At 58.0% G+C, this 111,134-nt stretch carries 112 protein-coding genes and 2 tRNA genes (1 of these 114 running past the window's edge); 66 read left to right on the plus strand and 48 right to left on the minus strand.

Going from position 1 to position 111,134, the window contains the following annotated elements; all coding sequences use genetic code 11:
• A partial coding sequence (gene ligA / locus Q1J88_RS02415; protein WP_301115813.1) for an NAD-dependent DNA ligase LigA occupies positions 1-1,458 on the plus strand: 1,458 nt, incomplete at its 5' end.
• A 177-nt stretch (positions 1,459-1,635) separates the two neighbouring features.
• On the opposite strand, the gene Q1J88_RS02420 is transcribed toward ligA, so the two are convergent.
• Genes Q1J88_RS02420 through msrB form a run of 4 tightly spaced genes read right to left on the minus strand, consistent with a single transcriptional unit; the run spans position 1,636 to position 3,686 of the window.
• Positions 1,636-2,412 carry a peptidylprolyl isomerase gene (locus Q1J88_RS02420; RefSeq protein WP_301115814.1) on the minus strand — a complete coding sequence of 259 codons (777 nt, stop codon included), beginning with the start codon at positions 2,410-2,412 and terminating at the stop codon, positions 1,636-1,638.
• Positions 2,413-2,440: 28 nt separating this feature from the next.
• Entirely contained in the window at positions 2,441-2,719 is a 279-nt protein-coding gene (locus Q1J88_RS02425) for a BolA family protein (RefSeq protein WP_301115815.1), read from the minus strand.
• Positions 2,719-3,294 (minus strand): septation protein A, encoded by a 576-nt coding sequence (locus tag Q1J88_RS02430; RefSeq protein WP_301115816.1) that lies wholly within the window; start codon positions 3,292-3,294, stop codon positions 2,719-2,721. Before Q1J88_RS02430 ends, Q1J88_RS02425 begins: the two co-directional genes overlap by 1 nt.
• Entirely contained in the window at positions 3,291-3,686 is a 396-nt protein-coding gene (gene msrB / locus Q1J88_RS02435; RefSeq protein WP_301115817.1) for a peptide-methionine (R)-S-oxide reductase MsrB, read from the minus strand. Before msrB ends, Q1J88_RS02430 begins: the two co-directional genes overlap by 4 nt.
• A 253-nt stretch (positions 3,687-3,939) precedes the next feature.
• On the opposite strand from msrB, the gene Q1J88_RS02440 reads away from it, so the two are divergent.
• From Q1J88_RS02440 to Q1J88_RS02450, 3 genes are read left to right on the plus strand one after another with little or no spacing between them, the layout of a single operon-like run.
• Positions 3,940-4,977 carry a branched-chain amino acid ABC transporter permease gene (locus Q1J88_RS02440; RefSeq protein ID WP_301115818.1) on the plus strand — a complete coding sequence of 346 codons (1,038 nt, stop codon included), beginning with the start codon at positions 3,940-3,942 and terminating at the stop codon, positions 4,975-4,977.
• Between the two features lie 2 nt (positions 4,978-4,979).
• Positions 4,980-6,815: a branched-chain amino acid ABC transporter ATP-binding protein/permease gene (locus Q1J88_RS02445; protein WP_301115819.1), complete on the plus strand. Its 1,836-nt coding sequence runs from the start codon at positions 4,980-4,982 to the stop codon at positions 6,813-6,815.
• Positions 6,812-7,588 carry an ABC transporter ATP-binding protein gene (locus tag Q1J88_RS02450; protein ID WP_301115820.1) on the plus strand — a complete coding sequence of 259 codons (777 nt, stop codon included), beginning with the start codon at positions 6,812-6,814 and terminating at the stop codon, positions 7,586-7,588. Before Q1J88_RS02445 ends, Q1J88_RS02450 begins: the two co-directional genes overlap by 4 nt.
• On the opposite strand, the gene Q1J88_RS02455 is transcribed toward Q1J88_RS02450, so the two are convergent.
• From Q1J88_RS02455 to fdxA, 6 genes are all read right to left on the minus strand, one after another.
• Complete coding sequence (locus Q1J88_RS02455; protein ID WP_301115821.1) at positions 7,585-8,325, minus strand: ATP-binding cassette domain-containing protein; 741 nt, start codon at positions 8,323-8,325, stop codon at positions 7,585-7,587. The genes Q1J88_RS02450 and Q1J88_RS02455 overlap by 4 nt on opposite strands.
• A 176-nt stretch (positions 8,326-8,501) precedes the next feature.
• Entirely contained in the window at positions 8,502-9,140 is a 639-nt protein-coding gene (gene nth, locus Q1J88_RS02460) for an endonuclease III (RefSeq protein ID WP_301115822.1), read from the minus strand.
• Positions 9,141-9,143: 3 nt separating this feature from the next.
• Positions 9,144-9,836, minus strand: coding sequence for an electron transport complex subunit RsxB (gene rsxB / locus Q1J88_RS02465; RefSeq protein ID WP_301115937.1), 693 nt, complete (start codon positions 9,834-9,836; stop codon positions 9,144-9,146).
• Positions 9,833-11,065 (minus strand): polyhydroxyalkanoate depolymerase, encoded by a 1,233-nt coding sequence (phaZ, locus tag Q1J88_RS02470; protein ID WP_301115823.1) that lies wholly within the window; start codon positions 11,063-11,065, stop codon positions 9,833-9,835. The genes rsxB and phaZ overlap by 4 nt, the downstream gene beginning before the upstream one ends.
• A 153-nt stretch (positions 11,066-11,218) precedes the next feature.
• The gene (locus Q1J88_RS02475) at positions 11,219-12,043 is read right to left on the minus strand and encodes a ferredoxin--NADP reductase (protein WP_301115824.1); all 825 of its coding nucleotides are present in this window, start codon (positions 12,041-12,043) and stop codon (positions 11,219-11,221) included.
• A 9-nt stretch (positions 12,044-12,052) separates the two neighbouring features.
• Positions 12,053-12,379, minus strand: coding sequence for a ferredoxin FdxA (fdxA, locus tag Q1J88_RS02480; RefSeq protein ID WP_301115825.1), 327 nt, complete (start codon positions 12,377-12,379; stop codon positions 12,053-12,055).
• 226 nt (positions 12,380-12,605) lie between these two features.
• Between fdxA and pncB the strand changes: the two genes are divergently transcribed.
• The 3 genes from pncB (at position 12,606) to Q1J88_RS02495 (ending at position 15,307) form a co-directional block, all read left to right on the plus strand.
• The gene (gene pncB / locus Q1J88_RS02485; RefSeq protein ID WP_301115938.1) at positions 12,606-13,784 is read left to right on the plus strand and encodes a nicotinate phosphoribosyltransferase; all 1,179 of its coding nucleotides are present in this window, start codon (positions 12,606-12,608) and stop codon (positions 13,782-13,784) included.
• A 68-nt stretch (positions 13,785-13,852) separates the two neighbouring features.
• Positions 13,853-14,278 carry a RidA family protein gene (locus Q1J88_RS02490; protein WP_301115827.1) on the plus strand — a complete coding sequence of 142 codons (426 nt, stop codon included), beginning with the start codon at positions 13,853-13,855 and terminating at the stop codon, positions 14,276-14,278.
• 33 nt (positions 14,279-14,311) lie between these two features.
• The gene (locus Q1J88_RS02495) at positions 14,312-15,307 is read left to right on the plus strand and encodes an amidohydrolase family protein (RefSeq protein ID WP_301115829.1); all 996 of its coding nucleotides are present in this window, start codon (positions 14,312-14,314) and stop codon (positions 15,305-15,307) included.
• A 42-nt stretch (positions 15,308-15,349) separates the two neighbouring features.
• Here Q1J88_RS02495 and Q1J88_RS02500 read toward each other — a convergent pair whose 3' ends face one another.
• On the minus strand, positions 15,350-15,862 hold the full coding sequence (locus Q1J88_RS02500) for an NAD(P)H-dependent oxidoreductase (RefSeq protein ID WP_301115830.1): 513 nt from the start codon (positions 15,860-15,862) through the stop codon (positions 15,350-15,352).
• A gap of 131 nt (positions 15,863-15,993) precedes the next feature.
• On the opposite strand from Q1J88_RS02500, the gene Q1J88_RS02505 reads away from it, so the two are divergent.
• The 4 genes from Q1J88_RS02505 to accD all read left to right on the plus strand — a co-directional run bounded on the left by Q1J88_RS02505 (position 15,994) and on the right by accD (position 21,327).
• Positions 15,994-18,240 (plus strand): bifunctional (p)ppGpp synthetase/guanosine-3',5'-bis(diphosphate) 3'-pyrophosphohydrolase, encoded by a 2,247-nt coding sequence (locus Q1J88_RS02505; protein WP_301115832.1) that lies wholly within the window; start codon positions 15,994-15,996, stop codon positions 18,238-18,240.
• A 102-nt stretch (positions 18,241-18,342) separates the two neighbouring features.
• Positions 18,343-19,542, plus strand: a complete 1,200-nt coding sequence (gene trpB, locus Q1J88_RS02510; RefSeq protein WP_301115833.1) for a tryptophan synthase subunit beta — start codon at positions 18,343-18,345, stop codon at positions 19,540-19,542.
• Positions 19,543-19,561: 19 nt separating this feature from the next.
• Complete coding sequence (gene trpA, locus Q1J88_RS02515; RefSeq protein WP_301115835.1) at positions 19,562-20,416, plus strand: tryptophan synthase subunit alpha; 855 nt, start codon at positions 19,562-19,564, stop codon at positions 20,414-20,416.
• Between the two features lie 32 nt (positions 20,417-20,448).
• Complete coding sequence (gene accD / locus Q1J88_RS02520) at positions 20,449-21,327, plus strand: acetyl-CoA carboxylase, carboxyltransferase subunit beta (protein WP_301115837.1); 879 nt, start codon at positions 20,449-20,451, stop codon at positions 21,325-21,327.
• A gap of 218 nt (positions 21,328-21,545) precedes the next feature.
• On the opposite strand, the gene Q1J88_RS02525 is transcribed toward accD, so the two are convergent.
• Complete coding sequence (locus Q1J88_RS02525; protein ID WP_301115839.1) at positions 21,546-24,743, minus strand: Rne/Rng family ribonuclease; 3,198 nt, start codon at positions 24,741-24,743, stop codon at positions 21,546-21,548.
• A gap of 550 nt (positions 24,744-25,293) precedes the next feature.
• Here Q1J88_RS02525 and Q1J88_RS02530 point away from each other — a divergent pair.
• From Q1J88_RS02530 to Q1J88_RS02545, 4 genes are read left to right on the plus strand one after another with little or no spacing between them, the layout of a single operon-like run.
• A complete protein-coding gene (locus Q1J88_RS02530) occupies positions 25,294-26,196 on the plus strand; it encodes an RluA family pseudouridine synthase (RefSeq protein WP_301115840.1) in 903 nt (300 codons plus the stop codon).
• Positions 26,193-26,858: an HAD-IA family hydrolase gene (locus Q1J88_RS02535; RefSeq protein WP_301115842.1), complete on the plus strand. Its 666-nt coding sequence runs from the start codon at positions 26,193-26,195 to the stop codon at positions 26,856-26,858. Before Q1J88_RS02530 ends, Q1J88_RS02535 begins: the two co-directional genes overlap by 4 nt.
• 37 nt (positions 26,859-26,895) lie before the next feature.
• Positions 26,896-27,876 carry a protein-methionine-sulfoxide reductase catalytic subunit MsrP gene (gene msrP, locus Q1J88_RS02540; RefSeq protein ID WP_301115843.1) on the plus strand — a complete coding sequence of 327 codons (981 nt, stop codon included), beginning with the start codon at positions 26,896-26,898 and terminating at the stop codon, positions 27,874-27,876.
• Positions 27,877-28,479: a protein-methionine-sulfoxide reductase heme-binding subunit MsrQ gene (locus Q1J88_RS02545; RefSeq protein ID WP_301115845.1), complete on the plus strand. Its 603-nt coding sequence runs from the start codon at positions 27,877-27,879 to the stop codon at positions 28,477-28,479.
• A 69-nt stretch (positions 28,480-28,548) separates the two neighbouring features.
• On the opposite strand, the gene Q1J88_RS02550 is transcribed toward Q1J88_RS02545, so the two are convergent.
• Genes Q1J88_RS02550 through Q1J88_RS02560 form a run of 3 tightly spaced genes read right to left on the minus strand, consistent with a single transcriptional unit; the run spans position 28,549 to position 30,705 of the window.
• The gene (locus tag Q1J88_RS02550) at positions 28,549-29,397 is read right to left on the minus strand and encodes an N-acetylmuramoyl-L-alanine amidase (protein ID WP_301115846.1); all 849 of its coding nucleotides are present in this window, start codon (positions 29,395-29,397) and stop codon (positions 28,549-28,551) included.
• Between the two features lie 13 nt (positions 29,398-29,410).
• A complete protein-coding gene (locus tag Q1J88_RS02555; protein ID WP_301115847.1) occupies positions 29,411-30,127 on the minus strand; it encodes an SAM-dependent methyltransferase in 717 nt (238 codons plus the stop codon).
• On the minus strand, positions 30,124-30,705 hold the full coding sequence (locus Q1J88_RS02560) for a Maf-like protein (RefSeq protein WP_301115848.1): 582 nt from the start codon (positions 30,703-30,705) through the stop codon (positions 30,124-30,126). Before Q1J88_RS02560 ends, Q1J88_RS02555 begins: the two co-directional genes overlap by 4 nt.
• 262 nt (positions 30,706-30,967) lie before the next feature.
• Here Q1J88_RS02560 and Q1J88_RS02565 point away from each other — a divergent pair, with 262 nt between their 5' ends.
• From Q1J88_RS02565 to Q1J88_RS02650, 18 genes are all read left to right on the plus strand, one after another.
• A complete protein-coding gene (locus Q1J88_RS02565) occupies positions 30,968-31,531 on the plus strand; it encodes a YceD family protein (protein ID WP_301115849.1) in 564 nt (187 codons plus the stop codon).
• A 57-nt stretch (positions 31,532-31,588) separates the two neighbouring features.
• Positions 31,589-31,771 (plus strand): 50S ribosomal protein L32, encoded by a 183-nt coding sequence (gene rpmF / locus Q1J88_RS02570; RefSeq protein ID WP_301115851.1) that lies wholly within the window; start codon positions 31,589-31,591, stop codon positions 31,769-31,771.
• 42 nt (positions 31,772-31,813) lie between these two features.
• Entirely contained in the window at positions 31,814-32,905 is a 1,092-nt protein-coding gene (plsX, locus tag Q1J88_RS02575; RefSeq protein WP_301115852.1) for a phosphate acyltransferase PlsX, read from the plus strand.
• Complete coding sequence (locus Q1J88_RS02580) at positions 32,905-33,891, plus strand: beta-ketoacyl-ACP synthase III (RefSeq protein ID WP_301115853.1); 987 nt, start codon at positions 32,905-32,907, stop codon at positions 33,889-33,891. The genes plsX and Q1J88_RS02580 overlap by 1 nt, the downstream gene beginning before the upstream one ends.
• 22 nt (positions 33,892-33,913) lie before the next feature.
• Entirely contained in the window at positions 33,914-34,846 is a 933-nt protein-coding gene (gene fabD, locus Q1J88_RS02585; RefSeq protein WP_301115854.1) for an ACP S-malonyltransferase, read from the plus strand.
• 4 nt (positions 34,847-34,850) lie between these two features.
• On the plus strand, positions 34,851-35,588 hold the full coding sequence (gene fabG / locus Q1J88_RS02590) for a 3-oxoacyl-ACP reductase FabG (protein WP_301115855.1): 738 nt from the start codon (positions 34,851-34,853) through the stop codon (positions 35,586-35,588).
• A gap of 169 nt (positions 35,589-35,757) precedes the next feature.
• Positions 35,758-35,997, plus strand: coding sequence for an acyl carrier protein (gene acpP / locus Q1J88_RS02595; RefSeq protein WP_017524526.1), 240 nt, complete (start codon positions 35,758-35,760; stop codon positions 35,995-35,997).
• Positions 35,998-36,139: 142 nt separating this feature from the next.
• Entirely contained in the window at positions 36,140-37,369 is a 1,230-nt protein-coding gene (gene fabF, locus Q1J88_RS02600; protein ID WP_301115856.1) for a beta-ketoacyl-ACP synthase II, read from the plus strand.
• 442 nt (positions 37,370-37,811) lie between these two features.
• Positions 37,812-38,411 (plus strand): RNA polymerase sigma factor RpoE, encoded by a 600-nt coding sequence (rpoE, locus tag Q1J88_RS02605; protein WP_301115857.1) that lies wholly within the window; start codon positions 37,812-37,814, stop codon positions 38,409-38,411.
• 12 nt (positions 38,412-38,423) lie between these two features.
• Positions 38,424-38,903: a sigma-E factor negative regulatory protein gene (locus Q1J88_RS02610; protein ID WP_301115858.1), complete on the plus strand. Its 480-nt coding sequence runs from the start codon at positions 38,424-38,426 to the stop codon at positions 38,901-38,903.
• Complete coding sequence (locus Q1J88_RS02615; RefSeq protein ID WP_301115859.1) at positions 38,903-39,946, plus strand: MucB/RseB C-terminal domain-containing protein; 1,044 nt, start codon at positions 38,903-38,905, stop codon at positions 39,944-39,946. The genes Q1J88_RS02610 and Q1J88_RS02615 overlap by 1 nt, the downstream gene beginning before the upstream one ends.
• 100 nt (positions 39,947-40,046) lie before the next feature.
• Positions 40,047-41,459: a DegQ family serine endoprotease gene (locus Q1J88_RS02620; RefSeq protein ID WP_301115939.1), complete on the plus strand. Its 1,413-nt coding sequence runs from the start codon at positions 40,047-40,049 to the stop codon at positions 41,457-41,459.
• A gap of 293 nt (positions 41,460-41,752) precedes the next feature.
• Positions 41,753-43,546, plus strand: a complete 1,794-nt coding sequence (lepA, locus tag Q1J88_RS02625) for a translation elongation factor 4 (RefSeq protein WP_301115860.1) — start codon at positions 41,753-41,755, stop codon at positions 43,544-43,546.
• Between the two features lie 19 nt (positions 43,547-43,565).
• A complete protein-coding gene (lepB, locus tag Q1J88_RS02630) occupies positions 43,566-44,453 on the plus strand; it encodes a signal peptidase I (RefSeq protein WP_301115861.1) in 888 nt (295 codons plus the stop codon).
• A complete protein-coding gene (gene rnc, locus Q1J88_RS02635; RefSeq protein ID WP_301115862.1) occupies positions 44,453-45,211 on the plus strand; it encodes a ribonuclease III in 759 nt (252 codons plus the stop codon). The genes lepB and rnc overlap by 1 nt, the downstream gene beginning before the upstream one ends.
• Positions 45,208-46,098, plus strand: coding sequence for a GTPase Era (gene era / locus Q1J88_RS02640; RefSeq protein ID WP_301115863.1), 891 nt, complete (start codon positions 45,208-45,210; stop codon positions 46,096-46,098). Before rnc ends, era begins: the two co-directional genes overlap by 4 nt.
• Positions 46,091-46,702 (plus strand): DNA repair protein RecO, encoded by a 612-nt coding sequence (recO, locus tag Q1J88_RS02645; protein ID WP_301115865.1) that lies wholly within the window; start codon positions 46,091-46,093, stop codon positions 46,700-46,702. Before era ends, recO begins: the two co-directional genes overlap by 8 nt.
• Positions 46,699-47,307 (plus strand): PIN domain-containing protein, encoded by a 609-nt coding sequence (locus tag Q1J88_RS02650; protein ID WP_301115866.1) that lies wholly within the window; start codon positions 46,699-46,701, stop codon positions 47,305-47,307. Before recO ends, Q1J88_RS02650 begins: the two co-directional genes overlap by 4 nt.
• A gap of 74 nt (positions 47,308-47,381) precedes the next feature.
• On the opposite strand, the gene Q1J88_RS02655 is transcribed toward Q1J88_RS02650, so the two are convergent.
• From Q1J88_RS02655 to Q1J88_RS02665, 3 genes are all read right to left on the minus strand, one after another.
• Entirely contained in the window at positions 47,382-48,086 is a 705-nt protein-coding gene (locus Q1J88_RS02655; RefSeq protein ID WP_301115867.1) for a Bax inhibitor-1/YccA family protein, read from the minus strand.
• An 87-nt stretch (positions 48,087-48,173) separates the two neighbouring features.
• Positions 48,174-48,611 (minus strand): DNA polymerase III subunit chi, encoded by a 438-nt coding sequence (locus tag Q1J88_RS02660; RefSeq protein WP_301115868.1) that lies wholly within the window; start codon positions 48,609-48,611, stop codon positions 48,174-48,176.
• 56 nt (positions 48,612-48,667) lie between these two features.
• Complete coding sequence (locus Q1J88_RS02665; RefSeq protein WP_301115869.1) at positions 48,668-50,170, minus strand: leucyl aminopeptidase; 1,503 nt, start codon at positions 50,168-50,170, stop codon at positions 48,668-48,670.
• Positions 50,171-50,237: 67 nt separating this feature from the next.
• On the opposite strand from Q1J88_RS02665, the gene lptF reads away from it, so the two are divergent.
• From lptF to Q1J88_RS02680, 3 genes are all read left to right on the plus strand, one after another.
• A complete protein-coding gene (gene lptF / locus Q1J88_RS02670) occupies positions 50,238-51,353 on the plus strand; it encodes an LPS export ABC transporter permease LptF (protein WP_301115870.1) in 1,116 nt (371 codons plus the stop codon).
• 186 nt (positions 51,354-51,539) lie between these two features.
• Positions 51,540-52,502 carry a CysB family HTH-type transcriptional regulator gene (locus tag Q1J88_RS02675; RefSeq protein ID WP_301115871.1) on the plus strand — a complete coding sequence of 321 codons (963 nt, stop codon included), beginning with the start codon at positions 51,540-51,542 and terminating at the stop codon, positions 52,500-52,502.
• A 120-nt stretch (positions 52,503-52,622) separates the two neighbouring features.
• On the plus strand, positions 52,623-52,955 hold the full coding sequence (locus Q1J88_RS02680; RefSeq protein WP_301115872.1) for a DUF2325 domain-containing protein: 333 nt from the start codon (positions 52,623-52,625) through the stop codon (positions 52,953-52,955).
• 29 nt (positions 52,956-52,984) lie between these two features.
• Here the strand turns inward: Q1J88_RS02680 and Q1J88_RS02685 are convergent, their stop codons facing one another.
• Positions 52,985-53,563 carry a C40 family peptidase gene (locus tag Q1J88_RS02685; RefSeq protein WP_301115940.1) on the minus strand — a complete coding sequence of 193 codons (579 nt, stop codon included), beginning with the start codon at positions 53,561-53,563 and terminating at the stop codon, positions 52,985-52,987.
• Positions 53,564-54,004: 441 nt separating this feature from the next.
• Between Q1J88_RS02685 and Q1J88_RS02690 the strand changes: the two genes are divergently transcribed.
• From Q1J88_RS02690 to Q1J88_RS02700, 3 genes are all read left to right on the plus strand, one after another.
• On the plus strand, positions 54,005-55,360 hold the full coding sequence (locus Q1J88_RS02690; RefSeq protein WP_301115873.1) for an MFS transporter: 1,356 nt from the start codon (positions 54,005-54,007) through the stop codon (positions 55,358-55,360).
• Positions 55,361-55,421: 61 nt separating this feature from the next.
• A complete protein-coding gene (gene acs / locus Q1J88_RS02695) occupies positions 55,422-57,401 on the plus strand; it encodes an acetate--CoA ligase (RefSeq protein ID WP_301115874.1) in 1,980 nt (659 codons plus the stop codon).
• Between the two features lie 127 nt (positions 57,402-57,528).
• Positions 57,529-58,431 carry a DMT family transporter gene (locus Q1J88_RS02700; protein ID WP_301115875.1) on the plus strand — a complete coding sequence of 301 codons (903 nt, stop codon included), beginning with the start codon at positions 57,529-57,531 and terminating at the stop codon, positions 58,429-58,431.
• A gap of 78 nt (positions 58,432-58,509) precedes the next feature.
• On the opposite strand, the gene Q1J88_RS02705 is transcribed toward Q1J88_RS02700, so the two are convergent.
• Positions 58,510-60,156 carry an electron transfer flavoprotein-ubiquinone oxidoreductase gene (locus tag Q1J88_RS02705; RefSeq protein WP_301115876.1) on the minus strand — a complete coding sequence of 549 codons (1,647 nt, stop codon included), beginning with the start codon at positions 60,154-60,156 and terminating at the stop codon, positions 58,510-58,512.
• Positions 60,157-60,372: 216 nt separating this feature from the next.
• On the opposite strand from Q1J88_RS02705, the gene Q1J88_RS02710 reads away from it, so the two are divergent.
• From Q1J88_RS02710 to ftsB, 8 genes are all read left to right on the plus strand, one after another.
• Positions 60,373-60,825, plus strand: coding sequence for an acyl-CoA thioesterase (locus Q1J88_RS02710; RefSeq protein WP_301115877.1), 453 nt, complete (start codon positions 60,373-60,375; stop codon positions 60,823-60,825).
• Positions 60,826-60,877: 52 nt separating this feature from the next.
• Positions 60,878-61,576: a CoA transferase subunit A gene (locus Q1J88_RS02715; RefSeq protein ID WP_301115878.1), complete on the plus strand. Its 699-nt coding sequence runs from the start codon at positions 60,878-60,880 to the stop codon at positions 61,574-61,576.
• 12 nt (positions 61,577-61,588) lie between these two features.
• A complete protein-coding gene (locus Q1J88_RS02720; RefSeq protein ID WP_301115880.1) occupies positions 61,589-62,242 on the plus strand; it encodes a 3-oxoacid CoA-transferase subunit B in 654 nt (217 codons plus the stop codon).
• A gap of 123 nt (positions 62,243-62,365) precedes the next feature.
• Positions 62,366-64,156, plus strand: coding sequence for an aminopeptidase P family protein (locus Q1J88_RS02725; RefSeq protein WP_301115881.1), 1,791 nt, complete (start codon positions 62,366-62,368; stop codon positions 64,154-64,156).
• Positions 64,157-64,378: 222 nt separating this feature from the next.
• Complete coding sequence (locus tag Q1J88_RS02730) at positions 64,379-66,037, plus strand: CTP synthase (protein ID WP_301115882.1); 1,659 nt, start codon at positions 64,379-64,381, stop codon at positions 66,035-66,037.
• Positions 66,034-66,885, plus strand: a complete 852-nt coding sequence (gene kdsA, locus Q1J88_RS02735; RefSeq protein WP_301115883.1) for a 3-deoxy-8-phosphooctulonate synthase — start codon at positions 66,034-66,036, stop codon at positions 66,883-66,885. Before Q1J88_RS02730 ends, kdsA begins: the two co-directional genes overlap by 4 nt.
• A 150-nt stretch (positions 66,886-67,035) precedes the next feature.
• Complete coding sequence (eno, locus tag Q1J88_RS02740) at positions 67,036-68,322, plus strand: phosphopyruvate hydratase (RefSeq protein WP_301115884.1); 1,287 nt, start codon at positions 67,036-67,038, stop codon at positions 68,320-68,322.
• 52 nt (positions 68,323-68,374) lie between these two features.
• On the plus strand, positions 68,375-68,704 hold the full coding sequence (gene ftsB / locus Q1J88_RS02745) for a cell division protein FtsB (RefSeq protein ID WP_301115886.1): 330 nt from the start codon (positions 68,375-68,377) through the stop codon (positions 68,702-68,704).
• Between the two features lie 69 nt (positions 68,705-68,773).
• On the opposite strand, the gene Q1J88_RS02750 is transcribed toward ftsB, so the two are convergent.
• The 15 genes from Q1J88_RS02750 to Q1J88_RS02820 all read right to left on the minus strand — a co-directional run bounded on the left by Q1J88_RS02750 (position 68,774) and on the right by Q1J88_RS02820 (position 83,422).
• Positions 68,774-69,772, minus strand: coding sequence for a TadE/TadG family type IV pilus assembly protein (locus Q1J88_RS02750; RefSeq protein ID WP_301115887.1), 999 nt, complete (start codon positions 69,770-69,772; stop codon positions 68,774-68,776).
• 89 nt (positions 69,773-69,861) lie between these two features.
• The gene (hslO, locus tag Q1J88_RS02755) at positions 69,862-70,782 is read right to left on the minus strand and encodes an Hsp33 family molecular chaperone HslO (protein WP_301115888.1); all 921 of its coding nucleotides are present in this window, start codon (positions 70,780-70,782) and stop codon (positions 69,862-69,864) included.
• A gap of 9 nt (positions 70,783-70,791) precedes the next feature.
• Entirely contained in the window at positions 70,792-71,316 is a 525-nt protein-coding gene (locus Q1J88_RS02760; RefSeq protein WP_301115889.1) for a gamma carbonic anhydrase family protein, read from the minus strand.
• 22 nt (positions 71,317-71,338) lie between these two features.
• On the minus strand, positions 71,339-72,679 hold the full coding sequence (locus tag Q1J88_RS02765; RefSeq protein WP_301115890.1) for an AMP-binding protein: 1,341 nt from the start codon (positions 72,677-72,679) through the stop codon (positions 71,339-71,341).
• A gap of 114 nt (positions 72,680-72,793) precedes the next feature.
• Positions 72,794-73,351: an RDD family protein gene (locus Q1J88_RS02770; RefSeq protein ID WP_301115891.1), complete on the minus strand. Its 558-nt coding sequence runs from the start codon at positions 73,349-73,351 to the stop codon at positions 72,794-72,796.
• A gap of 152 nt (positions 73,352-73,503) precedes the next feature.
• A complete protein-coding gene (locus tag Q1J88_RS02775; protein ID WP_301115892.1) occupies positions 73,504-73,695 on the minus strand; it encodes a hypothetical protein in 192 nt (63 codons plus the stop codon).
• Between the two features lie 111 nt (positions 73,696-73,806).
• Positions 73,807-75,198 (minus strand): class I SAM-dependent RNA methyltransferase, encoded by a 1,392-nt coding sequence (locus Q1J88_RS02780; RefSeq protein ID WP_301115893.1) that lies wholly within the window; start codon positions 75,196-75,198, stop codon positions 73,807-73,809.
• Positions 75,199-75,239: 41 nt separating this feature from the next.
• On the minus strand, positions 75,240-75,656 hold the full coding sequence (locus Q1J88_RS02785; protein WP_301115895.1) for a CopD family protein: 417 nt from the start codon (positions 75,654-75,656) through the stop codon (positions 75,240-75,242).
• Positions 75,657-75,659: 3 nt separating this feature from the next.
• On the minus strand, positions 75,660-76,901 hold the full coding sequence (locus Q1J88_RS02790; protein ID WP_301115941.1) for a glutamate-5-semialdehyde dehydrogenase: 1,242 nt from the start codon (positions 76,899-76,901) through the stop codon (positions 75,660-75,662).
• Between the two features lie 157 nt (positions 76,902-77,058).
• Entirely contained in the window at positions 77,059-78,120 is a 1,062-nt protein-coding gene (gene holA, locus Q1J88_RS02795; RefSeq protein WP_301115896.1) for a DNA polymerase III subunit delta, read from the minus strand.
• A 25-nt stretch (positions 78,121-78,145) separates the two neighbouring features.
• Positions 78,146-78,826, minus strand: coding sequence for an LPS assembly lipoprotein LptE (gene lptE / locus Q1J88_RS02800; protein WP_301115897.1), 681 nt, complete (start codon positions 78,824-78,826; stop codon positions 78,146-78,148).
• A gap of 1 nt (position 78,827) precedes the next feature.
• Entirely contained in the window at positions 78,828-81,485 is a 2,658-nt protein-coding gene (leuS, locus tag Q1J88_RS02805; RefSeq protein ID WP_301115942.1) for a leucine--tRNA ligase, read from the minus strand.
• Positions 81,486-81,647: 162 nt separating this feature from the next.
• Entirely contained in the window at positions 81,648-81,815 is a 168-nt protein-coding gene (rpmG, locus tag Q1J88_RS02810; RefSeq protein ID WP_301115899.1) for a 50S ribosomal protein L33, read from the minus strand.
• 39 nt (positions 81,816-81,854) lie between these two features.
• On the minus strand, positions 81,855-82,091 hold the full coding sequence (gene rpmB / locus Q1J88_RS02815) for a 50S ribosomal protein L28 (protein ID WP_026068229.1): 237 nt from the start codon (positions 82,089-82,091) through the stop codon (positions 81,855-81,857).
• Positions 82,092-82,228: 137 nt separating this feature from the next.
• A complete protein-coding gene (locus Q1J88_RS02820) occupies positions 82,229-83,422 on the minus strand; it encodes a multidrug effflux MFS transporter (RefSeq protein ID WP_301115900.1) in 1,194 nt (397 codons plus the stop codon).
• A gap of 275 nt (positions 83,423-83,697) precedes the next feature.
• Here Q1J88_RS02820 and Q1J88_RS02825 point away from each other — a divergent pair, with 275 nt between their 5' ends.
• Positions 83,698-84,954: a class I SAM-dependent methyltransferase gene (locus Q1J88_RS02825; protein ID WP_301115901.1), complete on the plus strand. Its 1,257-nt coding sequence runs from the start codon at positions 83,698-83,700 to the stop codon at positions 84,952-84,954.
• Here the strand turns inward: Q1J88_RS02825 and Q1J88_RS02830 are convergent.
• From Q1J88_RS02830 to radC, 4 genes are all read right to left on the minus strand, one after another.
• Positions 84,951-86,357, minus strand: a complete 1,407-nt coding sequence (locus Q1J88_RS02830; RefSeq protein WP_301115902.1) for an MATE family efflux transporter — start codon at positions 86,355-86,357, stop codon at positions 84,951-84,953. The genes Q1J88_RS02825 and Q1J88_RS02830 overlap by 4 nt on opposite strands.
• A complete protein-coding gene (locus Q1J88_RS02835; RefSeq protein WP_301115903.1) occupies positions 86,354-88,039 on the minus strand; it encodes a glycosyltransferase in 1,686 nt (561 codons plus the stop codon). Before Q1J88_RS02835 ends, Q1J88_RS02830 begins: the two co-directional genes overlap by 4 nt.
• A gap of 239 nt (positions 88,040-88,278) precedes the next feature.
• A complete protein-coding gene (locus Q1J88_RS02840; RefSeq protein ID WP_301115904.1) occupies positions 88,279-88,545 on the minus strand; it encodes a type B 50S ribosomal protein L31 in 267 nt (88 codons plus the stop codon).
• A 280-nt stretch (positions 88,546-88,825) separates the two neighbouring features.
• Positions 88,826-89,503: a DNA repair protein RadC gene (gene radC, locus Q1J88_RS02845; RefSeq protein ID WP_301115905.1), complete on the minus strand. Its 678-nt coding sequence runs from the start codon at positions 89,501-89,503 to the stop codon at positions 88,826-88,828.
• A gap of 48 nt (positions 89,504-89,551) precedes the next feature.
• On the opposite strand from radC, the gene Q1J88_RS02850 reads away from it, so the two are divergent.
• Genes Q1J88_RS02850 through Q1J88_RS02860 form a run of 3 tightly spaced genes read left to right on the plus strand, consistent with a single transcriptional unit; the run spans position 89,552 to position 92,463 of the window.
• On the plus strand, positions 89,552-90,028 hold the full coding sequence (locus Q1J88_RS02850; RefSeq protein ID WP_301115906.1) for an FKBP-type peptidyl-prolyl cis-trans isomerase: 477 nt from the start codon (positions 89,552-89,554) through the stop codon (positions 90,026-90,028).
• Between the two features lie 2 nt (positions 90,029-90,030).
• The gene (gene ispH / locus Q1J88_RS02855) at positions 90,031-91,002 is read left to right on the plus strand and encodes a 4-hydroxy-3-methylbut-2-enyl diphosphate reductase (protein WP_301115907.1); all 972 of its coding nucleotides are present in this window, start codon (positions 90,031-90,033) and stop codon (positions 91,000-91,002) included.
• A 39-nt stretch (positions 91,003-91,041) separates the two neighbouring features.
• On the plus strand, positions 91,042-92,463 hold the full coding sequence (locus Q1J88_RS02860) for a YdgA family protein (RefSeq protein ID WP_301115908.1): 1,422 nt from the start codon (positions 91,042-91,044) through the stop codon (positions 92,461-92,463).
• Between the two features lie 76 nt (positions 92,464-92,539).
• Here Q1J88_RS02860 and Q1J88_RS02865 read toward each other — a convergent pair whose 3' ends face one another.
• From Q1J88_RS02865 to Q1J88_RS02875, 3 genes are all read right to left on the minus strand, one after another.
• Positions 92,540-92,908, minus strand: a complete 369-nt coding sequence (locus tag Q1J88_RS02865; protein ID WP_301115909.1) for a DUF4168 domain-containing protein — start codon at positions 92,906-92,908, stop codon at positions 92,540-92,542.
• A 156-nt stretch (positions 92,909-93,064) separates the two neighbouring features.
• Positions 93,065-93,985: a YihY/virulence factor BrkB family protein gene (locus Q1J88_RS02870; RefSeq protein ID WP_301115910.1), complete on the minus strand. Its 921-nt coding sequence runs from the start codon at positions 93,983-93,985 to the stop codon at positions 93,065-93,067.
• Between the two features lie 25 nt (positions 93,986-94,010).
• Positions 94,011-94,262 carry a hypothetical protein gene (locus Q1J88_RS02875; RefSeq protein ID WP_301115911.1) on the minus strand — a complete coding sequence of 84 codons (252 nt, stop codon included), beginning with the start codon at positions 94,260-94,262 and terminating at the stop codon, positions 94,011-94,013.
• A 131-nt stretch (positions 94,263-94,393) separates the two neighbouring features.
• On the opposite strand from Q1J88_RS02875, the gene Q1J88_RS02880 reads away from it, so the two are divergent.
• From Q1J88_RS02880 to Q1J88_RS02890, 3 genes are read left to right on the plus strand one after another with little or no spacing between them, the layout of a single operon-like run.
• On the plus strand, positions 94,394-95,128 hold the full coding sequence (locus tag Q1J88_RS02880; RefSeq protein WP_301115913.1) for a response regulator transcription factor: 735 nt from the start codon (positions 94,394-94,396) through the stop codon (positions 95,126-95,128).
• 52 nt (positions 95,129-95,180) lie between these two features.
• The gene (locus Q1J88_RS02885; protein ID WP_301115914.1) at positions 95,181-96,299 is read left to right on the plus strand and encodes a FecR domain-containing protein; all 1,119 of its coding nucleotides are present in this window, start codon (positions 95,181-95,183) and stop codon (positions 96,297-96,299) included.
• A gap of 33 nt (positions 96,300-96,332) precedes the next feature.
• Positions 96,333-98,291, plus strand: coding sequence for a CHASE2 and HATPase_c domain-containing protein (locus tag Q1J88_RS02890; protein WP_301115915.1), 1,959 nt, complete (start codon positions 96,333-96,335; stop codon positions 98,289-98,291).
• On the opposite strand, the gene Q1J88_RS02895 is transcribed toward Q1J88_RS02890, so the two are convergent.
• Positions 98,248-98,544, minus strand: coding sequence for a hypothetical protein (locus Q1J88_RS02895; protein ID WP_301115916.1), 297 nt, complete (start codon positions 98,542-98,544; stop codon positions 98,248-98,250). The genes Q1J88_RS02890 and Q1J88_RS02895 overlap by 44 nt on opposite strands.
• Before the next feature lie 239 nt (positions 98,545-98,783).
• Here Q1J88_RS02895 and Q1J88_RS02900 point away from each other — a divergent pair, with 239 nt between their 5' ends.
• The 8 genes from Q1J88_RS02900 to Q1J88_RS02935 all read left to right on the plus strand — a co-directional run bounded on the left by Q1J88_RS02900 (position 98,784) and on the right by Q1J88_RS02935 (position 104,969).
• Complete coding sequence (locus Q1J88_RS02900; RefSeq protein WP_301115917.1) at positions 98,784-99,515, plus strand: nitroreductase; 732 nt, start codon at positions 98,784-98,786, stop codon at positions 99,513-99,515.
• 7 nt (positions 99,516-99,522) lie between these two features.
• Positions 99,523-100,683, plus strand: coding sequence for an ABC transporter permease (locus Q1J88_RS02905; protein ID WP_301115918.1), 1,161 nt, complete (start codon positions 99,523-99,525; stop codon positions 100,681-100,683).
• Between the two features lie 5 nt (positions 100,684-100,688).
• Entirely contained in the window at positions 100,689-101,477 is a 789-nt protein-coding gene (locus tag Q1J88_RS02910) for an ATP-binding cassette domain-containing protein (protein ID WP_301115919.1), read from the plus strand.
• Entirely contained in the window at positions 101,477-102,415 is a 939-nt protein-coding gene (locus Q1J88_RS02915; protein WP_301115920.1) for an MlaD family protein, read from the plus strand. Before Q1J88_RS02910 ends, Q1J88_RS02915 begins: the two co-directional genes overlap by 1 nt.
• A complete protein-coding gene (locus tag Q1J88_RS02920; protein WP_301115921.1) occupies positions 102,412-103,059 on the plus strand; it encodes an ABC-type transport auxiliary lipoprotein family protein in 648 nt (215 codons plus the stop codon). The genes Q1J88_RS02915 and Q1J88_RS02920 overlap by 4 nt, the downstream gene beginning before the upstream one ends.
• On the plus strand, positions 103,049-103,855 hold the full coding sequence (locus Q1J88_RS02925; protein ID WP_301115923.1) for a uracil-DNA glycosylase: 807 nt from the start codon (positions 103,049-103,051) through the stop codon (positions 103,853-103,855). The genes Q1J88_RS02920 and Q1J88_RS02925 overlap by 11 nt, the downstream gene beginning before the upstream one ends.
• Positions 103,856-103,952: 97 nt before the next feature.
• The gene (locus Q1J88_RS02930) at positions 103,953-104,372 is read left to right on the plus strand and encodes an HIT family protein (protein WP_301115924.1); all 420 of its coding nucleotides are present in this window, start codon (positions 103,953-103,955) and stop codon (positions 104,370-104,372) included.
• Positions 104,373-104,387: 15 nt separating this feature from the next.
• Complete coding sequence (locus Q1J88_RS02935) at positions 104,388-104,969, plus strand: HdeD family acid-resistance protein (protein ID WP_301115925.1); 582 nt, start codon at positions 104,388-104,390, stop codon at positions 104,967-104,969.
• An 83-nt stretch (positions 104,970-105,052) separates the two neighbouring features.
• Here Q1J88_RS02935 and Q1J88_RS02940 read toward each other — a convergent pair.
• The 3 genes from Q1J88_RS02940 to Q1J88_RS02950 form a co-directional block, all read right to left on the minus strand.
• Positions 105,053-105,128: transfer RNA gene (locus Q1J88_RS02940), tRNA-Thr, on the minus strand.
• A 66-nt stretch (positions 105,129-105,194) separates the two neighbouring features.
• A complete protein-coding gene (locus Q1J88_RS02945; RefSeq protein WP_301115927.1) occupies positions 105,195-105,932 on the minus strand; it encodes a flagellar brake protein in 738 nt (245 codons plus the stop codon).
• 144 nt (positions 105,933-106,076) lie between these two features.
• The gene (locus Q1J88_RS02950; RefSeq protein WP_301115928.1) at positions 106,077-107,150 is read right to left on the minus strand and encodes an AI-2E family transporter; all 1,074 of its coding nucleotides are present in this window, start codon (positions 107,148-107,150) and stop codon (positions 106,077-106,079) included.
• 160 nt (positions 107,151-107,310) lie between these two features.
• Between Q1J88_RS02950 and Q1J88_RS02955 the strand changes: the two genes are divergently transcribed.
• The gene (locus tag Q1J88_RS02955; RefSeq protein WP_301115929.1) at positions 107,311-108,843 is read left to right on the plus strand and encodes a glycosyltransferase family 39 protein; all 1,533 of its coding nucleotides are present in this window, start codon (positions 107,311-107,313) and stop codon (positions 108,841-108,843) included.
• 33 nt (positions 108,844-108,876) lie between these two features.
• Here the strand turns inward: Q1J88_RS02955 and Q1J88_RS02960 are convergent, their stop codons facing one another.
• The gene (locus tag Q1J88_RS02960) at positions 108,877-109,116 is read right to left on the minus strand and encodes a hypothetical protein (protein ID WP_301115930.1); all 240 of its coding nucleotides are present in this window, start codon (positions 109,114-109,116) and stop codon (positions 108,877-108,879) included.
• A 176-nt stretch (positions 109,117-109,292) separates the two neighbouring features.
• On the opposite strand from Q1J88_RS02960, the gene Q1J88_RS02965 reads away from it, so the two are divergent.
• Positions 109,293-109,368, plus strand: a tRNA-Asn gene (locus Q1J88_RS02965).
• A gap of 91 nt (positions 109,369-109,459) precedes the next feature.
• Here the strand turns inward: Q1J88_RS02965 and Q1J88_RS02970 are convergent.
• Positions 109,460-110,353: a DNA/RNA non-specific endonuclease gene (locus Q1J88_RS02970; protein WP_301115931.1), complete on the minus strand. Its 894-nt coding sequence runs from the start codon at positions 110,351-110,353 to the stop codon at positions 109,460-109,462.
• A gap of 121 nt (positions 110,354-110,474) precedes the next feature.
• On the opposite strand from Q1J88_RS02970, the gene Q1J88_RS02975 reads away from it, so the two are divergent.
• Together Q1J88_RS02975 and Q1J88_RS02980 are read left to right on the plus strand one after the other, a co-directional pair.
• Positions 110,475-110,723: a hypothetical protein gene (locus tag Q1J88_RS02975; RefSeq protein WP_301115932.1), complete on the plus strand. Its 249-nt coding sequence runs from the start codon at positions 110,475-110,477 to the stop codon at positions 110,721-110,723.
• A 140-nt stretch (positions 110,724-110,863) separates the two neighbouring features.
• Positions 110,864-111,134: the start of a 5-methyltetrahydropteroyltriglutamate--homocysteine S-methyltransferase gene (locus Q1J88_RS02980; RefSeq protein ID WP_301115933.1), read on the plus strand. The gene runs 851 nt beyond the window's last position; only the first 271 of its 1,122 coding nucleotides appear in the window; its start codon is at positions 110,864-110,866; its stop codon lies off the right edge, out of view.

The raw sequence follows: 111,134 nt of genomic DNA on the forward strand, positions 1-111,134 counted from the left end.
CTGAACCAGACGCAACAAGCACGCGGAGACAAGATTTTCGTCAATCCGCGCAATGCCGCGGCAGGTAGCCTGCGTCAGCTCGACCCGCGCATTACCGCAGGGCGTCCACTGCGTTTCTCTGCTTATGGCTGGGGAGAAATCAACGCAGTTCATCCCGCGACCCAGGCCGCCATGCTTGACTGGCTGGCAGAGCTTGGCCTGCCAGTCAACAACGAGCGCAAGGTCGTGCGCGGCGCGGAACAGTTGCTTGCCTATCACCAGGCCATGGCCGAGCGCCGGGGCCAATTGCCGTTCGACATAGACGGGGTCGTTTACAAAGTCAATTCTCTTGACGCACAGGAAGTGCTCGGCTTCGTCGCCAGGGCTCCGCGCTTCGCTATCGCGCACAAGTTCCCTGCCCAGGAAGAAACCACCTTGCTTACGGGTATCGAGGTGCAAGTGGGCCGAACCGGTGCAATTACCCCGGTTGCCCGACTGAAGCCGGTTTTCGTGGGAGGCGTCACCGTTACCAATGCCACGCTCCACAACGAAGACGAGATCCGCCGCAAGGACGTCAGAATCGGCGACACCGTCATCGTTCGACGCGCCGGCGACGTCATCCCCGAAGTCGTTGGCCCCGTCATTGAGTTACGGCCCGACAACGCCACCATGTTCGTCATGCCGACCGAATGCCCTGTGTGTGGTTCCGCGGTTCAACGTCTTGAAGGCGAGGCCGTATCGCGCTGCACCGGCGGACTGTTCTGCGCTGCTCAACGCAAGCAATCCCTGATCCATGCAGCCGGCCGAAAAGCGCTTGATATCGAAGGGCTTGGCGAAAAACTTGTCGATCAGCTCGTCGATAGCGAGCGCATCCACTCGCTGGCCGATCTTTTCACCTTGCGGGTCGAAGAGTTAATGCTGTACGAGCGCATGGGCCGCAAGTCTGCAGAAAATCTTATCGCCGCCATAGAGAAAGCCCGTGAACCGTCCTTGGCGCGTCTCTTGTTTGCATTGGGAATCCGGCACGTCGGCGAAACTACGGCACGCGATCTGGCGCTGCATTTCGGGTCGATCCAGGCAGTGATGGATGCCGACGAAGAAGCCCTGCTGTCTGTAAAGGATGTCGGACCTGTCGTCGCAAGCTCCATCATCCAGTTTTTTTCCGAGGCTCATAACCGTCAAGTTGTACAAGCCCTGCTTGATGCCGGTGTCCGGCCCAGCGTCGAGGCCACCCCCAGTGGCAGGCACGTTCTAAGCGGCAAGACCCTTGTACTGACAGGCACCTTGCCTTCCCTGACCAGGGACGACGCGACCCGCCTCATTCTGGCGGCGGGCGGCAAGGTCAGCGGTTCCGTGTCGAAGAAAACCAGTTACGTCGTGGCCGGTGAAGAGGCAGGAAGCAAGCTAGCCAAGGCCGAAGAACTGGGGATCCCCATCCTGGACGAGAACGCGTTACTGCAATTGCTGCAAGACCAGTGATAAATCCCGGAAGTGCAACCCGATAGGCCCAAGCGCTGGTGCCGGGGGCTAATCCCAAGCCCCCGGCCATCCAACTGAACTACGACCTTATAACGATAACCGGTATCCAAACTGGCCGGCGCTGCAATTCAGCCCACCTGGCAAGACACCGGCACATCAGCCGACCTGACGTGACGGCTACTTGATGTCAGCCGACTTCATCATGTCTTGCTGAAACTGCACCAGCCTGTCCTGACGCAGCATTTCTTCAATCTGTGGCTTCACATCGTCCAGCGCCGGGATCGAAACAGGGCGGCTGTCGTCAACCTGGATGACGTGCCAGCCAAACTGACTCTTGACCGGCTCGTCAGTCATCTGGCCCTTCTTGAGTTTTTCGACCGCCTGCGCAAACTCCGGCACATAATTGCTGCTGGGCGCCCAACCCAAGTCGCCGCCATTGGCTCCGCTACCCGGGTCGATCGAATCTTTCTTGGCAGCCGCTTCAAAGGTCGTCTTCTTGCTCTTTATCGCTGCGATGAGGTCCTTTGCCGCCTGCTCTTCCTGAACAAGAATGTGGCGGACCTTGAATTCCTGGCGACCTTCTTGCGACTTCTTGATCTCGTTATATTCCTTCTCGATGTCCGCGTCCGTCACCGGATGCTTCTTCAGATGGTCCGCCATCAGCGCACGAACCAGAATCCCCTGGCGCGCCAACTCGATTTCTTGCTTTACCGCTGCTTGCTTATCGATGCCGGCTTTTTCCGCTGCTTGCACCGCCACCGTGCGTCCGATCATTTCTTGCTTTACGCGTTCGCGAAGCTGAGGAGAATCTTGCGCGCCTTGCTCTACCAGGAGTGCTACGAAATCGTCCAGTTGCTTTTGAGTAATAGCCTTTCCATTGACGGTTGCAATGTTCTGGGCGTAGACGGGAAGTGCGATCGCGCAGCTGGCGACGAACAGGGTGAGTCGTTTCATGTGTACCTTCTTGCAGGAATTGTGCAGGTTAAGTTTTGCTGGTTTCGATGGCCAGAGCGTGGATGGGATGCGGGATAAGGTCTTGCACGCGATCATACACGAGACGATGACGGGCGAGCGGACCGAGCCCCGCGAACTGAGGTGTAGCAATAATTACCCGGAAATGACTGGCACCATCGCGAGCACCTGCATGTCCCGCATGGAGATGCGACTCGTCCATGATTTCGAGCAAAGTCGGGTCAAGAGCCTGAAGGCGTTCGCGCAATAGAGCCGCCCGTTCCGTTGCAATTGAGTGAGTTGTCGACATCAGTGATTTTCCTTCTTGCCGGGCAGTACCTGGGCCTGGTCAGTCTTGATATGACGCCCCAGCCAAAGCGATTGCGCGATGACAAACACAATCATCAGCGCCATCAGCCCGAATACCTTGAAGTTGACCCATTGGGCTTCCGTGAACCGTCCGGAGAACGCCACGTACAGATTGAGCCCACCCGAAACCACAAAGAACGCCGCCCAGCTCAAGTTGAGCCTGTCCCAGATGGCAGGTTCCAGGCTGATTTGCGAGCCCATGATCTTTTGCATCAGGTTGCGCCTGAATATCCATCGGCCACCGACAAGAATCGTGGCGAACAGCCAGTACAGCACCGTGGGCTTCCATTTGATGAACGCGTCGTTGTGCAGCAGTAATGTGGCGCCCCCGAACACGATGATGACCGTCAGATTGATCCAGTGTGTCGTTTCGATTGCTTTGCCACGCAGCTTGATCCAGAGGATTTGCCCGACACTTGCAGCCATCGCGACCGCTGTGGCCGTATAGATATCGTAGAACCTGAATGCTGCAAAAAACAGGATCAGCGGAAACAGGTCAAAGAGAAATTTCTTCATTCGGCGGGTTCGAAGTCAAGCGACACGGAATTGATGCAGTATCGCAGGCCGGTAGGAGGAGGGCCGTCGGGGAAGACGTGGCCCAGGTGAGCGTCACACACATTGCACAGAACCTCGGTTCGCACCATGCCGTGAGACAAGTCTTGTTCTTCGCGAACCAGGGCGGGGTCGAGTGCCTCGAAATAACTTGGCCAGCCACAACCCGCGTCAAATTTTGTGTCGGAGGCAAATAAAGCGGTTCCGCAGCCCACACAACGATAGATGCCTTTTTGCGTTGTGTTCCAGTATCTGCCCGAAAAAGGCCGTTCCGTCCCCTTTTGTCGTGTGACGTAATATTCTTCGGGAGTCAGTTGAGCGCGCCATTCCGCGTCGGACTTACGTACTTTTTGCATCACTACACCTTATGCCGGACACCATGTCAAAGCTTTTACTATGTTAATCGACTTTGAAATCGAATGTCGGTTCCCGCCAGAGCGGGGTTGATGGTATAAGGTGGCCCCAATAACAAGAAAAGGCGCCATATGCAGGGAATCCCCTAAAAGACTTTGCAATTTTTTGGCTCCATAATTCCAAGTTAGCACAAACCTGAAATGTATTTCAGGCTAACAGTTGTGCTATCTAATCGACTTCATTAGTGTGGCAGGAATGGATTCAACGATAATACTTATATTGCTCCAGGATGGCGTCCTGAACGGTGCCGTCTATGCACTGCTGGGGCTGGCCCTGGTGCTGGTTTTCCTGGTTACGCGGGTAATTTTCATTCCCCAGGGCGAGTTTGTCGCGTATGGGGCGCTTACCTTGGCCTTTCTGGTCAATGGCAAGGTGCCCGGCACCGTGGCGTTACTGCTGATAGTGGGTGTGGTCGTGTTTATTGCCGACCTCATTGCAGCGCTGCGCCATCGCGAATGGAGCAGCCTGCCCAAGAAAGCCTTCTGGTCCCTGGCTTTACCCGTCGTTCTCTATTTCGTGGCGCCTTATATCGTCAGCACCGACACGCCGCTGTGGCTGAACGTGCTGTATGCGCTGGCATTGGTCATACCGCTGGGGCCCATGGTGTACCGCCTGGTGTACCAGCCAGTGGCTGAGGCCAGTGTCCTGGTGCTGCTGATCATTTCGGTGGCAGTGCATTTCGCCATGCTGGGACTGGGGCTGGTGTTCTTCGGTGCCGAAGGCTGGCGTACGCCTCCCTTCATGGAAGGCTCAATCGAGATGGGCGCCATTTCGTGGTCGGCGCAGACATTCTTCGTGCTGGCCACCTGCGCCGTGCTGATTATCGCCTTGTGGATCTTCTTTGGTCGTACGCTATATGGTCGCGCCCTGCGCGCCACCGCCGTCAACCGGCGCGGTGCCCGCCTGGTGGGCATCAGTACCAATATGTCGGGCAGCCTCACATTCACCCTGGCCGCCGCCATCGGTGCCTTGTCAGGCATGCTTATCTCGCCCGTTACCACCATTTACTACGATACGGGCTTTCTCATCGGTCTCAAGGGATTTGTAGCCGCCATCATCGGCGGTCTGGGCAGCTATCCGCTGGCTGCCATCGGGGCCCTGTTCGTCGGCATTCTCGAGGCATTCTCGTCGTTCTGGGCTAGCGCCTATAAAGAGGTCATTGTGTTTACCCTGATCATTCCTGTATTACTGTGGCGCTCGTTCGGCACAACTCACGTTGACGACGAGGAGTAATCATGAACCGTATCATCCTGATCCTTTTTCTCATCGTCATGCTGGTGCTGCCGGCCTGGTCCGGCACACCTGAATTCTGGATTACCCAGCTCAATTACATCGGCCTGGCGGCCCTGGTCGTGTTGGGCCTGATCCTGCTGACCGGGGTAGGCGGCCTGACGTCCTTCGGGCAGGCGGCGTTCGTGGGTATCGGTGCCTATACCACTGCGTACCTCACCACGGCCTCCGGCTGGTCGCCCTGGCTGGCCCTGCTGGCCGGTCTGGTCATCACCTTCGTGGTGGCCTACGTGCTGGGTGCGATTACCCTGCGGCTGTCCGGGCACTACCTGCCGCTGGGCACCATTGCCTGGTGTCTGTCACTGTACTACCTGTTCGGCAACCTCGAATTTCTGGGCCAGTACGACGGTATTGCAGGTATTCAGCCCATCAACTTCCTGGGCTTGTCCCTGCGTGACGGGCGCGATATTTATTATCTGATCTGGCTTGTTGTGTTGTTGTCCATGTGGGCAACGCGCAACCTGCTCGACTCCCGTCCGGGGCGCGCCATTCGCGCGCTGCGCAGCGGCGGCGGCATGGCCGAGTCATTCGGCGTGAACATGGCCTCGTACAAGGTCATCATCTTTGTCTATTCGGCCTTGCTGGCGTGTCTGTCGGGTTGGCTTTACGCCCACATGCAGCGCGCCGTCAGCCCCAGTCCCTTCGGACTGAACTACGGTATCGAGTACCTGTTCATGGCGGTGGTCGGTGGAACCAGTGTGTGGGGCGCCATTGTGGGGTCTGGCCTTATCCTGACGCTCAAGGACCAGATTCAGAACGTGTTGCCCAAGGTCATCGATACCACGGCCAACTTCGAACTGGTGGTGTTCGGCATTCTCATGATTTTGGTGCTGCAGTATGCGCGCGACGGTGTCTGGCCCATCATCTCCTCAAAGTGGGCTGATATTACGGGTCAGTCCAAAGGCCGGCGCGCCGCATCGGCGCCGCCCGAAGCGCCCGCGCTGCCCCAGCGTCAACGCCCGGAGGCGGGCAAGCTGGTTCTCGAGGTCGACGCGGCACGCAAGGAGTTCGGAGGCCTGGTAGCGGTCAACGACATCAGCTTCACGCTCAAGGCCGGCGAGATCATGGGTCTGATCGGCCCCAACGGGGCGGGCAAAAGCACCACGTTCAACCTGATCACCGGCGTGTTGCCGGCCACCAGCGGCAAGATCTCCTTCCTGGGTCATCGTCTCGACAAAATGCCCTCGCGCGAAATTGCCAAGCTGGGCGTGGGGCGCACTTTTCAGCACGTGCAACTGCTGCCCACCATGACGGTTCTCGAAAACGTCGCCTTGGGGGCTCACCTGCGCGGCGAGGTCGGGGTGGTGCCGGCGGCGCTGCGTATCGAGCGTCGTACCGAAGCCGCCTTACTGCATGAAGCGGCAAAGCAATTGCAGCGTGTCGGCCTGGGCGACTATCTCTACGAACAGGCTGGCAACCTCGCGCTGGGTCAGCAGCGTATTCTGGAAATCGCTCGCGCACTTGCGGCGGATCCGGTGCTGCTGCTTCTGGACGAACCGGCGGCAGGCCTGCGCTACAAAGAAAAGCAAGAGCTTGCCGGCGTACTGGATCAACTCCGCAAAGAGGGCATGAGCATCCTGCTGGTCGAGCATGACATGGACTTTGTCATGAACCTCACGGATCACCTTGTGGTCATGGACTTCGGCACCAAGCTGGCCGAAGGCACACCCGCCGAGATTCAGCAAAACCCTGTCGTACTCGAAGCCTACCTTGGCGGCATCGACGACGACATCGAATTCGAAACACCCGAAACCCCAGCCACTGCAGGAGGTACAGCATGAGCACGGGCGCACAACAACCAGTGCTACAGGTCGAGAACCTGAGCACCCAATACGGCAAGGTCCACGCACTGCTCAATGCCAATATCACGGTCGCACCGGGCAGCATTGTCACCGTTATCGGTGGCAACGGCGCGGGCAAGTCCACCATGCTCAACTCCATCATGGGCTCCTTGCCAGCGGCCGGCAGCAGCTCCGGTTCGGTCCTGTATCAGGGTCAGCAGGTCAGCGGCTGGAACGTCGAGCGCCGTGTCGGAGGCGGCATGTCGCTGGTGCCCGAACTGCGCGAGCTGTTCGGCAGCATGACCGTCGAAGACAACCTGCTGTTGGGCGGCTTTCGCCTGTATCGTGCGCGTCAGGCGGGCTGGAAAGACAAGCTGGATGAAGTCTTTGATATCTTTCCGCGCTTGCGCGAGCGGCGCCAGCAGCACGCCGGCACGCTGTCGGGCGGAGAGCGTCAAATGCTGGCGGTTGGCCGGGCTCTTATGGCACAACCCAAACTGCTGATGCTTGACGAGCCCAGCCTGGGGCTGGCTCCACGCATTGTGCGCGAGATCTTCCAGATCATCTCCCGGCTGCGCAGTATGGGGGTTTCCATCTTGCTGGTTGAGCAAAACGCGCGTGCCGCCTTGCAAGTGGCTGATTATGGCTACGTGCTTGAAACCGGCGAGGTCGTGCTTGAAGGGCCTGCCCAGGATCTGGCGCACAACCCTCGGGTTATCGAAAGTTATCTTGGGTTGGGCAATAAGGGCAAAGAGGCCGAATTGGCGTCTTAGTGCCCAAGCATGACACCAAAGGTGTCGTATTTGTCGGCCAAGGAGTCTGAAGCGGCCTGGTCAATGACCAGGCCGTTTTGCATGACATAGAAGCGGTCGGCCAATGGACCGGGGAAATCGAGGTTCTGTTCGATGAGCAGCACTGTGTAACCCAGGCTGCGTAATTGCTCGAGCATGGTCGTCAGGCTTTGAACCATGACGGGTGCCAGACCGTCGGATATGTTGTCGAGCAGCAATAAATTGGCACCAGTACGCAGAATTCGTGCGATGGCGAGCATTTGCTGTTCGCCGCCCGACAAGCGGGTGCAAGGGAGATGGCGGCGTGGATACAACGACGGGATAAGTTCGTAAATTTCGGCAAGCGACATGCCGCCGCCCAGGGTGTCTTCGGCGCTTGATGGCAAAAGCAGGTTTTCTTCACATGAGAGCCCAGTGATGATGCCGCGACCGGCGCCGCAATAGCCGACTCCGAGGTGATGAATTTTATCGGCGGTGTGATGGATGGATTCGGTGCCGTGTATGCGTATCGATCCTTTGCGTCGGGAAGTTCTTCCCATGATGGTTTGCAGAAGTGCGTCGTGTCCGGAGCCGGCGCGTCCCATAAGCGCAACGACTTGTCCGGCTTCGACCTGCAGGTCGACGCCACGCAGAACGTGTTGTTCGTCGTGCCAGGCGTGCAGACCTACGGTTTCGAGTGCGGGGACGTTGAAAGTCGCTGCCGCAGGGTGCTCTTTCATATTATTGCTTGCTTTACATGACGCACGGATGTTTCGGATTCGCGCGTGTGCCGTGGACCGGTGCTTGGTCACTGCCAGGCGCTTGGGTTCAGCCTATTTACTCTAGTATGAAATTTAATTTTGGCGAGCACTATGGGGGTTTTTCATAGGCTATGGAAAACCCCCAGGCAAGCACTTTATCGCGCTTGCGTCTTGTACTTGTAGTCGCAAAGGTCTGCAATTGCGCATTGCGGGCATTTTGGATTGCGGGCGACGCACACATAACGGCCGTGCAAAATTAGCCAATGGTGGGCGTCTTGCAAGAATTCCTTGGGAACGAACCGTTCGAGCTTGCGTTCGACCTCCAGGACGGATTTCCCCGGAGCGATTCCGGTTCGGTTCGAGACCCGAAAAATATGGGTGTCGACCGCGATGGCAGGGACGCCAAATGCAGTGTTGAGCACGACATTGGCTGTTTTGCGACCCACACCCGGCAAGGCCTCAAGCGCTTCGCGATCGCAGGGAACTTCGCCACCGTGCACGTCGAGCAATATCTGGCAGGTCTTGATGACGTTCTGCGCTTTTGTCTTATATAGCCCGATGGTCTTTATGTATTCAGTCAGGCGCTCAAGCCCCAGGTCAAGGATTCCTTGGGGTGTGCCGTGTTCGGGGAAGAACTTGGCGGTTGCAAGGTTGACGGACCGGTCTGTGGCCTGCGCCGACAATATTACGGCTATCAGTAATTGAAAGGTTGTTTCGTACTCGAGTTCCGTGTTGGGAGAGGGGTTTGCTGCGCGGAAGCGTTCGAAGATTTCCTGGCGTTTCTGTTTATTCATGGGTCAGACAGAGGCGCGACGAGCCCTTGCGCGGGCAAGGGCGTCGGCGATTATTTTTTTCTTGGTGGTGGCATCGTGACTGGCTGCCTGGCTGAGACCGGCCTTGTTGGCAAGGGTGCGCGCTGCCAGAGATGACGATTCCTGATGCACGGCCTGAAGCCGCTTTTGCCGGGCCTGATGGTTGATGCGTGCCTGCTCGGCATGCGTTTTGGTCCACTCGTATCCGGCCGGCCGCATTTCGATGCAATCGACCGGACAGGGAGGAACGCATAGCCCGCAGCCCGTGCACTGATCCCCGATCACCGTGTGCATCAGCTTGTTTGCGCCCACAATGGCGTCGACAGGGCAAGCTTGTATGCACAGCGTGCACCCAATGCAATGGGATTCGTCGATATGGGCAAGTTTCAGTTCCTGCGGCTGTCCGCAACTGGTGTCCAGAGGTAGTTCCGGGCGCGACAATAACTGCGCCAGGGCCGCGACGCCCTGCTGACCCCCGGGTGGACAGCGGTTGATGGCTTCGCCTTCGTTGGCGATCGCTTCCGCATAGGGCCGGCACCCCTCATAGCCGCATTGCGTGCATTGGGTCTGAGGCAAAATGGCATCGATCTTGTCGACAATGGCGGAGGGGGTCATTGCAAAAGCGGGGCGCTTGGCCCCCGGGATAGCACTGCGCACTGCGCAGAAAACGGAAGTCAGGCCTGCTGATGCCGGCGAATGAAAGTACTGATTTTAGGACAAATTGTTTCGCGCCACCGGCGTCCCGAGAATATGCCGTAATGGCCGGCGCCCGCAGCCATGTAGTGCTGCTTGCGATCGGCTGGAATATTTGAGCATAGCTTGTGTGCGGCGCGAGTCTGGCCCAGACCCGAGATATCATCCAGCTCGCCTTCGATTGTCAGAAGCGCAGTGTGCGTGATGGCTGCCGGATCAACCCGGCGCCCGTCCACCTCCCATGCTCCGCGGGGAAGCAGGTAGTCCTGGAAGACGATGCGGATGGTATCCAGGTAAAACTGGGCAGGCATGTCCAGCACGGCATTGTATTCGTCGTAGAAGCGGCGATGAGCGTCCGCGTCGTCGTTGTCGCCTTTGATCAGATCGAGATAGAAATCGTAGTGCGAGCTTACGTGCCGCTGCGGGTTCATCGCGACGAAACCGGCATGTTGAAGAAATCCTGGGTAAACGTCGCGGCCGGCTCCCGGATAGCGAGGTGGCACCCGATGGATGAGGTTGTCTTCAAACCAGGAATATGGCTTGGTCGTGGCAAGCATATTGACTTCGGTCGGTGATTCGCGAGGGTCGATCGGACCCCCCATCATCACCATGCTTGAAGGCGTACTGGGGTCGTTGTCGGCGGCCATGAGGGATACGGCAGCCAATACCGGTACGGTCGGCTGACACACCGCAATGACGTGGCTGCCGGCTCCGAGGTGCTTGATGAACTCGCGCACATAGAGGACGTAGTCGCTGAGATGAAATTCGCCCTCGTTCAGGGGCACCATTCGAGCGTCAATCCAGTCAGTAACGTAAATGTCGTGCGCCGGCAACAGCGCCCTGACAGTGTCGCGCAGCAGGGTGGCGTGGTGTCCGGACAGGGGAGCCACCAGAAGCACTTTTGGGTCGGATTGCCGGTTCGCCGGCAGGCGCCGGTGAAAATGCACCAGATTACAGAACGGCTTGTGTAGCACGACGCGTTCGCGTACCGCGACTTTCTTGCCTTCGATTTGCGTGGAATCAAGGCCCCATGCGGGCTTTTCGTAATCTTTGCCCAGCCTGTGAATCAGCTCGTATCCCGCGGCAATATGACGCGAAAAAGGAGTGTATGCCAGGGGGCTGTACGGATGCGAGAAGATCTGCGACCCGGTGTCTGTGAACGCCGAGAGCGGGGTCAGGAACGAACGCTGTAGCTCGTGCAGATCGTAAAGCATGGGGTTCCAGGAAAAAGTGATTGACACCTAAATTATAGGGGTTATCAAAAAAAAATATATAAATATTTGAGCCGCAGAGCCGCTCACAGGCAGTGGCGCCATTTCAACGAGTGGTAGCAAGAAACCGGCCGGGCCAGCGGATATCGCCCTGATTTACCAGTAGTTTTCCAGCGCGAGATTGCCGGGATTGCCCCTTCGTCCCACTGCGAAGCCACGAGGCTTCAACAGGGCGCGGGCTTCCGTGAGCATGTCGGGGTTGCCACAAAGCATCACTTTCGAGCGATCAGGGTCCAGATCCAGGCCGGCCAGTTCTTCGAGTTGTCCGTTCTGGATAAGCTGTGTCAGGCGTGCCTGAGGCATATTGCCGAAGGGTTCCCGGGTCGGGATCGGCAGGTAGCGCAGCTTGGCCGGCCGCGATGAGCCGGCAAGCTGGGGGTGTCCGTGTTCCACCCAGTGCAGGATTTGGTCGCGGTAGGCAAGTTCTTCGACCTGTCGGACACCATGTATCAGGACAATGTTGTCGAAGGCCTTCCAGGTAGCGGGATCGTGCAAGAGGGACAGGTATGCCGACAAGCCGGTACCGGTGGCCAGCAGCCAAAGATCGCCCCCACTAATTCTGGAAATATCGGCTTCTGGCGCAAACCGCTCCAGCGTCAGGAATCCGAAGGCCGTCTTGTCGACATAAATGGCGTCGCCAACCTTCAATGCTGCGAGCCTGGGGCTGAACTCCCCTTCGGGAACCACGATGGAATAGAACTCCATGTGTTCGCGTTGGTGGGGCGCAGTGACCATGGAATAAGCGCGCCAGATGGTGGGCGCTGCGTGCGGGGTGTCGTCTGCCGGCAGTCCCAGTCGGGCGAATTGCCCGGCCACGAAGTCGAAGGCGGGGCTGCGAGTGGTTACTATCGAAAGCAGCTTGCCCGGTACCCAGCTACGCACTTCCAGCACGGCTTCGCGCGTGTACTTCAGATCTGACATCAATCCGGCCTACCCGCGCTCGAGGTACTTGAGTTTATCGGGAACGCCGTTCCAGTCGTCTGCATCGGGTTGAGGCTTTTTGGATCGATTGATCATGCCGAATTCGGGTGAAAGTTCGGCATTCAGAGCAATGAAGTCAATCTGATCAGCGGGCACGTCTTCTTCGGCAAAAATCGCGTTGGCAGGGCATTCGGGCACGCAGACAGCACAGTCAATGCATTCGTCGGGGTCGATAACCAGAAAGTTGGGGCCCTCGCGGAAGCAATCTACGGGGCAGACATCGACACAGTCAGTAAATTTGCACTTGATGCAGTTTTCGGTGACGACGTGGGTCATGGGAACAAGCTCCAGAAAGTATCGCAATGGTCAACACCCTCGCGACCTGGCTTGCTTGGCTTTGCTACGTCGAAAAAAGTAAAGGCATTAAACATTACAATAGGGGCGAAAGTACGCGAAAGCAATTTTACCCAATAAAAACATAGGCCTCCCGATTGACCTGTCCCCGAGTCAGGTCTTTCGCCTGCTTGCAGGCTTGGTGCCTGCCATGGTTTATCCTCGTTTCATGATCATTACCTCTTTACTAGACACCGATCTGTACAAATTCACCATGATGCAGGTGGTGCTGCATCACTTTCCGGCGGCTCAAGTCGAGTACCGGTATAAATGCCGCACGCCGAATGTCAATCTCAGTGCTTATCTGGACGAAATTCGGGCAGAGATACACGCGTTATGCCAATTGAAATTCACCGAAGAAGAGCTTGACTATCTGCGAAGCCTGCGCTTTATCAAAAGTGACTTTGTCGACTTCCTTGGCTTGTTCCACCTGCCCGAGAAATGCATTCATCTGTCTCTGGGCGAGAAGCCGGGCGAGATCGATATCCGGGTTAAAGGCCCGTGGCTGCATACCATTTTGTTCGAAATCCCCGTCCTTGCCATTGTCAACGAGGTGTATTTTCGCAACGAATGCAAGGATCCAGGTTGGGAAGAAGGCCGCCAGCGCTTGCAGTCAAAGATGCAACTGGTAATTGACGATCCCGATCTGGCGGATTTCCGTGTTGCCGAGTACGGGACGCGCCGCCGCTTCTCCAAAGTGTGGCACGACGAGGTCGTCGCCACCATGAAGCGCCAGATGGGTGTGCACTTTGCCGGCACCAGTAATGTTGCGTTGGCCATGAAGCACAACGTGACTCCCTTGGGTACCATGGGTCATGAATACCTTCAGGCCTGCCAGGCGCTGGGGCCCCGGTTGCGAGATTCCCAGGTATTCGCGCTCGAGGTCTGGGCCAAGGAATACCGTGGTGATCTGGGCATAGCCTTGTCGGACGTCTACGGCATGGATGCGTTCCTTCGCGACTTCGACATGTACTTTTGCAAGCTGTTTGATGGTGCCCGTCACGATTCGGGCGATCCCTTCGTCTGGGGTGAACGTTTGCTGGCGCATTACGCCGCAAACCGTACCGACCCCCGGACCAAGACGCTGGTATTTTCGGACGCGCTTACGTTTCCGCGTGCCATCGAACTTGCCCGCCGCTTTGCCGGCCGTTGCAAGGTATCGTTTGGAATCGGTACCAACCTGACCAACGATCTTGGCCACGAGCCTTTGCAAATCGTCATGAAGATGGTGCGCTGTAACGGACAACCGGTGGCCAAGGTATCTGACGCACCTGAAAAGACAATGTGTGACGATCCGGCATATCTGGCCTATCTCAGACAGGTTTTTCAGTTGCCCCCGAGTCCCTAGCCTTCGAGGGCGAGGCAGTCGGCGGCGAAAATCTGATGTTTTAACTCTTTTACAACAAGGCATAAGCAATGAGTGAAAAAAGTGCTGTGATCACTGGTAAGGCGACGCCACGGGGACGCTTTCCGCATTTCAAGCGGGCAGGAGACTTCATCTTCGTATCGGGTACCAGCTCGCGCCGGCCTGACAATTCCTTTGAGGGCGTCGAGGTTGATGCGATGGGCGTTACCAACCTGGATATTCGCGCACAAACCCGCGCCGTCATTCAGAACATCGCCGATATTCTGAAACACGCCGGTGCCGGCCTTTCCGATCTGGTTGATGCTCAGGTTTTTCTGGTCAACATGAACGACTTTGGCGGTTTCAACGAAGTGTGGGGCGAATTTTTCGACTACGATGGCCCGACCAGAACAACGGTTGCCGTTCATCAGCTGCCGCATCCCCATCTGCTGATCGAGATTCGCGCCACGGCATACAAGCCGCTGTCCGCCGAATGACCAACGCCTTCAACCTGATCGAATGGCAACACGATGATAGACATCCACTCGCATTTCTTTCCGCTCATTACCGAAGCAACCGCCAAGCAGTTTGATTCCCAACGTGCACCCTGGCTGCGCGTCAACGAGAACGGAGATCGCGGAGACATCATGTTCGGCGACCAGCCGTTCCGGCCCGTGTACCCGGCATTGTGGGACGCTGATTATCGAGTCAAGGAACTGGATGCCCAAGGGGTCGATGTTCAGATAACCTGCGCGACACCCATTATGTTTGGCTACACCTGGGACGCCTCGAAGGCCGCAGAGTGGGCACGTCAGATGAACGACGAGGCTATCGCCTTCTGTTCGAAATATCCAGATCGGCTCAAGGCCTTGTCCCAGGTTCCGCTGCAAGACACAAAACTGGCTTGTGCCGAAGCTTCGCGGGCGCAGGCGGCAGGATGTATTGGTGTCCAGATCGGCAACCACATGGGTGACAAGGATCTTGACCATCCCGATCTTGTCGACTTTCTGATTCATTGCGCCGAAGAATCCATTCCGGTGTTCGTGCATCCGTGGGACATGATGGGTGGGGAGGGGCGCATGAAGAAGTGGATGCTGCCCTGGCTGGTGGCCATGCCTGCCGAAACCCAGCTTGGCATGCTGTCCCTGATCCTGTCCGGAGCGCTTGAGCGTATTCCCGAAAGCCTGAAGATCTGCTTCGCGCATGGTGGCGGCAGTTTTGCTTATACCCTCGGACGTGTTGATAATGCCTGGAAGCATCGGGATATCGTTCGCCAGGATTGCCCGCGCCCGCCTTCCGAGTATGCAGGCCGGCTGCATACCGACGCGGCTGTTTTCGATCATGCGGCGCTGAATCTGCTGGTGAATACGATGGGTGAGGACCGTGTGATGATGGGTTCTGATTACCCCTTTCCGCTTGGCGAACAGCCCATCGGATCTCTCATCAATTCGGCGCCCGATCTTGCACCGGAACAGCGTAGCAAGCTGCTGGCCGGCAATGCCAGGACATTCTTCAACCTGGGCTGATATGGTGGCAAGGCACCTCTCGACTGCGCTGTAAAGTCTTGGTCACAGTAGCAGGGCCGCCAGGGTCCCTCCAATTTCCCTGCATCGGGTGGTGTCTTCTGCGGTGATCTGCTTTGGCGCGGCAATGGTTTCGGGCGTCTGGGCGTGTGTGATCGCAATGTAAGGGGGCGCGAACTCTTCCAGACGCCAGCCGGTGCAGATGCGCCGGGCTTGCCGCACAGCGCCCTGGCCGTCAGAGCCGGCGGCAATCAGCAGGGCGTAGGGCAAGCCATTGAGGCGGTCGAGTGCCGGGTAATAGCAGCGGTCAAAGAACTCCTTCATTTCCCCGCTGAGCGACGCCAGGTTTTCAGGTGCGCAGAAAATGAAGCCGTCGGCAGTGAGAAGGTCGTTGCCATGCGCCTTGTCTGCACGCAGCGTTCGCAACGAGAACCTGTCGGTTGCGCCTAGCGTATCTGCAATTTCCTTCGCGCCTTCTGCGGCCGCTTCGGCCATTTGCCGGGCCGCTCCGGTGCGAGAGTGCCATACGATAAGCACAGTACGATGTGCGCTGTTCATGGGGCCTTATAGCGAGCGGAATCAAGAACCGGTAGTATAGATGCCGCGCCCGTCGATTACTGGTTTCGTCTCGCAAGCATGCGTTGACCTGCGTGTAATCCGGCCGCCTACATTTACTAATCTGAAGCCTTATGTCCAGTACGCCCGATACTCCTGCCGATGCGCCTCCTTTTGATGCGGCCTGGTTCGAGCGGGTCTCGACAGGTCTCGACGACGATGGCGTATTGCTGCTGAAACAGGCGGTGCAATGGGTCAGGGAACCCCTGAAAGGTCTCAGGGCAAGCACGGGGGAACCCCTGGATTCTCACTGTGCCGCAGTAGCGCGAATTCTGGCGGCCATGCAGACCGATGCCGCGACCCGGGCCAGTTCCTTGCTGGCGGTGCTGCCCGACGACACCACAACATCCGGTAAGCAGAAAAGCCCCATGCTCAAGGTGTTTGGGGCCGAGATTGCTTCACTGGTGCAGGGCACGCGCTCATTGCTGCGGCTTGGTCTATTGGCCGGACGGTCTCGCGACGAGTCTGCCGACCCCCAGGATCAGAAGGAAATGCAGCGCAAGATGTTGCTGGCAATGGCAGCCGATCTTCGTATCGTGTTGCTCAGGTTGGCCTCGCGAATGCAATCCCTTCGCTGGTATGCAGAATCCCGTACGCCGTGTCCTGCCGAATTTGCACGCGAAACCATGGAGCTGTATGCGCCGTTGGCCAACAGGCTGGGCATCTGGCAGTTGAAGTGGGAAATGGAAGACCTTTCCTTCCGGTTTCTTGAGCCTGATACCTACAAGAGCATCGCCCGCCAGCTCGAAGAGCGGCGTACCGAACGCGAGACGTTTATTGCCGAAGTGGTCGAGGAACTTCGAACCATGCTGGCAGATGCCAATATTCGTGCATCCGTAACCGGGCGCCCCAAACACATATACAGCATCTGGAACAAGATGCGCATCAAGAACCTGCCGTTCGACAAACTGTACGACTTGCGGGCCCTGCGAGTGATTGTTGATGATGAAAGGGATTGCTACGCGGCCCTGGCCCTGGTGCATGCGCGGTGGACGCCCATTTCGGACGAATTCGACGATTACATCTCGCGTCCCAAGCCCAACGGTTATCGCTCCCTGCATACGGTGGTGTCTGATGAGTCGGGGCGAACGTTTGAAATTCAGATTCGCACGCAGGAAATGCATGTGTTCGCCGAGTACGGGATGGCGGCGCACTGGCGCTATAAAGAAGCGGGCGCGCAAGGTGGAACCCAGCGGGCTAGCGGCGAGTACGACCGCAAGATCGCCTGGATGCGGCAATTGCTGTCGTGGGGAAGTCAGGATGCGCCCGAGGATGGTCCTTCAGCGAACGATCTGCAGGCCGCTTCCGCCACTGAGTCGCGTTCGGTAACGTCAGACCGGATTTATGTGTTGACGCCGCAAGCTCGGGTAATCGAATTGCCGGCGGGCTCCACTCCCGTGGACTTTGCCTATTACCTGCACACGGATCTGGGCCATCGGTGCCGGGGGGCGCGAATCGACGGTCAGATGGCGCCGTTGCTGACCCGGCTTCAAACCGGCCAAACCGTCGAAATTATTGCAGCGAAATCTGGTGGGCCCTCGCGCGACTGGCTGAATCCTCAGTTGGGCTATCTGGCCAGCCCCCGTTCGCGGGCCAAGGTCAGGGCGTGGTTCAACGCCATCGAGTTGCAAGAACGCATGTCTAACGGGCAGGCGCTGGTCGAAAAGGAACTGCAGAGGCTGGGCAAGACTGCCATCAACCTGGAGCAGCTGGCCCAACAACTGGGTTTCGCCCGCGCCGATGACCTGTATGTGGCTGTTGCAAAGGACGAATTCAGCCTGCGCCAGATCGATCAGGCCCTGAAGGCTCCGGCTGCGAACGCCAATGAGCCTGAACAGCCACAGGTCTTTGTTCCCGGGCAGTCTCGAGCCGCTGATGCTGGGCGAAGCGGCGTGCTTGTCATGGGCGTGGATTCGCTCCTGACCCAACTGGCGCGTTGCTGCCGGCCCGCTCCGCCCGACGAGATTGCCGGATTTGTCACCCGTGGCCGGGGTGTATCGGTTCACAGGCGTGATTGCGCTTCGTTTGCAGGGTTGACTGCCAGGTATCCCGAGCGAATCATTGAAGTCGATTGGGGCGATACCGGCGAGACGGTCTATCCCGTGGATATCGGCATTCATGCACAGCAAAGCGCCAATCTTTTGCGGGATCTGTCCGACGTCTTCGGGCGGCTGCGACTCAATGTGATTGGCGTCAATACACATAGTCGCCGGTCGTTGGCGCACATGGTATTTACAGTAGAGGTCCGTAACGGTGAACAGATCAGCCGGGCCTTGACTGCGCTAAACGAGTTGCCGGGTGTGACGGCGGTGCGCCAGTAACGCTGCAGGGTGGGGCGCATCGAGCCGTGCGCTGGTAAAATCAGGGATTAACTACAGATCCGGTCAGCCATTTGGCGACCGCAGCAACTGAAGAGCCCATCATTGAAATCTTATAACCTGCCCGACGAGCAAGGGCATTTTGGCCAATACGGCGGTTCGTTCGTCTCGGAAACGCTGGTTCATGCGCTGGACGAGCTCAAGGACGCGTACGAGAAATACCGCAACGATCCCGATTTTCAGAACGAATTTGCCTACGAACTGAAGCATTTCGTGGGGCGTCCGAGCCCCGTCTACCATGCCAGACGATGGTCCGAGAAGCTTGGCGGTGCGCAGATCTGGTTCAAGCGCGAAGATCTCAATCATACGGGCGCGCACAAGATCAATAACTGCATCGGCCAGATCCTTTTGGCCCGGCGCATGGGCAAGCCGCGCATCATTGCAGAAACCGGTGCCGGTCAGCACGGGGTCGCCACTGCGACGGTAGCGGCGCGCTACGGGCTCGAGTGTGTCGTGTACATGGGAAGCGAAGACACACGGCGCCAGGCCTCCAACGTGTATCGCATGAAGCTGTTGGGTGCCAAGGTGGTGCCCGTTGATTCGGGCTCGTGCACACTCAAGGATGCCCTGAACGAAGCCATGCGCGACTGGGTGACCAACGTCGAAAGCACCTTTTACATCATCGGAACCGTGGCGGGCCCCCATCCCTATCCGGCCATGGTCAGGGACTTCCAGTCGGTTATCGGTACCGAATGCATCGAACAAATGCCATTGAACGCGGGGCGTCAGCCAGATTACGTGGTGGCGGCGGTAGGTGGCGGTTCCAACGCTATGGGGATTTTCCATCCCTATATCCCTTACGACGACGTTCAGCTCATCGGGGTCGAAGCCGCTGGTGAGGGCCTTGATACCGGCCGCCACGCCGCTTCCCTCAATGCAGGTGCGGTGGGTGTCCTGCATGGCAACCGTACTTATGTCATTCAGGACGAGAACGGGCAGGTCATTGAAACGCATTCAGTTTCGGCAGGGCTCGATTACCCGGGTGTGGGGCCCGAACATGCCTGGCTCAAGGATAGTGGTCGTGCCCAGTATGTGGGCGTCACCGACGACGAAGCCCTGCAGGCTTTTCATGACTGCTGCCGTACTGAGGGCATCATGCCGGCATTGGAGTCATCTCACGCCATCGCCCATGCCGTTCGCCTGGCTCCCACCCTGCCCAAGGACAAGATTATTCTGGTGAATCTTTCGGGCCGCGGAGACAAAGACATGCATACGGTTGCAGAGCGCAGTGGTATCAAGCTGTAGAACAATAAGGTAGCAAGCCATGAATTCCCCGAACAATCGGTTGGCCGCCGCGTTCGCCAAGACCGGCAACCGTGCGGCACTGATTCCCTACATTACGTCGGGTGAGCCTTCCATGCAGGCCACTCCTCCCCTGATGCATGCCTTGGTCAAGGCGGGCGCTGACATCATTGAGTTGGGTGTTCCGTTTTCTGACCCAATGGCCGACGGTCCAGTCATTCAACGCGCCGGGCAGCGGGCGATCGAGCGCGGCGTAGGCCTGAAACAGGTCCTTGAAATGGTCGCCGAGTTTCGTCGCCAAGATAACGAAACACCCGTTGTACTGATGGGTTACGCAAATCCGGTCGAGCGCATGGGTCAGCAGAAATTTGTTGAATCTGCTGCGGCTGCCGGTGTTGACGGCGTACTGGTGGTCGATTATCCGCCCGAAGAAACGGCGGACTTCGCCGCGATGCTCGACGAAGCCGGCCTGGCTCCAATCTTTCTTCTGGCGCCTACTTCCACTGAAGAGCGGATCAAGAAAGTCGGCCAGATTGCCCGCGGCTATGTGTATTATGTGTCCTTGAAGGGCATCACCGGAGCCGGCACGCTTGATACGGCCGATGTCGAACGCCGGCTCGAACTGATTCGCAAGCATGTTCACTTGCCGGTGGGCGTTGGATTCGGCATACGTGATGCCGAAAGCGCACAGCGTCTCGGACGTTTCTCCGACGCCGTCATTATTGGCAGCAAGTTGATCGAGACGATGGAAGACGCAGCGCGCAGGGCTTCTGATCAGGGGCTGAAACAACAGGCAGATATCGATGCCCGTGTCATCGACGCCGCAGCTGACTGGCTGGCCGGCATACGCGCCGCGCTGGATCACGTTTCCGCATAGTTGCGATAAGAAAACATCTTTAGGGATACTCAATGAGCTGGATCGAGAAAATTCTGCCGCCCCGGATCAACCGAAACGATAGCGGTACACGCCGGGTGCCCGAAGGCCTATGGGTAAAGTGCCCCGGCTGCGAAGCGGTTCTTTATAAAGAAGATTTGCAGGCAACACTCAATGTCTGTCCGAATTGCAGCCATCATATGCGCATCGGCGCACGTGCCCGTATCGACGCACTGCTCGATCCCGAGGGCCGTGTTGAAATCGGGCAGGGAACGCGTCCTGTCGACCCCTTGAAATTCAAGGACTCCCGCAAATACCCCGAACGTGTCGCCGAAGCGACAAAGCAAACCGGCGAATCCGAAGCCATGGTTACCATGAGTGGCAGCATTTGCGCTATTCCGGTGGTCTTGTCGTGCTTCGAGTTCGAGTTCATGGGCGGATCGATGGGGTCGGTAGTGGGCGAACGCTTTGTTCGCGGCGTGCAGGAAGCCATCAAGAAGCGCAGCCCCTTTATCTGCGTGGCCGCGTCCGGCGGTGCTCGCATGCAGGAAAGCCTGTTTTCCCTGATGCAGATGGCAAAGACCAATGCCATGCTTACCCGCCTGGCCGACGCCGGTCTGCCGTTCATCAGCGTACTCACCGACCCGACCATGGGTGGGGTCTCCGCAAGCTTCGCCTTCATGGGAGACGTGGTTATTGCCGAGCCCAAGGCTCTGATCGGTTTCGCGGGTCCTCGCGTCATCGAGCAGACGGTTCGCGAGAAACTTCCTGAAGGCTTTCAGCGGGCGGAGTTTCTGCTCGACAAAGGCGCCATAGATATGGTGGTTGATCGCCGCGAGATGCGTAACGAGATTGCCCATTTGCTGGCTTTGCTGATGCGTCAGCCTGTCGACAGCATTGCCAAGACAGAGTAAGCGCTTCGGTCAGGACGTGACGCTGCATCCTGGAAGCAGGCATTGAGGTTGCGGTGACATAAAAAATACCCCGGTATCGGAAAATTCCGTATATCGGGGTGTTTTTTTGCCATGACTTCGCGGCTGTACCTCTACCGGTGCTGGCTGTACCTCTACCGGTGCTCAAGGAACGGCACGGTCGGAGCCGCGGCCCGCGAACGTGTCGCGGGCCTTACCGCTTAATGGCGTGTTTCGACCTGCTGGAGAGGTTCGTCGGCGATAACGGGTGCGGCCTTGCGGGGACGACCAAGTCGTTGCACGGGCTCGGGAGTCGGCGCGGGAGCGTCGGCACGAGTCTCGACAAGTTGCAGTCCCGCGGCGCGAATGACGTCTTCGAGGGATTTCGAGCTTGTCGCGGCCTTGCCGTTAGCCTGCGAGGCAGGCGATGGGACAGAAACGCCGTTTGCGCTGCTGACGGATACGCCTTCCTGAGCCGGCGCTGCATGCGAGTCGGCAGGCGCGTCGACCGTTTTCTGAGCGGACGGTTCGGTTTCGTTTGCAACCGCTTCAGTGTCCGCGCTGGCCACCGCGTCGGTACCCGCATCTGCAACCGCACCTGCGACCGCATCTGTACCCGCGACTTCGACCGCATCTGGACCCGCGTCTGCGACTGCATCAGAAACCGGGACGACTGCGCTGCTTGCAGCCACTACGACCGAAGTGCTGGCTGTGGATTCGACAGGTTCTACGACTTCGTCAGGGGTAATGGCTTTGGTTTGCGCCTCGCCAATTGTCACCGTTTCCGCTTCGGCATGGATGGAACCGGGTGCCTCTGAAGGGGTTGCGCGAGGGTCGTCGATATCGCCGGTATCTTCGGCGGTAGCGACGAGTTCGTCCGGAGTTTGAGCAGGCGGCTCGGTAGCGGCTGATGGCTGGTCGCTGCCTGCTGCCGGCTGTTCTGAGGCCTTTTCAGTCACCGGTTCGGTCGCGCCTGGCTTACCCGCGATCGAGTCTGTGGTACCAGTGCTGGATTGCACAGTTGAAGCATTGTCACTGCCTGCAGATGCAGCGGCTGTCCCCGATTGGGTTTGAGTGCCGGCCGGCTCGGTCTGTGCCGCTGCCGCAATGGCGTTGTCAGAGGCTTCGCTGGACTGGTTCTCGGTGGCTTCGACCTGGCTTTCGCCTGAGCGACGACCGCGGCGACTACGACGGCGACGACGCTTGCGTTCTGGATCGACCTGCTCGCCATCGGTGCCGGACGCTGTCGTTTCGACGTGTACTTGCGGCTCTTCCTGCGAGTTTTCGTGGACCGCATTGTCAGGGGCAGCGGCAGCTACGGCTGCTGTTGCTTCTACCGTGTTGTCGGCAATAGTCTCGTCGCGACGATTCCGGCCGCGACCACGGCGCCCACGACCGTTACGGCTCGAGGTGCTTTCGTTGCTGTCGGTCGCTTCTGCGACGGGGCTGGTCTGAACGTCTTGTTCTACGTCAACCTTTCCGCCACGACCCGCTCCGCGGCGCTGGCTGCGTGGCTGCTCGGTGTCAGCCTCGGATGCGCGCGAGGCGTCGGCGCGGCCACTGTCGCGCCGCTCGCCACGTCGTGTGCGAGAGCGCTCTTCGGGAGACCTTTCGCGTCGGTCACCGCTGCGGGCTTGCTTGCGACGTCCGGCCTGTGAGGATTTCTCGGCAGGCTGGACAACGGCTTCGGCCTGAGGCTTAACGGCCGTGTCGCTGCCGGTCAGCCAGGCTATGACGCGGGCAAACCAGCCGCGTCGGGGAGCCGTAGTGACGGCTGCAGGCTGGACGGCAGGGGATGCGCCCGGTGCAGGCTGGGCAGGGGTGATGCCCTTGACCAGGGCTTCCGGACGCGCCTTGGCGTCTTCAGCCTTTTGAGAAGACCAGCTAAGGGATTCTTCGGGCGGGCTTTGCACCAGTTCGAAGCTGCTTTCGTGTGCTTCGAGGCGAGGGTCGTCGTAACGCAGGCGCTCGATATGATGATGAGGCGTCTCGAGATTCTTGTTTGGAATCAGGACCAGATTTACCTTGAGACGGGATTCGATCTTGGTGATATCGCTGCGTTTTTCGTTGAGCAGGAAGGTGGCGACGTCGACGGGCACCTGAGCGTGCAGGGCGGCCGTGTTCTCTTTCATGGCCTCTTCCTGAAGCAGACGCAGCACGTGCAGGGCACTGGATTCGGCATCGCGAATGACGCCCGTACCCGTGCAACGGGGGCACGTGACATGAGAGCCTTCGTTAAGCGCGGGGCGCAGACGCTGACGTGACAGCTCCATCAGGCCGAAACGGGAAATCTTGCCCATCTGAACCCGCGCACGGTCGAAACGCAAGGCATCGCGCAGGCGGTGCTCGACGGCGCGCTGGTTCTTGCTGTCTTCCATATCGATGAAGTCGATGACGATAAGCCCGCCAAGGTCTCGCAATCGAAGCTGGCGTGCGACTTCGTCTGCAGCTTCAAGGTTGGTGCGCAAGGCGGTTTCTTCGATATCTGCACCGCGCGTGGAGCGTGCGGAGTTGACATCGATTGCCACCAAAGCTTCGGTGTGATCGATGACTACAGAGCCGCCGGACGGCAACTGAATGGTGCGCGAATAGGCGGTTTCGATCTGGTGTTCGATCTGAAATCTGGAAAACAGGGGGACATCATCGCGATACACTTTGACGCGCTGGACATTGTCCGGCATGACCACGCTCATGAAGGCGGTAGCCTGTTCGGCGATTTCGTCGGTGTCGATGAGAATTTCGCCGATTTCGGGCGAGAAATAATCGCGTATGGCGCGGATTACCAGGCTTGATTCCAGGTAGATCAGGATAGGGGCGGCATTGTCGCGCGCGGCGGCATCAATGGCGTTCCATAGCTGCACCAGGTAGGAAAGGTCCCACTGCAGTTCTTCGACACTGCGACCGATCCCGGCAGTACGAGCAATTATGCTCATGCCCGGAGGAGTGTCCAGCTGCTCCATGGCTTCGCGAAGTTCCTGGCGGTCTTCACCCTCGACGCGCCGCGATACGCCGCCCCCCCGGGGGTTGTTGGGCATCAGGACCAGGTACCGGCCGGCCAGGGAAATAAAGGTGGTCAGCGCAGCCCCTTTGTTGCCACGTTCTTCTTTTTCGACCTGAACGATGAGTTCCTGGCCTTCGGTCAGGGCGTCCTGGATACGCGCAGTGCGTACGTCGACCCCTTCCTTGAAGTAACTGCGGGCAATTTCCTTGAAGGGCAGAAAGCCGTGACGTTCTTCGCCGTAACTGACGAAGCAGGCTTCGAGACCGGGTTCGATGCGGGTGATGACACCTTTGTAGATGTTACCTTTACGCTGCTCGCGTCCGGCGGTTTCGATGTCGAGGTCGATGAGTTTCTGACCGTCGACAATGGCAACGCGTAATTCTTCTTGGTGCGTTGCATTGAACAACATGCGTTTCATGAGTGTGTTTTCTCCGTAGTCATGGCGCGCCGATAATCGGCGCACGACCGCGGGCCACTCGGTGTGCAGCGCAAAATCTTGCGGCTGGGGCAGGGCTAGTCCGAATTCAACCGCGCCTGCCGGTGTCGTTAGGCAGGCACGGCGTGCCAACGGGCACGCTGTTCGGTCAGCAGGAAGGTCAGGGTCACAATAGTGGTTGACAAAAAAGTTTGCTGGAGAACGGCAGACGCACGGCAGTTTTTGTGCGGCTGGTGCATAAAACGATGATCTAAGCTTGCAAGACTACAGCGCCGCACGCGACAGACGGGGCCTGGAACTTCTGGCTGGCTTTTGCCACGCCATTGTTGCAACAGGCATCGCCCCGGCGACCTTATGGCCCAGAGGTTGAAATCACAGGCAGTACAATGGGATCTTGCAACCGACGGAGACGCATCCATTGCATCTCTACGTCAGGGGTGGTTTCAGCCTCTATAGGCTGACCCGATTATATGCCGCTTTTCTATATATGCGCAAAACTAAAACCAGTGAACCTCCGGCGCCTGCAGTGCGGATGTTTCAGATTGATACAGATCAGGCAGGACAACGTCTGGACAACTTTCTGGTCCGCGTGTGCAAAGGCGTGCCAAAAAGTCATCTTTACAAAGCCATACGCAGCGGACAGGTGCGCGTCAACAAGGGCCGGGTGACGGCCGATTACCGCCTTCAGCAAGGCGATTCATTGCGTGTTCCTCCCCTTAGGTTGCCGGCGCCTGGTGAAGCCCGGGTGGTTCCCCCGGCAGCGTTTCCGGTGATCTATGAAGATGACGCAATGCTGGTGGTCAACAAGCCTGCAGGTGTGGCTGTACACGGTGGCAGCGGCGTGTCGTTTGGCGTTATCGAGCAGTTGCGCGCAGCCCGCCCCAATACCATGCTGGAACTTGCGCACCGGCTCGATCGCGAAACCTCCGGGCTGCTGATGATCGCCAAGAAGCGATCCGCCCTGGTGGCGCTGCACGATATGCTGCGTGAAGGAAAAGGGCGAAAACACTACCTGGCTCTGGTCAAAGGCGATTGGGTCAACGACCGGCAGCATCTCAAGGCGCCGCTATTGAAGTGGTTGACGGCTTCCGGAGAACGGCGCGTGCGCGTCGACCCTGCCGGCAAGCCTGCGCACACCATCATTACCCTGCAAAAGCGTTACGGCGATTATTCTTTGCTCGATGCGGAACTACGAACGGGCAGAACGCATCAGATAAGGGTGCACCTGGCAGCTGCAGGTTTTCCAATTGTCGGTGACGACAAATACGGCTCGGACGAAGTGCGTGCTCACTTTGCCCGCCTGGGGTTGAATCGAATGTTCTTGCACGCTCATCGTCTCGAGATCCCTCACCCCCTGACAGGCTCCGTGTTGCGTCTGCACGTTGACCTCCCGGACGCATGTCGCGGCATATTGGCCTGTCTGGAGCAGTCATGAAGCAGTATCGCGCCGTGATTTTCGACTGGGATGGCACCGTGATGAATTCCACGCAGGCCATCGTGGCTTCTATTCAGGGTGCTTGTGCGGACATGAATCTTCCCGTGCCGGACGCGCGGACGGCCAGTTGGGTGATCGGCTTGTCGCTCGAGACGGCGCTTTACCATGTGGTGCCTACCCTGACCGCCGATCAGATGGAAGAGTTTCAGCATCGTTATCGAACCCATTATTTCAGCCAGGACAGCCAATTGCCCCTGTTTGAAGGCATGCCGGAATTGCTAAGCGAGTTGCGTGGTCAGGGCACCTTGCTTGGCGTGGCAACAGGCAAAAGCCGGGCGGGTCTGGATCGCGTTTTGGTGCAGTGCGGCATGCATGATCACTTTGACGTAACCCGCTGTGCAGACGAGACGTTCAGCAAGCCCCACCCGGCCATGTTGTTGGAAATTCTCGCGGAGCTATATCTGGAACCCCACGAGGTCGTCATGGTGGGTGACACCTGCCACGACATGCAGATGGCACGCAACGCCGGCGTTGACGGGCTGGCGGTCAGTTATGGTGCACAAGATGTCGAGGCATTGAGCGCGGGTCAGCCCCTGGCCATTGTCGACAGTGTCGAGCAGATGCAAGACTGGTTGACTGATCGCGTTGCGGTACTGCGCTGACGGCCGGCGGGCCATCTCACTTAATCAGGAGAACACCATGGCCAAGCTGAAAATACCTGCCATTCCGGCTTCAGAGATTACGCCTGAAACGGTCTGGCAGGAACGACGACGCTGGATGCGGGTAATGGGAAAGGCGGCTGCGGCATATGGCATTGCAGGCCTGGTGCCGGGGGCCAGCGCCACCACGACGCCCGGTGGTACCGAAGCCGGCGATGAGTTCTGGCGGCCGGCACGAAACCCCGCCTACAATCCTGATGAACCGCTTACGGCAGAGCGGGATGTCTCTACCTATAATAATTTCTACGAGTTTGGTACGGGCAAGGGCGACCCTTCCCGCAACAGTCACGCGTTCAAGACCCGCCCATGGATGGTCTCTGTCGAGGGCGAAGTCGCGAAACCCCGGCAATTCGATCTGGACGACCTGCTTCGATTGGCGCCACTGGAAGAACGTGTGTACCGGTTGCGATGCGTCGAAGCCTGGTCGATGGTCATTCCGTGGCTGGGATACCCGTTGGCCAATCTGATCAAGAAAGTGGAACCTACCTCTAATGCCAGGTTCGTGGAGTTCACCACGGTAATGCAGGCCGAGGCCATGCCGGGGCTTCGCAGCCGCATCCTCGACTGGCCATATGTCGAGGGGCTACGACTCGACGAGGCAATGCATCCGCTTACTCTGCTGGTATTCGGCGTGTACGGAAAACCGTTGCCCGCAGCCAACGGAGCGCCTCTGCGCGTGGCCATTCCTTGGAAGTACGGATTCAAATCGGGCAAGTCCATCGTACGGATACGCTTTACCCGAGAGCAGCCGATGACCAGCTGGGTGCAGGTTGCGCCGCATGAATACGGTTTCTATGCCAATGTGAATCCCGATGTGCCTCATCCTCGATGGAGCCAGGCTACCGAAAGACGCATCGGCGCAGGTCTGTTCGCCCCGCGCGAAAAGACGCTGATGTTCAATGGCTATGAAGAGCAGGTGGCATCGCTTTACCAGGGCCTGGACCTGCGGCGTAATTATTGAATGTTAAGCGCGCGCCAGATCGGTCGATTCAAGCCGCTCGTGTTTCTTGCCGGTCTGTATCCCATGCTTCGATGGATATGGCTGGGGCTGAACAATGACCTGACGGCCAATCCTCCTGAATTCCTGATCCGGTCATCGGGTCTGTGGGCGTTGGTTGCCTTGTGCCTGACCTTGTGCGTGAGCCCGTTGCGCAGGTTATTGAATCAGCCCGCGTTGATCCGCTGTCGGCGCATGTTGGGGCTGTTTGCCTTCTTTTACACAACCTTGCATGTCCTGGCCTGGGGCTGGTGGGAAATGGGTGGGTCCCTGCAGGCCATGTGGGGCGACTTCGTCCAGCGAACCTTTATCACCATCGGCGTGTTCGCCACTGTTCCGATGGTGGCTTTGGCCGTGACTTCGACCCAGGGATGGATGCGCCGCCTGGGAGCCCGTTGGCAGACCCTGCATTACTCCATCTATGCCATCTCCGCCTTATCCGTCTGGCATTTCTGGCTGGTTCGCGCCGGAAAGAACGATTTCAACGAAGTGTACGTCTATGCAACGGTGGTGGCGCTGCTGCTGGGGTGGCGGCTTTTCTTGCGACTCTGGTTGCGGCGGCAATGACACGACACTGCGCATTCGTCCGCCGGCGCAGATGGCACATGTCTTTGTCTGGGCAGGCAGCTTACGTTGTCAGGGCAGGCTTTTTAGAATGGCCAGCGTTTCGGCATCGGGTTGACCATCGTACAGCCGGGGGCGGTAGCGCATCTGGAAGGCGCGAATGACATTGCGAGTGGCCTTGTCGAGTTCGCCGGTTTGGGGCACCGAATATCCGGCACGCTCGAGCGTGCTTTGAATCCAGCGTATGTCTGGCAAACCCTTGCGCTTGAACTCCGCCTGGTACTGTGCCGCCTTTGCTTCGTCAAACCACCGCGCCAGGCCCTCGTCTGCCAGGCGTTTCCATGGAAACAGCGGGCCAGGGTCGACCTTGCGTTGGGGTGCAATATCGCTGTGCCCAACGATGTTGTGCCGTTTTATCTGGTGGCGTTGAACGATATCCTTGAGCAGAAGGATCAGGGCATCAATCTGTGCCTCGGGGTATGGGCTCCAGCTTGTGCCTGATCCTCCGAAATTTACAATTTCTATGCCAATCGACGCGGAATTGATCCCGGCGCTGCCATACCATTGGCTTACGCCCGCATGCCAGGCACGCCGCGATTCGTCCACTAACTGGTAGATTTTGGGCGGGGTGTCGTCGGTAATCAGGTAGTGGCTGCTGACATTACGTCGCGACAATAACTCAAGCGAGCGTTCGGTCGAGGCCGATGTGTAATGCAGCACAATATATTCAACCCGACTGTTCTGGCTCAGTGCCTGGATGCTGCGATCAATTTCAAGTTTTGGTGGCTGAGAGACGTGGGTGGCACAGGCTGTCAGCAAGGTCACCAATGCCGGCACCATCAGGCCCCGCATGAAAGTCAAGGCGTGGTTCAGGTTGGCAAAACGATTCCGCGTGCAAGCTGGGGTTAGACTCGCTTTCATTGCACGCCCGCCCTCAGCTTGCCAGAAAAAGAAATATCGTCGGCATTTTGTTGAGTCCGGGCGGAGCCTTGGACTTCCATTCGTCAATCGAGTACGTGCGTATGCATTCGTCATCGGTTGTCAGGGAACGAGCCACGCACAACCGCGTACGACCGTTGAGGGTTTGCAGCAGCGCCTTGAACATGGCTTCGTTGCGATACGGAGTCTCGATCAGAATTTGGGTTTGACTGTTCTTGCGGGATTCCGTCTCCCAGAGTTTCAGTCGCTTTGCCCGCTCCGACGCGTCGACAGGAGCATAGCCGTGAAAAGCAAAGCGCTGACCATCCAGCCCGCTGGCCATCAAGGCCAGCAGTATCGATGAAGGTCCCACCCAGGGCAGCACCCGAATGCCCATTGAATGGGCCATCGCTGCAACTTTGGCCCCGGGGTCGGCGACAGCCGGGCAGCCGGCTTCGGAAACCAGCCCGATTTCGCCACCCCTGGACGCCTCGCCCAGCCACTTGCGAATCTCTTGGGGATCGGTCTTGGGGCCAAGCGTATGAATCGTGATTTCCTGCAAGGGGCGGGACGTACCAACAAGTTTCAGAAAGGCGCGTGCTGTCTTTGCATTTTCTGCGATATATGTATTTAGCCGTGCTGCGACTTCCTGGGCGGCGGAGGGCAGCCAGGCCGAAACGGGTGCGTTGCCAAGGCCAACTGGAATAAGATGCAAGGTGCCGTTGGTTTTCATATGCCGTGTGTGATGGGGTCGATACCGAATGAGCGTAACATGCGGCACAGGGCAATAAGGGGCAGGCCGATGATGGCCGTCGGGTCCTCGCTGTACATGGCGCGCATAAGGGCAATACCCAGGCTTTCGGCCTTGGCGCTGCCGGCAGTGTCGAAAGGCTTTTCGCGATGAAGATAAGCGTCTATCTGGGCGTCGGTCAATTCGCCGAACTCGCAGCGAGTAATGACGTCATCAATTTCAAATCGACGGCCGTCGTGTACGCAAAGCGCACTGTGAAATTCAACAGTGCGCCCGCTGAGCATCTTCAATTGTTCCCGGGCGCGTTCAAAATTGCCGGGTTTTCCGATAGCCTTGTTATCTACGGTTGCAACTTGATCCGAGCCAATGACAATGGCACCAGGATGCAGCGCACAGATCGCTTCGGCCTTGGCTCGCGACAGGCGCAGCGACAAGGCGGCGGGCGATTCGCCCGGTAGCGGGGTTTCGTCGATATCGGGCGAAATGGCCTCAAAGGGCAGGCCCAGTCGTGACAGCATCTGGTGGCGGTAGCGTGAGCTGGATGCAAGAATCAGGTGCATAGTGTGGTTTTTGGGTGGCGTTTGGTTTGACGGGACAATTCGGAAAGCGTTATTATCTAATGTTTTCTTAGCTTTCAGTTTACCTAGAGCCAGCCAGCTTTGTGGTTGATATTGGGTTTGATATTAGGTTTGATCTTGGGCTTAGAGCTTGAGCTTAGTTTTTGGGGCTTTGCCGCTTAGGCTATATTTGCCCGAACCCCTTGACTTCAAGGGCACAAAGCAATGGTCAGGGACACGGAAAGCTACTTTGGGGCATCTATGAATGGGTCGCGACAAAATGGGCCGCGAAACGAAGGCTGATGCAAGCCGTGAAACCCTTGATCTTTTTGCGTTTACCGCTGCAGCGGGCGCCGGTCGTGAAGGCGGGCAGCTTACGGGAACGCGGGACCTGCTCAGGTTTTCAAGGCTGATCGATGGCCTGCCGCCGCAGTCGACCACCCAGATAAACTGGTCGCTGTACGGCGAATGCACAAGCGGGGGCCGGAGGTATATCGAGGTTCGCGCCCAAGGCCAGATTGTGCTGGAATGCCAGCGTTGCCTGCAGCCCTTTGTGGTACCGCTTCAGGTCGTGAATCGACTCGAGATCGTGCGTAGCCCGGCCGAACTCGACGATGACGACGAGATCGAGCGCATTGTCGGCTCACCCAGGTTTGACGTGCTGGAATTCATCGAAGACGAGCTCATTCTGAGTCTGCCTCCGGTGCCCAAGCACGAAGTTTGTCCTTCTGCGCCGGGGGGTTCGGATTCCGCCGAACAGCCTGATGCCGAAGCAGGGCGCCCATCGCCGTTCGCGGTTCTGGAAAAGCTCAAGAAAGAACGGAATTGATTTAATTTTATTTTTCGGGAAACACGCCAGTAGTGGCGGCCCGGCTTAGGAGTCATCATGGCAGTTCAGCAAAACAAGAAAAGTCCCTCGAAGCGCGGCATGCATCGTTCGCACGATTCCCTGACCACGCCTCCCACGGCTATCGAGCCCACCACCGGCGAGCTTCATCTGCGTCATCACATCAGCCCTAACGGCTTCTATCGCGGCCGCAAAGTGCTCAAGACCAAAAACGACGAATAAATCGCCCCGGTCGTTGCGATCTTTCGCTAGCTTGCGTACTTGATGTCGACAGCTCCGATACGTATCGCCATCGACTGCATGGGGGGAGACGTGGGCTTGCCGGTAACGGTGGCCGCTGCGTACCAGGTTGCTCAGCGCCATCCGGATACCCGTTTCCTTCTTACAGGCGATACGGCGGCAATCCAGTCTCAGCTTTCTGCGCTGGGCTGTACTCGTGACGACTGGTACGAGCTGCTTCCTGCCACCGAAGTCGTCACCATGGACGACACGGTCGAGGTGGCGCTGCGCCGTAAAAAAGACTCATCCATGCGGGTGGCGGTTCAGGCCGTCAAGGAAAATCGTGCAGACGCCTGTGTGTCGGCCGGTAATACCGGAGCATGGATGGCGATTTCGCGCTATGTGCTCAAAACGCTCGACGGTATCGATCGTCCCGCCATCGCCACGTCCATACCCAACCAGAAGGGCGGAGCCACGACCATGCTCGACCTGGGCGCCAATGTCGACTGCACGGCCGAACATCTCTTGCAGTTCGCCATCATGGGTACGGCGCTGGTGACCGCACTGTATGGCAAAGAGCGTCCCACTGTCGGTCTGCTCAACATCGGTGAAGAAGTCATCAAGGGTAACGAAGTCGTCAAGCAGGCTGCCGAGCTGCTGCGAGGCAGTGGTCTGAATTTCTACGGTAACGTCGAAGGCGACGATATCTGCAAGGGAACCGTCGACGTCATCGTGTGCGACGGTTTTGTCGGAAACGTCGTGCTGAAGTCCATCGAGGGTCTGGCCCGCATGGTCAGTCAGATGATGCACGCCGAGTTCAAGCGCGACGTGCTATCGATGGCGTCCGGTCTCATGGCAAAGCCTGTTCTCAACCGGTTCAGAGACAAGGTGGACAACCGCCGTTACAATGGCGCGGCCTTGTTGGGCTTGCGTGGTATCGTCATCAAAAGCCATGGTTCTGCCGATGCATATGCGTTCAGTAATGCACTTCTTCGCGCGCGCGAAGCAGTGCATAACGACCTTCTGGCCGGCACCAGTGCAACGATAGACCATCTTCGCCAAAGCCTCCAGGCGGCTGCCGAACAGGTGGCGAAGCAATCCCATGAACTCTCGGGCCCTGGTCAGCCGGGCGCTTGATGGAATCGAATATGTCTTATGCAAGGATTACCGGGTCGGGCGCCTGCCTGCCGCCTCGGGCCGTCTCCAACGACGAGCTGGCTGCCGAACTGGCGCAGCGCAATGTCGAAACTTCTGATCAATGGATAGTAGAACGTACCGGCATCCGCCAGCGCCACATTGCCGAAGCGGGGACTACGTCCAGCAAGCTGGCTACCGAGGCCGCGCGAATCGCACTGGACGATGCAGGGCTTGCCGCCAGTGATGTAGAGCTGATCATTGTAGCCACCTCCACGCCTGACTTCATTTTCCCAAGTACTGCCTGTCTGGTGCAGGCCAATCTCGGCATCAGTGGGTGTCCGGCCTTTGACGTGCAGGCGGTTTGCAGCGGTTTTGTATACGCGCTCAGCACCGCCGATGCCTTCATTCGTTCGGGGCAGGTCCGCAACGCACTTGTCATTGGCGCCGAAGTGTTTTCATCGATTCTGGATTGGTCCGATCGGCGAACCTGCGTGTTGTTTGGCGATGGCGCCGGCGCGGTAGTGCTGCAGGCTTCCGACAAGCCCGGCATCCTCGCGACAAAACTTCACGCCGATGGAAGTCATAAGGGCATTCTGTACGCTGCCGGCAGCGTGGCTGGCGGAGAGGTCGTTGGCGATCCGTTTTTACGCATGGATGGCCAGGCGGTATTCAAGCTTGCGGTCAATTCACTGTCCCAGTCGGCGCAAGAGGTATGCGAGCAGGCGGGGGTTTCGCTCGAAGAAATAGACTGGATGGTGCCACATCAGGCTAACGTACGGATACTGAATTTCCTGGGCCGAAAGTTGGGTATTCCTTCCGAAAAAGTTATTGTTACACTCGACAAGCACGCCAATACCTCAGCAGCCAGTGTCCCGCTGGCGCTGGATGTGGCGCGTCGGGACGGCCGGATCAAAGAGGGGGATCTGGTATTGATGCAGGGCGTCGGGGGTGGATTCACCTGGGGCTCGGTGCTGGCCAGAATGTAAACTCAGCCGTAGATAAAAGAACATGAAAATTGCTTTTGTATTTCCTGGGCAAGGGTCCCAGGCGGTCGGCATGCTTGATGCGTGGGCGCAAGATGTCGAAGTGGCTCAAACCCTGAATGAGGCCAACCAGGCGCTGGGGCAGGATCTGTCCGCCCTCATCGCGAACGGTCCGGCGGACGAACTCAACCTTACTACCAATACCCAGCCCGCCATGCTCGCGTCGGCGGTCGCCATGTATCGAGCCTGGCTTGCAGCGGGTGGGATGGTTCCCGATCTCGTGGCGGGTCACAGCCTGGGCGAGTACTCGGCCCTGACAGCCGCCGGCGGCCTCGATCTGGCAGATGCGGTCCGGCTGGTCCGGATACGCGCCGATGCCATGCAGCAGGCGGTACCTGTCGGGCAGGGCGGCATGGCGGCCGTTCTCGGTCTGGACGATGATGCTGTACGATCCGTGTGCGAGCAGGCTGCCCGGGGCGAGGTCGTCGAAGCCGTCAATTTCAATGCGCCCGCTCAAGTGGTTATCGCCGGGCATAAGGCCGCCGTTGAGCGTGCCTGCGAGCTGGCCAAGCAGGCAGGTGCCAAGCGTGCTCTGGTGTTGCCCGTTTCTGCTCCGTTTCACTCCAGCTTGCTCAAGCCTGCAGCCGACAAACTGGCCGCTGCGCTGGCAGACATTCAGATGCAAGCGCCTTCCATTCCGCTAGTCAATAACGTGGATGTTGTCTGTACAGACGACCCGCCGGCCATCAAGGATGCGCTGGTGCGCCAGGCCTGGCATCCGGTGCGATGGGTGGAAACCATACAGTTCATGAAGGCCCAGGGGGTCACCCATGTGGTCGAGTGTGGACCTGGAAAGGTGTTGACCGGATTGGTCAAACGCATTGATCGTGATTTGATCGGGCTTTCGATCAGCGACCCGGAGTCGCTGCGTACAACTTTGGAAACTTTGAAGGGGTAGGCACGTGCAACAAGAACTCAGTGGCAAGACAGCATTGGTGACAGGTGCGACGCGGGGCATTGGCAAGGCCATCGCTCTTGAACTGGCAGGGCGGGGAGCACAAGTCGTCGGAACCGCGACCTCACAGGCCGGTGCCGAGTCCATTTCCGAGATGTTGGCGGCATCCGGCGGGCGCGGCGTGGTGCTTGACGTCAACGATGCGCCGGCGTGCGAGGCGCTGGTCGCCGAACTGGCCGCTGACGGCGGGCCGCATATCCTGGTCAACAACGCCGGCATCACTCGCGACACCCTGGCCATGCGCATGAAGGACGAGGACTGGGCGGCGGTGCTGGATACCAACCTTACCGCCGTATTCCGGCTGTCACGTGCTGTTCTCAAGACCATGATGAAGGCACGCGCAGGTCGCATCATCAACATTACGTCTATCGTTGGTTCCAGCGGCAACCCGGGACAGGCGAACTACGCGGCTGCCAAAGCGGGCGTTGCCGGCATGACGCGGGCATTGGCGCGTGAACTCGGCAGTCGTAACATCACGGTCAACTGCGTGTCGCCGGGTTTTATCGAAACCGACATGACCCGCGCGCTCAACGAAACCCAAACTGCTGCCTTGCTGGGACAGATCCCTTTGGGTCGTCTCGGATCCGCTGCCGATATTGCGCATGCCGTAGCGTTTCTTGCCGGTCCACAGGCAGGGTACATCACCGGTACCACCCTCCACGTCAATGGCGGGATGTACATGTAATCAGGCGAACAGGGTAAAATCTGTTCAATTCACAGGTGTTTCCAATGTGGTCCGCCGAACGGTGCAAATGAACAACCACAGGAAATGCCATTTTTTTGTCATGGCCAGCGCCCATTAACCGCGACGTTTGGCTATAATTCGCGGGATTTTTTCCCAATTGGAGATCTGCATGGAAAGCATCGAACAGCGCGTCAAGAAGATCGTCGCTGAACAACTTGGCGTTAACGAAGCCGAGATCAAGAACGAATCTTCCTTTCTTGACGACCTCGGTGCCGATTCGCTCGACATGGTCGAGCTCGTGATGGCACTCGAAGACGAATTCGAAACCGAGATTCCCGACGAGGAAGCCGAGAAGATCACGACGGTTCAGCAAGCGATGGACTACATCAACTCGCATAGCAAGCAGTAATTCAATCATCAGTTGTGGCCGCGGCGTATTGTGTGCGGCCAGAGGGCGGTTCCTAGAAAACAGGCCTGTGGCGTCCGATCTTCCGGTCTGGTGCCATCGGTATGTTTGCCTCGAACCGCTCTTTCAATTTTAGGAGTCATCCGTGAAACGACGTGTCGTCATTACCGGCCTGGGTATTGTCTCGCCTGTGGGCAACAGTATCGACAGTGCTTGGGACAATATCGTTAACGGGCGCTCGGGCATTGGACGCATCACGCGTTTTGATCCCTCGGCTTTCAACGCGCAAATCGCGGGTGAAGTCAAAGATTTCGATGTAACGCAGTATATGGCCGCCAAAGAGGTCAAGACGATGGACACCTTCATCCATTACGGCGTTGCCGCCGGCGTGCAGGCCTGGAAAGATTCGGGTCTCGAAATCAGCGAGACCAATGCAGACCGTGTGGGCGTCATCGTAGGTTCAGGCATCGGGGGTTTGCCGCGTATCGAAGAAACTCAGGTCGATTATCTCGATCGGGGTCCGCGTAGGATTTCCCCGTTCTTCGTACCCGCATCTTTAATCAACCTGGTTTCAGGGCAGCTTTCCATCATGCTGGGTCTCAAGGGGCCAAGCTATGCGGTGGTCTCGGCCTGCACTACAGGCCTGCACTCCATCGGCGATGCTGCACGTCTCATCAAATATGGCGACGCTGATGTCATGGTCGCCGGTGGTGCCGAGTCCACCGTTTCCCCGTTGGGCATCGGTGGTTTTGCAGCCATGCGTGCGCTGTCCACCCGCAACGATGATCCCACTACGGCCTCCCGTCCATGGGATGTCGACCGCGATGGCTTCGTTCTGGGTGAGGGTGCCGGTGTGCTTGTTCTCGAAGAGTACGAGCACGCCCGTAAGCGCGGTGCCAAGATTTATGGCGAGTTCGTCGGATATGGAATGAGCTCCGATGCTCATCACATAACGTCGCCTGATCGTGAGGGCCCCTGCCGCGGCATGATCAACGCCATGCGCGACGGCGAGGTCAATGCCCAGGATATCAGCTACGTCAATGCACACGGCACCTCAACTCCGTTGGGCGACAAGAACGAAACCGAGGCACTCAAGCTGGCATTTGGCGATCACGCCCGCAATCTGGTGGTCAACTCCACCAAGTCCATGACGGGCCATTTGCTGGGTGCGGCGGGCGGCATCGAAGCCGTGTTCACCACGCTGGCGGTGCATCATCAAGTTTCCCCGCCCACGATCAATATCTTCAATCAGGATCCCGAGTGCGATCTCGATTATTGCGCCAACGCGGCGCGTGACATCAAGATCGAGTACGCCTTGTCCAACTCCTTCGGATTTGGCGGCACAAACGGTTCCATGATCGTCAAACGGGTCTAGGTCTGACTACCCCGGCAACGCTTCGGTTCAGCTGGCCTGTTCGACAGGCTGCATGGGTGAACGCTTATACCGTCACCCTGGGCCTGGCGGCGTTGGGCTGCATCTTTATCGCGACGACCTGGTGGGCGACCGTACTCGTCCTCCTGGTCGCAGCACTTTTTACTCCCCGCCATCTCTTCACTTACCGTCCTCCCAGGGTCCTTCATGTTGAAGGGTGGGATGGAGGGTGGCACATTGAGCACCTGGGCCGTGTTGATGCGGCGTGCCTGCAGCATGTCTGGCACGGACCTTCCTGGACGACGCTCAAATTCAAAAAGATCGCAAGCGGCAAGATTCTATATTTGACCCTCTGGAGAGGCGAGGTATCATCACCGGGATGGCGGCTTTTGCGACAGCTTGTTTCTCGGGGCAATAAGCCGCTTGGCCCGCGTACGGAGACCCAATGAGCGAACGCGACGTCGATGCCGAACTGGTCGCACGCGTACAGCGAGGCGATAAAAGGGCTTTTGATCTGCTGGTACTCAAGTATCAGCGCAAGATCATGCGCTTGCTGTCGCGCATGATCCGTGATCCCGGTGACATCGAGGATGTCGCCCAAGAGGCATTCATCAAGGCGTACAGGGCGCTACCCCAGTTTCGGGGTGAAAGCGCGTTCTACACCTGGCTGTATCGTATTGCCATCAATACCGCGCGCAACTGGCAGGCATCCAGTGCAAGACGTCCGAGCGTTCCAAATGTAACAGAGACGCAGGACGGTGAAACTTTTAGTCAGATCGACAACCTAACCGATATCAGCACGCCGGAATCGCTGATGGCAAGCAGGCAGATCGTCGAAACGGTCAATGCCGCCATCGCTGCGTTGCCCGAAGAGCTGCGCACCGCGATCATCCTGCGCGAAATCGAAGGTATGAGCTACGAGGACATTGCCCAGACCATGGAATGTCCCATCGGCACAGTACGGTCGCGAATTTTTCGTGCACGAGAAGCCATTGCGGCTCAATTGCGGCCAGTTTTGGACACTGACTCAGATCGTCGGTGGTAAGGAGTATTCGAAATGCAAGGTGTCAAGCTTGATGCCCAAACTGATTCCTGGGATCACACCGTTTCCGAATGGATGGACGGCGATGGTGAAATTCGCACGGAAGATCTCGATTCGCCCTATGGCCGCCAGGTATGGGACACCTACCATCTGATCGGCGACGTGTTGCGAAGCGAAGATCTGGCCATTAAGCCCTCCGATCTTTTCTACGCCCGGGTGTCAAAGGCCATCGACGCCGAACCCCCCATTGTTGCGCCTCATCGCAGCAGGTTTTCGGCTGCACGTATCGGCTTGTCCGGCGTCGCCGTAGCAGCGGCGGTCGCTTCAGTCATTTGGGTAGCACTTCCGTATTTTTCAGAGTCCGCTCCTGACAACGCCCCCGTACTGGCAGCGGCTGACGAGGGGCAGGTCAATGATTACATCGAAGCCCATCGCCAGTTCGCCGGCGCCAACCCCATCCGTCAGGTCTCGTTCGATACCGGAGCGACGCGCTGATGGAGCTAAAGGGTATTTCGCTTTGCGGTGGCAAACGGGCATTGGCCGATAAGGCCATTAAAAGCTGGGGTCTGGCCTTGTTGCTTGCCTTTGCAGCGACCACACCTGCGCAAGGTGCCGAGCCTTTTGCCGAGCAGGTAAGCGCATTCCTGCAGCAGACCCAGCAGGCTGCGCGCAATTCAGATTACGCGGGTGTGTTCACGTACCAGCAGGGCGCCAACATGCAGTCTTCGCGCATTGTTCATGTTGTTGACGGCACGGGCGAGCGCGAACGCCTGGTCATACTCGACGGCGAACCCCGCGAGTTCATCCGCCATAACGACACGGTGCAGTGCCTGGTGCCGGCCAAAGAGCTCGTGCTGGTTGAAAAACATCGCATGGACCGGTTCCCGGGCGTGTTGCTCGGAGAAAACCACGATCTTGACTCCCACTATGTGCTGCGGCTGCACGACGCTCGTCAGCGTGTCGCCGGGCACGAATGCATGCCAGTCGAAATCCTGCCTCGCGACGAGCTCCGCTATGGGTACAGGTTCTGTGTCGACCCCAAAAGCAAGCTCCTGATCAAGGCTCAGACCATTGATGGTGAAGGCGAAGTCATCAACCAGATCGCCTTCACGTCCTTGCAGCAAGGCTCTGCGGTTCAGGCGCACGAGCTCGAAACCTCGTGGGATTTACGTAATTGGCGCAAGGTACAGGTGGCAACCCAGACGGTCGACGTGGCCAAGCTGGGCTGGCGTGTGGTGCTGCCCCCGGGCTTCCAGCACAGTACGCAGGTTTCACGTCCCATGAAGTCGGGCAAGCCTGTCATGCAGATGGTTCTGACTGATGGTCTGGCTGCCATATCCGTGTTTATAGAGCAGTTTCAACCTAGCCAGGATTCCCGCGTCATGCCCAAGGGCCCCGCTCGGAACGGCGCCATGAATATATATGGGGCGCGTATTGGCGATCATTGGCTGACCGCTATCGGCGAGGTCCCGGTGGCCACGCTCCATCAGCTCGTGGAGCACATTGAATACGTGCCGCCCGCCGGTGCGTTGCACTAGTTCAGATTTTACGTACGAGGAGTCAAACAAGATGCGTACAGCATGCATGTCGATGTACCAAGCCAAGCGATACCTGTTCATGGCCGTCACGGTTCTCTTGATGGCTTGTGCATCCACGCTTTCGATTGCCCAGACTCAGGTTCCGGTACTGTCGGTGCCCGATTTCACCGAAGTTGCTGCCAGATCCGAAGGTTCGGTCGTCAATATTCGAACCACTGAAGCCATACCGGTACGCCGTTCTCCATTTGGGCCTGGCGGGAACGACCCTTACGAAATGTTCCGCTGGTTCTTTGGCCCCGACTTCATGCCCCCAGGCATGCGTCCGTCGCCACGTCGCGAGGGCCCTCCATCGGCCGAGCAAGAAGAGCGTATCGTGCCACGCGGGGTCGGCTCGGGCTTCATTATCTCGGCTGATGGCTACATCCTTACCAACAATCACGTGGTCGAAGGTGCCAACGGTATTTTCGTGACCATGACGGACGGCAAAGAGTACACGGCTGAAATCGTCGGGACCGATCCCCGTACCGATATCGCCCTGATCAAGATCGATGCCAAGGGCCTGAAGCCCCTGCCCATCGGTGACTCCAAGTCGCTCAAGAAAGGGCAGTGGGTGTTGGCCATCGGGTCTCCCTTTGGTCTGGATTCCACCGTCACTGCCGGTATTGTCAGTGCCATCAATCGCGACACCGGTGATTACCTGCCGTTCATTCAGACCGATGTTGCCGTCAACCCGGGCAACTCGGGTGGTCCGCTCATCAACCTTGCCGGAGAAGTGGTCGGGATCAACTCCCAGATCATTTCGCAAAGCGGGGGTTTCATGGGTATCTCCCTGGCCATCCCCATCGACGAAGGCATGAGGGTCGTCCAGCAGCTCAAAGAGCATGGCAAGGTAACGCGTGGACGCATCGGTGTGCAGATCGGCCAGGTGTCGTCCGATGTAGCCAAGGCCATCGGCCTGGGCGATGCTCGTGGCGCCATGGTAAGCAATGTCGATCCTGACGGCCCCGCTGCGGGTGCCGGTGTCCGGTCCGGCGATGTCATCACCAAGTTCGACGGCAAAGACATCAAGCATTGGACCGACCTTCCACGCATCGTGGGCGAAACCAAGCCCGGTACGCGCACCAATCTCGAAGTATGGCGCAAAGGCAGATCTCAAAACCTGAAAGTGACGGTCGGTGAAATGCCTTCCGCGACGGAAACGGCCAGCGCTCCGTCCCAGGGGCCTCAGGGCACTACAGCAGACTCACTGGGTCTGGTAGTGTCAGAAGTGCCGGAAGCGATTCGCAGCCGCCTGGACGTCAAGGGTGGAGTGCAGGTTTCGCAATCACAAGGTCCTGCGGCAGCGGCTGGAATAGTGCCGGGTGACATCATTCTTACGGTCAACAACGAAGACATCACAAGCGTGTCCCAGTTTGCCAAGGTGGTCAGTGGCCTCGACAAGGACAAGGCGGCGGCTGTTCTGGTGTGGCGCGATGGGCAGACTCAATGGGTGCCCGTCACACCCGCCAAATAAATCTGGCGTGTCCGGCGGGCTCCACGGCCCGCCGGAGTCCGCCGGAGCGTATTATTGACGGTGCGCGAGTGTTGGAACGGCCAAGAAATTGCAGCACGGAAAGCCGCGCCCGATGGGGCGGATGCATGCTTTTTGGGTCCTACATTGCCATGCCGTCATGAACGCGTCCAAAACGGCTAAAATGTGGTGATTGCAAGAGGGGCGCCCGATGCGCTCCTCTTTTTTACGTAACGCCGCGACGGCGCTTCCTTTTTCACATATACCCCGTTTTTGGGGTTTGCTCTCGCAGGTTTATGGATCACATCCGCAATTTTTCCATCATTGCCCATATCGATCATGGCAAGTCGACGCTGGCCGACAGGCTGATTCAACGTTGCGGAGGATTGGCCGACCGCGAAATGTCGATGCAAGTGCTTGATTCCATGGATATCGAGCGCGAGAGAGGAATCACCATCAAGGCGCAGACTGCGTCGCTCAGCTACAAGGCGAACGACGGCAAGGTCTACGCCCTGAACCTTATTGACACACCCGGCCACGTCGACTTTTCATACGAGGTCAGCCGCTCCTTGTCAGCGTGCGAGGGCGCGCTGCTGGTGGTGGACGCATCGCAAGGCGTCGAAGCTCAAACCGTGGCCAACTGCTACACCGCGATCGAGCTCGGCGTCGAGGTATTGCCGGTGCTGAACAAGATGGATCTGGCCTCGGCAGACCCCGAGGCTGCCAGCGAAGAGATCGAAGACGTTATCGGAATTGACGCCTCCGAGGCAATTCGTGCCAGCGCCAAGACGGGCATGGGTGTTGACGAGATTCTTGAGGCTATCGTGGCAAAGGTGCCGCCCCCGGTGGGCGACCCCGACAAGCCGCTGCAGGCGCTGATCATCGACTCCTGGTTCGACAATTACGTCGGCGTCATCATGCTGGTGCGTATTGTCAACGGCGTCCTGAACGTCAAGGACAAGGTTCAGCTGATGGCCAGCGGTGCTACACATCCTTGCGACCAGCTTGGCGTATTCACCCCCAAGGCCCAGCCACGCACCAGGCTGTCGGCAGGCGAAGTGGGCTTTGTCATTACCGGCATCAAGGAACTCGAACACGCCAAGGTCGGCGACACACTCACTTTGGCCAACAGGCCTGCCGACAAGCCTTTGCCGGGCTTCAAAGAGGTCAAGCCGCAGGTGTTTGCAGGGGTGTACCCGGTCGAAAGCAGCGAATACGACCAACTGCGCGATTCGCTTGAAAAACTCAAGTTGAACGATTCCTCGTTGATGTTCGAACCCGAAGTGTCACAGGCCTTGGGGTTCGGGTTCCGTTGCGGGTTTTTAGGTCTGCTGCACATGGAAATTGTGCAAGAGCGCCTGGAACGCGAGTTCGACATGGACATCATCACCACTGCGCCGTCGGTGGTGTACGAAGTCGAATTGCGCGACGGCTCGGTCGTCATGATTGAAAGCCCGTCGCGCATGCCCGAGATCGGCCAGATCGCCGAAATCCGTGAACCCATAGTTACGCTCACTCTCTTCATGCCCCAGGAATACGTCGGGCCGGTGATGACGCTTTGCCTGAACAAGCGGGGCGTGCAAAAGAACATGAGCTACCACGGCCGGCAGGTCCATCTGGTTTATGAGGTGCCACTTGCCGAGATCGTGCTGGACTTCTTTGATCGCCTCAAATCCGTGTCGCGAGGCTATGCCTCCATGGATTACGAGTTCAAGGAATACCAGCCATCTGACGTCGTCAAGGTCGATGTTCTCATCAATGGAGATCGCGTCGACGCCTTGTCCATGATGGTGCATCGCAGCAATGCGCGGTACCGCGGGCGAGAGGTGGTGAGCAAGATGCGCGGGCTTATTCCGCGGCAAATGTTTGATATTGCCATTCAGGCGGCCATTGGCGCCGACATCATTGCCCGTGAAAGCGTCAAGGCACTGCGCAAGAACGTTCTGGCAAAATGTTACGGCGGCGATATCTCGCGCAAGAAAAAGCTGCTCGAAAAGCAGAAGGCCGGCAAGAAGCGCATGAAGCAGGTGGGCAACGTCGAGATTCCGCAGGAGGCTTTCCTGGCTATTTTGCAGGTCGAAGACAAATAATAGAAGGGTAAGGCGTGGTATGAGCTGGGATTTCGCACTCATTCTTTTTGTGCTGCTGGTTGTCACGGGGGCTGTCTGGGCACTCGATTTCTTTTATCTGCGATCTCGCCGACTGCTGCGCGCCCAGGCGCAAATGGCAATCTTCGATGCCAACCCCACGGGGGTGGGAACCGTCGAAGCCGCCAAGCTGCGCCAAGAGGCCTATGACGAGGCACATCGGGTCCCGTGGTGGATAGAATATTGCGTCAGCTTCTTCCCCGTCATCCTGTTCGTGTTCGTGCTGCGCTCGTTCGTGGTTGAGCCGTTCCGGATCCCATCCGGGTCCATGCTTCCTACTTTGCAAAACGGCGATCTTATCCTCGTCAACAAGTTTCAGTACGGCATTCGTTTGCCTGTCATTGACAAGAAGATCATTGATATTGGCGAGCCGGCCCGTGGCGACGTACTGGTATTCAGATATCCCGTCGACACCGATATCGACTACGTGAAAAGGGTAATCGGGCTGCCCGGCGATGAGGTCCTTTATCAGGACAAGCAGCTGTTCATAAATGGTGAACTCGTGCCGCAAACCCGCGCAGGCGATTACTTTGAGCCTGACCGGTCGGTCTATGTGGGGCGCTATACTGAAGATCTCGGCGACACAGAGCATTACCTGTTGCTCAACCGGCACGCGCCGCAAGATTACATGCCAATCACCGATTATCCCTTTAGAAGCAATTGCGAGTACGCGCTTAACAGCATACGTTGCAAAGTACCCGAAGGTCATTACTTCATGATGGGCGATAACCGGGACAACAGCCTGGACAGCCGTTACTGGGGTTTTGTGCCCGAAGAGAACATTGTCGGCCGGGCCTTTCTCATCTGGATGAACTTTAGCGAACCCAGTCGCATCGGTGGATTCAAATAATGGCGAGTACGGCAACTCTCGAGACCGCTCTTGATTATCAGTTCCAGGATCCTTCCTTGCTGGAACAGGCCCTGACACACCGTAGTCACGGCGCCCGGCACAACGAAAGGCTCGAATTCCTGGGGGATTCGGTGCTGAATTTCGTGATCGCCGCCATGCTGTACAAGCGATTTTCCAAGGTTGATGAAGGTGATCTCTCTCGGCTTCGGGCCAATTTGGTCAAGCAGTCGTCGCTGGCCGAAATTGCTCAGAAGCTATCTTTGTCGCAGTATCTTCGTTTGGGCGAAGGTGAGCTGAAAAGCGGCGGCTTCCGGCGGCCATCGATTTTGGCCGATACCCTCGAGGCGGTCTTCGGAGCCATCTTCCTTGACGCCGGCTTCGAGGCTGCGCAGCGTACTATCGTAAAGCTCTACACACCCATCATTCAGGGTGTCGATCCAAAAACCCTGGGTAAGGATCCCAAGACGCTTCTGCAAGAACTCCTGCAAGGTCGTAAACTCGACTTGCCCACGTATACCGTTATTGCCACGCACGGCGCAGCACATAATCAGATGTTCGATGTCGAGTGCTCGATTCCGGCTCTTGATATTAAAGTGACGGCAGCAGGTTCCAGCCGTCGCGCCGCCGAACAGCTTGCAGCCACGCAGGCCATTACCGCCGTTCAGGCCCTGGGCCTGGGCAAGGCCGCGGGCAAGAGCAGGGCACGCAAGTCGGCACAGCTGTCGCTGCCCGTGGCCGTTACACAGGAAAACAAATGAGCAGTACGCCATTTCGTTGCGGATTCATCGCCGTCGTGGGGCGTCCCAATGTCGGCAAATCGACCCTGGCCAACGCGCTTATCGGAAGCAAGATTTCCATCGTGTCGCGCAAGGCACAGACCACACGTCATCGAATTCACGGCATTCTTACGCGCGAAAACGAACAGTTTGTATTCGTTGATACTCCGGGCTTCCAGACCCGTCACGGCGGTGCCATGAACCGCATGATGAACCGGGTTGTCACACAAGCCCTGTCCGAGGTCGATGTGGTGCTGCATGTCGTTGAGGCCGGCAAATGGACGGCGGGCGACGAACAGTTGTTGCCCCTGCTGCCCAAGCAGGGTCATACCATACTGGTTGTCAACAAGGTCGACTTGCTCAAGGACAAGAATTCGATGTTCCCCTTCGTAAGCAAGATCATCGCCAAGCATCCTTACTCGGCGGTAGTGCCGGTGAGCGCGGCACGCGAGATTCAGCTCGATAACCTGTTGGGCGAGATTGCCTCGCGGCTTCCCGAGGGTGAACCCATGTTCGACGCCGAGTCCCTCACCGACCGGCCTGTCCGCTTCATCGCCGCAGAGCTGTTGCGCGAGAAGATCTTCCGCCTGGTCGGGGACGAGTTGCCCTACGGGTGTACCGTAGTCATCGAGCAATGGGAAGAAGTCGAGGAGGGCGCACGTATTGCCGCGTGTATCCTGATCGAACGCGAAAGCCATCGACCCATATTGCTTGGTGCCGGCGGCGCACACATGAAGCGTATCGCTACCGAAGCGCGCCAGGATATTCAGGCGCTCCTCGAGAAGCCGGTGCATCTCGAGGTTTACATCAAGGTGCGCAAGGGATGGTCTGATCGCGAAGCAAGTCTGCGCGAACTGGGATATGAGTAGTGCGTCTTCAGGCCGAACCGACGGGCGACGCGGCAATCGCGTTCAAGATGCAGCGGCTTATCTGTTGCACTCAACCGCCTGGAAAGAAACTTCACTGATCATTCAAGCCTTTACCCGTGAGCACGGGAATGTCGCCATGGTGGCAAAGGGCGCGAAACGTCCGTATTCTGTGCTTCGTCCGGTTTTGTCTGCCTTTCAGCCGCTGATATTGAGCTGGAGCGGCAATGGCGAGGTCAAGACGCTGGTACGTGCTGATTGCGGTGGGGTCCGTGCGTTGGGCGGCAAGGCATTGATGTCTGCGTGGTATATGAATGAACTGCTGCTTCGGCTGTTGCCACGCGAAGATCCACATCCCGTCCTGTTTGACGCCTACGATTCCGCACTTGAACAATTGGCCGGAGGTTCGCGGGCAGCGGGTGCCTTGCGGCGTTTTGAGTGGACACTTCTTGACGAGGCCGGATATGGCCTTGACGAAGCCGAGCCCGATTTCGAGGATCCCGCTGTGGAGCCTGGTCTGCGGGCAGCATTGCGGGCCCGGCTTGATGAATTATTGACGCGCCCCTTGCAGACCCGGCGTGTACTTATGGCACTTCAGCAAATTTGACCACTGCTCCTGATAACGCCGGTTTGATGCCGATCCCCGACATCGTCGTGCTGGATACTTGCGTGCTTATCTCGAGCGTGTTGCGGGGCGTATTGCTTCGCCTGGCCGACAAGTCCTGTTTTCAACCTGCATGGAGCGAGGTAATAGGAGACGAATGGCGACGCAATGTCGCTCGGGTGTGGGAGGTCGAGCCGGCTCTGATCCAGGCAGAGTGGGCCGCACTCCAGCATGCCTATCCGGCCGCGGACCAGGGCGATATCAGTGGCTTCAAGGACGGCCTGATTCACAGCGACCCCAAGGACTGGCATGTTGTTGCAGCGGCCCGGGCGGCATTGGCGAAGCAGGCCGGGGCCAGGGTTGCCGTCGTGACGCGCAACCTCAAGGATTTTCGTCGCTCGGAGTTGCGACGCCTGGGGATTGAATTGATGGATCCGGATCAACTTCTGGTTCGTTGCTGGATGCAGCACCGGTCAGATCTCGAGGCGATCCTGGAGCAGGTAATTGGAGAGCGTGCGGCTACGGGCCGGTCGCCCGAACCTTTGCATGAGATGCTGAAGCGGGAGCGCTTGTTCAGGTTAAATAAAATTTGCGACGCCTCTGTATAGAGTGCGTCGCAAATTCCTGGGGTGGCACCGGACGGTGATTTTTCAGCCGGCGGCCTTGACGGATTGCCTTGGGATCAGTCGCGATCACCGCCAAAAATGCCCAGCAGCATCAGCAGATTGGCAAAGATGTTGTACAGGTCGAGATAAATGGCAAGTGTCGCCGAAATGTAGTTGGTTTCGCCACCGCGAATGACGCGCTGAAGGTCGACCAGCAAGAAGGCCGAGAAAATACCGATGGCCAGCACAGACACGGTCAGTACCAAAGCCGGCAGCTGCAGGAAGATGTTTGCGACGGCGGCCACGATCAGGATGACCACACCGGTAAACAGGAACTTCTGCCAATGCGAGAAATCGCGCTTGGTTGTCGTGGCGACGCTAGCCATGGTGGCAAGGACAAGAGCCGTGCCGCCAAACGCCAGCATGATCAGCTGTGCGCCATTCGAGAACCCGAGTACATGCCCGACCAGCCGCGACAGCATGATGCCCATGAAAAAAGTAAAGGCAAGCAGCAGGGCAACACCCAGGGAACTGTTTTTATTGCGTTCGACCAGGAACATCAGGCCAAAAGCACCCACCAGGAAGATGACGACGCTAAACCCGGGGCTGGCTGCCATGATGGAGTTGAGCCCGGTGTTCAGGCCGACGAACGCTCCCAGGACCGTGGGAATCAGCGAGATCGCCAGTAGCCAGTATGTATTGCGCAAGACCCGGTTGCGCACGACTTCGCCCTGAGAGGCGTAGTCGTGGCGGGACAAAGTATTTTGCCGTGGATCGTTCATAAAGAATCCTTGTTGGGAATATCAGTCAAGCGGCGGTTTTGCACCGCCACGGTATGTAAAGAGATTAACTTACAAAATACTGAATGATCAAGTTCTATGCGAGACATCGTGCGCGCGCAAGTTGTATCCCAGAGCCTTGTATTGACGCCAGCGTTCGCGCGCAGCCATCACCGATGGTTCGTCCTGCGACACGATTTCGAGGATGCGTTCGTATCTGGCTGCGTCAGGGGGACATTGCTCGTCGAGATTCATCAGCCACGCGGCGGAAGGGAATGACGACGGATCAACCCCCCTGTTTGAAAGCCAGATGGGCGTTTGTTCGGCAAGGGGGTCGTCTGCATGCACGTGGGGAATGAAGGCAGTTGCCTCAAAACCCCACAGCAGCGTGTCGAACCGTTCGAGCAAGTCGGCATCAGAGCAATAGATGACGAGGCGGCGGCCCTTGTCGTATTGCTTGCGCACCACCTCGCAAGCCATTCTCAGCCGGTCTGGCGCGCCGAATGCAAAATCAACGCGCACGGTCATTTCCGACCCCGATCGGACTTGGCCCGTTTGTGCTGAGCGCCGGCAAAGCTCATGCCTCAGGCTTGATCCTGAAGGAACTGGACCAGCAGCGGAACGGGACGGCCGGAGGCCCCTTTGTCCTTGCCGGAACGCCAGGCAGTACCGGCGATGTCCAGGTGCGCCCATCGATATTTCTCGGTAAAGCGGGAAAGGAAGCAGGCCGCAGTAACCGACCCGGCCGGTGGGCCACCGATGTTGGCGATATCCGCAAAGCTGGAACGAAGTTGCTCTTGATAGGCGTCGTCCAGCGGCATGCGCCACGCCGGGTCGTTGGCGGTGCGACCGGCCTTGAGCAGGCTCTCGGCAAGTTCGTCGTCTTTCGAGAACAGTCCGGTGTTGACATGACCCAGTGCGACCACGCAGGCGCCGGTCAGCGTGGCGACGTCGATCACGGCGGCCGGCCTGAAGCGTTCTGCATAGGTAAGGGCATCGCAAAGAACCAGGCGCCCCTCAGCATCCGTATTGAGGATTTCTATGGTTTGCCCTGACATGCTGGTAACCACGTCGCCGGGTTTGTTTGCCAGGCCGCTGGGCAGGTTTTCGCAAGCAGGAATCAGGGCAACTACAGGTTGATCGAGTTCAAGTTCGGCAACAGCGCGCATGGTACCAAGCACGCTGGCGGCCCCGCACATGTCGTACTTCATCTCGTCCATGTTGGCGGCAGGCTTCAGCGAGATGCCGCCGGCGTCAAAGGTAATGCCTTTGCCAACCAGGACGATCGGTGCCTTGGCGGACTTTGCGCCACGTGTGCCGGCCGGCTGGTACTTGAGTTCGATGAACGCGGGAGGCTGGCTGGAGCCTTTGGCTACCGACAGGAAGGAGCCCATCTTGAGGGCTTCAATCTGCTTGGTGTTGAGCACTCTGGCAGACAAGGATTTGAACTCGCGCGCAAGTTCTTTGGCGGTGTTGCCAAGGTAGGTTGGAGTACATACGTTACCAGGCAGATCACCTAGCTTGCGTGCAAGCTGCATGCCATTGGCGATGGCGCGACCGGCAGCCAGCCCTTGTTGTGCCTGAGCAGCTTGCGCGCGGGGGACATGAACCGTGATTTTCTTAAGCTTCGGCTGGTCCTTGCTGTCTTTCTTGCCCAGCGTGGCATCGTATCGGTAGACCGCCTGACCGGCTGCTATCGCGCAGGCCTGTGCGCGGCTGCGTAAAGTGGTGTCGGGGCAGTCAATCGAGGCGAGCGTCGAGACGCCCTCGGAAAGGCGAGCCTGCGCACAATAATTTGCAAAGGCTTGTTCGGCTCCGGCATGAACTTTGGCGTTGTAACTTTCTTGTTTGCCCAAGCCGACTAAAATGACGCGAGCAGCCGCTACGCCAGGAAGGTTGCGCAGCACCAGATGCGTATTCGGCTTGGCCGTAAATTCGGCTTTAAGCACGTCGCGGATGGCGCCACCGCTTGCATTATCAATAATGTCGGCTGCATTGCCGAGCACACCGTCGGCAAAGACGCCGACCGCCAGTGCCGCAGTTTTGATCTGATGCAAAGAGGCCGAAGTCTGTGTGCTAAATTCCATACGAGTTTCCCTAAGGTGTCTTGCAGATACTGTTATGTGAAATTTCGATTATCCAGCATATTGTCTCATGTCACTATTCAAGCGTTCCGTTGTCTCCGAAATCCTGAGCCATGCCGGCGTGGTGTTTTCCACCTTGCTGGTAGTGTGGCTTAGCGTATTGCTGGTTCGCTTGCTGGGCGAGGCGGCCAACGGCGCTATCGGTGGAGACGTTGTCCTGGGCTTGGCCACGTTTTCAAGTATCACTGCGTTGCCGGTCATACTTTCTGTGTCGCTGTTCATCGCCGTATTGACAACCGTCACCCGAAATTTCCGGGAATCCGAAATGGTGGTCTGGTTTGCAAGCGGTTTGTCATTGAAAGACTGGATCCGGCCGGTTTTGCGATGTGCGGTTCCTGTCGCGTTGCTCATTGCCTTCCTGACCTTGTTTGCCTCGCCGTGGGCTTATCGGCAGATCGCCGAGTATCGGCAGCGTTATGAGCAACGATCCGACATTTCAAAGGTGACCGTCGGGCAGTTTATCGAGACTCAAGAGGGCGCGCGTGTATTTTTTGCCGAAGAGCCGGTGTCTGCAGATGATGAGCTGGGCCGCGTGGTTGCGCGGGTGCTTGACCCGGAATGGTTGAGTGTCATCGCTGCCGAAAGTGCACACATCCAGACCGAAGAGAACGGTGATCGATTCCTGGTCTTGAACGAGGGGCACCGCTACGATCTGCGCAACGGCTCGTCCGAGTTCCGCTTGTTTGACTTCGAACACTATGGCTTTCGACTGGAAAGCAGTTCGGATGCGACATCTCCCCAGGCCATGCGTGAGCTTGCCGAACGCCAGATCAAGGCCCGTCCTACCGAGCAACTGTTTCTGGACGGAAACGACAATGCGCGGTCGCAAATCATGTGGCGACTGGCGCTGCCGCTGGCGGCGCTGAACCTTGCTTTGCTGGCCATACCTTTGGGGTCGGTCAACCCGCGTCTGGGGCGCTCCGGAGACCTGCTTATCGCCGGACTTGTGGGCCTGCTGTACATGAATCTCATCAACCTGTCTCGAGGCTGGATAGGTAATGGACAGCTTAGCTTCGGCCTGGGCGTTTGGCTGGTACACGGAGTGTTTGCCGCCCTGATGGCATTCATGATGTGGCGTAAATTACGCATCAAGGCTCCCAGGCAAACCCCTGTCCCCGCTGATTGATCTTGGCTATGTTGAAGTCAAAATCGGCTATCTATGGGCAACTTCGGCAAACCTGCCCCGATTCATAGTGCCGTATCCCATCACGACGGAAGCGGGCGCACAGTTGCCATATGTATATATCCAAAAATAATTTGGAGTTGGTTTTATATTACTTATAATGGATAGGTCTAAACCGGTCTATCCATCATGAACCTGCAACAGTTCCGATTCGTACGTGAAACCATCCGTCGCAACTTCAATCTTACAGAAGCGGCGCGTGCGCTGTTCACTTCTCAGCCAGGGGTGTCCAAGTCCATCATCGAATTCGAGGATGAACTCGGCATCAAGATCTTCGAGCGCCACGGCAAGCGAATCAAAGGGTTGACCAAGCCGGGTGCGGTGGTGGCGCAGGTCATTGACCGCATCATGCGTGAAGTGGACAACCTGAAGAAGGTCAGCGACGAATTCGCGCATCGGGACGAGGGCGGGGTGGTCATAGGCTGCACGCACGCGCAAGCCCGCTATATCCTGCCCAAGGTCATACCCGCCTTTCGCGAGCGTTTTCCCAAGGTTCGAGTTTCCCTGGCAGAAGGTAATCCGCCCACGCTGGCTCAGATGGTGCTTCATGAGCAGGCCGATCTTGCCATAGCAACGGAGTCCTTGGCCCGAACCCCGGGCCTGGCCACCCTGCCAGTGTACTCATGGGATCACGTCATCGTGATCCGGCCGGATCATCCGTTGGCCGAGCTCACGTCCAGCGAAGCAAGGTCAATTTCCCTGGAGCAACTGGCCGAATATCCGATCATCACCTACGACCGACAGTTTTCGGGTCGCTGCACCATTGATGAAGTTTTTGCCGCGGCCGGCATCACGCCTGATATTGTGCTTGAGGCGATCGATGCCGATATCATCAAGACCTATGTTGATGTCGGTCTGGGTGTGGGCATTATTGCCGGCATGGCCTTTGACCCCCGCCGTGACAAGGGGATGGTGGGAATTCCCGCCGGCCATCTTTTCGGGACGCACACCACAAGGGTAGCGGTAAAGTCAGGCGTGTTCCTGCGCGATTATGTATACGTCTTGCTTGAAATGCTGTCGCCCGAGCTGAGCCGTGATGTGGTCCAGGAAGCCGTCGACTCCGAACCCTTGCGCCAGGTAGTCAACGGTTAGACCTTCAGGCCGGCTGTGGTGGTGTAAGGCGACCCTCCAAAAATAAGAATGATTCCTATTGACTATATAGATAAGAATGATTATCGTTACGGAGACGATTGAATATCGGGGAGAGTCTTCATGACGCAAACGTTCAGCGCAGTTGTGGTCGGAGCCGATCGCCTAGGCAATATTCCGGAGTTGCTGAAGGGTCACAATATTGCCATCAAGCAGCACATCAGCGGGCGAGACCCCGCGCATCAAAAGAAAACGTTGCAGCTTCCCTCGGGCACTGATCTGTTGATCTTATTGACCGATTTCCTGGGTCACAATGTAATGAAAACCTTCCGCGCCGCCGCGCAGCGTTCTGGGGTCAGGGTGTTGGTGTGCCGGCGCTCTGTCTGCTGCATGAAGCGGGCCTTGACTCAAAGCGGGTACTGCGAAGCATGCCCGACGAGAAGCGCTGCGCGCTAGCAGCGATTCATTGGCGCAGTAACAGCTAATTATTTGGAGCCGGTCGCAGATGCCACCAGACGACGGGCTCCGTTATAGCGCTTGCGCCAGTACGATGCCGTCATGTCTTCGATACGTACCACGGCCCCCGTTCGGGGCGCATGGACAAATTTGTGGTTGCCCAAGTAAATGCCGACATGAGAAAACCGGGCACCGCGCGTATTGAAGAAGACCAGATCTCCGCGCTTTAGCTCGGATTTTTTGACCGAGATTCCGTGACGTGCAATATCGGCAGAACGGCGAGGGAGTTTCAGGCCCAGGGATTTCTCGGCGGCATAGCTGACGAGCCCGCTGCAATCGAAACCGGTGCTGGGGGATTCGCCGCCATACTTGTATTTGGTACCGAGCAGGCCCAATGCCGTGCCGACCATTGTTTGTGTGCGAGGCTCGGCGCTGTATCCGCCACGGGCCCGATTGAATTCGGGGCTGGCCAGCCAGGCACCCAGCGGGTCGGATTTGGTTCTGGAAAGATAGCTGTCGCGAACAATGAGGTGATGCGAATCGTTGTCGGCGTACTGCTGGGAATCGGGATTGGTGGCGCATCCCACAAGCGCCAGGGTGGAGCTCACTAGCAGGACCTTGCCTGCGCGCCATAGACTACGAGTGGTGAGCTTCGGAATCGATGGAGTGAGTTGAGGCGGCATGAGTAACGAGATTTCCTGAAATATACGCGTTAACGTCGTAGATAGTTGGCCCTGCCCCGCAATGGGAAAGGTTCAAATAACCATAGACGCGCGAGAATCAAGCGCCCGGCCAAAAAAACTGCCCCGAGTTTAACGAAATGACTTTGGCAGGTAAAGCGAAGTTACAATTTAGTGGCCCAATTTACTTGACAGCAATGCCTGCCAATTTCGTGTAAATGACGAATCCGAATATGGCATGATGTGGCCGAAATGGCGGAACAAAAGAGCGAGATAATCAAAAATCCAGTATGGAGACGGAAAATTGAACGTTGGAACGCACATTTTTGATCGTGCCGGCGCTGCGCGCCCAGAAGGCAGGCCTGGCTCATGACCGGCCCGGTGTCGAATCCGCAGGTCGACTCCACCGACCCTTCGCGTCAGTTGCCTTCAGAGTCCGGCCTGTTTCGCAGTGCGCTCAAACCCGGTGTCAGCATGCGCGAGGTCTGGGCATGGGCCATGTACGACTTCGCCAATTCCGGGTATACCACTGTTGTCATCACCACTGTATTTAGCACCTATTTTGTCGGTGTCGTGGCCGAAGGCCGCAGTTGGGCCACACTCGCCTTCACGATGGCACTGTCCCTGTCGTACCTGGTCATCATGCTCACCATGCCGAGTTTGGGAGCACGGGCCGATGCCCGTGCCGGAAAGCGCCGGCTCTTGTTCAGCAGCACTGCTGGATGCGTGGTAGCCACGGCACTATTGGCTTTGGCTGGCCCCGGGGATATCGCCCTGGCCCTGGTGCTCTTGGCCGTGTCCAACTATTGTTATTGCGTCGGCGAGTCGGTCGTGGCGGCCTTTCTTCCCGAAATGGCACGCCCGAACGCCCTGGGTCGCGTGTCTGGCTGGGGCTGGGGCTTTGGGTATTTTGGCGGAATGCTCACCCTGGGCTTGTCCTTGGGCCTGGTGGGCTGGGCATCTTCACGTGGTGCCGAAGCGCAGCAATACGTTCCGTATGTCATGCTGCTGACCGCCTTCGTGTTTGCAGTGGCGGCCGTTCCTTCTTTCATGTTTTTGCGCGAGCGCAGCGCGCCTAATAATCGGCCTGCCCTGGGTTGGCTGAAGCGCCTGGCGCAAGCCTGGCACGAAACCGGGCAGCATTTCAAGGACTTCCGTCTTCTGCTCATTTGTGGGGCCTTCTATCACGCAGGCATCTCGGTAGTCGTGACCCTGGCGGCAGTTTACGCCAATCAGGCAATGGGCTTCACCATGGCTCAAACCATGGTTCTGGTGTTCACCGTCAATATCGCGGCGGCAGCGGGCGCACTGACGTTCGGCCACTTTCAAGACCGGGTGGGCCACAAGAGGGCATTGACCATTACGTTGTTTGGCTGGATCGCCATGGTACTGGTGGCGTATTCGGCCGTGCAGGTCTGGGTCTTCTGGATTGCTGCTACGCTGGCCGGCCTATGCATGGGTACGAGTCAGAGCGCCGGCCGGGCCATGGTTGGAGGGCTGGCGCCCACACGTCGGCTGGCAGAGTTCTACTCTCTTTGGACTTTTGCCACGCAGCTTGCCGCTGTTGTCGGGCCATTAAGTTATGGCGTGGTCACCTGGGTCACCGACGGCAATCATCGACTTGCGCTACTGATTACAGGCCTGTTTTTTGTAGCCGGTCTGATCGTGCTTACCCGACTCGACTTTGCGCGAGGAGCGCGTGTGCGCGATACTGTACCCCTGTAAGCGTCCAGTCAGTGTAGACGGTTATTAAGTCTATGGGACAAACCAAAAATAGGAGTCAGTCATGTCAAGTGCGGTCGAATCAGTCCTGGTCGAAAAGCGCGTTTTTCAACCCTTCAAGGCCCTTGTAGAACAGGCAAACATATCGGGTATGGATGCCTACCGGGCCTTATGCGACGAAGCAGAAAAGTCGCCGGACGAATTCTGGAGCCGCCTGGCGCGAGAAAACCTGCTCTGGGACAAGCCGTTTTCCACTGTATTGGACGAGTCGGACGCACCGTTCTACAAATGGTTTTCTGATGGTGAACTAAACGTTTCAGCCAACTGCCTGGACAAGCATCTCGACACGCCGACCGCCGATAAGACGGCGATTATTTTTGAGTCGGACGATGGCAAGGTCACGAAGATAACGTACCGCGAGCTTCACGCCCGCGTCTGCGAATTTGCCAACGGTATCAAGTCTCTGGGCTACAAGGCCGGAGAACGCGCCATTATCTATTTGCCCATGTCCATTGAGGCAGTGGTTGCCATGCAGGCCTGCGCGCGTCTGGGCATTGTTCATTCCGTTGTATTCGGCGGGTTCTCGGCCAGAAGTCTCAATGATCGTATCGTTGATGTCGGGGCCACCCTGGTCATTACGGCCGACGAGCAATTGCGCGGTGGCCGAGCCATCCCTCTCAAGCCGGCCGTCGATGAAGCCTTTGGCATGGGCGGGTGCGACGCAATCCGCCATGTAATTGTCTATCGTCGAACCGGCGGCACGATCGACTGGACAGAAGGACGCGATCTATGGATGCACGACCTCTGCCAAGGGCAGCCCACCACCTGCGAGGCGGTACCCGTCAATGCCGAGCATCCGCTATTCATTCTGTATACGTCAGGGTCCACGGGCAAGCCCAAGGGCGTGCAACATGCATCGGCGGGTTTCCTGTTGTGGGCATTGCTGACCACCAAATGGACGTTTGACGCCAAGGACACCGATGTGTATTGGTGTACGGCCGACGTGGGCTGGGTCACCGGTCATACTTACATTACTTACGGGCCTCTGGCGGCGGGGCTGACTCAGATTGTGTTCGAGGGTGTACCGACCTATCCCGATGCCGGCCGATTCTGGGAGATGATCCAGCGCCACAAGGTCACGGTGTTTTACACGGCTCCCACAGCCATCCGCTCCCTGACCAAGGCGGCTGAAACCAACGCCGACGTGCATCCGCGCCGGTACGATCTGAGCAGCCTGCGCATTATTGGTTCGGTGGGCGAGCCCATCAACCCCGAGGCCTGGATGTGGTACTACACCAATGTTGGTGGCGAACGCTGCCCGGTGCTGGATACCTGGTGGCAGACCGAAACCGGTGGTCACATGATCGCTCCCCTGCCGGGTGCTACACCGCTTAAACCGGGTTCGTGCACATTGCCGTTACCGGGCATCGTAGCCGGTGTCGTCGATGAGGCCGGCAAGGATGTGGAGCCTGGCAAGGGTGGCTTCCTGGCTATCAAGCGCCCATGGCCGGGCATGATCCGCACGGTATGGGGCGACCCCGAGCGATTCAAGAGCAGCTATTTCCCCCCCGAGCTCAAGGGCTATTATCTTGCCGGCGACAGTGCACAGCGCGACACCGACGGCTATTTTTGGATCATGGGGCGCGTCGACGACGTCCTGAACGTCTCGGGTCATCGTCTGGGCACCATGGAAGTCGAATCGGCGCTGGTCTCTCATCCACTGGTGGCCGAGGCTGCCGTGGTTGGGCGGCCCGATAGCACGACCGGCGAGGCTGTGGTGGCGTTTGTCGTGCTCAAGCGCGATCTGCCTCAAGGTGAAGAGGCTGTTGAAATCGCCAAGCAACTGCGCGATTGGGTGGCGCATGAAATCGGACCAATCGCCAAGCCTCGCGACATCCGGTTTGGCGAGAACCTGCCGAAAACCCGTTCCGGCAAGATTATGCGTCGCCTGCTCCGGGTAGTAGCCAAGGGCGAAGAAGTGACCCAGGATGTGTCCACGCTCGAGAATCCTGCGATCTTGAACCAGCTTTCACAATCTGTTTGATTGTTGCCGGCCATGCCGGAGAATGAGCGAGCCAGGTTCGCTCTGTTGCCGGCACCAAACGGACAATAAGGAATTTTCGGACCGGGCCGGGTAGCATGGCTACCCGGCCCAACTTATGGGAGTGGGGGTGAATAAAGCGCAGTCTGATCGTGCCGCCTTGATGTGGATGGCGGTGACAGTGTTGATATGGGGTAGTGGCTGGGTCATGATGAAGGCGCTGGCGCAGCGCATCGGTCCGTTCGACCTGGTGGCATTGCGATATGCGGTGGGGTTTGTGACCTTGCTGGTTATTGTTCTGGCTCTGCGGCGTCCGCTCAAATTCCCTCCTTTCTGGTTCACGATCGGCATCGCGGTGTTTCAGACAACGGCATACCAGTGTCTGGTTCAAATGGCGCTGGTTGCCGGAGGCACGGGGCGGGTCGTCATGGTGGCATACACCATGCCTTTCTGGGTGGCGTTGTTTGCATGGGCCGTCATTGGCGACCGGCCCACGCGGCGGCATTGGATAGGTTTTATTCCAGCAGCTGTGGGGCTGACCGTGGTCATACAGCCGTGGCAGGGTCTGGGCGGGATCATTCCTTCCTTGCTGGCTCTTGGCGGTGGCATGTCCTGGGCCCTGGGTACCTTGTTCAGCAAGATGATGTTTCAGCGCAGTCGGCCCGATGTGCTCAGTCTGACCATGTGGCAGTTGCTTCTTGGCACCCTGCTGGCGCTGCCATTTGGATGGCTGATCCCTCAACCCACCATCGTTTGGGACGGCGAAGCTGTATTGGGCATACTTTATCTGGGTGTGATGTCGTCGGCTGCCGCCTGGGGGCTGTGGCTGATGGTTGTGAGTCGAATCCACCCGACCGTGGCGGGAATGGCCGGGCTGGGCGTACCGGTGGTCGCCGTCATTGGTGCCTGGATCGTCCTTGGCGAGCGTCCGGAGCCCCTCGAACAGATCGGCATGTTGTTGATGATGGTCGGACTTGTCATCGTATCGTGGACGCCCAAGGCCTCGTCCGACAAAAAGCCCAGGAACGCATGACGTAAAAACACCCCAAATAGCCTGGCTGGAAGAATCAGCTATTTGGGGTGCGTTCAGCCGGCGATACCGACAATTAGGCTACATGCCGTTGTAGACCGGGCCTTCACCGCCTTGAGGGGCCACCCACACAATATTCTGTGTAGGGTCCTTGATGTCGCAGGTCTTGCAGTGTACGCAGTTTTGCGCGTTGATCTGCAGGCGGTCCTTGCCGCTGTCATCCTTGATGAACTCATAGACGCCGGCCGGACAGTAGCGAGCCTCGGGTCCGCCGTACTTGGCCAGGTTGATTTCTACCGGCACCGACGGATCTTTCAACGTAAGGTGGATGGGCTCGTTTTCGTCGTGGTTGGTATTTGAAATAAACACCGAGCTCAGTCGATCGAATGTCAGTTTGCCGTCTGGCTTCGGGTATTCAATGCGGGCGCACTCAGAGGCTGGTTGCAAACAGGCATGGTCTGGCTTGTTGTGGCGCAAGGTCCAGGGCATCTTGCCTTTTAGCAGCCATTGCTCGATGCCTGTCATCAGGGTGCCGATAGTGCGACCCTTCTTGAACCACTGCTTGAAGTTCCGCGCCTTGTTGAGTTCGGCATGCAGCCACGATTTCTCGAATGCCTCGGGGAAGGCACGCAGTTCATCGTGCTGTCGTCCGGCCGACAAGGCCTCGAACACCGCTTCGGCCGCCAGCGAACCACTCTTGATGGCAGCGTGGCTGCCTTTGATGCGTGACGCATTGAGGAAGCCCGCTTCGCAGCCGACCATTGCGCCACCCGGGAAGATCAGCTTGGGCAAGGAAAGCAGGCCGCCAGCGGTAAGCGAACGGGCACCGTAGGCGATGCGCTTGCCGCCTTCGAAAGTGGGGCGAATGGCCGGATGCGTCTTGAAGCGCTGAAATTCCTCGAAGGGCGACAGCCAGGGGTTGGCATAGTCCAGACCCACCACCAGGCCCACCACTACCAGGTTGTCTGACAGGTGATATAAGAACGAGCCGCCGTAGGTGTCGGAATCGAGCGGCCATCCAGATGTGTGCATGACCAGCCCGGGCTGCGACTGCGCGGGGTCGACTTCCCACATTTCCTTGATGCCGATGGCATAGCTTTGCGGGTTACGACCTTCATCGAGCTTGAAGCGTTCGATCAGCTGACGACCCAATTGCCCGCGGGACCCCTCGGCAAAAAGCGTGTAGCGCGCATGCAGTTCCATACCTGGCTGGTAATTGGGTGTGTGTGAGCCGTCGCGTGCCACACCCATATCACCGGTTGCGACGCCCTTGACAGCACCATCTTCGGTATAAAGGACTTCTGCGGCTGCAAAACCCGGGAAAATCTCGACCCCCAGGGCTTCGGCCTGTTCACCTAGCCAGCGCGTGACATCACCCAGTCGGACGACGTAGTTTCCATGATTCTGGAAGCATTCCGGCAACAGCCAGTTTGGCGTGCTTCTTGCCCCTTTGGCAGTGAGGAACAGGAACTTGTCTTCTGTCACGGGAACGTGAAGGGGCGCGCCTTTGTCCTTCCAGTCAGGAATAAGCTCGTCGAGCGCCTTTGTGTCCATGACTGCGCCGGACAGAATATGTGCTCCGACCTCGGACCCTTTCTCGAGCACGCAGACACTGATTTCGCTTTGCCGCTGTGCGGCGAGCTGCTTGAGGCGGATGGCACTGGCAAGCCCTGCGGGGCCTGCTCCGACGATGACGACGTCATATTCCATTGATTCGCGCTCGGCCATGTATATGGATCTCCCGTATTAATTTCTGTCTTGTGGCAGCAGAAGCCGCGTCGCCCGCACGCGGGGCGATACATGAGCACAAGGATTTTATAAATAAAGCTTTAAGCTGATTGTATTGCAGACCGCCCCGGGGTGGGGGGGATGGGTCGCAAATGGCGCTATGCCGGCGTTATATACTGGGCCAATATTATTTTTTGACACCGAACGTTGGCCACTATGCTGCATGACGAAGTATCCGCTGTGCCATTGGCGGGACACATATTTGAATGCGTGCTTCCTTTGCGCTGGGGCGATCAGGACGCCTTGCACCACGTCAATAACACGCTTTATTTTCGTTACGTGGAAGAAGCCCGCGCGCTATTGTATTTACAGGCCGGCATGCCTGTGCCGGGGGAATATGACCCCGTCCTGGTACATGCCAGTTGCGACTTTCTTCGTCCGTTGCTGTATCCAGGTACTGCGGTCGTCAAGCTGGTGTTCGTAAAATTCGGGCGTACCAGCATGGAGTACGATTTCGTCATCGAACGTCAGGACGATCCCGGAGTCGTTTATGCGCGGGGAAAGAACATCACTGTAAATACCGAGTCGGCCACGGGGCAACCGTGTCCCTGGTTCGAACATCAGCTGGCCGCGTACGCGCGATGTTTCAAGCCGGAAGAACAAGGCTGATTTTCAACCGTTCGGCACCCTTTGAGCCGGACGCATTTTTTGGGATGGAGAGATGGATAAAGTCTATGCAAGTGCCGCAGAAGCACTGGATGGAATAGTTGCAAATGGCCAGACCATTGCCGTTGGCGGGTTTGGTCTGTGCGGTATTCCTGAAGCCCTGATCGAAGCGCTGCGCGATTCGGGTGTTCAGGGCCTTACATGCATCAGCAATAATGCCGGTGTCGATGGTCTGGGCCTGGGGCAATTGCTTGCCACCCGTCAAATCAAGAAGATGATCTCTTCCTACGTTGGCGAGAACAAGGAGTTCGAGCGGCAGTTTCTGGCTGGCGAGCTCGAGCTTGAGTTCACGCCCCAAGGAACCCTCGCAGAAAAACTGCGTGCCGGCGGCGCAGGCATTCCGGCTTTCTTCACCCGCACAGGTGTCGGAACCATGGTGGCAGAAGGCAAAGAGGTGCGAGAGTTCGACGGCGAACAATATGTGCTGGAACGGGCTCTGGTGCCGGATGTATCGCTGGCCAAGGCCTACATTGCCGACCGCAGCGGCAATCTGATTTTTCGCAAGACTGCCCGCAACTTCAATCCGGATGTGGCCATGGCTGGAAAGATCAGCATTGTAGAGGTCGAAAAAATCGTTGAAACGGGCGAGCTGGATCCGGATTCCATTCACCTGCCCGGCATTTATGTGCATCGCATCGTATTGAACGCGAACCCCGCCAAGCACATCGAACATCGCACCGTGCGCAACGCCTGAGGAGACACGAACATGGCATGGAATCGAGATGAAATGGCTGCGCGCGCAGCGCGCGAATTGCAAGATGGCTTCTACGTCAACCTGGGTATAGGCATGCCCACCCTGGTGGCTAATCATGTACCACCCGGTGTCGAGGTCTGGCTGCAATCCGAAAACGGCCTGCTGGGAATTGGCCCGTTTCCTACCGAAGAAGAAATCGACGCAGACCTGATCAATGCGGGCAAGCAGACAGTCACCACCTTGCCGGGTTCGTCTTTTTTCTCGTCGGCAGAATCGTTCGCCATGATACGCGGCGGCAAGATAAATCTGGCCATATTGGGCGCCATGCAGGTGTCTGAAAAAGGCGATCTGGCCAATTGGATGATCCCGGGAAAAATGATCAAGGGTATGGGCGGCGCCATGGATCTCGTCGCCGGCGTGGGACGTGTCGTCGTCCTGATGGAGCACGTGGCACGCAAGAAGGACGGTACCGAAGACTTCAAACTCCTGCCAGAGTGCACACTGCCTTTGACCGGTGTCGGCGTGGTCGACCTCATCATCACCGACCTGGGTGTCATGGAGGTAACCGACGACGGCCTAAAATTGATCGAAGTCGCTCCAGGCGTTACGGTGGAAGAAATCCAGGCCAAGACAAAGGCTAAACTGGACGTTTCCGCAGTCGCCTGAGCAGCCGCGAACCAGAGCAGTCTTGAGACCGGCCGTTCGCCGGGTATCGTCTGCGCAGTTGCGTGATTCAATTCAGCGCCCGTCTTCGTTTACGGGCGCTGTCTCTTTAAGCAAGGTAACTTCATGGATAGCTCCGTATATTTCGGCCGCGTCGCCGCGCTTCGTAATGCCATGGCGAAAGAAGGCATTGACGCCTGCGTCGTACTTTCGTCGGATCCGCACCTTTCGGAGTATTTGCCCGACCATTGGCAGGCACGCGCATGGTTAAGCGGTTTTGAAGGCTCTGCCGGCACCTTGGTTGTCACGCAATTGTTTGCAGGTCTATGGACGGATTCCCGCTACTGGGAACAGGCCGTCGATGATCTGGCCGGTTCCGGCATAGAACTGATGCGTGCCGGCGCCGACGATGTTCCATCCATACCCCGCTGGCTGACAGGACATCTTTCGGCCGGCGCGCGAGTAGCCGTCCATGGTCTGACACTCGCTTTGCGTACATATCAGGACTGGACGCTCGAATTGCAGCCCAGTCAGATCCAACTGGTGACCGATGTCGATTTGCCCGGTCGAATATGGTCCGACCGGCCTTCATTGCCCAGTTCGCCCCTGTACGAGCATCCCGCGCCTTTTGCATGCCGGAGCCGGGCCGGAAACCTTGCCGCGGTCCGTGAGGCAATGAAGCGCGAAAAAGTTGACTGGCACTGGATTTCAACACTGGACGATATCGCCTGGCTTCTTAATCTGCGTGGGGGCGATGTCTCGTACAATCCCGTCTTTCTGGCCCACCTGCTGTTGGGCGAGCAAGAGGCGAAACTCTTTGTCGATGCCTCTCGCATCAGCGTCGCGCTGCAAGAATCCCTTAAAACCGACGGAGTGGAGCTGTTGCCCTATGAAGCGGCATGCGATGTCCTGGCTGGGCTGCCTTCGAACGACCGGATTCTGGTGGATCCGGCCCGAACTACGGTCGGCATCACACGGCATGCCGTGGCCGAGCTGGTCGAAGCCATCAACCCGTCGCACCTGCTCAAATCCCGCAAGACCGGCGCAGAACTCGCGCATGTTCGGCTTGCCATGGAGCAAGACGGTGCAGCCTTGTGCGATTTCTTTGCCTGGTTTGAGTCCGCGTTGGGAAAAGAACCAATTACCGAACTGACCATAGACGAGAAAATCACCGAAGCTCGCGCGCGCCGCGAAAATTTCGTGTCGCCCAGCTTCTCGACCATCGCCGCGTACCGCTCGAACGGAGCGATGCCGCATTACCACGCGACACCGGAATCTCATGCTGTTATCGAGGGGGACGGTCTGTTATTGATCGACTCAGGAGGGCAGTATCTGGGCGGAACGACAGATATCACGCGCGTGGTCCCCGTAGGGACGACAAGCGAGGCAGAAAAACGGGATTACACACTGGTATTGAAGGGAATGATCGCACTGTCCCGTGCTGTATTCCCGGTGGGGGTCGCAGCGCCCGTCCTGGATGCAGTTGCGCGGCAACCTCTGTGGGCGGAGCTGGTCGACTTTGGCCACGGCACCGGCCACGGCGTTGGCTACTTTCTTAATGTTCACGAAGGACCCCAGGCGATATCGTACCGAACTCCTGCCCGGCCGTCGATGGCAATGGAGGAAGGCATGATCACGTCGAACGAACCCGGCCTGTACAGACCTGGAAAGTGGGGCATACGCATCGAGAATCTGGTGGCCTGCCGGAAGGCAGGAGCGTCCGAGTTTGGTTCCTTTCTGAAATTCGAGACTCTTACGCTATGCCCGATCGATACGCGGTGTGTACTGGTGGATATGCTGGATGAGGGTGAGCGGGGCTGGCTCAATGATTACCACCGCGAGGTGCGCGAGAGATTATCACCGCATGTTGATGGTGACGGGCTAGAGTGGCTGATACGCAGGACGGAACCGATTTGAAATGGGTGAGCGCGGATGGTTGCCATGAGCCTGATGTGTTTTGAAGTTCGTGCTGATCAACTGACGTCCGTCGGGCAGGGCTTGAGGACTGCAGAAGCAGCGTCACTCAAGATAAAGCGCCGTCGACCAAATAATTATCACTTGTTCACCATTGCCCCATTTCCGCGTCGGCTATAATCTCAATTTCCCGCTCCTGCCCGGCCGCCCCGGGCACCAATTACGATGACCAAATATGTATTTGTCACGGGTGGGGTAGTGTCCTCTCTCGGTAAGGGCATTGCTGCTGCTTCTCTGGCCGCCATCCTCGAATCGCGTGGCCTGCGCGTCACCATGCTGAAGCTCGATCCGTATATCAACGTTGATCCGGGCACCATGAGCCCCTTCCAGCATGGCGAAGTCTTCGTTACCGAAGACGGCGCTGAAACCGACCTTGATCTGGGTCATTACGAACGCTTCATCTCCGCCCGCATGCGGAAGTTCAACAACTTCACCACCGGCCAGATCTACGAATCCGTCCTGCGTAAAGAACGTCGTGGTGACTACCTCGGAAAAACCGTCCAGGTCATTCCGCATATTACGAACGAAATCCAGGAATTTATCGCGCGTGGCGCCAATGCCGCGTGGAATGGCGAGACTGACATCGCCATCGTCGAAATCGGCGGTACCGTAGGCGATATCGAGTCCTTGCCATTTCTCGAGGCGGCCCGCCAGATGAGCCTGCGCCTGGGCCGCAACAACGCCGCCTTTGTGCACCTGACCCTTGTGCCATTCATCGCTTCGGCCGGCGAGCTCAAGACCAAGCCCACCCAGCACTCCGTGCAGAAATTGCGCGAGATCGGTATTTATCCCAACGCATTGTTGTGCCGGGCTGATCGGCCTGTACCAGACGACGAGCGTGCCAAGATCTCGTTGTTCTCGAATGTGCCCCTGGACGCCGTGATATCCGTCTGGGACGCTGATTCGATTTACGAGATCCCCTCGATGCTTCATAAACAGGGCCTCGACAATCTTGTGTGTGATGCACTGGCCATCTCGCCGCCGCCCGCCGATCTTACCGTTTGGGACAACATGGTGCACGCGCTTCAGAATCCCAAGCACGAAGTACATATTGGCATGGTTGGCAAGTACGTCGACCTGACCGAGTCGTACAAATCCCTGACCGAAGCCTTGGTGCATGCCGGTATTCACACAAATTCGAATGTGTGCATCGAATACATCGACTCGGAAAGCATCGAATCCGAAGGTACCGATTGCCTGTCTCACCTGGATGCCATCCTGGTTCCCGGCGGTTTTGGAAAGCGCGGTACCGAGGGCAAGATCGCGGCGATACAGTATGCCCGTGAAAACGGTGTTCCCTACTTGGGAATTTGCCTGGGCATGCAGCTGGCCGTCATCGAGTTTGCACGCAACGTGGCCGGCCTGGAAGGCGCCAACAGTACCGAGTTTGATCCTTCCACCCCCCATCCCGTCGTCGCATTGATTACCGAGTGGCAGGATCGTGAAGGGCAAATCGAGCGTCGGGACTCAACGTCCGATCTCGGAGGCACCATGCGCAAGGGTGCGCAGCGTTGCCCTGTAAAGCCCAATACCCGTGCACATGCCATTTATGGCAATGAAGTTTACGAGCGCCATCGCCACCGTTACGAAGTGAACAACGCCTACGTGCCCCGTCTGGAAGAGGCCGGCATGGTGATCAGTGCGCGCACGCCCACCGAGCAATTGCCCGAAATAATGGAACTGCCGCAGCATCCCTGGTTCATGGGCGTACAGTTTCACCCCGAATTCACCTCTACGCCGCGCGACGGCCATCCGTTGTTCAGCAGCTTCATCAATGCGGCATTGCAGCGTCAGGCTCAGGCCGCCAAGGAAAACGTTTCATGAAATTGGGCGGATTCCAAGTGGGTCTGGACCAGCCGTTCTTTCTTATCGCCGGCCCCTGTGTCATAGAGTCACGCGAGCTTGCCTTCGAAACAGCCGGCCGGCTGCAAGAGATCACGCGCGAACTCGGTATCCCGTTCATTTATAAAAGCTCGTTCGACAAGGCCAATCGCAGCTCGGGCAGCTCCTTCCGCGGCCCGGGCATGCAAGAAGGTCTGGCCATCCTTGCAGACGTACGAGACCATTTCGGTGTGCCCGTGCTTACCGACGTTCACACCGAGGATCAGGTTGCCGAAGTTGCCGCTGTGGTTGACGTGCTGCAGACGCCGGCATTCCTGTGCCGTCAAACCGATTTCATCCGCGCCTGTGCGGCAACGCTCAAGCCGGTCAATATCAAGAAAGGCCAGTTCCTTGCGCCGCACGACATGATCCAGGTCGTCAAGAAAGCGCGCGAGGCAGCTATCGAGGCTGGCGGAGCCGGCGACAATATTCTCGTGTGCGAACGCGGTGCCTCGTTTGGCTATAACAATCTGGTCTCCGACATGCGGTCGCTGGCTATCATGCGTGAAACCGGATGCCCGGTGGTGTTCGACGCCACTCACTCGGTGCAATTGCCTGGCGGGCAAGGTACCAGTTCCGGCGGACAAAGCGAGTTCGTGCCCGTGCTGGCGCGTGCAGCAGTAGCCGCAGGCATATCGGGACTTTTCATGGAGACCCATCCGGATCCATCCAGGGCGTTGTCGGATGGACCCAATGCGGTTCCCCTGGATCGCATGGCATCTCTGCTTGAATCATTGGCGTCCATTGACCGCATCGTCAAGCAAAGCGGGGTGCTCCAGCAGGGGCTGTGAATTTCTGCAAGGCCCTGCAACAAGCGATACGGGCTCTTGCTTTTGCACAGTACAATCGAAGTTTTTCTGGCGGGCCGGCGATAGTGTTACCCGGCGATTCAAAGCTCCGGCCGCCGTCGGCTCCAATCATCAGGCAGGAACATCAATACCATGAGTGCAATCGTAGACATCATCGGACGCGAAATACTTGATTCACGCGGCAACCCTACCGTCGAGTGCGACGTACTGCTGGAATCCGGCGCCATGGGCCGCGCGGCGGTTCCATCAGGTGCTTCCACCGGTTCACGTGAGGCCATCGAGCTGCGCGACGGCGATAAGTCGCGTTATCTGGGCAAGGGTGTCCTGCGCGCTGTCGAGAATCTCAACACTGAAATCTCCGAGGCGTTGATGGGTCTGGATGCACAGGAACAGACCTTCGTCGACCGCACCCTCATCGATCTGGACGGCACCGAAAACAAAGAGCGTTTGGGTGCTAATGCCATGCTGGCAGCCAGTATGGCTGTGGCGCGCGCTGCGGCAGACGATTCCGGTCTGTCGCTGTATCGCTATTTTGGCGGTAGCGGCCCCATGCAGATGCCGGTTCCAATGATGAACGTGATTAACGGCGGTGCACACGCCAACAACACGCTCGACATGCAGGAATTCATGATTCTTCCCATCGGTGCGACCAGCTTCCGCGAGTCGCTGCGCATGGGCGCTGAAGTGTTTCATGCCCTCAAGAAGCTGATCCATGACCAGGGCATGTCGACGGCAGTGGGTGATGAAGGTGGCTTCGCTCCAAACGTTGCCAATCACGAGGCTGCGATCCAGTTGATTCTCGAGGCCATCTCCGCCGCGGGTTACGAAGCTGGTTCACAAATTGCGCTGGGTCTGGATTGTGCCAGTACCGAATTCTATCGCGACGGCCGTTACCATTTGGCCGGCGAGGGTGGTGTATCGCTGACATCACAGGATTTCTCCAACCTTTTGGCAACCTGGTGCGACAAGTACCCCATCATTACCATCGAAGACGGCATGGCCGAGAATGATTGGGAAGGCTGGAAGATCCTTTCAGAACAGCTGGGCAAGAAGGTGCAATTGGTAGGCGATGACCTGTTCGTAACCAATACCCGCATCCTGAAGCAAGGCATCGAACAGGGCATTGCCAACTCCATCCTGATCAAGATCAACCAGATCGGCACGCTTACCGAAACCTTTGCGGCCATCGAAATGGCCAAGCGTGCGGGTTACACAGCCGTGATTTCGCACCGTTCGGGCGAAACCGAAGACTCAACCATTGCCGACATCGCCGTTGCCACCAACGCGATGCAGATCAAGACGGGATCGCTTTCGCGCTCGGATCGTATGGCCAAGTACAATCAACTACTTCGCATCGAAGAAGAGCTTGCCGACGTTGCCTCGTACCCCGGCCGCGACGCTTTCTACAATTTGCGCTAAACCCCGGCTTGCCCGCTTTTGGGCGAGCCAGGTCTGACAGGCCCTACCGACCATGCGACTGCTACTGATTGTTCTGGTCTTGCTGACGGCATTCATCCAGTACCCGCTATGGTTGGGAAAGGGCGGCTGGTTGCGGGTGCACGAACTCCAGGCGCAGATCGCTGCGCAAAGCGAAACCAATGAAGCACTGGTCGCCCGCAATAATGCACTCGCCGCCGAGGTACAAGACCTGAAGTCGGGTACCCAGGCCATCGAAGAACGCGCTCGGGGCGAAATGGGCATGGTCAAGGAAGGCGAAATCTTTGTTCAATTGCTGGCTCCCAACGAAAGGCAGCCGGTAATATCCACCCCTCAAGCTAAAACCTCAAAAGTTGGCCGCTAGCGTCAGGGCTGCCCGGCACTGATTTCATGCCTTCGGAGCCAGGGTGATGTTTGGTATTTCAGTGCCTGCCTACAGGCAACACAACACGGTTCCGCATACGTCCTTTGGGTCGACAGGAACCGTGTTTTCGTTTCGGCCCGACCCAGCGGTTTCGGAAGACGGAAGCGTAACCGGTTGCTCGGGCGAGTAAGGAGGATCGACTGGACGCAGAAGCGATTCGCCGGGCTGAGGGGGCTGTTCGGAGTTTGGTAATAGGGGATTGGCAGGGAGCTTGCCGCGGCCAAGACACCAGATCCCGTTGCAGGGCGGCTGAACGCCGGACAGCGCAGAAAACAGGCCAGGCGCGCTTGTCAGCACCTTGTCGCTGCTTTGAGGCCAGGCAACGGGGTGGGACTGCATGGCAAGGCGCAAGGTTTGTCGCAAGGGCAAATAGCCGCTTGCGTAGGCGCTTTTGGCGTGCCCTTGCGAGAGGGGTGCCAGTAACCTCATGAGCCCCTGCATGCCGGGCACCAGGGGCTCATGCATATAGCTAAGTTGCAGTACCAGGCTGTTGGCATCGAAGATGGTTCCGCCCGAAGCCGGTCCACGGCCGGACGGCCAGCCTTGCTGTATGTGCCGCTGGTGTTGCTCGGCCTGATAATTGTTGTCGATGTGGTCCAGCCCCTGGGCGTCTGAGACGGAGACTCGGCGTGACGCGAAGTCGGTGAAGGCGGCCCGGGACGGCGAAACAATGACGATTTGCCAGGGTGGCGCCCCCGAGCGTTGCCGTCGTTGCGTCAGTGCTTGCTGCAGCCGATTGTAGGCCTGTTGGCGTGACGGCGCGGCGTAAACAGGCAGCAGGGCAAGTTCGAACGCGGTCTCGATGGTTGAGGGCCGGGCATGGTCGACGATACCGGCGCGACCGGCTTCAAGCAGTGCGAGGCTCAGGGCCTGCTTGACCAGAAACCATCTGCTGATCTCGATTGCCGCCAGCGCAACCATCAGCACGGGTATGGCAATTATGGTGAATTCGAGTGCGCCGGCACCGCGCTGCGAGCCGGGCCTCGGGAAGCGGGGGGCGGTAAGCATGCATCAGTATGCTTACCGCTTTGTCAAAGGTCGATTGTGGAAAGTGCCAGTGATGTTTTCGCGAAACCAGCCTGGGCCGGCAGCCAGGTCTAGTGTATGGTGCCCGCGTCAGGCGGGGGAGCGTCTTGAGGCTTGGTAAACAACTGGGCACAATCAATGGCATCGAAGCGATAAGGTTTGCCGCAAAAGTTGCATGACACGTCGATTCGATCGCGCTGCGACAGGATGTCCTCGATTTCGTCCCGCCCCAGCATGCGAAGCATATTTGCCACGCGGTCGCGAGTACAGGGACAATGCCAGCGCACCTTCAGCGGATCAAAGGCCAACAGGCTCTCTTCCCAGAACAGGCGATGGATGAGGGTGTCGGTATCCAGTTGCAGGAGCTCGTGGGCGTCAATGGTACTGGCAAGAGCCACGGCACGCTCCCAGGTGTCGTGACTGACTGTGGCGGCGGAACCCGTACCGCCCTGACCAGGCATCCGTTGCAGCAGGAGGCCTGCGGCATGGTCGCTATCGGCATTCAACCACAGGCGGGTGTCGAGCTGTTCGGAGTTGCGCATGTAATGCTCCAGAACCTCGGCCACGCTGTCGCCTTCGAGGGGGACCACACCCTGATAGGGTTGCATGTCGGCATTCTTGCGTTGCGGATCGAGAACAACAATGAACCGGCCCTGACCCTGGCTGTTGAGCAGGCTTTGCAGTGTGCCGTCGCGGGGCACTGCCAGTCCTTCACGCAGGCTGGCGGTGGCACGTATGGTCAGGTCAGATGTGCATTCGACCACGATGAGCGAAATGGGACCGTCGCCCTGTAATTGCAATACCAGGGAGCCATCAAACTTGATGTTGGTGGCAAGCAGCACTGCAGCCGCAGTAAGTTCACCGAGCAGCTTCTGCACGCACGGTGGATAGCTTTGATGGATAAGGCCCGTACGCCAGGCTTCGTCCAGCTTTACGGCTTGCGCGCGAACGCTCTGATCTTCGAACAGGTACTTCTTAAGTAAATCGCTCATGAGCGGATTTTAGCCCGAAAGCTTCTTCAGGCCTTGCCGGTACTCGCGCGCCCGCAGCACATAGCTCTGAGTGTTCTCGTGCATGAAATGAATTTCGTTTTCGGTGAGTTCGCGAACGACCTTCCCGACTCCAACGACCAGTGAATTGTCAGGAATCTGGCGTCCTTCGGGAATGATGGCACCGGCGCCAATCAGGCAGTTGCGTCCGATATGCGCGTTATTCAGGACGATTGCCTGCATGCCTATCAGGGCGCCCTCTTCGATGGTGCAGCCATGCAACATGGCTTGATGCCCCACGGTTACGTTCTGACCAATGGTCAGCGGTACCCCGGTGTCGACATGCAGTACGCTGCCTTCCTGGATATTGGAATTGCGACCGATCTTTATGGCTGCGTTGTCGCCGCGGATGCTGACGTTGGACCAGATGCTGACACCTGCCTCGAGAACGACGTGTCCGATGACATCGGCGCTTTCAAAGATGAAGGTATCAGCGTCGATGATGGGAGAGAGCCCGTTGAACTCATAGATGGCCATACTAACCCCAAAAAAAATCGTGTTATGGGGATTGTATAGCGGGGTCTGGTGGTACGAGCCAGAAGTTACCGTTTCTGTCGACCTGTGCCCGTATGCCGGTCATCCACCAGTCGCCGGAATAGCGCTCTTCGGTGGCTACAGGGTCGTTCCAGTATCCCTGAAACAGCGACGGATCTGGATGACCGTTTATGTCATAGCGATTGATGGCCAGCTCGCCGGCCACATCAGCGGGGCAGGGCAGGCCCTTTGAATCGAGCACCGTGATAAGGTGCCCTGGAAAAGGTCGACCCAGGCTGCCTGGTACGGCGGGCCACTTCTGTTGGCTGTTGCCCAGTACCAGTTGGGCTTCGGGAACACCCAGCACGATATTCGGTGCAATACCCAGATATTGCTCGCAGCACTGGTACAGGGCCTGATTGTCTGTGCTGTTGCCGTCGATGGCCAGCGCGCGCAAGGAAAGTTGCTGGGGCACTGGCGCCTGTTGAGCCTCGTCGATAAGCTGCGACAGCTGACCTGCCGAAAAGTAGGCGTGGGTGACCTTGTATCGCTGAAGCGTTTCAAGTGCACGCGGGCTCGAGAAACGTCCGAGTGTGGCAACAACCGGGCGGCCAAAGTACAAGGCGGGTAACAGTGCCGCCAGAAGGCCGGGCGCTGTCATCCAGTCGACCGGGCTCCAGAACGAGCCGGCCATGACGGGGAACCAGTTTTGCGACGCGACAAAGCCAGGCAAGCTTCCGATCAGCGCACTGTGCGCAAGCACGATTCCTTGCGGTGCGTTCTGTTTGAAGTTGTAAACCAGCACAGCCGGCCGGGAGCTGCTGAGGGGCAGGGGCCGAAACGTTTCGGGCTGACGGGCCAGCAATGTGCGCCAGGGAATGATGTTGTCGTGCTGAAACCCAAGCCCCACTATCTGGGACAGTTCGGGATAGTTCAGGTGCGCCTGCAAGAGGTCGGGTCCGGCAATGGTGTCTACCAGGGCAACACGCGCCTTGGCGTGCCGCATGCAGGCTTCGATGCCGCGTGCCTCGAGAGAGCTGGGCAAGGGTACTGCGACGGCACCCACGCCAAAAATCGCCATGAAGCTGGCAACGGTTTCCGGGCGTTGGCCCATGGCGATGCCGACCCGGTCGCCCGGCTGCACGCCCATTCGGAGCAAGCCGTTCGCCAGCCTGTTACTGGTTTCGGACAAACGGGAAAATGACCAGGTATCGACGTTGCCCAGTTCATCTTCGGTGTATATGGCGGTACGCCGACCCTCATGTGAGTTTTCGGCCCAACGATGCAGACACGCTTGCGCGATATTGAATTGAGAGGGAACAAGCCACTGGTAAGAAGAGTAAAGCTCCGCGTATTGATCGTTCATTTTTAGTGGGAATCAGCTAGGCAGAAGATGGCGTGGACGTCCGACCTTGCAAGCATGAACGACAAGCGGGTTCTGCGCAATCCCCCGGGTTTCAGAAAGTGTCGGGCTTAGGGTTTATACCGTCTTGGCCTTTCTGGCGTTCTTGCGTGGCTTGGCGTCCGTATGAATGAGTCTGGTGCCCAACAATCGGTCGTGCAGAAACTGGGCTTCCGGATCGATCCAGGTCCAGATGAAAATGCTGAACGGTGCAAATATGATCAGCATGTCCAGAAACCGGTATCCGGTTACATGCGACAGTGCCTGAATTACAAGCGCGACCAGCAGGGGAACCGGCCACAACATCACATAGCGCGCTACGAGTCGACTCAGGCGCGGCGTACGGCCGTCACGGTCAACCAGGCGCATATTCCAGGTTTTCATGGGCAGGGTCTGCCCACCGTAGCGCCAGCACATAATGAAATAAACCCCGATCGCCAGAAACAACACACCTTGACGCAGTCCTCGCAAGGTAAGGCCACTTCGGCTTTGAGTCAGCGTATCCAGCAAATAGCCCGCCAGAAAGACCACTGCAAACAGCAGTACGCCTTCATACATCATGCTTGCGAAGCGTCGCAGGCGGCTGGGAACGGTTGCGGTCAGGGTGGAATCCGGGAATATGAGGGTGTGCGGCATGCGAGTGTTTCGATCCAACGGGTAAGTACGTCTGAAGCAGTGGTGGATCGTATTATCCCGCATATAGCGAAAAAGCCGCTCGCGCGGCTTTCCGGATGTCGGCGGGTCAGCTGTCAGACCCCAATAACCGGGGCCTGCGCTACACCAGACGCTTAAGCGGCCGATTCGGCGTTACGCTTCAGCTGGACAGGAGCAGCGGCCTTCTTGGAAGATCCATTCAGCTTGACGAACAGGTTCTTCAGAGCCTTGCCGGGCTTGAAGCGCATTTGCTCTTCAATTGCCTCTTGCATCAGTTGGCGTTCGAGTTCATCGGTAAGACGGATGTCGCTGTTCAGGTGGATCATGATTGGCCTCTCTACATGAAAATGAACGTTTCGTTCAGGGTTAACCCTATTATAGGGTTTTCCCTAGGCCAAAGCAAGAATTTTGTTGCGCTGCGACAAGGGTGTTGCTTTTTAGTCTTTTTCCGTTGGAGGCGCGTTGCGTCTGTAGCTGGATTCAACCATCTCGAAACTGAACAGGCGGCATTCTAGCGGACCATTGTGAAGCGGGCGACGCCGTCGGGGCTTCAAGCGCAATTGCTGCGGAAGATCGAGATCGCTCGAAATGACATGCACTTGCCACCCGCTGAAGTGGCGTTTAAGGTTCTGTGCCCAATCCGCCCACAGGTCTGGCTCGTTATCTGCCAGCCGTTCCCCGTATGGCGGGTTGGTAACGATCCAGCCAGTGGGTGCCGGAGGGAGATAATTGCGGGCATCGCCTGTCTCGAAGCGAATGGTGTCCGGGGCGAGGCGTGCACGCCGAACGTTCTGTCTTGCCGCGTCGATGGCGGCCGGGTTGATGTCAACACCTACCAGCGGGGCGTCAAGGCCGGTCGCGATCCGGCTTCGGGCATCATCCTTGACGTCCCGCCACAGGCGCGCGTCGTGGTTTCTGAGGCGTTCAAAGCCGAATGGCCGCCAGATTCCCGGCGGCACGCCAAGAGCAATCCAGGCCGCCTCGATAAGAATCGTGCCGCTACCGCAGAACGGGTCGAACAGGGGTTCGCCTGGGTCCCAATCGGCCAATGCCAGCAGGCCGGCAGCAAGATTTTCGCGGATAGGAGCTTCGCCTTTATCGAGCCTCCACCCGCGTTTGAACAGGGATTCTCCGCTGGTATCCAGATAAAGCGTGGCCGTATCTTCAGAAAGGAAGAGGTGAACCCGTGCATCGGGTCGGACGGTGTCAATGTCGGGCCGGCTTCCCTCTCGCATTCTAAGCCGGTCACAGATCCCGTCTTTGGCGCGCAGGTTGCAGTATTGAAGGCTTTTCATCGGGCTTCGAATTGCCGAGGTATCCACCCGCAGGGTCTGCTCTGCGCCAAACCAGCGCTCCCATTCCGTACTGCGCGCAAGTTCCAGAATGTCGTCTTCGTGTTGCACGGACGCTTGTGACACCTGCACCAGTACGCGGGTAGCCAGTCGGGAATACAGGTTAAGCCGCTGGACGCCTGACCAGTCTGTGGTTAGCCGACATCCGGCCCGGCTGGCAATCGCATCGTCGAAGCCCAGTGCCTGAAGCTCCAGGGCAAGAGCCTCTTCAAGCCCGTGCGGACAGGGCGTGAATACGGGAAAGCGCTCGGCATGGCGCAGTGGCCTGCGGGCCGGTTTCGCTTCTTTATGTGGTTTGGGCTGCTGCTGGGGAACGGAAACGCTGGGGGCAGGACGCTTTTGGGCTTCTATTTCCCTTTGTGCGACATGTCGGGCGCGTGCGCCCGAACGCTTGCGTTTGGCATTGTCGCTTGTGGCAGAGGCCGACGGCTTCTTCTTGAGTGTCAGTGTCTTGCCGGGCTTGTTGGTGTCAGTCATGAGCAGGTGTTTTGTCGGGGCCGAAATGTGCCACGAGAAATCTAAAACGGTCGGACGACGACCAGTATAAGTACGGCAAGCAGCAAAAATACCGGCAGTTCATTGAACCAGCGATAAAAACGGTGGCCACGGGTATTGCGGCCCGCTTCGAATTTTTTCAGCAGGCGGCCGCAACCATGGTGATATCCTGCTATCAACAGCACACAGAACAGTTTGGCGTGCATCCAGCCTTGGCCACGCCCGAGGCCATAACCCAGATAAAGCCACAAGCCAAGTAAAACGGCGGGCACGGCCAATATCGTCATGAACCGGTACAAGCGGCGGCCCATGCCTGTCAGGTGCCTGTATACGGCGCTGTCGGTCGTTTGCGCGAGATTGACAAATATGCGGGGCAGATAGAACAGCCCCGCAAACCACGAAATGACGAACAGCAGGTGAAACGCCTTGACCCAGAGCATGATCTAGCCGCGCAACTGCCCGTTGCCGGTCAACACCCACTTGTAGGTGGTCAGGCCTTCAAGACCCACCGGGCCGCGGGCGTGCAGGCGGTTGGTTGAAATGCCTATTTCGGCACCAAGCCCATACTCGAAGCCGTCGGCGAAGCAGGTGGGCAGATTGATGTACACCGAACTGGAATCGACTTCGCGTTGAAAACGGGTCGCTGTCGTGAGGTTTTCGGTGACAATCGATTCAGTGTGGCCCGAACTGTATTGCGAGATATGTTCGATGGCCTGATCAACCGAGTCAACCACCCGGATTGCCAGTACGGGCTCCAGATATTCCGTTTCCCAATCTTGTTGGGTGGCCGGAATGACGTCGCTGATCAGGGCCTGCGTTTGCTCGCAGCCGCGCAACTCGACTCCCTTGTCTCGCAAGGTGGCGGCGATGCGGGGCAGAAAGGCGCCGGCGACGTCCCGATGGACAAGAAGTGTCTCCATCGTGCCGCAAATCCCGAAGCGATAGGTCTTGGCGTTGTCGGCGATGTCGTGCGCCTTGTCGAGATCGGCCGCAGCATCGATGTACACGTGGCAATTGCCGTCAAGATGCTTGAGCAAGGGGACCTTGGCCTCGGAGGCAAGGCGTGTGATCAGCCCTTTGCCGCCACGCGGAATGATGACGTCGATATGGTCGGTGAGTGTAACCAGTTCGCCCACCAGATCCCGGTCCGTCGTTGCCACGACCTGCACCGCATCCAGCGGCAGACCGGCATCGGCCAGCCCGGCACGGATAACCTCACCCAGCGCCCGGTTTGAATGGAAGGCTTCGCTGCCACCCCGCAATATGGTGGCGTTGCCCGACTTGAGGCACAAGGCGGCTGCATCGATAGTGACGTTGGGACGTGACTCGTAGATGATGCCGATAACGCCCAAGGGAACTCGCATCTGGCCGACGCGCATCCCGTTGGGGCGTATGACGGAAGCCGACTGGACACCGACCGGGTCAGGCATGGCGGCGATCTGCAGCAAGCCCGCTGTCATGGTTTCGAGGGCCTTGTCCGAAAGAGTGAGGCGATCGACCAAGGCAGCAGGCAATTGGTTGCGTCTTGCGGCTTCGAGGTCTTTGGCATTGGCCTGTTGAAGCTGTTGCTTGTCAGATTGCAGGCGCTCAGCCATGGCGCGCAGGGCTGTTGCCTTGGCTGAATCGGGGGCGTTCATGATGATGCGCGAGGCAGCGCGAGCGCGCCGGCCAAGTTCCAGCGCCATATCACGGGCGGACTCGGTGATGGCTTGGGTATCTGCTGGACCGGGACTGTTCATGTTGCAACTCTTTAAAAATACGGGTGTGGCGGCCTGAGACGGCCTGCCGGGGGATGCGTAATGTTCTATTGTAAAGGGTGTTACGCAGGGCGGGCTTGCTAGCCTAGGCGGCGCGAGGCGCGGCGACCCGGAGGATCAGCCGCGCCAGTTCTTCCCATGGGTCGTCCAATCGGCCCGATACTTTCAATCCCTTGATGAGTCGATCCACGTCGTGGGCATGCTGAACTGCAACCGGCCAGATTCTGGCGGGCAGGCGACGCAATGCCTGACGGAGCAATTGCTCGCGCGGTCCGAATACGCGTTGCTGACGCATGGCACCTGACAGGTCGTCACCCTGGGCCTGAATATCCGCCAAGCGCGCAAGCAGCCGGATTTCATCCCCCACTGCCCAAAGTACCAGCGGAAGGCCTTCTCCTTCGGCACGAAGACCGGCCAAAATGCGCAAGGCGCGATCCGCGTCGCCTGACAACATGGCATCGCGCAGGCTGAAGACGTCATAGCGGGCAACGTTCAGGACTGCTTGTCTGACCTGCTCCGGCGTGATGGGGCCATCGGGATACAGAAGCCCCAGCTTGAGGATTTCCTGGTGGGCGGCGAGCAAGTTGCCTTCCACTTTGTCGGACATCCATTCCAGGCTTTCCCGTTCGAGGCGTTGACCTTGCCGTGCCAGACGCTGACCGATCCAGGCGGGCAATTGTTGACGCCCGATAGTCGGGGCCTCGATGAATACGCCGGTTTGCTGCAAGGCGGTGGCCCACTTGCTTGAACGCGTGGCGCGGTCCAGTCGCGGCAGGCTGATGGTAAGAATGGTGTCGCTGAGTGTGCCGCGGGCAAATTGTTGCGCCAGACCCGCCAGGGTATCTCCGCCCGCCTTGCCGGGCTTACCGCTGGGGATCTTCAGTTCGACAAGCCTGCGGTCGCCAAACAGCGAAACGTTTTGCATGGCGCCTGTCACTGCCGCCCAGTCACTGCGTGCATCCATGACAAGGCTTGTGCGTTCGGCGTACCCCGCCTGGATCGCCAGGGCGCGCAGGCCGTCCAGGGCCTCGGTTACCAGCAGGGGTTCATCACCTGAAATTACGTAGAGGCCGTCCAGGCTTTTGCCGGCTTGCAATTGTTGCTCCAGCCGGTGCATCAGACCCTCGACATCGAGCCCTCGTGTCATGCGGCTTCCTGCTTATGTGTAGGATTTAGTATGTGGGAACCATGCTCGGGCTGGGCAGCGGAGTCAGGTCGGGCGACGGCATCATTTCATCGCGAGGCGCCGGTACTTCTGATGCCTGAGCCTCGGCATCGGTTTCGCGTGGCAGCGATTCGCGATGCTGATACGCTTCGTGCACCTCGGGGGAGGTCAGGCGTCGCACAATGCGATCGATAAGGCTGCGCTGCATCTCCTGAAAGAGCGAGCCGATTTCGCCCTGTTTTGCCTGCAGGGCATCTGGATCGTACGGTACTTCGCGCGTCGCGCGCAGTGTGGTCGGTGGCAGCAACTGGCGGCCTTGAGCATCGGTAAGCTGGAAGACAAAGACCAGATTCAGCTCGTATTCTTCGACGTTGCCCTCTGGGCTGATGGCGATTTCGCGCATCGACCGTTGCAAGGAGAGCTGGGTCAGCCTGGCTTGCGCTTCGGATACGTCCTCGACAAATCGTGTATTGGGAGAGGTTGCGACAATAAGGCGGCGCAAATCTGCCCCAAATGCAGAGTTTTCGGGCATGTTTGTGTACAGCGTGTCAAACGGCAAAGGCGACGTGCCCTTGAGCCGGAATCCGCAGGCTGCCAAAGCTGCCAGCAACACGACGCAGACAAGCCCGCGCAACCCCAGGCGGGGGGAAACAAAGGAGGGGCGAAGCGCAGGCTGGTACATATCCATGTTATCCGACGACGTTGACGAGTTTTCCGGGAACCACTATGACACGCTTGACGGGACGGCCTTCAAGGAAGCGGGCGACCGCCTCGTGGGCAGCCGCTTGCTGCTCGATATCGGCTTTGGACGTGCCCTGGGCCACCAGAATGGAGCCCCGCAGCTTGCCGTTGACCTGAAGCACAAGTTCTACTTCGTCTGCAATCAGTGCAGCCGGATCCACTTCGGGCCACGGTGCATCGAGTATGTCTCCCAGACGATCTGCAAAACCCAGGTCACGCCACAATTGCCAGGTTATATGCGGTACTACCGGGTAAAGCACTCGCAACAAAATGCCCAGTGCGTCGGCCATGCCCTGACGCGCGACGGGAGTGTCGGGCAGGCTGGCTGACTCAAGCGCATTAAGCATCTTCATGCATGCCGAGACCACCGTGTTGTACTGGATGCGTTCGTAATCGTAATCGGCTTGCTTGAGAAGAGTGTGGATTTCGCGGCGCAGTGTCTTGGTGGCGGGGTCGGCAGCGGTCCAGTCGGGCTGTGTGGCGTCGACGCCGGATATGAATTCCAGTTGCGATTTGCTGAATGCCCAAAGGCGACGCAGGAAGCGGTGTGCGCCTTCGACTCCTGAATCAGACCATTCAAGCGTTTGCTCGGGGGGGCTGGCAAACATCACGAACAGGCGTGCAGTATCGGCCCCCATCGAGTCGATCAGGGACTGCGGGTCGACACCGTTGTTTTTGGATTTGGACATCGTACCGATGCCGCCATATTGCACTTCGGACCCATCGGCTCGCAGGCGCGCTCCGACGATGTTGCCTTTTTCGTCGTAAACGTTTTCAACCTCTTCAGGCCAGAAATACTCAATGCCGCCCTGGGCGTTCTTGCGTGAGTAAATATGATTGAGCACCATGCCCTGGCATAACAGGCGGGTGAATGGCTCGTCGAAATTGACCAGGCCCAGGTCGCGCATTACGCGCGTCCAGAAGCGTGCGTACAGCAAGTGCAGCACGGCATGCTCGATTCCACCGATGTACTGGTCCATCGGCATCCAGTAATCGTTGCGCTTGTCGACCATTGCCTGATCATTGCCCGGCGAGGTATAGCGCATGAAATACCAGGACGAGTCCACGAAAGTGTCCATGGTGTCGGTTTCGCGCCTTGCGGGTTTGCCGCAAGACGGACAGGAGCACGACAGGAAGGCTTCGTGTTTATTTAGAGGGTTGCCGCTGCCGTCAGGAATCAGGTCGTCCGGCAGGACGACAGGCAAGTCTTTCTCGGGGACGGGAACCGGGCCGCAGTCATTACAGTGAATGATGGGAATCGGGGTGCCCCAGTAGCGTTGTCGCGAGATACCCCAATCGCGAAGACGCCAGGTCGTTTGCTTTTCGCCCAAGCCCCTGGCGGCCAGATCTGCCGCAACTGCATCAACTGTTTCCTGATGGTCGAGCCCATCGTAGCGGCCCGAATTGACGGTGCGCGTGTTGTGTTTTTGTTCGTACCAGTCTTGCCAGGCGTCTGTCGAGAAGGTCTTGCCCTCGACCGAGATGACGTTCTTGATTGGCAAATTGTATTTTTTGGCAAAGGCAAAATCGCGCTCGTCGTGCGCAGGCACACCCATGACGGCACCGTCGCCATAGCTCATCAACACGTAGTTTCCTACCCAGACCTCGACCTGTTCGCCGGTAAGAGGGTGGGTCACGGTCAGGCCGGTAGGCATGCCTTCTTTTTCGCGCGTGGCCATCTCGGCTTCGGTTGTTCCGCCTTTCTTGCAGGCGTCGATGAAGTTGGCCAGCTGCGGATTGCTTCGGGCTGCGTGGGTTGCCAGGGGATGTTCTGGCGCAACTGCGCAGAACGTTACCCCCATAATGGTGTCCGCCCTTGTGGTGAACACGTACATGCGACCATCTTGAATTAGCTTGCCCTGGTCATCGCGAATGTCGTGTGTAAAGGCAAACCGTACACCTTCGCTTTTGCCAATCCAGTTTTCCTGCATCAGCCGTACGCGCTCGGGCCATCCGGACAAGCCGTTCTTGACCTGATCGAGCAGCTCTTCGGCGTAGTCGGTGATGCGCAGGTAATAACCCGGAATCTCACGCTTTTCGACGGGAGCGCCCGATCGCCAGCCGCGACCCTCGATAACCTGCTCATTGGCCAGTACGGTTTGGTCCACCGGATCCCAGTTGACGACCTGTGTCTTGCGGTATGCGATGCCTTTTTCGAGCATCTTCAGGAATAGCCATTGGTTCCACTTGTAATAATCGGGATCGCAGGCGCACATTTCGCGCGACCAGTCGATGGCCAGTCCCATCGCCTGCATTTGCTTCTTCATGTAGGCAATGTTGTCGTATGTCCACTTGGCCGGCGGAACCTTGGACTTGATGGCCGCATTTTCAGCGGGCATGCCGAACGCGTCCCAGCCCATGGGCATGAGAACGTTATAGCCACGCATGCGAAGCTGACGCGTCATCATGTCGTTGATGGTGTAGTTACGCACATGGCCCATATGCAGTTTGCCGCTGGGGTAGGGCAACATCGAGCAAGCATAGAACTTGGGCTTGGGTTTGCCGTCGGCGCCGATGGCGTCTTCGGTGACACGATAGGCGTCGCGCGCCTGCCAATCGTTACGGGCGGCAGCTTCGACTTCGGCGGGGTTATAGCGTTCCTGCATGGATTCAGTTTCTTGATGTGGTGTTTGGTGCAAACTTTGCATTATAAGGTGCTTGGCGCGCAGGGGTCCCGCATGGAGACGGCCCGTGGGCCTTGCTGCGACACCTCAAACCAAAATGCCCCGCTCTGGGCGGGGCATTTACGGGGTACGTCGCGGTGTCGATTAGCGAAGTTTGGTTTCTTTGTACTCGACGTGCTTGCGAGCAACCGGATCAAATTTCTTGATCAGCATTTTCTCGGGCATGTTGCGCTTGTTCTTGGTGGTCGTGTAGAAGTGACCGGTACCAGCTGTGGATTCGAGTTTGATCTTTTCGCGAATACCTTTAGCCATGATGTGCTCCTGAGTATGGGTTTACCGGATAGGACAGTATTAAACTGCCTGGCCGCGGGCGCGAAGATCGGCCAAAACGGATTCGATGCCGTTCTTGTCGATAGTGCGGATGGCGCTGGCCGAAACACGCAGGCGAACCCAGCGGTTTTCGCTTTCAACCCAGAACCGGCGCGATTGCAGGTTGGGCAAAAAACGACGCTTGGTCTTGTTGTTTGCGTGCGAAACATTATTGCCCGTGCGAGGGCCCTTGCCGGTAACTTGGCATACGCGTGCCATGATCATACCCCTTAATGAATTCTTCAATATCTGTCAGATTTCCCTAAGCCCTGTACCTCCAGATGCCTGGTGGTCCTGGTGGTTTTGGGTAGAAAATCTAGTAAACCATCTATTCTATAACGAAAATGGGCCTGTTATCAAGCCGCGCGGCGTGCGAGTGCGCCGAAAAGCCACGAAAGCACGGCGCATATGAAAAGGATACCCACGAGCGGCATGGCAGTGCCGGATTGCCAAAGGCTGATGCCAATGCCTGCCGAGGCGCCGCAGATCATCTGGACCGTTCCCATTAGCGCAGAGGCAACTCCCAGCCGGTGTCCCTGACGGGACAGGGCCAGGGCGGCAGCGTTGGGGTTGACGAAACCCTGGCTGCCCATAAAGCCCATCAAGCATAACATCAGCAGGGGCAAAGAAAGCGCGTCGACGAGGATTAAAGCTACTGCTATCACGGTCGACAAGACTGCGGATATCTGCGCAAGCTTCAGCAGGCGTTCGGGCGAGTGGCGGTCGAGCAGGCGGGCGCTGACCTGGGAGCAGGTGATCAATGAGGCAGCGCCAAGACCAAATATGAAGCCAAAGTAGGTCGGGGGGATGTTGTAGACGTTGATCAGAATGCGCGACGCCCCCGAAATGAAGGTAAAGAGCCCCGCACTGCCCAGGCCGCCGGCCATGACATAAAAGATGAACTGGCGGCTTCGCATCAGGCCCCAGTAGTTTCGCGCCATGGTGCCGGCGCGCAACGGTACTACTTTCTCCGGAGGCAGGGTTTCCCGCATGTTGCGAGCTGTGAAATAGGTCAGTACAGCCCCGACTACGGTCATGATGCCGAAGATGCCCCTCCAGCCCGCAAACAGCAGGACTTGTGCGCCCAGGATAGGACCCAGGATGGGTGCGACTCCCATGATCAGCAGTAACAGCGACAGCGCCTTGGAAGCGTCCCGTGTTTCGAGGTTGTCTCGCACCACTGCTCTTGGAATGACGATGCCTGCTGCGCCACCCAGCGCCTGAACGATCCGCCACAGCATCAGATGCTCGATGTCGTCCGTAAAGGCGCAGCCCACCGAGGCCAGCGTAAAGATCACCAGACCGGCAAGCAAGGGAATCTTGCGGCCATAGCGGTCGGCCAGGGGTCCATAAATGATCTGCGCTGCCGCCAGGCCGATCAGATAGCTGGCAAGAGTTCGTTCAACCTGCCCTTGTGTGGCTCCGAGTCCCTGCACCATGGAAGGAAACGAAGGCAGGTACATATCTATTGCCAATGGCCCCAAAGCGGTCAGGGCGCCCATCAGCCACAGCCAGCCCGGCACGCTGCGGGTGAATCGTCTGGAAGACATGAGACAGTGGGCCAGGTGGCCCCGGAAAAACAGCGAAGCTCGTAGTCTAACAGTGATTTGACGGTCTCTTCAGCAGGCTGACCGACAATTTCAGGGTGTGGAAGTTGAGGCTCGCCTGTGCCTCCAGCTGCATTTGGTGATAAATTGACGGGCGTGCCGCCCGGGGGTAGAAGTCTGGGATTGCGTCAGATTCGCCATGACTCACAAAAATACAGGGGTCAAGATTGTCCGGCCGGAAATCAATGTCAGCTGAATACGTATAGGGGGTTGAGAACGTGAGTGCTGTATTGTCTTTGGTGGAAAAGAAACTGGCTTCGCTGCCATTGCCTGTGCAGGTCGTGATGCCTAATGGTGATACTGCAGGCTCAAGCAATGCGCGTATCCGCCTGAAGGTCAAGGATGTTGCGACCCTCAGGCATCTGGCGGCAGGCGAAGCTGGAACCTTGGGGGAAGACTATGTCGAGGGCAGGTTCGATTTTGAAGGATCCATGCGCGACCTCATGCTCCTGGCCTCGTCCATTTTGGAAGCTTCCCCGATAGAAACTGCCAAAGGCAACTGGTTTACCAGCTTGAAACGGCACTGGGTTTCGGTCAAGCGTCACTCCAAAGCGCGCGACGCAAAGCAGATCCAGTTTCACTACGATTTGTCGGACGAGTTTTATCAGCTGTGGCTGGATCCGAGGCGTGTGTATTCTTGCGCCTACTATCGCGAGCCCGACATGACGCTGGCTCAGGCTCAAGAGGCCAAGCTTGATCATATCTGCCGCAAACTGCGCCTTCGTGAGGGAGAGCGCTTTCTTGACATTGGTGCTGGTTGGGGCGGTTTGCTTTTATGGGCAGCCGAAAACTACGGCGTGGATGCCACCGGCATCACACTGTCCAAGAACCAGCATGCACATGTCAATCGCCTGATCGAAGAGAAGGGCCTGTCGGGGCGGGTCCGCATGACTCTGCTTGACTATCGCGATCTGGATGAGTCCAGGCCCTATGACAAGATTGCTTCAGTGGGCATGTTCGAGCACGTAGGTCGTGCCCAGCTGTTTGATTACTTTTCAAAGTTGCGCCGTCTGCTCAAGCCGGGCGGACTCATCATGAACCATGGCATCACTGCCGGCGGTGTGTACAACGCCGAGGTTGGTGCCGGCATGGGGCAGTTCATCGAGAAATATATCTTCCCCGGCGGCGAACTGACCCACATCAGTAATGAGCTGGCACAGATTGCCGATGCAGGGCTGGAAGACGTCGACGTTGAAAACCTGCGCCCGCATTACGCAAGAACCTTGTGGGCGTGGAGCGATTCGCTCGAGGCCCAGCTCGATGAGGCCCGCAAGACCCTAAAAGGCGAAAACGCCGAACGTTCGCTCCGAGCCTATCGCATCTACCTGGCCGGCTGCGCAATGGGTTTTGAACACGCCTGGATCGCCCTGCACCAGGTTCTGCTGCAGCACAAGCCGGTCACCGGGCGTCGAGACGAACTCGACAATCCTGCTGACCTTTCCTATCCATGGCGCAGGGACTATATCTATCGTTAAGCAGAGTGGGCGCTGTGCTGTCGGACCACGTGCCAGTACCAGATGTGCTGCAGCAGGGCCGACAGCCCTAGTCCGATCGCTGCCATCAGCCACATGGATGCAGCGCCGGAGGGCGCTCCGGGCATGATTATCTGCAGCACCGGTGCCAGACTGCCCGCACCAGGGCCAAAGCCCAGCCACCAGCCTCCGGCCAGCCCCAGCCCAAGTAACGCGATTATTTGCATCAGCAATGGAATCACGGCCACTTTGTACGCTCGCAGCAAATAGGCGTTGACGCACTGCATGGCGTCGCACAAGTGGAAGTACGGCAGAATCTGCAAGAGCAGGGCGGCCATGGCGGCCACTTCCAGGTTGTCGGTATAGGCAGCCAGGATGGCCGGCTTAAACCCCATGATCAGGGCGATTGTCAGCAGGGCACCGGCCAAGGCGATACTCAGGCCCGCAAGGCCTGTCTGCCGCGCGCGGGCCATGTCGCGTGCACCAATTGCCTGCGCTGTCAGCGAGGCCGAGGCAATGCCGATCGACATGGGCAACATATAGCAAAGCGCTACCAGGTTGGCAGTAATCTGGTGCCCGCCTGTTGCGTACATCCCCTCGCGTGCGATCAGCAAGGCCATGAAGGTGAAAGCAACAACTTCCACCAGATATGAGCCTCCCATTGGAATCCCAAGGCGAAGCAGTTCTTTCAGATCAGCCCACCGAGGCCTGTCCAGGCGAGGCTGGAATTGCCTGAAGAAACCGTCGTGCCGCATGATCCAGAGCCCGGCCGCAAGGCTGAACCAGCTGGTAATGGCGGTGGATAGTCCGGCACCGGCGGCTCCTAAAGCCGGCGCACCCAGTTTCCCAAATATGAAGACCCAGTTGAAAACGCCTTTGACGACTATGGCAGCCAGGTTTATCGTCATGACCACTTTGGGTCGTGACACCGCTGTTCCCAAGGCATAGATGGCGCGGAAGGCCAGTGCCGCCGGCAGCGCCAGTATCAGGGCGCGCAAATACCAGGTGACTCCGTTGCGCACGGCTGGATCCACATCTCCGGACAAGGACAGCCAGGCATCCGGGAATAGCATGGCAATTGCTCCCAGCGCTGAAAGGCCCATGGACAGCCAGACTCCCTGGCCCCAGGCCCGCCCGACTTCAAGCAGGCGTTGAGCCCCGTAGTGCTGGCCAATGATGGGAATAAGAGCGTGGATGACTCCCATCAGGCCGACAAAGATGGTGATGTAAATGGATACGGCCAGAGACATCGCCTGAAGGTCCGCAGCACTGGCGTGGCCTGCCATGGCGGTATCCATGACGCCAAACGCCATGCTGGCCCACGCACTGATCAGTACGGGCCAGGCTTGGCGCAGGGTTTCCCTGACTTGCATCAGGAACGTCTGCGCGGCGGATCTTGACGTCATTGAGAATTCAATCGCAGTAAACGGAATACCTCGCGCCGATCCGCACCACGCTTGCCTTCCCAGAGCACCTGGGCTCCGGGCGCGAAATCGGCTTGCCCGGTCTGGATGGCCTCGGGCGAGGTTTGCTGCAGTACGAGCGTGCAATCGGCGCTGTAGCTGAAGCGCAGATCGTCAAAGACCAGGAACGACGCGCGCTGTCCGGTTCCGAGGGCCAGGCCACGTACACATTCGCCTGTCCGTTGATGGGTTTGAAGCGCCTGGGCCAGCTGCGACGACACTTCACGGTAACTCCGGACATAGTCGAGGGCAGGCAGCCAAAGCGTGACAAGCAAGAGCCAGGTGAGCACGATGCCGCAGGCGGACAACACGGTACCGCGCCACAGCGCGGCGGGCTTGGCCAAGAGGCGCCAGCGAACCAGCGCAATCCATGCCAGCGTCCCCAGTACTGCGATCGCTACCGCTGACACGGACACAAAGGCTTCGTATCCACGCGTTTGGCGTGCGATATTATGGGAGATCTGTTCGGGCCAACCTGCTTGCAGCGCGATCCAGCCCAACCAGACCGTTGCGCAGGCGAGTGAAAAGCACATCACGGCAAACCAGTCGAGCGAGTTGACCACACCGCGACGCAAGGTCGGCAGCGAAAACGCAGCAAGTACGGCGGCCGGAACCGCCATGAGGCTGTACTCGGGTTCGAAGGCGTCCGCCAAGAAAAGCATCACCACGAATGGCCACAGCATGAACATCAGTGGAATCCAGATGTGCGGTGCAAACAGCCAGGTGCGCCAACGCCAGATCGCCAGCAGGGCGAAGGGCCAGGTGGGCCACAGGAACCAGGGAAGGTCCCGCAAAATGCTGAGTATTCCGGAATAGTGTGGCATGCCGAAGGAAGTGATATTCCACAGCCACCAGTTGTGGACCCAGTAAGTGCTGAACTGGCGTGCGGGTATCCACCAAAGCAGCCCCAGGCAGATTGCCAGGACAACACTGATGATCAGCCAGTGCTTGGCCGGCCATAAGGCGCTACGCGGCACAAATACACTTGGAACAGCCAGAATGATAGGTAGTGCACCGATCCAGCCGCGCGTCAGGAAGGCGGCACCCAATGCCACACCCAGGGTAATGGCACCCGATAGCGGATGGTCCAGCATGCGGGAAACCGCATAAAACGCCAATGCCTGGAACGCAATCAATGCCGGAACTTCCGAGGTTTCGTGCAAGCGCCAGATAATGCCGACGGTAGCCAGTATCAAGAGCAGTGCGGCATCGGCGATCATGCGCCCGTAATCCCGCACAGTGGGTTCGCCGCCAAAGGGGAGCGCCAGCGGTTGGGGCTCGGGACGGCGTCCAAGCAGATAGGTGCCGTACCACACAGAACCTGTGATGATTCCGAACCAGAGCAGGTTGGGCAGGCGCGAGGCAAGGAGCTTGGCCTCGAGTGGTGAGGTAAAGAATTCGAACAGGGGACTGAATAGCCAGATGCTTATGGCTCCGACCCAGGTGATCAGGGGGCCGTTCTGGGCGTAGGCCATATTGCCTATTTGTGGCAGGAGCCAGGCGTGCCAGCCGTCTTGAAGTGCGGTGAGCATGGTGGCCAGGCCGGCCACGTCGTCGGTTTTCCAGGGGTCTCGAAAAAACAGCCCCGAAAAAATATACACGAGCCCCAAAGCGAGCAGGGGCATTCGGGGAAGCTTCGTGGTTGCCGTTGCGGTCAGTCGCGCCGGCGTTGAGTGAGAGTCATGCAAAGCCACAGATCAACAAGGAAAAATGACGGAACAGGGCCATCTTAAAGTAAAAAGGCAGCCCTGGGGCTGCCTTTGAATTTCGGCCGGAAAGCCGATGCCGAATGGCCGCTAGGTCGCCGGAAGGGCCGGGATCCGGCCTAGGGCGACGTTGGCATGCACGCGAAAGAATGCCTTGATCAGGATGCTTTTTTAACGGTGCCGGCAGTGCGGGCAAAGCGAGCGCGGAACTTCTCGACGCGGCCGGTTTCGACGATGCGAGTCTGGGCGCCGGTGTAGAAGGGATGCGACTCCGATGTGACTTCGCACTTGAACAGAGGGTAGGTCTTGCCATCGATATCGATGGTTTCACGGCTGTTCAGGGTCGAGCGAGAAATGAAGGTTTTGCCGGTTTGCTGATCCAGAAAAACAACTTCACGGTATTCGGGGTGGATGCCTTCTTTCATGGTAATTTCCTGTAGGCTCAAAGTGCCTTAGCTTGTTGGGGGTCGCCAGTCTGGGTCGCGCACTTTAATGTAGGGCATAAGTGCCAAATATAAGTGCCATATGTAAATCCATATGAAAATGCCACATATTTGCTCGATATCTGCCCATGCAGTTATCTGCCCATGCATGTGCGCAAGGTTTAGCCCAGCCACGTATCCGAAGTAACTCGTAATATTAGCATGTTGCCAAGCTTGGTTTCAACAGTTTTTCCAGCTTGTGTTGCCGGGTCGCCTCGTTTCGTTAAAGCTGCCCGCGTTCGGCCAGGGATATGGCGCCCTGTGCAGTGACGATCAGATGATCGAGCAGGCGGATATCGACCAGGGCCAGGGCATGCTTCAGATGACGGGTCAGTGCCAGGTCGGCCTGGCTGGGTTCGGAGACGCCCGAAGGGTGGTTGTGAGCGAGGATGAGAGCGGCGGCATGGTGACGCAGGCCTGCTCGGACAACCTCGCGAGGATAGATCGAGGCTTGCGACAGAGTGCCCCGGGCCAGTTCCTCGGTAGTGATCAGGCGAAATTGGCTGTCGAGATAAAGTGCCATGCAGTGCTCGATGCGCAGATGGCCCAGCATGGCCGTACAGTAGTGCTTGACGCGTTGCGGCTGATCCAGTGCTTCTCCGGTACGCAAGGCTTCGGCCAGTGCCCGACGATTGAGTTCATTGATGGCGAGCAGCTCGCATGTTTTGGCCGGGCCTATCCCCGGCACCTTTAGCAGGGCGTCGGCATCGGCCGACAGCAGGCCTCGCAGCCCTTCGAATTCCTTTATCAGTTTGCGACCCAGGTCGATGGCGTCCGTGCCTCGGGGGCCTGTTCGCAAGATGATGGCAAGAAGCTCGGGAGTAGTCAGCACCTGAGCGCCATGCGCCAGAAGTCGCTCGCGCGGGCGCTCTGCTTGCGTGGTGTAAGGATCAAATGGCATAAACACTCTAAAATAGAAAAATATGAGATTTTTCTACGGTGACAGATTTTGACCTCTTCATCCTCTCCGGTGAACGCTTTTGTCCGGCCGGACTCCTACCTTACCCTGCATTACCGCATCGAGATTGTCAGCGGGCCGGCCGCAGGGTCGGTGTTTGCAGATACCTTCAGTCAACGCCCCGCTACCTTGCAGTTGGGGGTCGGCCAATGGGCGCCCGGCATGGAGGAGGCGTTAGTGGGTCGGGAAGAGGGCGCACGCTTCACCCTCGAGCTGCCCGCCGCCCAAGCGTATGGCGAGCGCAACCCGGAGCTCTTGCAACGCATAACGCAGTCGATGCTGGATGCTCACACCGAGCCGGGTCAATTATTTGAGCCCGGAGATATCGTCGAGTTCTCGGCCCCCAACGGGGGGCGTTATTCAGGGGTGTTCAAGCAGCGTGGCGACGGCTGGGCCCTGTTTGATTTCAATCATCCACTTGCAGGCGCCGACCTTCGAATCGAAGTCGAACTGCTCGGAGTACTTTAATCATGTCCGATTTACAAAACACGATCAGCAATCAGGGGCCGGAGATTGTGCTGGCCCAGCCCCGCGGGTTTTGCGCGGGTGTCGATCGTGCCATTGATATCGTCGAACGTGCCCTCGAGCTGCATGGCGCTCCCATTTACGTCCGCCACGAAATCGTGCACAACCGATACGTCGTGCAAGATCTTCGCAATAAAGGCGCGATATTCATTGACGAGCTTGAACAAGCACCTGCCGGAGCCATTGTCGTGTTCTCGGCGCATGGGGTTTCCAAGGACGTTCGGGCTGAAGCCGAAAGCATGGGTCTGCGGGTGTTTGACGCCACTTGTCCCCTCGTCACCAAGGTTCATGTCGAAGTTGCAAAGATGCGGGCTGAAGGGCGTGAAATTATCATGATTGGTCATCGGGGCCACCCCGAGGTCGAGGGAACCCTGGGGCAATCCCGCGAGGGCATGTATCTGGTCGAGACGCCCGAAGACGTTGCAAATCTTCAGGTGGCCTCACCCGACAAGCTTGCATTTGTCACGCAGACCACCTTGTCGGTCGATGACGCTGCGCAGGTTGCCGAGGCATTGCGTGCACGCTTCCCGGGCATAGTGGAACCTAAAAAAAGCGATATCTGCTATGCCACGCAGAACCGGCAGGATGCCGTCAAGATCATGGCTCCAGAGTGCGATCTGGTGCTGGTCGTGGGTAGCGTAAACAGCTCCAATTCAAACCGTCTGCGCGAGGTGGCCGAGCGCAGGGGAGCCCAGGCGTATCTCGTCGATGACCCAGACATGATCGATCCCGCCTGGCTTCGCGAGACCAAGCGGGTGGGGGTCACGGCCGGTGCCTCGGCACCCGATATACTTGTCGAGCAAGTCATAGAGCGACTCAAACAACTGGGGGCAGTATCGGTACGTACGCTGCCGGGTGTCGAAGAAAACGTCGCGTTTCCACTGCCGCGTGAACTTTCGCGCAAGCGCACGGTGTAGCCGCCGGCCCGGGAGGGCCGGAATTTACTTGGAAAATCAATGAGAAAAACCACGGGTATCTTGGCCGTCGTCCTGGCGGCTGCGGCTGCATATACGGGTGCTTCCTGGTATGTTGGTACACAGGCCCAGCACGCAATTGAACAGGCTGTTGCAGAGGCAAACCTTCGCATGTCGCGGTCGATGCTAGGGCAGTCTTCAAAAGGTCCGGCCGCCTTGGTCATTGCCGAATACCGGCGTCACGTTTTTTCCACCGACGTCGTGTATGCGCTGCGCATTGCAGGCGAGCCAGGCGAAGAGTATCTGTTAAGCGACCACATGCAGCACGGCCCGTTTCCACTGGGCGCCTTGCGGTCGGGCAAATTTGTGCCGATGATGGCATGGAGCCAATCGCGCTTGTTGCCCTCGGCCTCTACCCAATCATGGTTCGACAGCCTTGGCGGTCAGTCGCCTGCAACGGGTCGCACTGAAGTCCGATTTGGGGGCAAGGCCGAGACTGAATGGAATTTTATGCCGCTGTCGGTCGCCACTGACACAGAAATACTGAAGTTTTCCGGCGCAAATATACGAGCGGTGCTCAGCAATCAGTTTTCGGACAGCGCGATCATCGGCACATTGGGCTTGCTGGATACCTCGAAGGGGCCGGGCACCGATCGCCTGGTTATCGAAGACTTGCATTTTGATTACGAAACCCGGACGTCCGGAAATGACTTCCAGTTAAATGCGACCACGCATGCCAGAGCGTTGAAGCTCGAACTGGCCGAGGCAGGTGAGCTGGCATTGCAAGACGCGACCATGGTCGTGGCCAGCGACAGAAAACAAGACCTCGGAAGCGGGCACGTTCGCTACGACTTCGGTCACGTGCTGTCAAACGGAGTCGACCTTGGCAGCGTGAAGCTGGGCGTATCAGCCAAAGATTTCAGCATGCCGGCGCTGGATGCACTCACCGACGTGTTCGATGACCTGAACGCGCGTTATGGTTCCGAAGATGACTGGGAGCTTTCGCCGCAAGACGCGGCCCTGCTGCAGCAAAAGCTTATTGGGTTACTGGCCGGAAGCCCGGCCATCGACCTCGATCCCGTTGTCTGGCGGAACGACCGGGGTGAAAGCAGTCTGTCGCTTGCACTGACCCTGGTGCAACCACCGCAGGCTGATATGCCCGTGTCGCTGGATATCTTGCTGCCCCAGGCGGTGCAGACCCTGGATCTCAAGATGCGTGTTGAAAGGGCCATGCTGACCCGGGCGATTGAACAGCTTTCCGCGGGTGAACCCGAGGCCGCCGAGCTGGTGGGCCTGCTTTACGATGAGTATGCCAGCCGATTACAGACCGCTGGCCTGGCAACTGTGCAAGACGGCGCAGCTTTCACTCACATCGCATATCGAGATGGTGAGGTTGATTCCAATGGGCGGCAAATGAAGTTGCCGGAATTCCTGCAGCGGGCCCTGATGGTTTTTCTGTTCTAGGCCTGACAAAAAAAGGGTGCAGATCCACGAGGGGGAACCTGCACCTTCGCCTAACAGGCCGGTTGCGGCGCGGCCCTTATCTGGCGATATTCTGCACGCGCTCCATTAACGCCGGGTCTTGCTGGATAGCTTGATTGATACCGTTGAATTCCTCGACGGTCATGCCTTCATCCCGAACCACCTGCACCATTTTTTCGTCGGCCTCGCGATAGACTTCCTGACGCGTGGCGTCGTCAGTCGTTGCCTGCAGCTTGGGTGTGTATTCCTGCGAAATGACGGCGACTTTCTTGGAGGCCGCTACGAACTTCTCCAGTTGAGAATCGGAATAGCTCACCGGTGCCTGCTGCGTGGCCGCGGGCGCCGGTGTCTGCTGTGCGATTGACGGCGCAGCGACGCCCAGGGCGAGTACAGCGGCTGAGCAAGCAGTAGTGATCCATGTTTTCATGCAGACTCCTTATATAGTTGCGTTCAACACAACTCCTATGGTGCCGGAACTGGCGCTCAGTACAAGGGTTTCACTGTGATGGGGCTTGTCGAGGCGCAACGGCAGGTTACGACCCCTGGGGGAAGGCACAAGCAGGGACGGAACTCGACAGGGCTGTTACGTTGCGGAATCATTTTTAAAGACTCCGTCGTGTTGCCCGACTGGAAGCGCCTCGCTGTCACTTTCGGCCTGCCGGTGCGACCCGTGCTTTCTTGCGTAGATCCATGTGAACTCTGCGCCGAGCAAGAACACTTGCGCCGCGTAATAGACCCAGATAAGCAACACGATCAGCGAACCCGCAGCGGCCAGGGTGGAGACCGAGGCACTTTTGCCTACATACAGGCCAATAAGCACTTTCCCGAGTTCGAAGAGCACTGCGGTGACAATGGCTCCGATCCAGACGTCACGCCAGGCTATGGTGGCCTGTGGCATGAATTTGAAGATCATCGCGAAAAGGAACGTCGTTATGCAGAAGGTGATCAGAGTATTCGCCAACTGCAGCATGGCCTCCATTGCCGGGAACAGACCTCCGGCCCATTGTCCCAGCGCAGCCAGGCTCGTACTGACCACCAGGGAAACAATCAGAAGAAAGGCCAGGCCCAGAACCAGGCCGAAGGAAAGAAGGCGCGTGCGAATCGTGTTCCATATCCCTTTCTGACGGGCGGCCTGCGGCACTTTCCAGATCCGGTCCAGGGCTGTCTGCAGTTCCGCAAATACTCGCGTTGCTCCCCAGACCAGGATGCCAACGCTGATGAAGGTTGCGGTAATCCCTTGATGAGGTCGATCGGCATTTCGAATCAGGGCCTGGATACCCGCAGCGGCGTCACTGCCCACAACACTGCCCAATTGTCGGATAAGCTCGCCCCTGACCGCATCTTCGCCCCATACGTAGCCCGCAATCGCAATAATGATGATCATTAAAGGGGCAATGGAGAAAGCGGTGTAGAACGCAATCGCTGCGCCCAGGCTGGCAGCGTAGTCTTCCTGCCAAGCCTTGACGGAGTCTCGTGTCAGCGTCAGGTAATCCCGGAAACGCATGAGTGGTCAGGAGGCGGTTTTGATTTCAGACTCGCTCGGGTGGATTGTCCGGCAGTGGTGGCTCTTGAACATCGGGCGGCAGTTCTCTTGGCGGCAGATCGACGCCCCGATCCGGTTCATCCAGTGGCGGAACTTCGTCGGGGTCTGCCGGGGGTATCTCAACGGGATCAGGTGGGTCTGATTCCGGCGGGCGTTGAGGGGGAGTTATGGGAGGCTGTTCGGGCGGTACCTCCGGTACGTGTGCGGCGTGCAGCGGGCGGGCATCGGTCGGTGGCATGGCGCTTCTCCATATGGCGCGGCGGGTAGAAGCCAGAATGCAATTTTCATGCCTGGATGGGGTACCATAATCAGTTGACCCGACCGGGTCTGCCGAGCCAGGCAATATTTTTTCAAAAAACGCAAGAAAAAATGAACATTGCATCTTTGGAAGACGATCCGGATCAGGCCGAATTGATCCGCTGCCTGCTGGCCGAGGCAGGCCACCAGTGCACGACGTTCGGCCTGGGAAAGTCTTTGCTCGCCGTGCTGCGCAAAAGCTTGCCGTTTGACCTGATGCTGATCGACTGGGAGATCCCCGACATCAGTGGCATCGAGATTGTCCGTTGGATACGTACTCATGTTGGATACGAAGTTCCCCTGATGTTCGTAACCAGCCGCACATTGGAAAAAGATCTGGTCGCGGGTTTGCAGGCGGGTGCAGATGACTATCTGTGCAAGCCGGTTCGGCCAGGTGAATTTGTGGCCCGCATCGACGCCCTGTTGCGCAGGCGCAGCGTAGAGGCCAGCGTAGAGCCGGCCGAGGTAAAACTGGGCCCCTACACCTTCGATGCGACCACCGGGCTTGCGTATTTCGATGGTCGAATCGTCGAACTGGCTCCGAAAGAATTCGAATTGGCGCTGTTGTTTTTTCGTAATCCTGGTCGTCTCTTTTCTCGTGACGTCCTGAGCGCGGCAGTGTGGAACCGGGAGATCCCGGCAACATCGCGTACCCTGGATACACACCTGTCGAATATCCGGCAAAAATTGCAGTTGCGGCCCGAAAACGGCGTCAGGCTGGCGTCCTCGTATGCCCTGGGGTACCGACTGGAAGTGGTAGGTGAGTTGTTGCCGACGCCACAAGCAACACGAAATCCATTACAGTAATATTCGCTTTCTTCTGTAATAATCAAGCAATATTTAGCGTTAAGGCTGCCCGATGCCTTTTTCTCGTTTTGCAGGTCTCATTAGTTTGGTGTTTGCACTGGCGTTCGGTCCAAGCGCCACGGCGCAACCCGCGGGTGCAAAAGGTGACGACTTTCTATACCGCGTCAGGTCCGGAGACACCCTTATCGGCTTGGCGCAACGATACACTTTGCACGACTCAAACTGGAAGGCCCTGCAGGAACTGAATGGGGTCGACGACCCCTATCGTTTGCAGATCGCCAGGCTATTGCGCATTCCATTTTCGATGATCCCGGTTCGAGCGGCCACGGCTGAAGTTACGCACGTGGCCGGCGAAGTAACCATCGACGGTCGCGAATTGCCGTTCGCGGCACAAGTTTCGGAAGGACAAAAGATCCAGACGGGTGCGAACGGCTACGTTGTGCTTCAGCTCTCAGACCAGAGTGTTGTCACGGTGCCGCCTTCGACGACTCTTGTCATCAAGCGAATACGAGAGTTTCAGGGCACCGGTCTGACTGATTCGATCTTCGAAATGGAAACCGGCTCGGTCGAAACTCAGGTCGCACCCCAAGAGACCGGAGTAGGCCGGTTCGAGGTGCGTACCCCTGTCAGCGTTACAGGGGTTCGCGGCACTCGCATGCGTGTACATGCCGATGGCGGCTCCCGAAGCAGCGGCTCCCGAAGCAGCGGCTCCCGAAGCGAAGTGGTCAGTGGTATGGCGGGTGTGGCCGGGGCGGGGGCGGGCGAGCTGATACTGCGCGAGCGCCAGGGCGTCGCGATGGATCGCGACGGAAAAAGTCTGGGTGTGCGTCCTTTGTTGCCGGCTCCAAAGCTGCTCCAACCTGTACGCGCAGCAGGGGGGTGGAGCATGGAATTCGAACCGGTTGCGGGTGCCAGTGCCTATCTTGTAAGTGTGGCGCGCGACGAAAGTGGGGCGCAACTGGTGTCCCAACAACGTATTCAGGCGCCCCCGGCGCATTTTTCCGCATCGGCTGCGGGAACCCATTATGTGTTTGTGAGAGCAATTGACGACGCCGGGATCGGCGGCGTTGACGCCAGTGCGTCGTTTGAAGGAGCTTATGTGTTGATGGACGGTTCAGGGAATGCAGTATCGACTCTGGGCGGAGGAATGGTGCTCGTTGCTGATTACTAACTTAACTCATTTATAAAAGGCGAGCCTTGGCGAATGCAAGTTAGGGGCGCGTTGATAAAAGACGGTGGACTGGATCGGCGCCTGCGCGTCGAATGGCTTCTGGTCGTGTCGATCGCCATGTTGCTGACCTTTCTACTCAGTTGCTTCAGCCACAATTTCGCACTGCATCGTCTGGATCACCTTTTGTACGGACAAACGCTGGCGCTGGCAACCCGGCCGCCTCCCGAAGAGGTTGTCATTGTCGTTCTGGATGATGACAGCATTGATGAACTTGGCCAGTGGCCGCTACGCCGCGCCGTCCATGCAGAACTGCTCGCGCGGTTGCATCTGGCAAAAGCAGTGGGTCTGGACTTCGTATTTCGCGACGCGAGCCCGGCGTATCCGCAAGATGAGTCAATTCTGGCGCAGGCTATGTCACGGCACGGCCGCGTGGTGTTGCCTCTTGTCGTGGACGACGGCCGCGTGCTTTGGCCTCGCCCCATACTGGCGCAGGCTGCAGCCGGGCTGGGGATTATCAACGCCCATCTGGGTCCGGACAGCGTCGTCCGCGCGATGAAGCCTTATTGGCAAACAGCACAAGGCAAGGTCGACCACTTTGTTGTGGCCATGCTGGACGTGGCCGGACACGACTCTAAAGCCCAGCAACTGCGGGCAGGCGATGAAACGCCCAGGCTCATGTCCTTCGTGGGCGGGCCTGGAAGCTTCAAGATGTACCCATACGCACGCGTGCTGGATGATTCTGTGCCGAGCGAAGCGTTTGAAGGCAAACTCGTGCTTGTGGGTGCCTGGGCCTCTGCTTTGGGAGACGCCCTGTCGGTACCCCTTTCAGGCACCGGAGAACCCATGTCAGGCGTCGAGATCTTGGCGAATGGCTTGCACAATGCACTTGGCCAGCATTGGATCCGTACGCCGCACTTCCTGGTTACAGCGCTGCTCAGTACCCTGCCGGTGTTGATGGTTTGCATCGCGCTTCGACGCCTCTCGCCACGTCGTTCTTTGCTTGTCATATTGGGCCTGGTCGTCCTGATTTTCATCGCGCATTGGGTGTTGATGCGCTATTTTCATGTCTGGATCGGGCCGTCGGCGGCGCTGCTGGGAATCATGCTGGCCTATCCCCTATGGAGCTGGCGGCTTCAGGAGGCAGCCCTCAAGCAGGTCGATGCCGAGCTCGATTCGCTCTATGCACAGCATCTGATGCACTTTCAGGCACTTCCGCAAGACGACATTGCGGTGCGTCACTCCTTGCCTCACAGGTTGGTACGTTTGCATCAGGCAATGGGAATGGTCAGGCAAGCCATTGGTTTACGAGAAGAAGCACTGAGATTCCTTTCTCACGACATGCGCTCGCCCCAGAACACCATCCTGGCGCTCGTCCAGCTCCAGCGGCGCAGCAGGTCGCCCAAGGATCAGATGCAACTGCTGGATCGGATAGAGCGGAGTGCTTGCCGTACATTGCGCCTGGTCGACGGATTTGTACGTCTCGCGCGGGCAGAGTCCATGGAGCTGAACCTGAATGAGATCGACCTGGCGGGTTTGCTCCAGTCGGTGTGTGATGAACAATGGCCTATGGCCCATCACCGGAACATTACGATTTCCGTCGAGGGAGTCGAGCGTCCCGCATTTACGATGGCTGACGAAGACCAGTTGCGTCGGGCCTTGGGTAATCTCGTCACCAACGCCATTCAGTACAGTCCTCAGGATGGCCGGATATGGTGTCGACTGCGCGGACAAGGTTCTGAATGGGTAATCGAAATTGAGGATAAAGGGCGAGGGATGACCGCGGACCAGATAAGTCGCCTATTCCACCCGTTTCGGCGCTTCGATGCCGAAGTACCTGATAATCCTGCAGGCATCGGCCTGGGATTGGCCTTGGTGCGTGCAGTTGTCTTGCGTCATGGCGGCCGGATAAGCGTAGAAAGTCAGCCTGGCCAGGGCAGTACGTTTCGCGTCAGTCTTCCGGTGTTTGGTTCCGGCGCAGCAACGCCTCGATAGCGTCGGCCTGGGCACCAATAATGGATTCAAGACTGGAAATTTCGGCGCGCAGTTCGTTTACCTGCTCGCGCAGTTGGGCAATGGTATGCAACTGGCGCACAGTCTGCAGCCGCCGTTTGCGCATTGCCGACTCGCGTGGCGCACGCGGACGTTCTGCCATCGTGACATCAACCCTGAGGGGCAGCCCAGGTGAAAATGGGTCTGGCACAGGAGGGCGTTCCGGCGACAGGAAGGGGTCGTCCGACTGGGTCATGGTGTGGGTGTGAGCGTGGCCGTCAGATGCTGTTATCTGGATGTCGACCCGATTGATAGACAGGCATCGAAATAAGTAAATGGGTAAATTCCATAATAGGGGTATTTGTTTGGATTTGCAACCAGATGAAACTTGTTCACGAGCTGCCGAACCGGGTGAGCTATGGTGGCTTGGTCCTTTGTACTGGCGGCCATTACACTTAGCCGAGTTTCGAAGTGTATTCAGGAGTCTTGTCCCACATGTCGTCCCCTGTATTGGATCGCGTTCCCTCTAGCGAATGTGCCGAGCTTGTCGATGCCGCGATCAATTCGCGTCAGTCCATACGCGCATTTACCGACCGGCCGGTAGCCCGCCACCTGATCCGCGAGATTCTGGCTACAGCAAGCCGCGCGCCCTCCGGTGCGAACGTTCAGCCCTGGAAGACCTATGTTCTGCAAGGGTCGGCCCGTGACGAACTGATCAAGAAAGTATGCGCTGCGCACGACGCCGTGTATGCGAACCCCGACGAAGCCAAAAAATATCAGGAGGCATACGCTTACTATCCGCGTGAGTGGATCAGCCCGTACATCGAGCGACGCCGCGAGAACGGCTGGGGGCTATACGGTTTGTTGGGTATTGCCAAAGGCGAAAAAGACCGCATGCACGCTCAGCATCAGCGTAACTTTCGATTCTTCGACGCGCCGGTAGGCCTGTTCTTTACAGTCAATACAGTGATGGGTCAGGGCGCATTGCTGGATTGTGGTGCGTTCATGCAGAACATCATGGTCGCGGCGCGGGCGCGCGGTCTTGATACTTGCCCGCAGGCTGCCTGGAACTCGTTCGCCAGCATCATCCTGCCTCATATTGGTGCCGGTGAAGACGAGATGCTTGTGTGTGGCATGGCATTGGGCTGGGCCGACCCAAACGCCCTGGTCAACACCTTCCGCACCCCCCGGGTACCCCCCGAAGATTTCACGGTCTGGCTGGAATAAGTCACTGATGCCCGGCGACGCACAATATCTGGTACTTGAGCACGGCGCTGATTCACGGCGTTTGCGTGTGCGTGGTCAGTGGATCTTGAAGAACTATCAGCCCATCGAGCGGGAGATTGCTGCAGAGCAGCGCCGGGAGTCCGCCCACCCTGCATCCGCCGGGACGCTGGCGTTCGATGAGCTGGACCTTGATGGATTGGAGGCGATCGACACCGCGGGCGCAGCGCAACTCACACGCTGTGTAGGCGCCTTGCGCCTTCAGGAGCTGGTCAAGGCAGACTCAGGCCTTCCTGCTGAACGTTCGGCCTTGCTTCTGGCAGTGGCCGGCGCCCAGCCCGGGCAAGCGGAGTCGCCTGCCCGGCCACCAGCCTGGCGCGAGCTGCTTGGCCGCATCGGCATGTCCATGGAAAGTACGTGGAAGCTGATTGTGGCCTTGCTGGGGTTCATCGGGTTAACGCTTGTAGCGTTCGTGCGCACGCTTTTCCAGCCCCGCCATTGGCGAGTGACTTCCATTGCGGCTCAAGTCGAGCAGGCCGGCCTCAATGCGGTCCCTATCGTCGCGTTGCTGACATTCATGGTAGGGGCCGTGATTGCCTTTCTTGGTGCAACTGTACTGGCTGATTTCGGGGCCACCATCTATACCGTTACGCTGGTGGGGTTTTCATTTCTGCGCGAGTTCGCCGTATTGCTTACTGCGATACTGATCGCTGGGCGCACGGCCAGTGCATACACAGCTCAACTGGGCTCAATGAAGGCAAATGAAGAAATTGATGCCATACGAATGATGGGCCTGAGCCCGGTCGACTTGCTGGTGTTGCCACGAATAATCGCATTGCTGATTGCTTTACCGGCCCTGACGTTTGTGGGCATGGTGTCGGGGATATTGGGCGGAATGCTTGTGTGTGCCGTGTCGCTCGATATTTCACCAAGCATGTTCCTGACCATCTTCCAGCGAGACATCGAGATCAGGCATTTTTTTCTGGGCATGGCCAAGGCCCCGATTTTTGCGTACCTGATTGCCGTCATCGGCTGCATAGAGGGATTCAAGGTTCGTGGCAGTGCCCAATCGGTTGGGCAACACACCACTTCGGCCGTGGTGCAGTCCATTTTCGTGGTGATACTTATTGATGCGCTGGCCGCCCTGTTTTACATGGAGATGGGATGGTAAGCAGCATGCCGCCAACGCCCATTGTCCAGGTGCGGGGCCTGGTGAATCGTTTCGGTACGCACACCGTGCACGACAACCTTGACCTTGATATATATAAAAAGGAAATTCTGGGCGTGGTGGGGGGGTCGGGTACCGGCAAATCGGTGCTGCTCAGATCCATCGTTGGCCTTCAGCCGCCCGCCGCAGGACGCATCCACATATTCGGAGAAGATCTGCTCGCCTTGCCTCCGGAAAGGCGGGTGCACATCGAACGACGCTTCGGCGTGATGTTTCAAAGCGGTGCGTTATTCTCGTCCTTGACCGTAATCGAGAATGTTGCGGTACCTCTTATGGAGCAGGCGGGCTTGAATCGTGCACAAGCCGAAGAACTGGCGCGCACTAAAGTCGGTCTTGTGGGGCTGCCGGCATCCGCCGGAGACCTATACCCCAGCTCGTTGTCGGGTGGCATGGTCAAACGGGCCGCCTTGGCCCGTGCGCTGGCGCTGGATCCGGACATTCTCTTTTTGGACGAGCCGACTGCCGGGCTCGATCCGATTGGAGCGGGAGCGTTTGATCAACTGATCATGACCTTGCGAGACGCCTTGGGCCTGACCGTGTTTCTGGTGACTCACGATCTTGATACGCTGTACGCAAGTTGCGACAGGGTTGCAGTGTTATCCCAGAAAAGGGTGTTGGCAGCCGATACCCTCGAACGCGTTGCCGCTATCGACGACGCCTGGATACGCGAGTACTTTCACGGTCCCCGAGGTCGTGCTGCGAATCGTGCGGCGGAAATCAATCGGAGCAAAAGCTAATGGAACCCAGGGCGCATCATGTATTGATCGGAGCCTTCACTGTCCTTGTTGCCATCTTGGCCGTCCTTTTCTCGCTGTGGCTGAGCAAGGCCGGCCAGCATGCGGGCGAACGGCATTACGTCGTCATTTTCCACGAAGCCGTCCGGGGGCTTACCGTTGGCAGCGCGGTGCAGTACAACGGCATCAAGGTCGGCGAAGTGATGGACCTGTCCCTTAACCCACAGGACCCATCCGAGGTCAGGGCCCGCATCAAGGTTCAAGATGACATTCCCATCAAGGAAGACACTCGTGCACGGCTTGTCCTGACAGGGATCACGGGCGCGTCGGTGATTGGTCTGAGCGGCGGTTCCCCCGAAAGCCCGGACCTGCCCGAACCGGAGTCAGGCGACCCTGTCATTGTTGCCACCCCGTCTCCCATTACACAGTTGCTGGCCAATAGCGATAATCTCATGACCAATCTCACCTCGCTGGTGATGAGCGCCCAGCAGGTTCTGTCACCTGAAAACGCCGAGCGGATTGGCCGCTCGCTCGAGAACCTCGAGCGTTTCACGGCAGCATTGGGTCAGCCTGCTGAAGACCTTTCTGAACTGGTGCCCGCCTTGACCCAGGCCAGCCGCCAGGCTGAGGTGGCGCTTGAGCAGGCGACAGCGCTGATGAAGCGGGCTGATAATGTCCTGGTGCAGCAAGGCGACAAGACGTTCCAAAGCATACGCTCGGCCATGGTGTCAATCGACGATACCGGCAAAAGCCTTAATCAGCTGATTGAAGAAAACCGGTCGGGCCTTCATTCCGGTGTGGATGGTTTGAGGCAATTGGGGCCGGCGCTACAAGAGCTGCGTACTACGCTGGCAAGCTTGCAGGACGTGGTACGCAAGCTGGACGACAGCCCGACGAACTTCCTGTTGGGCCGCACAAAGATTGAGGAGTTCGAACCATGAGTCGTTACCTGGTGTCCAGGCGGGTGGCCCTTGCGTGGCTATCGGTATTGTTCTTTACATTATCCGCGTGTTCGGTGCTACCCGAATCAGAAACCCTGACCTTCTATCGCCTGCCTTCGCCCAACCTGGCTGCAAGCGAACCAAGCGTACTGCAAGCCTCGTCTGACGCCGTCTTGCGTATAGACGTGCCCTACGGTGATCGTGCGGTGGACAGCACGCGGATTCTCGTCATACCCGAGCCGGAGCGTATCAGTGCCTACAAGGGCGCTCGCTGGAGTGATAGTGCACCGGCACTTTTTCGCGATCGCCTGATCGACGCCTTCCGATCGGCAGGGGTGTTCCGCACAGTTGTTGCCGATAACAGTGCGCTTGCTGCAGATATCGAGCTTTCCGGAGATCTGACCTGGTTCCATGTCGTCTATCGTGACGGTGTACCCGTGGTGCGGATAGCGTATGACGCGACCTTGTCCGACATGAAATCGTCACGCATTATGGCGTCACAGCGTTTTAGCGCGGAGCAGCCCGTGCAAGGCAAGCAGGTACCCGAGGTCGTGCAGGCATACGGGCAGGCCATTGATCAACTGTCGGCCCGCGTATTGGACTGGGTGCAGCAGCAAGGCAGGGTCCGTCGCAATGCCAAATAATCGGTTTCAGGGGCGACTGCTCGATCATGTCAAGGCGCTGCCTCCCGGGTGGCGAAGGGCACTGGAATCCGAGCGGGTGAGCAGGGCAGTGCGCGACATCGATCAGTTCCTGCAGCAGCGGCTCGAGGCAGGTGCAACCATCTTTCCTGCACAGCCGTTTCGTATGCTTGGCGAGGTCGCGGCCGAAGACGTCAAGGTGGTATTGATTGGGCAGGATCCCTACCATGGTCCTGGGCAGGCGCAGGGTCTTGCGTTTTCGGTCCCCGATGATTGTCGCACACCCCCCAGTCTGCGCAATATGTTTGCCGAGCTTGCACGCGAGTATCCAGGGGAATACCGGCCTCAGCGCAATAGCCTGGTGCGATGGGCCACTCAGGGTGTTTTGCTGATGAACACAGCCCTGACCGTCGAAGCGCATAAGGCTGGCTCACATTCGCGTTGCGGCTGGTCAGTCGTGACCGACGCCATACTGTCGTTGGTGCTGAGCCAGCCGCGACCGAAAGTCTTGCTTCTTTGGGGTGCGCACGCCCAAGAGCGCCGCGTCTTATTGCAGGGCAGCCCGCCCGCCGGCCCGGTTCATGTGTTGATGTCAAACCATCCATCGCCGCTTTCAGCCTCGCGTCCGCCGCGACCTTTCGTGGGTTGCGGGCACTTCTTCGAAACCAATCGCTGGCTCGAAGAGCACGGCGAGACGGGCATTGACTGGCTCAACAACGATCTGCCCGCCGGCACCCGTGCTGAACCCGGCTCTGTGTCAGACGAGGTAGCCGGCAAGCGACAGGGTGTGCTCTGGTAACGCAGCCTGAGTGACCTCGGGCTTATGCTTTATCATTGCCTGCATCTGCGCCGGCGCGCGCGGGCGAGTCTGGTTCAAATGTCAGGAGAGTGTATAGATGGTTTACGACAACAACAATATTTTTGCCAAGATCTTGCGCGGAGAGCTTCCTTGCATCAAGGTTTTCGAAGATGACAGGACGCTGGCGTTCATGGACATCATGCCGCAGGCAGACGGTCATGTCCTGATCATCCCGAAAGAGCCCGCTGTTACATTGCTCGACCTGTCCGAAGAAGGGGCGGTGGCCGCCATCCGTACTACCCGGCGTATCGCCATTGCTGTAAAAAAAGCACTTGGCGTCGAGGGCATTCATGTGGCCCAATTGAATGGCGCTGCGGCGGGTCAGACTGTGCCGCACATTCACTTTCACGTGATTCCGCACGCGGCCGGTACCGTACTGCGCATGCACGCAGCCGAACGTGCTGACGAGAACAGCCTCAAGGCGATGGCAGAGCGCATCAAGGCCTGCCTGGATTGACACAGGAGACTCACCATGTCCGACGACCATACAACTTCGAATCTGATGCCTGACCGGCTGACGCAGGCCCTGGATGAACTGGGCGCCCGATGGGGCTGGTTCGTAGCACTGGGCATAGTCCTGCTGGTGCTGAGCATCATCGCCTTTGTCCACGTTCTTGCGGCGACTCTGGTCAGCGTCATCTTCATTGGCGTCCTGATGCTTATCGGTGGAATCGGCCAACTGATTCACGCCTGGCGCGTCAAGCAATTGGCGGGATTCCTCTTCTGGACCGCCAGCGGATTGCTGTATGCGGCTGCGGGGATTATTGCGCTGGTCAACCCGATTACGGGCGCTGCAATGCTGACGCTGCTTCTGGGGGCCACACTGATTGCAGTTGGGGCCTTGCGTCTTTGGATATGGTTCAACAACCGGGGGCAGCGGGGATGGCAGTGGCTGGCATTGTCCGGAGTCATTACGCTGGCCACCGGCATATTGGTTGCCGTGCTGTGGCCCGGCAACAGCATCTGGCTACTGGGGCTGATACTGGCAATCGACCTGCTTTTTCAGGGCTGGTCGGCGCTGTTGCTGGGGCTTGCCCTGCGCCAGCGCAGATAATTTCCTGAAAAAGGGATACCTTGCGGTATACAGCCGTAAAAAGTAAAGCGGCTTTGCAAACCATTGCAAAGCCGCGTAAATTCTGGTGCCGATGAAAGGAGTCGAACCCTCGACCTTCTCATTACGAATGAGCTGCTCTACCAACTGAGCTACATCGGCTAAGCCCGCAATTATACACATTCCCGTTGCCGGCTGTCGCGCCAGAGTTGAACGGGTCGATGGTGCCTAGCGGAAGCCCCGGCTGCGGGCCAGAGCTTCGCGTTCAAGTTTGCTGACGTAGCGCTGGATACGAGCCAGTGTGGCCCCTCGCAAGCCTTCAAATGCGAATCCCAGGTGTCGCAGCTGCTTGTTGGCCCTTTCGAAGTCGCGTACCTGGACGAGCCGTAGGGTGACATTCAATGGTTCATCGCCGGGCAATTCCAGCCGGCAGTTTCGGTAGATGGTGCCAATGGCACCGTCTACCTCAAATAAGGCGTCCACTGCTCCAAGACCAGTGCTGCTCAGATCGGCGAGTTGCAGAACAATGGCCCCTTCATCCATCGGAATAGTGCATAGCACCGGCTTGTTCTGCGGAGTTGCTACCCGAAAGGCATCGCGGCGCTGCACACGGATAAGCTCGGTGGGGTAGGGCAACCGAAAAGCGGGGCGCTCGTCGTACGAACACAAGGTGGCCGGGCCCGTCGTGAAACTGATATGGACACCGTTTTGCGACGCTTCAAAGGACAGGTTCTGAGCCTTTTCGATTTGCTGCGCCCAGGATTCGTCCGAGCTGCCATCAAAGATCAGGGACTCTTCCGCAGAATCGATGTGCAGTAGTGTCGTCAGGATGGAGGTATCGCCACCGGCAACCCGCATGTGTATAAGGCGATTTTCCAGCGCAAGGCTGCGCAGGACATCAAGGATGTCCAACTGACTGGTTAGCGCGTATCGACTGGTGGGTTCGGCGGAAGATTGATGTTTCACGAGGTAAGAAATTTAACTTCTGGTGACAATAGGCTATTAAAGCAAAATTAGAGCCTTTGTGTATTACAGCCGCGCGCTTTGCTGATGGCGAACGGTGACCGGTGACCGGCATTCGATCCTGGCAAAGGCTGTTGCCGCGACGGCTTAACTGTAATCTTGCGGTTCGTTGAAGTCCTGGGTGGCGGACGGAAACAGATCCCACACCGCTATGAACAACGCTGCAATTAACGGCCCGATTACGAAACCGTTAAGGCCAAAGACAGTCAGGCCGCCAATTGTGGAAATCAAAACTACGTAATCGGGCATTTTGGTGTCTTTGCCCACCAGCAGCGGGCGAAGGATATTGTCGACCAGGCCTATGACCAGAATGCCGTAAAGAATCAGGATAATTCCAAGCCAGACTTCGCCCGTTACCAGAAAGTAGGCGGCGACCGGCAGCCAGATTATCGCGGCCCCTACCGCCGGCAGCAGCGAGAGCAGCGCCATGATTACGCCCCAGAGCAGCGCACCCTCTATGCCAAGGATCCAGAAGATCAGTCCGCCCAGGGCACCTTGGGTGGCCGCGACCACGATGTTTCCTTTCAGGGTGGCGCGCACGACGGTAACGAACTTGTGCATAAGCAGTTGCTTATGTTCGGCGCTAAGTGGAATGACCGTCGTGATTCGACGTGCCAGGGGTGCTCCGTCACGCAGCAGGAAGAACAACAGATACAGCATGATGCCCAGTCCGATCAGAAACTGGGCTGTGTTCTGCCCTATGTTGACGGCTTGCGAGGCGAGGAATTTGCTGCCCTGAAGCGCTCCCGCCGACAGCTTCTCCTGAACGCTGAACAGGTCGGTCAGACCGAACTGTTCCAGGGCACCGTGAAGCGAAGGCGGCAACGCAGCGACGATCTGTTCGAAATAAGAGCCGAGATTCAGCTCGCCGCTTTCGATTCTCTTGTACAGGTTGGAACCCTCTTGCAACAGTGAGCCTGTCAGGAGAGTCAGGGGCAAAATGACAAGCAGGAGCACCAGCAGCACAGTCAGGAAGGCCGAGGAATTGGGCCGGCCCGGCAATAGCGCGAGCAAGCGGCGATACAGCGGCATGAAGCTGATGGCCAGAATGGCGCCCCAAAAGACAGCGCCGTAGTAGGGCAGAAGCAGTCTGCCGAAAGCCAGGGTAACGATGACCAGCAAGATGATGAAGGTGCGATAGTGCAGATGGCTATCGTTCATGAAGGCTCCGGACGCGGTAGAACGAAAGAGGCAGCGTGTATTTGCTGCAAGCGCCCTAGTATACCGGCAGCTACAATCACGCTGCGTCAAACAAAGCAATTGATGACATGGCGCGTTCGAACCCCGATATGCGCGTCAAACCTATCTAAAGGTGTGAGAAATGCAGCAGAGCAATACCGGCAGGGAATACGGAAGCCCGTCGCTTGCCTGGAATGGCACGGTACTGGCTTTTTTGGTTGGGATGGTGGCGTTGTGGACCCTGTTGTGCGCGATAAGTCACAAGGCCCCCGACCTTGACGGAATGGAAGAGCTGGTATGGGCTTCCAGCTTTGAATTCGGCTACACCAAACATCCGCCCCTGCCGTCGTGGTTGCTGTATGCGCTGACCGGTATCTTCGGCAAGCCGATATGGCTGGTCTTCTTTGCCGGACAGTTGGTGTCGGCGCTTGGGCTATGGTTTGTCTGGCGCTTTGGCTGCGAGTTCACCACGCCACGTCGTGCCCTTATTGCTACCCTGATGGTGTCAACCACCATGTATTTCTCGCTGCGTGGCACCATCTTCAACCACAATACCGCGCAGCTTTGGTCGATTGCGGCATGCACCTGGCTGTTCTATCGCGCCTTGCGATACGCGAAGACCAGCTCGTGGCTGTGGTTGGGTGCGGTAGCCGGCCTTTCGATGATGACCAAATACAGTGCGGTGGTGCAGTTTGCCATTTTCCTGGTATTTATCGTGGTCCATGGCCACTGGCGTGACCAGCGGGTGCAGCGCGGAGTTGTGCAGGCAGCAGTGGTGTTTCTGCTGGTGATCTCGCCGCACGTGTACTGGCTTATCGACAATCAATTCGCCCCATTTGCCTACCTCGACCGATCTCTTGAAATGCAGTCATATGCACAGGTACTGAAGGGCATACTAGATTTCACGATAGACCAGCTGGCCCGCATCAGCCCGATGTTCGTGGTGTGGATCGGCCTGTATGTCTGGCAGCGCCGAAACCCGGTCGCAGACCGTGGGCAAACCTATGCTTCGGAAATTGGCGCGTGGGACAAATCCTTTTTGTTGTGGGTGGGGCTGGGGCCCATTGTTGCGACGGTTTTATTGGCTGCCTTGCTGGGATCGCGGCTGACAGCGTCGTGGGGAACCACCTTCTTTATCCTGTATGGCTATTTCGCTTTCTGGTGGCTAAGAGGTTCGTCGCGTGCGACCTTGCGCCGAACAGCTGTACTGGTGATTGCAATCCATGTACTGATGGCCGTAGGGTACGCGGTTGCGCGCGGCCCGCTGGCGCATTATTCCGGGCGTACGGCGCGCTCAACTTTTCCCGGGCCGGAAGTTGCCCAGCGGATACAGCAGGCTTGGGAAGCACATGTTCCCGGAAAACCACTGACCTTGGTGGCCTCGGATACCTGGCTGGGTGGCAATATAGCCATCAATCTTGATCCCGTGGCCGAAGTGTTTATCGGCGCGAGCTATGCTGATTCTCCCTGGCTGTCGCCCGACACTGCGCTTGATTGCGGGGCTGTGGTGGTTTATAGCCCTTCTTGGGGTACACGACCGTCCGAGGCGTTATTGGCCCTGCATGAGCAGGCCCGGTGGAAGGGCACGGAAAGCCTGCGGTGGTCGTCCGAGAAAAGCCCGATGCTTGAACTGGTGTGGGGAGTCATCCCGCCGACCGAGGCTTGTACCAGGTAGCTGTACGTCGGGTTTTCGGCAGCGTGAAGCCTGTCAGGCGGTTTCGAGTGCCGCACCGGCCGTCCAATGCCGGGCCGCCAGGGCTGCGGCTTCGGTGTCGGACAGGTCGTCATGCACGTAGAAGCGTTTCTGTTCTGACGGCGCCGAAGCGCGGGACACTATGCGCAGAGAGTAGTCAGGCTCATCCAGCATGTCGCTGGTTTCCGACGGGTGTGAAATGATGTGGACCTGCTTGCCATGCAAGTGGCCTCCCAGGCAGATGGTGCTTGCCATAGCTGTCTCCGTAATAAATATGTTTTTCTTGCCCGCGAATGGGTTCAGACATTATGCCAGCCGGCTCTGTAATGTGAAGGGGCGAGTATTTTGTGCGGCATTCGGCAATGCGATGGGTTTTTTGACCGATAGCTTGCACACATGGTAAAAATTATGCTATAGTTTTTCTTCTTTGATCCCCGATAGCTCAGTCGGTAGAGCGACGGACTGTTAATCCGCAGGTCACAGGTTCGAGCCCTGTTCGGGGAGCCAGATATACCGCTAAAAAGGCCAATCCTTCGGGGTTGGCCTTTTTACGTACAGGGCGCTGGTAAAGCTGGGCCCCTGAAGGCGTTCTTAGGGATCAAGGCAGCAATCTCAAACCGGTCCTGCGCACAAATTCTTCGTAACGGATCGGCGGACCCGCCGTTGCGCCGGCATGGTTGGCTTGCCAGTGCACCCACGACCTGCGCGTTGTGGCGTCGTACACCAATTTGTAAAGGTAGGTGGGTACCGCTACCTTTCCATCGCCAATAGTCTGGAATCTATCTGCGTAAACGGGGCCGGTAAAAACGTACACGTCGCCGCGTGCCCGCAAAATGTATTTGCGGGTGTCGCTTTCGATTTTTGCCCAGGGTCCGGAATTATGTCTTTGGTCCTGAGGAACCATATTGGCCAGACTGAAACTCTGGGCCATGGCTTCGGGCGTATGCATGTCCGCCGCCGGGGCCATGTGCCCGCGAGAGTAGCCCGAGCGCCGGTAGTCATTGAGTTCCGCACGCTCCGCGGCCGGAAGGCGGGCCTCTTCGTAGAAGCGATCCGTGCGCTCAATATGTTGTGCCTGTTGCAAGAGGCGACGGTTCAGGCGCTGAACTACAAAAACGGGGGTTCGCGTGCGGCCACTGTGCAAGATGGCGAAGGCGTCAAAGCACAGTTCGCGCAGAGCCGGACCGGCGGGCACGGCGGGAGGCTGTTCGTCCGGAAATAGACCGCGGCATTCTGCGAACCGGGTTTGAGCATAGCTTCCGCTAACTGGCGTTATCGGTGCCAGTCCCCGTTCACCGAAAATACCAACTTGCGCAAGCAGAGGCTCGATCGAGACCTGTTCACGCAGCTGTGGATGAAGTACACAGCTGGCAGCGCTGAAGGACGCGATGGCCGAGACCGCCAGTGCTTTAAAAAATCGCGTGATGCGGTTGCTACGTTTGGATTGTTTGCTGCGGCGCCGTCGAACGGCGGGCTTATTTCTGCTTGCCATGGCCGCATTGTAGTCAACGACCCAAACGGCTCGGAATGGCAATTGCTGCGCACGACATGACGCTGCCGGTTCGCAAAAAGCAATTCAAGGCGGCGTGGGCCAACTTTTCAGGAGACATGCCATGCCAGTTTGTGACGCTTGCGGCAATGATTACGATAAAGCCTTTCAGCTGAAGATCAAGAACGAGACGTATACGTTTGACAGTTTCGAGTGCGCCATCAAGATGGTAGCGCCGCATTGTGAACACTGCGACGTGCCCATTATTGGTCACGGACTTGAGCAGGACGGACGCATGTTTTGCTGCGCACATTGTGCGAAGCGGGCGGATGTCGTGGGTCTGAGAGACCGGGTTGGGTTGCAGTCCAGTTAGTGCTGGCGGCGATCTATTCCCAAGTCTGCATCACGGCAAAGACAAAATGCAGATCGACGTTTAGAATGGGCTGGCAAACACTCGAGGCGCTCTCGCGGTTAGGGGTGCGCCTGCCTTCAACCTTTTCTAATCAGGACGCCATGACGCAGACCACTCCCCAAATTTATCGCGCCGATCAGGTCGGCAGTTTTTTGCGGCCCAAGTATCTGCTCGAGGCCCGCGATCAATTCGCAAAAGGGCAGATCAGTGCAGAGCAGCTTCGAGAAGTCGAAGACAAAGCCATTACCGAGATTGTCCGGTTTCAGGAAGACGTTGGTTTAAAGACCATAACCGACGGTGAGTACCGCCGAACGTTCTTCCATGTAGACTTCCTCAAGCAGATTGGGGGCGTGCAAAGCGACGAGCCGTTTG

It is taken from the genome of Pusillimonas sp. (genome assembly GCF_029263785.1).
Classification (GTDB): Bacteria; Pseudomonadota; Gammaproteobacteria; order Burkholderiales; family Burkholderiaceae_B; genus Pusillimonas.

Excerpts from the sequence above, each read along its gene's own strand:
- Q1J88_RS02420 (WP_301115814.1), bottom strand. The coding sequence starts at position 2,412 with ATGAAACGACTCACCCTGTTCGTCGCCAGCTGCGCGATCGCACTTCCC.
- Q1J88_RS02425 (WP_301115815.1), bottom strand. The coding sequence starts at position 2,719 with ATGTCGACAACTCACTCAATTGCAACGGAACGGGCGGCTCTATTGCGC.
- Q1J88_RS02430 (WP_301115816.1), bottom strand. The coding sequence starts at position 3,294 with ATGAAGAAATTTCTCTTTGACCTGTTTCCGCTGATCCTGTTTTTTGCA.
- msrB (WP_301115817.1), bottom strand. The coding sequence starts at position 3,686 with ATGCAAAAAGTACGTAAGTCCGACGCGGAATGGCGCGCTCAACTGACT.
- Q1J88_RS02440 (WP_301115818.1), top strand. The coding sequence starts at position 3,940 with ATGGATTCAACGATAATACTTATATTGCTCCAGGATGGCGTCCTGAAC.
- Q1J88_RS02445 (WP_301115819.1), top strand. The coding sequence starts at position 4,980 with ATGAACCGTATCATCCTGATCCTTTTTCTCATCGTCATGCTGGTGCTG.
- Q1J88_RS02450 (WP_301115820.1), top strand. The coding sequence starts at position 6,812 with ATGAGCACGGGCGCACAACAACCAGTGCTACAGGTCGAGAACCTGAGC.
- Q1J88_RS02455 (WP_301115821.1), bottom strand. The coding sequence starts at position 8,325 with ATGAAAGAGCACCCTGCGGCAGCGACTTTCAACGTCCCCGCACTCGAA.
- nth (WP_301115822.1), bottom strand. The coding sequence starts at position 9,140 with ATGAATAAACAGAAACGCCAGGAAATCTTCGAACGCTTCCGCGCAGCA.
- phaZ (WP_301115823.1), bottom strand. The coding sequence starts at position 11,065 with ATGCTTTACGATCTGCACGAGCTACAGCGTTCGTTCCTGACCCCGCTC.
- Q1J88_RS02475 (WP_301115824.1), bottom strand. The coding sequence starts at position 12,043 with ATGTCAGATCTGAAGTACACGCGCGAAGCCGTGCTGGAAGTGCGTAGC.
- fdxA (WP_301115825.1), bottom strand. The coding sequence starts at position 12,379 with ATGACCCACGTCGTCACCGAAAACTGCATCAAGTGCAAATTTACTGAC.
- pncB (WP_301115938.1), top strand. The coding sequence starts at position 12,606 with ATGATCATTACCTCTTTACTAGACACCGATCTGTACAAATTCACCATG.
- Q1J88_RS02490 (WP_301115827.1), top strand. The coding sequence starts at position 13,853 with ATGAGTGAAAAAAGTGCTGTGATCACTGGTAAGGCGACGCCACGGGGA.
- Q1J88_RS02495 (WP_301115829.1), top strand. The coding sequence starts at position 14,312 with ATGATAGACATCCACTCGCATTTCTTTCCGCTCATTACCGAAGCAACC.
- Q1J88_RS02500 (WP_301115830.1), bottom strand. The coding sequence starts at position 15,862 with ATGAACAGCGCACATCGTACTGTGCTTATCGTATGGCACTCTCGCACC.
- Q1J88_RS02505 (WP_301115832.1), top strand. The coding sequence starts at position 15,994 with ATGTCCAGTACGCCCGATACTCCTGCCGATGCGCCTCCTTTTGATGCG.
- trpA (WP_301115835.1), top strand. The coding sequence starts at position 19,562 with ATGAATTCCCCGAACAATCGGTTGGCCGCCGCGTTCGCCAAGACCGGC.
- accD (WP_301115837.1), top strand. The coding sequence starts at position 20,449 with ATGAGCTGGATCGAGAAAATTCTGCCGCCCCGGATCAACCGAAACGAT.
- Q1J88_RS02525 (WP_301115839.1), bottom strand. The coding sequence starts at position 24,743 with ATGAAACGCATGTTGTTCAATGCAACGCACCAAGAAGAATTACGCGTT.
- Q1J88_RS02530 (WP_301115840.1), top strand. The coding sequence starts at position 25,294 with ATGTTTCAGATTGATACAGATCAGGCAGGACAACGTCTGGACAACTTT.
- Q1J88_RS02535 (WP_301115842.1), top strand. The coding sequence starts at position 26,193 with ATGAAGCAGTATCGCGCCGTGATTTTCGACTGGGATGGCACCGTGATG.
- msrP (WP_301115843.1), top strand. The coding sequence starts at position 26,896 with ATGGCCAAGCTGAAAATACCTGCCATTCCGGCTTCAGAGATTACGCCT.
- Q1J88_RS02545 (WP_301115845.1), top strand. The coding sequence starts at position 27,877 with ATGTTAAGCGCGCGCCAGATCGGTCGATTCAAGCCGCTCGTGTTTCTT.
- Q1J88_RS02550 (WP_301115846.1), bottom strand. The coding sequence starts at position 29,397 with ATGAAAGCGAGTCTAACCCCAGCTTGCACGCGGAATCGTTTTGCCAAC.
- Q1J88_RS02555 (WP_301115847.1), bottom strand. The coding sequence starts at position 30,127 with ATGAAAACCAACGGCACCTTGCATCTTATTCCAGTTGGCCTTGGCAAC.
- Q1J88_RS02560 (WP_301115848.1), bottom strand. The coding sequence starts at position 30,705 with ATGCACCTGATTCTTGCATCCAGCTCACGCTACCGCCACCAGATGCTG.
- Q1J88_RS02565 (WP_301115849.1), top strand. The coding sequence starts at position 30,968 with ATGGGTCGCGACAAAATGGGCCGCGAAACGAAGGCTGATGCAAGCCGT.
- rpmF (WP_301115851.1), top strand. The coding sequence starts at position 31,589 with ATGGCAGTTCAGCAAAACAAGAAAAGTCCCTCGAAGCGCGGCATGCAT.
- plsX (WP_301115852.1), top strand. The coding sequence starts at position 31,814 with ATGTCGACAGCTCCGATACGTATCGCCATCGACTGCATGGGGGGAGAC.
- Q1J88_RS02580 (WP_301115853.1), top strand. The coding sequence starts at position 32,905 with ATGGAATCGAATATGTCTTATGCAAGGATTACCGGGTCGGGCGCCTGC.
- fabD (WP_301115854.1), top strand. The coding sequence starts at position 33,914 with ATGAAAATTGCTTTTGTATTTCCTGGGCAAGGGTCCCAGGCGGTCGGC.
- acpP (WP_017524526.1), top strand. The coding sequence starts at position 35,758 with ATGGAAAGCATCGAACAGCGCGTCAAGAAGATCGTCGCTGAACAACTT.
- rpoE (WP_301115857.1), top strand. The coding sequence starts at position 37,812 with ATGAGCGAACGCGACGTCGATGCCGAACTGGTCGCACGCGTACAGCGA.
- Q1J88_RS02610 (WP_301115858.1), top strand. The coding sequence starts at position 38,424 with ATGCAAGGTGTCAAGCTTGATGCCCAAACTGATTCCTGGGATCACACC.
- Q1J88_RS02615 (WP_301115859.1), top strand. The coding sequence starts at position 38,903 with ATGGAGCTAAAGGGTATTTCGCTTTGCGGTGGCAAACGGGCATTGGCC.
- Q1J88_RS02620 (WP_301115939.1), top strand. The coding sequence starts at position 40,047 with ATGGCTTGTGCATCCACGCTTTCGATTGCCCAGACTCAGGTTCCGGTA.
- lepA (WP_301115860.1), top strand. The coding sequence starts at position 41,753 with ATGGATCACATCCGCAATTTTTCCATCATTGCCCATATCGATCATGGC.
- lepB (WP_301115861.1), top strand. The coding sequence starts at position 43,566 with ATGAGCTGGGATTTCGCACTCATTCTTTTTGTGCTGCTGGTTGTCACG.
- rnc (WP_301115862.1), top strand. The coding sequence starts at position 44,453 with ATGGCGAGTACGGCAACTCTCGAGACCGCTCTTGATTATCAGTTCCAG.
- era (WP_301115863.1), top strand. The coding sequence starts at position 45,208 with ATGAGCAGTACGCCATTTCGTTGCGGATTCATCGCCGTCGTGGGGCGT.
- recO (WP_301115865.1), top strand. The coding sequence starts at position 46,091 with ATGAGTAGTGCGTCTTCAGGCCGAACCGACGGGCGACGCGGCAATCGC.
- Q1J88_RS02655 (WP_301115867.1), bottom strand. The coding sequence starts at position 48,086 with ATGAACGATCCACGGCAAAATACTTTGTCCCGCCACGACTACGCCTCT.
- Q1J88_RS02660 (WP_301115868.1), bottom strand. The coding sequence starts at position 48,611 with ATGACCGTGCGCGTTGATTTTGCATTCGGCGCGCCAGACCGGCTGAGA.
- Q1J88_RS02665 (WP_301115869.1), bottom strand. The coding sequence starts at position 50,170 with ATGGAATTTAGCACACAGACTTCGGCCTCTTTGCATCAGATCAAAACT.
- lptF (WP_301115870.1), top strand. The coding sequence starts at position 50,238 with ATGTCACTATTCAAGCGTTCCGTTGTCTCCGAAATCCTGAGCCATGCC.
- Q1J88_RS02675 (WP_301115871.1), top strand. The coding sequence starts at position 51,540 with ATGAACCTGCAACAGTTCCGATTCGTACGTGAAACCATCCGTCGCAAC.
- Q1J88_RS02680 (WP_301115872.1), top strand. The coding sequence starts at position 52,623 with ATGACGCAAACGTTCAGCGCAGTTGTGGTCGGAGCCGATCGCCTAGGC.
- Q1J88_RS02690 (WP_301115873.1), top strand. The coding sequence starts at position 54,005 with ATGACCGGCCCGGTGTCGAATCCGCAGGTCGACTCCACCGACCCTTCG.
- acs (WP_301115874.1), top strand. The coding sequence starts at position 55,422 with ATGTCAAGTGCGGTCGAATCAGTCCTGGTCGAAAAGCGCGTTTTTCAA.
- Q1J88_RS02705 (WP_301115876.1), bottom strand. The coding sequence starts at position 60,156 with ATGGCCGAGCGCGAATCAATGGAATATGACGTCGTCATCGTCGGAGCA.
- Q1J88_RS02710 (WP_301115877.1), top strand. The coding sequence starts at position 60,373 with ATGCTGCATGACGAAGTATCCGCTGTGCCATTGGCGGGACACATATTT.
- Q1J88_RS02715 (WP_301115878.1), top strand. The coding sequence starts at position 60,878 with ATGGATAAAGTCTATGCAAGTGCCGCAGAAGCACTGGATGGAATAGTT.
- Q1J88_RS02720 (WP_301115880.1), top strand. The coding sequence starts at position 61,589 with ATGGCATGGAATCGAGATGAAATGGCTGCGCGCGCAGCGCGCGAATTG.
- Q1J88_RS02725 (WP_301115881.1), top strand. The coding sequence starts at position 62,366 with ATGGATAGCTCCGTATATTTCGGCCGCGTCGCCGCGCTTCGTAATGCC.
- Q1J88_RS02730 (WP_301115882.1), top strand. The coding sequence starts at position 64,379 with ATGACCAAATATGTATTTGTCACGGGTGGGGTAGTGTCCTCTCTCGGT.
- kdsA (WP_301115883.1), top strand. The coding sequence starts at position 66,034 with ATGAAATTGGGCGGATTCCAAGTGGGTCTGGACCAGCCGTTCTTTCTT.
- eno (WP_301115884.1), top strand. The coding sequence starts at position 67,036 with ATGAGTGCAATCGTAGACATCATCGGACGCGAAATACTTGATTCACGC.
- ftsB (WP_301115886.1), top strand. The coding sequence starts at position 68,375 with ATGCGACTGCTACTGATTGTTCTGGTCTTGCTGACGGCATTCATCCAG.
- Q1J88_RS02750 (WP_301115887.1), bottom strand. The coding sequence starts at position 69,772 with ATGCTTACCGCCCCCCGCTTCCCGAGGCCCGGCTCGCAGCGCGGTGCC.
- hslO (WP_301115888.1), bottom strand. The coding sequence starts at position 70,782 with ATGAGCGATTTACTTAAGAAGTACCTGTTCGAAGATCAGAGCGTTCGC.
- Q1J88_RS02760 (WP_301115889.1), bottom strand. The coding sequence starts at position 71,316 with ATGGCCATCTATGAGTTCAACGGGCTCTCTCCCATCATCGACGCTGAT.
- Q1J88_RS02765 (WP_301115890.1), bottom strand. The coding sequence starts at position 72,679 with ATGAACGATCAATACGCGGAGCTTTACTCTTCTTACCAGTGGCTTGTT.
- Q1J88_RS02770 (WP_301115891.1), bottom strand. The coding sequence starts at position 73,351 with ATGCCGCACACCCTCATATTCCCGGATTCCACCCTGACCGCAACCGTT.
- Q1J88_RS02775 (WP_301115892.1), bottom strand. The coding sequence starts at position 73,695 with ATGATCCACCTGAACAGCGACATCCGTCTTACCGATGAACTCGAACGC.
- Q1J88_RS02780 (WP_301115893.1), bottom strand. The coding sequence starts at position 75,198 with ATGACTGACACCAACAAGCCCGGCAAGACACTGACACTCAAGAAGAAG.
- Q1J88_RS02785 (WP_301115895.1), bottom strand. The coding sequence starts at position 75,656 with ATGCTCTGGGTCAAGGCGTTTCACCTGCTGTTCGTCATTTCGTGGTTT.
- Q1J88_RS02790 (WP_301115941.1), bottom strand. The coding sequence starts at position 76,901 with ATGGCGCTGGAACTTGGCCGGCGCGCTCGCGCTGCCTCGCGCATCATC.
- holA (WP_301115896.1), bottom strand. The coding sequence starts at position 78,120 with ATGACACGAGGGCTCGATGTCGAGGGTCTGATGCACCGGCTGGAGCAA.
- lptE (WP_301115897.1), bottom strand. The coding sequence starts at position 78,826 with ATGGATATGTACCAGCCTGCGCTTCGCCCCTCCTTTGTTTCCCCCCGC.
- leuS (WP_301115942.1), bottom strand. The coding sequence starts at position 81,485 with ATGCAGGAACGCTATAACCCCGCCGAAGTCGAAGCTGCCGCCCGTAAC.
- rpmG (WP_301115899.1), bottom strand. The coding sequence starts at position 81,815 with ATGGCTAAAGGTATTCGCGAAAAGATCAAACTCGAATCCACAGCTGGT.
- rpmB (WP_026068229.1), bottom strand. The coding sequence starts at position 82,091 with ATGGCACGCGTATGCCAAGTTACCGGCAAGGGCCCTCGCACGGGCAAT.
- Q1J88_RS02820 (WP_301115900.1), bottom strand. The coding sequence starts at position 83,422 with ATGTCTTCCAGACGATTCACCCGCAGCGTGCCGGGCTGGCTGTGGCTG.
- Q1J88_RS02830 (WP_301115902.1), bottom strand. The coding sequence starts at position 86,357 with ATGACGTCAAGATCCGCCGCGCAGACGTTCCTGATGCAAGTCAGGGAA.
- Q1J88_RS02835 (WP_301115903.1), bottom strand. The coding sequence starts at position 88,039 with ATGCCCCTGCTCGCTTTGGGGCTCGTGTATATTTTTTCGGGGCTGTTT.
- Q1J88_RS02840 (WP_301115904.1), bottom strand. The coding sequence starts at position 88,545 with ATGAAAGAAGGCATCCACCCCGAATACCGTGAAGTTGTTTTTCTGGAT.
- radC (WP_301115905.1), bottom strand. The coding sequence starts at position 89,503 with ATGCCATTTGATCCTTACACCACGCAAGCAGAGCGCCCGCGCGAGCGA.
- ispH (WP_301115907.1), top strand. The coding sequence starts at position 90,031 with ATGTCCGATTTACAAAACACGATCAGCAATCAGGGGCCGGAGATTGTG.
- Q1J88_RS02860 (WP_301115908.1), top strand. The coding sequence starts at position 91,042 with ATGAGAAAAACCACGGGTATCTTGGCCGTCGTCCTGGCGGCTGCGGCT.
- Q1J88_RS02865 (WP_301115909.1), bottom strand. The coding sequence starts at position 92,908 with ATGAAAACATGGATCACTACTGCTTGCTCAGCCGCTGTACTCGCCCTG.
- Q1J88_RS02870 (WP_301115910.1), bottom strand. The coding sequence starts at position 93,985 with ATGCGTTTCCGGGATTACCTGACGCTGACACGAGACTCCGTCAAGGCT.
- Q1J88_RS02875 (WP_301115911.1), bottom strand. The coding sequence starts at position 94,262 with ATGCCACCGACCGATGCCCGCCCGCTGCACGCCGCACACGTACCGGAG.
- Q1J88_RS02880 (WP_301115913.1), top strand. The coding sequence starts at position 94,394 with ATGAACATTGCATCTTTGGAAGACGATCCGGATCAGGCCGAATTGATC.
- Q1J88_RS02885 (WP_301115914.1), top strand. The coding sequence starts at position 95,181 with ATGCCTTTTTCTCGTTTTGCAGGTCTCATTAGTTTGGTGTTTGCACTG.
- Q1J88_RS02890 (WP_301115915.1), top strand. The coding sequence starts at position 96,333 with ATGCAAGTTAGGGGCGCGTTGATAAAAGACGGTGGACTGGATCGGCGC.
- Q1J88_RS02895 (WP_301115916.1), bottom strand. The coding sequence starts at position 98,544 with ATGACCCAGTCGGACGACCCCTTCCTGTCGCCGGAACGCCCTCCTGTG.
- Q1J88_RS02900 (WP_301115917.1), top strand. The coding sequence starts at position 98,784 with ATGTCGTCCCCTGTATTGGATCGCGTTCCCTCTAGCGAATGTGCCGAG.
- Q1J88_RS02905 (WP_301115918.1), top strand. The coding sequence starts at position 99,523 with ATGCCCGGCGACGCACAATATCTGGTACTTGAGCACGGCGCTGATTCA.
- Q1J88_RS02910 (WP_301115919.1), top strand. The coding sequence starts at position 100,689 with ATGCCGCCAACGCCCATTGTCCAGGTGCGGGGCCTGGTGAATCGTTTC.
- Q1J88_RS02915 (WP_301115920.1), top strand. The coding sequence starts at position 101,477 with ATGGAACCCAGGGCGCATCATGTATTGATCGGAGCCTTCACTGTCCTT.
- Q1J88_RS02920 (WP_301115921.1), top strand. The coding sequence starts at position 102,412 with ATGAGTCGTTACCTGGTGTCCAGGCGGGTGGCCCTTGCGTGGCTATCG.
- Q1J88_RS02925 (WP_301115923.1), top strand. The coding sequence starts at position 103,049 with ATGCCAAATAATCGGTTTCAGGGGCGACTGCTCGATCATGTCAAGGCG.
- Q1J88_RS02930 (WP_301115924.1), top strand. The coding sequence starts at position 103,953 with ATGGTTTACGACAACAACAATATTTTTGCCAAGATCTTGCGCGGAGAG.
- Q1J88_RS02935 (WP_301115925.1), top strand. The coding sequence starts at position 104,388 with ATGTCCGACGACCATACAACTTCGAATCTGATGCCTGACCGGCTGACG.
- Q1J88_RS02950 (WP_301115928.1), bottom strand. The coding sequence starts at position 107,150 with ATGAACGATAGCCATCTGCACTATCGCACCTTCATCATCTTGCTGGTC.
- Q1J88_RS02955 (WP_301115929.1), top strand. The coding sequence starts at position 107,311 with ATGCAGCAGAGCAATACCGGCAGGGAATACGGAAGCCCGTCGCTTGCC.
- Q1J88_RS02960 (WP_301115930.1), bottom strand. The coding sequence starts at position 109,116 with ATGGCAAGCACCATCTGCCTGGGAGGCCACTTGCATGGCAAGCAGGTC.
- Q1J88_RS02970 (WP_301115931.1), bottom strand. The coding sequence starts at position 110,353 with ATGGCAAGCAGAAATAAGCCCGCCGTTCGACGGCGCCGCAGCAAACAA.
- Q1J88_RS02975 (WP_301115932.1), top strand. The coding sequence starts at position 110,475 with ATGCCAGTTTGTGACGCTTGCGGCAATGATTACGATAAAGCCTTTCAG.